The organism is Micromonospora sp. NBRC 110009 (assembly GCF_030518795.1).
GTDB lineage: Bacteria > Actinomycetota > Actinomycetes > Mycobacteriales > Micromonosporaceae > Micromonospora.
The window spans coordinates 1,020,827-1,131,386 of record NZ_CP130427.1; the positions used below are offsets into that span (position 1 = coordinate 1,020,827).

106 protein-coding genes, 4 pseudogenes and 1 riboswitch (2 of these 111 cut by a window edge) are annotated in these 110,560 nt (G+C 72.4%); of the genes and pseudogenes, 65 read left to right on the forward strand and 45 right to left on the reverse strand.

Going from position 1 to position 110,560, the window contains the following annotated elements; all coding sequences use genetic code 11:
• The 8 genes from Q2K19_RS04780 to Q2K19_RS04815 form a co-directional block, all read right to left on the reverse strand.
• A protein-coding gene (locus Q2K19_RS04780; protein ID WP_302767962.1) for a glycosyltransferase family 4 protein crosses the window boundary here: on the reverse strand, nt 1-112 show its 5' end (the start). Its footprint begins 1,031 nt before the window's first position; the window shows 112 of its 1,143 coding nt (coding positions 1-112); the start codon lies at nt 110-112; its stop codon lies off the left edge, out of view.
• Nucleotides 113-204: 92 nt separating this feature from the next.
• The gene (locus Q2K19_RS04785; RefSeq protein ID WP_302767963.1) at nt 205-951 is read right to left on the reverse strand and encodes an MBL fold metallo-hydrolase; all 747 of its coding nucleotides are present in this window, start codon (nt 949-951) and stop codon (nt 205-207) included.
• A gap of 226 nt (nt 952-1,177) precedes the next feature.
• The gene (locus Q2K19_RS04790; RefSeq protein WP_302767965.1) at nt 1,178-2,143 is read right to left on the reverse strand and encodes a PLP-dependent cysteine synthase family protein; all 966 of its coding nucleotides are present in this window, start codon (nt 2,141-2,143) and stop codon (nt 1,178-1,180) included.
• Between the two features lie 11 nt (nt 2,144-2,154).
• Nucleotides 2,155-2,517 carry a MoaD family protein gene (locus tag Q2K19_RS04795; protein WP_302767967.1) on the reverse strand — a complete coding sequence of 121 codons (363 nt, stop codon included), beginning with the start codon at nt 2,515-2,517 and terminating at the stop codon, nt 2,155-2,157.
• A 70-nt stretch (nt 2,518-2,587) separates the two neighbouring features.
• Complete coding sequence (locus Q2K19_RS04800; protein WP_302767969.1) at nt 2,588-3,076, reverse strand: M67 family metallopeptidase; 489 nt, start codon at nt 3,074-3,076, stop codon at nt 2,588-2,590.
• Between the two features lie 55 nt (nt 3,077-3,131).
• A complete protein-coding gene (locus Q2K19_RS04805; protein ID WP_302772280.1) occupies nt 3,132-3,629 on the reverse strand; it encodes a DUF2017 domain-containing protein in 498 nt (165 codons plus the stop codon).
• Nucleotides 3,630-3,631: 2 nt separating this feature from the next.
• The gene (clpS, locus tag Q2K19_RS04810) at nt 3,632-3,922 is read right to left on the reverse strand and encodes an ATP-dependent Clp protease adapter ClpS (protein WP_111242404.1); all 291 of its coding nucleotides are present in this window, start codon (nt 3,920-3,922) and stop codon (nt 3,632-3,634) included.
• Nucleotides 3,923-4,037: 115 nt separating this feature from the next.
• A complete protein-coding gene (locus Q2K19_RS04815; protein WP_302767972.1) occupies nt 4,038-5,612 on the reverse strand; it encodes a P-loop NTPase family protein in 1,575 nt (524 codons plus the stop codon).
• Between the two features lie 204 nt (nt 5,613-5,816).
• Here Q2K19_RS04815 and Q2K19_RS04820 point away from each other — a divergent pair, with 204 nt between their 5' ends.
• From Q2K19_RS04820 to Q2K19_RS04835, 4 genes are all read left to right on the forward strand, one after another.
• Nucleotides 5,817-8,495: a LuxR C-terminal-related transcriptional regulator gene (locus tag Q2K19_RS04820; protein WP_302767974.1), complete on the forward strand. Its 2,679-nt coding sequence runs from the start codon at nt 5,817-5,819 to the stop codon at nt 8,493-8,495.
• Nucleotides 8,496-8,511: 16 nt separating this feature from the next.
• Nucleotides 8,512-9,798 carry a nicotinate phosphoribosyltransferase gene (locus Q2K19_RS04825; protein ID WP_302767976.1) on the forward strand — a complete coding sequence of 429 codons (1,287 nt, stop codon included), beginning with the start codon at nt 8,512-8,514 and terminating at the stop codon, nt 9,796-9,798.
• Between the two features lie 14 nt (nt 9,799-9,812).
• Nucleotides 9,813-10,394 carry an isochorismatase family protein gene (locus tag Q2K19_RS04830; protein WP_302767978.1) on the forward strand — a complete coding sequence of 194 codons (582 nt, stop codon included), beginning with the start codon at nt 9,813-9,815 and terminating at the stop codon, nt 10,392-10,394.
• A 64-nt stretch (nt 10,395-10,458) separates the two neighbouring features.
• Nucleotides 10,459-11,673: an MFS transporter gene (locus Q2K19_RS04835; protein ID WP_302767980.1), complete on the forward strand. Its 1,215-nt coding sequence runs from the start codon at nt 10,459-10,461 to the stop codon at nt 11,671-11,673.
• A gap of 237 nt (nt 11,674-11,910) precedes the next feature.
• Here the strand turns inward: Q2K19_RS04835 and ctaD are convergent, their stop codons facing one another.
• The 3 genes from ctaD to Q2K19_RS04850 form a co-directional block, all read right to left on the reverse strand.
• Complete coding sequence (gene ctaD / locus Q2K19_RS04840; protein ID WP_302767981.1) at nt 11,911-13,668, reverse strand: aa3-type cytochrome oxidase subunit I; 1,758 nt, start codon at nt 13,666-13,668, stop codon at nt 11,911-11,913.
• A 140-nt stretch (nt 13,669-13,808) separates the two neighbouring features.
• Nucleotides 13,809-14,915 carry an FAD-dependent monooxygenase gene (locus Q2K19_RS04845; protein WP_302767983.1) on the reverse strand — a complete coding sequence of 369 codons (1,107 nt, stop codon included), beginning with the start codon at nt 14,913-14,915 and terminating at the stop codon, nt 13,809-13,811.
• A gap of 290 nt (nt 14,916-15,205) precedes the next feature.
• Entirely contained in the window at nt 15,206-15,988 is a 783-nt protein-coding gene (locus tag Q2K19_RS04850; protein ID WP_302767985.1) for an aldo/keto reductase, read from the reverse strand.
• A 117-nt stretch (nt 15,989-16,105) separates the two neighbouring features.
• On the opposite strand from Q2K19_RS04850, the gene Q2K19_RS04855 reads away from it, so the two are divergent.
• The 3 genes from Q2K19_RS04855 to Q2K19_RS04865 are packed head-to-tail and all read left to right on the forward strand — an operon-like array spanning nt 16,106 to nt 19,271.
• Nucleotides 16,106-17,140: a DNA polymerase ligase N-terminal domain-containing protein gene (locus Q2K19_RS04855; RefSeq protein ID WP_302767986.1), complete on the forward strand. Its 1,035-nt coding sequence runs from the start codon at nt 16,106-16,108 to the stop codon at nt 17,138-17,140.
• 8 nt (nt 17,141-17,148) lie between these two features.
• On the forward strand, nt 17,149-18,336 hold the full coding sequence (locus tag Q2K19_RS04860) for a threonine synthase (RefSeq protein WP_302767988.1): 1,188 nt from the start codon (nt 17,149-17,151) through the stop codon (nt 18,334-18,336).
• Nucleotides 18,333-19,271: an aminoglycoside phosphotransferase family protein gene (locus Q2K19_RS04865; protein WP_302767990.1), complete on the forward strand. Its 939-nt coding sequence runs from the start codon at nt 18,333-18,335 to the stop codon at nt 19,269-19,271. The genes Q2K19_RS04860 and Q2K19_RS04865 overlap by 4 nt, the downstream gene beginning before the upstream one ends.
• A 5-nt stretch (nt 19,272-19,276) precedes the next feature.
• Here the strand turns inward: Q2K19_RS04865 and Q2K19_RS04870 are convergent, their stop codons facing one another.
• Complete coding sequence (locus tag Q2K19_RS04870) at nt 19,277-19,669, reverse strand: cupin domain-containing protein (RefSeq protein WP_302767991.1); 393 nt, start codon at nt 19,667-19,669, stop codon at nt 19,277-19,279.
• A 271-nt stretch (nt 19,670-19,940) separates the two neighbouring features.
• Complete coding sequence (locus tag Q2K19_RS04875; protein ID WP_302767993.1) at nt 19,941-20,417, reverse strand: septum formation initiator; 477 nt, start codon at nt 20,415-20,417, stop codon at nt 19,941-19,943.
• 103 nt (nt 20,418-20,520) lie between these two features.
• Between Q2K19_RS04875 and Q2K19_RS04880 the strand changes: the two genes are divergently transcribed.
• The 3 genes from Q2K19_RS04880 (at nt 20,521) to Q2K19_RS04890 (ending at nt 23,099) form a co-directional block, all read left to right on the forward strand.
• Nucleotides 20,521-21,216 carry a response regulator transcription factor gene (locus Q2K19_RS04880; RefSeq protein WP_302767995.1) on the forward strand — a complete coding sequence of 232 codons (696 nt, stop codon included), beginning with the start codon at nt 20,521-20,523 and terminating at the stop codon, nt 21,214-21,216.
• Nucleotides 21,213-22,490, forward strand: coding sequence for a sensor histidine kinase (locus tag Q2K19_RS04885; RefSeq protein ID WP_302767996.1), 1,278 nt, complete (start codon nt 21,213-21,215; stop codon nt 22,488-22,490). The genes Q2K19_RS04880 and Q2K19_RS04885 overlap by 4 nt, the downstream gene beginning before the upstream one ends.
• Before the next feature lie 81 nt (nt 22,491-22,571).
• Nucleotides 22,572-23,099 carry a PepSY domain-containing protein gene (locus Q2K19_RS04890; RefSeq protein WP_302767997.1) on the forward strand — a complete coding sequence of 176 codons (528 nt, stop codon included), beginning with the start codon at nt 22,572-22,574 and terminating at the stop codon, nt 23,097-23,099.
• A 79-nt stretch (nt 23,100-23,178) separates the two neighbouring features.
• Here the strand turns inward: Q2K19_RS04890 and Q2K19_RS04895 are convergent, their stop codons facing one another.
• Nucleotides 23,179-23,757, reverse strand: a complete 579-nt coding sequence (locus Q2K19_RS04895; protein ID WP_302767998.1) for a YcxB family protein — start codon at nt 23,755-23,757, stop codon at nt 23,179-23,181.
• Nucleotides 23,758-23,844: 87 nt separating this feature from the next.
• Here Q2K19_RS04895 and Q2K19_RS04900 point away from each other — a divergent pair, with 87 nt between their 5' ends.
• Entirely contained in the window at nt 23,845-24,942 is a 1,098-nt protein-coding gene (locus Q2K19_RS04900) for a beta family protein (protein ID WP_302767999.1), read from the forward strand.
• Nucleotide 24,943: 1 nt separating this feature from the next.
• Here the strand turns inward: Q2K19_RS04900 and Q2K19_RS04905 are convergent, their stop codons facing one another.
• Entirely contained in the window at nt 24,944-25,225 is a 282-nt protein-coding gene (locus Q2K19_RS04905) for a HesB/IscA family protein (RefSeq protein WP_302768000.1), read from the reverse strand.
• A 313-nt stretch (nt 25,226-25,538) separates the two neighbouring features.
• Here Q2K19_RS04905 and dacB point away from each other — a divergent pair, with 313 nt between their 5' ends.
• Nucleotides 25,539-27,122 (forward strand): D-alanyl-D-alanine carboxypeptidase/D-alanyl-D-alanine endopeptidase, encoded by a 1,584-nt coding sequence (gene dacB, locus Q2K19_RS04910; RefSeq protein ID WP_302768001.1) that lies wholly within the window; start codon nt 25,539-25,541, stop codon nt 27,120-27,122.
• 54 nt (nt 27,123-27,176) lie between these two features.
• Here the strand turns inward: dacB and Q2K19_RS04915 are convergent, their stop codons facing one another.
• The 5 genes from Q2K19_RS04915 to Q2K19_RS04935 form a co-directional block, all read right to left on the reverse strand.
• Nucleotides 27,177-27,518 (reverse strand): DUF1330 domain-containing protein, encoded by a 342-nt coding sequence (locus tag Q2K19_RS04915; protein ID WP_302768003.1) that lies wholly within the window; start codon nt 27,516-27,518, stop codon nt 27,177-27,179.
• Nucleotides 27,519-27,657: 139 nt separating this feature from the next.
• Complete coding sequence (locus tag Q2K19_RS04920; RefSeq protein ID WP_302768005.1) at nt 27,658-28,545, reverse strand: hypothetical protein; 888 nt, start codon at nt 28,543-28,545, stop codon at nt 27,658-27,660.
• 138 nt (nt 28,546-28,683) lie between these two features.
• Nucleotides 28,684-29,904 carry a hypothetical protein gene (locus Q2K19_RS04925; RefSeq protein WP_302768007.1) on the reverse strand — a complete coding sequence of 407 codons (1,221 nt, stop codon included), beginning with the start codon at nt 29,902-29,904 and terminating at the stop codon, nt 28,684-28,686.
• A gap of 171 nt (nt 29,905-30,075) precedes the next feature.
• Nucleotides 30,076-30,477: a pyridoxamine 5'-phosphate oxidase family protein gene (locus Q2K19_RS04930; protein ID WP_302768008.1), complete on the reverse strand. Its 402-nt coding sequence runs from the start codon at nt 30,475-30,477 to the stop codon at nt 30,076-30,078.
• Between the two features lie 55 nt (nt 30,478-30,532).
• Nucleotides 30,533-31,126, reverse strand: coding sequence for a pentapeptide repeat-containing protein (locus Q2K19_RS04935; protein WP_302768010.1), 594 nt, complete (start codon nt 31,124-31,126; stop codon nt 30,533-30,535).
• 66 nt (nt 31,127-31,192) lie between these two features.
• On the opposite strand from Q2K19_RS04935, the gene Q2K19_RS04940 reads away from it, so the two are divergent.
• Entirely contained in the window at nt 31,193-32,425 is a 1,233-nt protein-coding gene (locus Q2K19_RS04940; RefSeq protein WP_302768011.1) for a serine hydrolase domain-containing protein, read from the forward strand.
• Between the two features lie 99 nt (nt 32,426-32,524).
• A complete protein-coding gene (locus Q2K19_RS04945) occupies nt 32,525-33,166 on the forward strand; it encodes an NAD(P)-dependent oxidoreductase (protein ID WP_302768013.1) in 642 nt (213 codons plus the stop codon).
• A 5-nt stretch (nt 33,167-33,171) separates the two neighbouring features.
• Here Q2K19_RS04945 and Q2K19_RS04950 read toward each other — a convergent pair whose 3' ends face one another.
• Nucleotides 33,172-33,636: a PPOX class F420-dependent oxidoreductase gene (locus tag Q2K19_RS04950; RefSeq protein ID WP_302768014.1), complete on the reverse strand. Its 465-nt coding sequence runs from the start codon at nt 33,634-33,636 to the stop codon at nt 33,172-33,174.
• 146 nt (nt 33,637-33,782) lie between these two features.
• Here Q2K19_RS04950 and Q2K19_RS04955 point away from each other — a divergent pair, with 146 nt between their 5' ends.
• Nucleotides 33,783-34,136, forward strand: coding sequence for a hypothetical protein (locus Q2K19_RS04955; protein ID WP_302768015.1), 354 nt, complete (start codon nt 33,783-33,785; stop codon nt 34,134-34,136).
• Nucleotides 34,137-34,150: 14 nt separating this feature from the next.
• Nucleotides 34,151-35,656, forward strand: a complete 1,506-nt coding sequence (locus Q2K19_RS04960) for a hypothetical protein (protein ID WP_302768017.1) — start codon at nt 34,151-34,153, stop codon at nt 35,654-35,656.
• A 1-nt stretch (nt 35,657) separates the two neighbouring features.
• On the opposite strand, the gene Q2K19_RS04965 is transcribed toward Q2K19_RS04960, so the two are convergent.
• Nucleotides 35,658-36,305, reverse strand: a complete 648-nt coding sequence (locus tag Q2K19_RS04965) for a DUF6642 family protein (RefSeq protein WP_302768019.1) — start codon at nt 36,303-36,305, stop codon at nt 35,658-35,660.
• 345 nt (nt 36,306-36,650) lie between these two features.
• Here Q2K19_RS04965 and Q2K19_RS04970 point away from each other — a divergent pair, with 345 nt between their 5' ends.
• Nucleotides 36,651-37,430 (forward strand): D-Ala-D-Ala carboxypeptidase family metallohydrolase, encoded by a 780-nt coding sequence (locus tag Q2K19_RS04970; RefSeq protein WP_302768020.1) that lies wholly within the window; start codon nt 36,651-36,653, stop codon nt 37,428-37,430.
• 70 nt (nt 37,431-37,500) lie between these two features.
• Here Q2K19_RS04970 and Q2K19_RS04975 read toward each other — a convergent pair whose 3' ends face one another.
• Nucleotides 37,501-37,950 carry a hypothetical protein gene (locus Q2K19_RS04975; RefSeq protein ID WP_302768022.1) on the reverse strand — a complete coding sequence of 150 codons (450 nt, stop codon included), beginning with the start codon at nt 37,948-37,950 and terminating at the stop codon, nt 37,501-37,503.
• A 267-nt stretch (nt 37,951-38,217) separates the two neighbouring features.
• Between Q2K19_RS04975 and Q2K19_RS04980 the strand changes: the two genes are divergently transcribed.
• Nucleotides 38,218-38,712, forward strand: a complete 495-nt coding sequence (locus Q2K19_RS04980; RefSeq protein ID WP_302768023.1) for a hypothetical protein — start codon at nt 38,218-38,220, stop codon at nt 38,710-38,712.
• A gap of 13 nt (nt 38,713-38,725) precedes the next feature.
• On the opposite strand, the gene Q2K19_RS04985 is transcribed toward Q2K19_RS04980, so the two are convergent.
• Together Q2K19_RS04985 and Q2K19_RS04990 are read right to left on the reverse strand one after the other, a co-directional pair.
• Nucleotides 38,726-39,739 carry a hypothetical protein gene (locus Q2K19_RS04985; RefSeq protein ID WP_302768024.1) on the reverse strand — a complete coding sequence of 338 codons (1,014 nt, stop codon included), beginning with the start codon at nt 39,737-39,739 and terminating at the stop codon, nt 38,726-38,728.
• Nucleotides 39,740-39,837: 98 nt separating this feature from the next.
• Nucleotides 39,838-41,958, reverse strand: coding sequence for a M6 family metallopeptidase (locus Q2K19_RS04990; protein ID WP_302772281.1), 2,121 nt, complete (start codon nt 41,956-41,958; stop codon nt 39,838-39,840).
• A 329-nt stretch (nt 41,959-42,287) separates the two neighbouring features.
• Between Q2K19_RS04990 and Q2K19_RS04995 the strand changes: the two genes are divergently transcribed.
• The 7 genes from Q2K19_RS04995 (at nt 42,288) to Q2K19_RS05025 (ending at nt 48,304) form a co-directional block, all read left to right on the forward strand.
• Nucleotides 42,288-42,884: a hypothetical protein gene (locus Q2K19_RS04995; protein WP_302768026.1), complete on the forward strand. Its 597-nt coding sequence runs from the start codon at nt 42,288-42,290 to the stop codon at nt 42,882-42,884.
• 66 nt (nt 42,885-42,950) lie between these two features.
• A complete protein-coding gene (locus Q2K19_RS05000) occupies nt 42,951-44,903 on the forward strand; it encodes a sensor histidine kinase (protein WP_302768027.1) in 1,953 nt (650 codons plus the stop codon).
• On the forward strand, nt 44,900-45,544 hold the full coding sequence (locus Q2K19_RS05005; RefSeq protein ID WP_302768028.1) for a response regulator transcription factor: 645 nt from the start codon (nt 44,900-44,902) through the stop codon (nt 45,542-45,544). Before Q2K19_RS05000 ends, Q2K19_RS05005 begins: the two co-directional genes overlap by 4 nt.
• Nucleotides 45,545-45,615: 71 nt before the next feature.
• Entirely contained in the window at nt 45,616-46,632 is a 1,017-nt protein-coding gene (locus Q2K19_RS05010) for a ParA family protein (protein WP_302768029.1), read from the forward strand.
• Nucleotides 46,629-47,117: a Rho termination factor N-terminal domain-containing protein gene (locus tag Q2K19_RS05015; RefSeq protein ID WP_302768030.1), complete on the forward strand. Its 489-nt coding sequence runs from the start codon at nt 46,629-46,631 to the stop codon at nt 47,115-47,117. Before Q2K19_RS05010 ends, Q2K19_RS05015 begins: the two co-directional genes overlap by 4 nt.
• Before the next feature lie 36 nt (nt 47,118-47,153).
• Nucleotides 47,154-47,753 (forward strand): hypothetical protein, encoded by a 600-nt coding sequence (locus Q2K19_RS05020; RefSeq protein WP_302768031.1) that lies wholly within the window; start codon nt 47,154-47,156, stop codon nt 47,751-47,753.
• An 11-nt stretch (nt 47,754-47,764) separates the two neighbouring features.
• Nucleotides 47,765-48,304, forward strand: coding sequence for a DUF1697 domain-containing protein (locus tag Q2K19_RS05025; protein ID WP_302768032.1), 540 nt, complete (start codon nt 47,765-47,767; stop codon nt 48,302-48,304).
• Nucleotides 48,305-48,339: 35 nt separating this feature from the next.
• Here Q2K19_RS05025 and Q2K19_RS05030 read toward each other — a convergent pair whose 3' ends face one another.
• Both Q2K19_RS05030 and Q2K19_RS05035 read right to left on the reverse strand, forming a co-directional pair.
• Nucleotides 48,340-49,332, reverse strand: coding sequence for an MBL fold metallo-hydrolase (locus Q2K19_RS05030; protein WP_302768034.1), 993 nt, complete (start codon nt 49,330-49,332; stop codon nt 48,340-48,342).
• Between the two features lie 154 nt (nt 49,333-49,486).
• Nucleotides 49,487-50,365 (reverse strand): serine hydrolase, encoded by an 879-nt coding sequence (locus Q2K19_RS05035; protein ID WP_302768036.1) that lies wholly within the window; start codon nt 50,363-50,365, stop codon nt 49,487-49,489.
• A gap of 39 nt (nt 50,366-50,404) precedes the next feature.
• Between Q2K19_RS05035 and Q2K19_RS05040 the strand changes: the two genes are divergently transcribed.
• From Q2K19_RS05040 to Q2K19_RS05050, 3 genes are all read left to right on the forward strand, one after another.
• Complete coding sequence (locus tag Q2K19_RS05040) at nt 50,405-51,400, forward strand: LysR family transcriptional regulator (RefSeq protein ID WP_302768038.1); 996 nt, start codon at nt 50,405-50,407, stop codon at nt 51,398-51,400.
• 74 nt (nt 51,401-51,474) lie between these two features.
• Nucleotides 51,475-52,329: an aldo/keto reductase gene (locus Q2K19_RS05045; RefSeq protein WP_302768039.1), complete on the forward strand. Its 855-nt coding sequence runs from the start codon at nt 51,475-51,477 to the stop codon at nt 52,327-52,329.
• Nucleotides 52,330-52,420: 91 nt separating this feature from the next.
• A complete protein-coding gene (locus Q2K19_RS05050) occupies nt 52,421-53,116 on the forward strand; it encodes a hypothetical protein (protein ID WP_302768040.1) in 696 nt (231 codons plus the stop codon).
• A gap of 12 nt (nt 53,117-53,128) precedes the next feature.
• Here the strand turns inward: Q2K19_RS05050 and Q2K19_RS05055 are convergent, their stop codons facing one another.
• Entirely contained in the window at nt 53,129-53,980 is an 852-nt protein-coding gene (locus Q2K19_RS05055) for a helix-turn-helix transcriptional regulator (protein ID WP_302768041.1), read from the reverse strand.
• 102 nt (nt 53,981-54,082) lie between these two features.
• On the opposite strand from Q2K19_RS05055, the gene Q2K19_RS05060 reads away from it, so the two are divergent.
• Nucleotides 54,083-54,832, forward strand: a complete 750-nt coding sequence (locus tag Q2K19_RS05060; protein WP_302768043.1) for an SDR family oxidoreductase — start codon at nt 54,083-54,085, stop codon at nt 54,830-54,832.
• Nucleotides 54,833-54,898: 66 nt separating this feature from the next.
• Entirely contained in the window at nt 54,899-55,882 is a 984-nt protein-coding gene (locus Q2K19_RS05065) for an aldo/keto reductase (RefSeq protein ID WP_302768044.1), read from the forward strand.
• Between the two features lie 10 nt (nt 55,883-55,892).
• Here Q2K19_RS05065 and Q2K19_RS05070 read toward each other — a convergent pair whose 3' ends face one another.
• A complete protein-coding gene (locus Q2K19_RS05070; protein WP_302768045.1) occupies nt 55,893-56,423 on the reverse strand; it encodes a GNAT family N-acetyltransferase in 531 nt (176 codons plus the stop codon).
• A gap of 128 nt (nt 56,424-56,551) precedes the next feature.
• Here Q2K19_RS05070 and Q2K19_RS05075 point away from each other — a divergent pair, with 128 nt between their 5' ends.
• The 4 genes from Q2K19_RS05075 to Q2K19_RS05090 all read left to right on the forward strand — a co-directional run bounded on the left by Q2K19_RS05075 (nt 56,552) and on the right by Q2K19_RS05090 (nt 59,434).
• Complete coding sequence (locus tag Q2K19_RS05075) at nt 56,552-57,106, forward strand: NADPH-dependent FMN reductase (protein ID WP_302768046.1); 555 nt, start codon at nt 56,552-56,554, stop codon at nt 57,104-57,106.
• 26 nt (nt 57,107-57,132) lie between these two features.
• The gene (locus tag Q2K19_RS05080; RefSeq protein WP_302768047.1) at nt 57,133-58,146 is read left to right on the forward strand and encodes an ATP-binding cassette domain-containing protein; all 1,014 of its coding nucleotides are present in this window, start codon (nt 57,133-57,135) and stop codon (nt 58,144-58,146) included.
• The gene (locus Q2K19_RS05085) at nt 58,143-58,997 is read left to right on the forward strand and encodes an ABC transporter permease (protein WP_302768048.1); all 855 of its coding nucleotides are present in this window, start codon (nt 58,143-58,145) and stop codon (nt 58,995-58,997) included. The genes Q2K19_RS05080 and Q2K19_RS05085 overlap by 4 nt, the downstream gene beginning before the upstream one ends.
• 74 nt (nt 58,998-59,071) lie before the next feature.
• The gene (locus tag Q2K19_RS05090; RefSeq protein ID WP_302768050.1) at nt 59,072-59,434 is read left to right on the forward strand and encodes a hypothetical protein; all 363 of its coding nucleotides are present in this window, start codon (nt 59,072-59,074) and stop codon (nt 59,432-59,434) included.
• A 1-nt stretch (nt 59,435) separates the two neighbouring features.
• Here Q2K19_RS05090 and Q2K19_RS05095 read toward each other — a convergent pair whose 3' ends face one another.
• Complete coding sequence (locus tag Q2K19_RS05095) at nt 59,436-62,663, reverse strand: ATP-binding protein (protein WP_302772283.1); 3,228 nt, start codon at nt 62,661-62,663, stop codon at nt 59,436-59,438.
• A 107-nt stretch (nt 62,664-62,770) separates the two neighbouring features.
• On the opposite strand from Q2K19_RS05095, the gene Q2K19_RS05100 reads away from it, so the two are divergent.
• The 3 genes from Q2K19_RS05100 to Q2K19_RS05110 are packed head-to-tail and all read left to right on the forward strand — an operon-like array spanning nt 62,771 to nt 64,136.
• Entirely contained in the window at nt 62,771-63,106 is a 336-nt protein-coding gene (locus Q2K19_RS05100; protein ID WP_302768051.1) for an ArsR/SmtB family transcription factor, read from the forward strand.
• Nucleotides 63,103-63,558, forward strand: a complete 456-nt coding sequence (locus tag Q2K19_RS05105) for an SRPBCC family protein (protein WP_302768052.1) — start codon at nt 63,103-63,105, stop codon at nt 63,556-63,558. The genes Q2K19_RS05100 and Q2K19_RS05105 overlap by 4 nt, the downstream gene beginning before the upstream one ends.
• Entirely contained in the window at nt 63,555-64,136 is a 582-nt protein-coding gene (locus Q2K19_RS05110; RefSeq protein ID WP_302768053.1) for a dihydrofolate reductase family protein, read from the forward strand. The genes Q2K19_RS05105 and Q2K19_RS05110 overlap by 4 nt, the downstream gene beginning before the upstream one ends.
• Nucleotide 64,137: 1 nt before the next feature.
• Here the strand turns inward: Q2K19_RS05110 and Q2K19_RS05115 are convergent, their stop codons facing one another.
• Nucleotides 64,138-64,332, reverse strand: a complete 195-nt coding sequence (locus Q2K19_RS05115; RefSeq protein ID WP_302768055.1) for a hypothetical protein — start codon at nt 64,330-64,332, stop codon at nt 64,138-64,140.
• A gap of 100 nt (nt 64,333-64,432) precedes the next feature.
• Here Q2K19_RS05115 and Q2K19_RS05120 point away from each other — a divergent pair, with 100 nt between their 5' ends.
• The 3 genes from Q2K19_RS05120 to Q2K19_RS05130 are packed head-to-tail and all read left to right on the forward strand — an operon-like array spanning nt 64,433 to nt 65,697.
• On the forward strand, nt 64,433-64,654 hold the full coding sequence (locus tag Q2K19_RS05120) for a hypothetical protein (protein ID WP_302768056.1): 222 nt from the start codon (nt 64,433-64,435) through the stop codon (nt 64,652-64,654).
• Nucleotide 64,655: 1 nt separating this feature from the next.
• Nucleotides 64,656-64,976, forward strand: a complete 321-nt coding sequence (locus tag Q2K19_RS05125) for a GYD domain-containing protein (RefSeq protein WP_302768057.1) — start codon at nt 64,656-64,658, stop codon at nt 64,974-64,976.
• Between the two features lie 40 nt (nt 64,977-65,016).
• A complete protein-coding gene (locus Q2K19_RS05130; protein WP_302768058.1) occupies nt 65,017-65,697 on the forward strand; it encodes a hypothetical protein in 681 nt (226 codons plus the stop codon).
• Between the two features lie 18 nt (nt 65,698-65,715).
• Here Q2K19_RS05130 and Q2K19_RS05135 read toward each other — a convergent pair whose 3' ends face one another.
• From Q2K19_RS05135 to Q2K19_RS05150, 4 genes are all read right to left on the reverse strand, one after another.
• Nucleotides 65,716-66,318, reverse strand: coding sequence for a dihydrofolate reductase family protein (locus Q2K19_RS05135; RefSeq protein WP_302768059.1), 603 nt, complete (start codon nt 66,316-66,318; stop codon nt 65,716-65,718).
• Nucleotides 66,319-66,523: 205 nt separating this feature from the next.
• Nucleotides 66,524-68,566, reverse strand: coding sequence for an MSCRAMM family protein (locus tag Q2K19_RS05140; RefSeq protein ID WP_302768060.1), 2,043 nt, complete (start codon nt 68,564-68,566; stop codon nt 66,524-66,526).
• Between the two features lie 101 nt (nt 68,567-68,667).
• The gene (locus tag Q2K19_RS05145) at nt 68,668-69,990 is read right to left on the reverse strand and encodes an AAA family ATPase (RefSeq protein ID WP_302768061.1); all 1,323 of its coding nucleotides are present in this window, start codon (nt 69,988-69,990) and stop codon (nt 68,668-68,670) included.
• A 100-nt stretch (nt 69,991-70,090) separates the two neighbouring features.
• Complete coding sequence (locus Q2K19_RS05150; protein WP_302768062.1) at nt 70,091-70,567, reverse strand: MarR family winged helix-turn-helix transcriptional regulator; 477 nt, start codon at nt 70,565-70,567, stop codon at nt 70,091-70,093.
• Between the two features lie 101 nt (nt 70,568-70,668).
• On the opposite strand from Q2K19_RS05150, the gene Q2K19_RS05155 reads away from it, so the two are divergent.
• A complete protein-coding gene (locus Q2K19_RS05155) occupies nt 70,669-71,229 on the forward strand; it encodes an NADPH-dependent FMN reductase (RefSeq protein WP_302768063.1) in 561 nt (186 codons plus the stop codon).
• Between the two features lie 239 nt (nt 71,230-71,468).
• Here Q2K19_RS05155 and Q2K19_RS05160 read toward each other — a convergent pair whose 3' ends face one another.
• Complete coding sequence (locus tag Q2K19_RS05160) at nt 71,469-72,323, reverse strand: helix-turn-helix transcriptional regulator (RefSeq protein WP_302768064.1); 855 nt, start codon at nt 72,321-72,323, stop codon at nt 71,469-71,471.
• A gap of 100 nt (nt 72,324-72,423) precedes the next feature.
• Here Q2K19_RS05160 and Q2K19_RS05165 point away from each other — a divergent pair, with 100 nt between their 5' ends.
• From Q2K19_RS05165 to Q2K19_RS05185, 5 genes are all read left to right on the forward strand, one after another.
• A complete protein-coding gene (locus Q2K19_RS05165; protein ID WP_302768066.1) occupies nt 72,424-73,188 on the forward strand; it encodes an SDR family oxidoreductase in 765 nt (254 codons plus the stop codon).
• Between the two features lie 123 nt (nt 73,189-73,311).
• On the forward strand, nt 73,312-73,821 hold the full coding sequence (locus Q2K19_RS05170) for a SigE family RNA polymerase sigma factor (protein ID WP_302768067.1): 510 nt from the start codon (nt 73,312-73,314) through the stop codon (nt 73,819-73,821).
• Entirely contained in the window at nt 73,818-74,669 is an 852-nt protein-coding gene (locus Q2K19_RS05175; RefSeq protein ID WP_302768069.1) for a hypothetical protein, read from the forward strand. The genes Q2K19_RS05170 and Q2K19_RS05175 overlap by 4 nt, the downstream gene beginning before the upstream one ends.
• 249 nt (nt 74,670-74,918) lie before the next feature.
• Nucleotides 74,919-75,788 (forward strand): endonuclease/exonuclease/phosphatase family protein, encoded by an 870-nt coding sequence (locus Q2K19_RS05180; protein WP_302768070.1) that lies wholly within the window; start codon nt 74,919-74,921, stop codon nt 75,786-75,788.
• Nucleotides 75,789-76,033: 245 nt separating this feature from the next.
• The gene (locus Q2K19_RS05185; protein ID WP_302768071.1) at nt 76,034-77,353 is read left to right on the forward strand and encodes a radical SAM protein; all 1,320 of its coding nucleotides are present in this window, start codon (nt 76,034-76,036) and stop codon (nt 77,351-77,353) included.
• Nucleotides 77,354-77,359: 6 nt separating this feature from the next.
• On the opposite strand, the gene Q2K19_RS05190 is transcribed toward Q2K19_RS05185, so the two are convergent.
• A complete protein-coding gene (locus tag Q2K19_RS05190; protein ID WP_302768072.1) occupies nt 77,360-77,947 on the reverse strand; it encodes a TetR/AcrR family transcriptional regulator in 588 nt (195 codons plus the stop codon).
• 48 nt (nt 77,948-77,995) lie between these two features.
• On the opposite strand from Q2K19_RS05190, the pseudogene Q2K19_RS05195 reads away from it, so the two are divergent.
• The 7 genes and pseudogenes from Q2K19_RS05195 to Q2K19_RS05225 form a co-directional block, all read left to right on the forward strand.
• Nucleotides 77,996-78,538, forward strand: a pseudogene (locus Q2K19_RS05195) (GNAT family N-acetyltransferase); the annotation flags it as partial.
• Nucleotides 78,539-79,144: 606 nt separating this feature from the next.
• Nucleotides 79,145-80,071 carry an NAD-dependent epimerase/dehydratase family protein gene (locus Q2K19_RS05200; protein WP_302768074.1) on the forward strand — a complete coding sequence of 309 codons (927 nt, stop codon included), beginning with the start codon at nt 79,145-79,147 and terminating at the stop codon, nt 80,069-80,071.
• 58 nt (nt 80,072-80,129) lie between these two features.
• Complete coding sequence (locus Q2K19_RS05205; protein ID WP_302768075.1) at nt 80,130-80,942, forward strand: maleylpyruvate isomerase family mycothiol-dependent enzyme; 813 nt, start codon at nt 80,130-80,132, stop codon at nt 80,940-80,942.
• Nucleotides 80,943-81,046: 104 nt separating this feature from the next.
• Nucleotides 81,047-81,649 (forward strand): PadR family transcriptional regulator, encoded by a 603-nt coding sequence (locus Q2K19_RS05210; RefSeq protein WP_302768076.1) that lies wholly within the window; start codon nt 81,047-81,049, stop codon nt 81,647-81,649.
• Entirely contained in the window at nt 81,646-82,371 is a 726-nt protein-coding gene (locus tag Q2K19_RS05215; protein WP_302768077.1) for an ABC transporter ATP-binding protein, read from the forward strand. Before Q2K19_RS05210 ends, Q2K19_RS05215 begins: the two co-directional genes overlap by 4 nt.
• On the forward strand, nt 82,368-84,824 hold the full coding sequence (locus tag Q2K19_RS05220; RefSeq protein ID WP_302768078.1) for an FtsX-like permease family protein: 2,457 nt from the start codon (nt 82,368-82,370) through the stop codon (nt 84,822-84,824). Before Q2K19_RS05215 ends, Q2K19_RS05220 begins: the two co-directional genes overlap by 4 nt.
• A 228-nt stretch (nt 84,825-85,052) precedes the next feature.
• A riboswitch (cyclic di-AMP (ydaO/yuaA leader) is annotated at nt 85,053-85,200 on the forward strand.
• Between the two features lie 164 nt (nt 85,201-85,364).
• Entirely contained in the window at nt 85,365-86,327 is a 963-nt protein-coding gene (locus Q2K19_RS05225; RefSeq protein WP_302768079.1) for a C40 family peptidase, read from the forward strand.
• A gap of 16 nt (nt 86,328-86,343) precedes the next feature.
• On the opposite strand, the gene Q2K19_RS05230 is transcribed toward Q2K19_RS05225, so the two are convergent.
• The gene (locus Q2K19_RS05230; RefSeq protein ID WP_302768080.1) at nt 86,344-87,207 is read right to left on the reverse strand and encodes an oxidoreductase; all 864 of its coding nucleotides are present in this window, start codon (nt 87,205-87,207) and stop codon (nt 86,344-86,346) included.
• Between the two features lie 444 nt (nt 87,208-87,651).
• Here Q2K19_RS05230 and Q2K19_RS05235 point away from each other — a divergent pair, with 444 nt between their 5' ends.
• Complete coding sequence (locus Q2K19_RS05235; protein ID WP_302768081.1) at nt 87,652-89,865, forward strand: choice-of-anchor J domain-containing protein; 2,214 nt, start codon at nt 87,652-87,654, stop codon at nt 89,863-89,865.
• 106 nt (nt 89,866-89,971) lie between these two features.
• Here Q2K19_RS05235 and Q2K19_RS05240 read toward each other — a convergent pair whose 3' ends face one another.
• The 4 genes and pseudogenes from Q2K19_RS05240 to Q2K19_RS33495 all read right to left on the reverse strand — a co-directional run.
• Nucleotides 89,972-90,520, reverse strand: coding sequence for a hypothetical protein (locus Q2K19_RS05240; protein ID WP_302768082.1), 549 nt, complete (start codon nt 90,518-90,520; stop codon nt 89,972-89,974).
• 98 nt (nt 90,521-90,618) lie between these two features.
• Nucleotides 90,619-91,434: a hypothetical protein gene (locus tag Q2K19_RS05245; RefSeq protein WP_302768084.1), complete on the reverse strand. Its 816-nt coding sequence runs from the start codon at nt 91,432-91,434 to the stop codon at nt 90,619-90,621.
• Nucleotides 91,431-92,786 carry a hypothetical protein gene (locus Q2K19_RS05250; protein ID WP_302768085.1) on the reverse strand — a complete coding sequence of 452 codons (1,356 nt, stop codon included), beginning with the start codon at nt 92,784-92,786 and terminating at the stop codon, nt 91,431-91,433. Before Q2K19_RS05250 ends, Q2K19_RS05245 begins: the two co-directional genes overlap by 4 nt.
• 759 nt (nt 92,787-93,545) lie before the next feature.
• Nucleotides 93,546-94,244, reverse strand: a pseudogene (locus Q2K19_RS33495) (MFS transporter); the annotation flags it as partial.
• A 100-nt stretch (nt 94,245-94,344) separates the two neighbouring features.
• On the opposite strand from Q2K19_RS33495, the gene Q2K19_RS05260 reads away from it, so the two are divergent.
• Nucleotides 94,345-95,403 (forward strand): DUF5937 family protein, encoded by a 1,059-nt coding sequence (locus Q2K19_RS05260; protein ID WP_302768087.1) that lies wholly within the window; start codon nt 94,345-94,347, stop codon nt 95,401-95,403.
• A 190-nt stretch (nt 95,404-95,593) separates the two neighbouring features.
• Here the strand turns inward: Q2K19_RS05260 and sigJ are convergent, their stop codons facing one another.
• Nucleotides 95,594-96,511, reverse strand: coding sequence for an RNA polymerase sigma factor SigJ (gene sigJ / locus Q2K19_RS05265; RefSeq protein ID WP_302768088.1), 918 nt, complete (start codon nt 96,509-96,511; stop codon nt 95,594-95,596).
• 101 nt (nt 96,512-96,612) lie between these two features.
• On the opposite strand from sigJ, the gene Q2K19_RS05270 reads away from it, so the two are divergent.
• The gene (locus tag Q2K19_RS05270; RefSeq protein WP_302768089.1) at nt 96,613-97,023 is read left to right on the forward strand and encodes a hypothetical protein; all 411 of its coding nucleotides are present in this window, start codon (nt 96,613-96,615) and stop codon (nt 97,021-97,023) included.
• 25 nt (nt 97,024-97,048) lie between these two features.
• Here Q2K19_RS05270 and Q2K19_RS05275 read toward each other — a convergent pair whose 3' ends face one another.
• A complete protein-coding gene (locus Q2K19_RS05275; protein ID WP_302768090.1) occupies nt 97,049-99,148 on the reverse strand; it encodes a prolyl oligopeptidase family serine peptidase in 2,100 nt (699 codons plus the stop codon).
• Between the two features lie 151 nt (nt 99,149-99,299).
• Here Q2K19_RS05275 and Q2K19_RS05280 point away from each other — a divergent pair, with 151 nt between their 5' ends.
• Together Q2K19_RS05280 and Q2K19_RS05285 are read left to right on the forward strand one after the other, a co-directional pair.
• Entirely contained in the window at nt 99,300-102,599 is a 3,300-nt protein-coding gene (locus Q2K19_RS05280; RefSeq protein WP_302768091.1) for an NACHT domain-containing protein, read from the forward strand.
• A gap of 133 nt (nt 102,600-102,732) precedes the next feature.
• Complete coding sequence (locus Q2K19_RS05285) at nt 102,733-103,191, forward strand: DUF5709 domain-containing protein (RefSeq protein ID WP_302768092.1); 459 nt, start codon at nt 102,733-102,735, stop codon at nt 103,189-103,191.
• A 64-nt stretch (nt 103,192-103,255) separates the two neighbouring features.
• Here Q2K19_RS05285 and Q2K19_RS05290 read toward each other — a convergent pair whose 3' ends face one another.
• Nucleotides 103,256-104,776: a hypothetical protein gene (locus Q2K19_RS05290; protein WP_302768093.1), complete on the reverse strand. Its 1,521-nt coding sequence runs from the start codon at nt 104,774-104,776 to the stop codon at nt 103,256-103,258.
• A gap of 53 nt (nt 104,777-104,829) precedes the next feature.
• Between Q2K19_RS05290 and Q2K19_RS05295 the strand changes: the two genes are divergently transcribed.
• The 7 genes and pseudogenes from Q2K19_RS05295 to Q2K19_RS05325 form a co-directional block, all read left to right on the forward strand.
• A complete protein-coding gene (locus Q2K19_RS05295; protein WP_302768094.1) occupies nt 104,830-105,108 on the forward strand; it encodes an STAS domain-containing protein in 279 nt (92 codons plus the stop codon).
• An 838-nt stretch (nt 105,109-105,946) separates the two neighbouring features.
• Nucleotides 105,947-106,723, forward strand: coding sequence for a DUF2637 domain-containing protein (locus Q2K19_RS05300; RefSeq protein WP_446839767.1), 777 nt, complete (start codon nt 105,947-105,949; stop codon nt 106,721-106,723).
• 453 nt (nt 106,724-107,176) lie between these two features.
• Nucleotides 107,177-107,554 (forward strand): annotated as a pseudogene (locus Q2K19_RS05305) (replication-relaxation family protein); the annotation flags it as partial.
• Between the two features lie 74 nt (nt 107,555-107,628).
• A protein-coding gene (locus tag Q2K19_RS05310; RefSeq protein WP_302764626.1) for an IS3 family transposase occupies nt 107,629-108,827 on the forward strand; the annotation gives its coding sequence in 2 pieces (ribosomal slippage) (nt 107,629-107,917 and nt 107,917-108,827; 1,200 coding nt in all).
• 4 nt (nt 108,828-108,831) lie between these two features.
• Nucleotides 108,832-109,422: pseudogene (locus Q2K19_RS05315) on the forward strand (replication-relaxation family protein); the annotation flags it as partial.
• Between the two features lie 248 nt (nt 109,423-109,670).
• Nucleotides 109,671-110,159: a nucleotidyl transferase AbiEii/AbiGii toxin family protein gene (locus Q2K19_RS05320; RefSeq protein ID WP_302768096.1), complete on the forward strand. Its 489-nt coding sequence runs from the start codon at nt 109,671-109,673 to the stop codon at nt 110,157-110,159.
• Between the two features lie 7 nt (nt 110,160-110,166).
• Nucleotides 110,167-110,560 carry the 5' portion of a nucleotidyl transferase AbiEii/AbiGii toxin family protein gene (locus Q2K19_RS05325; protein ID WP_302768097.1) on the forward strand. 83 nt of this gene lie beyond the right edge of the window, so 394 of the gene's 477 nt are visible here — the first part of the coding sequence; its start codon is at nt 110,167-110,169; the stop codon falls past the right edge of the window.

Here is a 110,560-nt window from a genome sequence, read left to right on the forward strand (position 1 = left end):
TGACCAGCGGCTCGTGGCCGCGGGCCAGCAGGTGTTCCGCGGTCCGGACCACGGAGTGCGCCACGCCGTTCACGTCCGGCGGGAACGACTCGGTCACGATGGCGATCCGCATGGCCCGAGGGTGCGGCCCGGACGGGTGCGCCAGGCGACCGGCCGCTGACCGGGCGGCGAACACTGCGGCAACGCGGTGCGCCGCCGTCGTGGTCAGACCTCGTAGCAGGCGCCGGGACGCACCACGTCGAGCGGCCCGGCGTACGCCCCGGCCGCCGCCTCCACGGTGTGTGACTCGCTGCCCCAGGCTGGCACCAGGTGGGTGAGCAGCAGTCGGCCCACGGCCGCCTTGGTGGCGTATTCGCCGGCCTCCCGGCCGGTGAGGTGCAGATCCGGCGGGTTCTCCACCCCGTCGAGGTAGCTGGCCTCGCAGAGGAAGAGGTCGGCACCCTGGGCCAGGCGCAGCAGCGCGTCGCTGGGTGCGGTGTCCGACGAGTAGCAGAGCACCTTGCCGCCGTGCTCCAGCCGCACGCCGTACGTCTCCACCGGGTGGTTCATCCGGTCGACCGTGACGCTGAACGGGCCGATCGGGAAGGTGCCCGGCTCGAGGGCGTAGAACTGGTAGACGTCCTCGACCGTGTTGTCGTCCGGCCCGTACGCGGCGGCGATCCGGTCGGGCGCGCCGGCTGGGGCGTACACCGGCAGAGGCGGGTAAGGGCCGTCCGGGGCGTACCGCCGCACCACCACGTAGGTGACCGCGTCGAGCATGTGGTCGCAGTGCAGGTGGGTGAGGAGGATGGCGTCGGGGGCGTGCAGCCCGACGTAGCGCTGGAGGGTGGACAGCGCCCCGGAGCCGAAGTCGATCAGCAGGCGGAACCCGTCCGCCTCCACCAGGTAGGCGGAGCAGGGGGACTCGGGGCCCGGGAAGCTGCCCGCGCAGCCGAGGACGGTCAGTCGCATCAGGTCGCCTCGATATCACGCTCGGTAGTCGACCCACCGGCAGTCGCTCCGCCGATGATCTCTACCGACGCGTACGTCACGCTGCGCAGCCTACGCGCCGGGCCGGTCGGGCAAGAATCGGCTAACGGAAGTTGTCATCAACGTGACACCCGTACGCGTCCCGGGTCGGACATGACGGATCGGGCCGGTCGACGGGTGCCGCCGACCGGCCCGATCCAGGGCTTCGTCAGGCCCAGAGCTGCCCCTCCAGGGCGTCCTCGGCGTCCGCGAGGGTGCCGCCGTACGCCCCGGTGGAGAGGTACTTCCAGCCGCCGTCGGCGACCACGAACGCGACATCGGCCCGGCGGCCGTCCCGGACCGCCTCGTGCGCCACCGCGAGGGCGGCGTGCAGGATCGCGCCGGTGGAGAAGCCGGCGAAAATCCCCTCCACCTCGACCAGCTGCCGGGTACGCAGCACCGCGTCCCGGGTGCCCACCGAGAAGCGTCGGGAGAGCACCGTGGCGTCGTAGAGCTCGGGGACGTACCCCTCGTCGATGTTGCGCAGGCCGTAGACCAGCTCGCCGTACCGCGGCTCGGCGGCGACGACCTGGATGTCCTCGACCTTCTCCCGCAGGTAGCGCCCCGTGCCCATCAGGGTGCCGGTGGTGCCCAGGCCCGCCACGAAGTGGGTGATCGTGGGCAGGTCGTGCAGCAGCTCCGGCCCGGTCGTCTCGTAGTGGGCCCGGGCGTTCGCCTCGTTGCCGTACTGGTAGAGCATCACCCAGTCGGGGTGCTCGGCGGCGATCTGCTTGGCGGTGGCGACAGCCTGGTTCGAGCCGCCGGCGGCCGGCGAGAAGATGATCTCCGCGCCGTACATCCGGAGCAGCTGGACCCGCTCGGTGGAGACGTTCTCCGGCATCACGCAGACCAGCCGGTAGCCGCGCAGCTTGGCCACCATGGCCAGCGAGATGCCGGTGTTGCCGCTGGTCGGCTCGAGGATCGTGTCACCCGGACGGAGCCGACCACCCTCCTCGGCCGCGCGGACCATGAACAGGGCGGCCCGGTCCTTGATGCTGCCGGTCGGGTTCCGGTCCTCCAGCTTCGCCCAGAGCCGCACGGGCGGCGCGCCGTCGGGCACCGTCGGGGAGAGCCGGGGCAGCCCCACCAGGGGCGTGCCGCCACAGGCGTCGAGCAGGCTGTCGTACCGCGCCATGGCGACCGCCCTCAGCGGCGCGCTACGCGCGCCGCACCGGCGACCGCCGCCGCGGCGGCACTGTGCCGCGCGATCGCCGCTGCCGCGGCGAAGCCGAAAGCACCGCCGGCCACGGCCGGCAGGATGGTGACGCTGTCGCCGTCGTTGAGCTTCGCGTCGAGCGCGCCGAGGAAGCGGACGTCCTCGTCGTTGACGTAGACGTTGACGAACCGGTGCAGGGCGCCGGCGTCGGTGACCAGCCGGGCCTTCAGACCGGCGTGCCGGGAGTCCAGGTCGGTGAGCAGGTCGCCCAGCGTGTCGCCGGTGCCCTCGACGACCTTCGCGCCGCCGGTGTAGCTGCGCAGGATGGTGGGGATGCGAACCTCGATGGCCATGATGTCTCGTGCTCCTTGTTCGGATCGTGCCAGGTGACGGGAGAAAGAAGGGTGTGCCGGCGCTGACGGGTCAGCGGCCGGAACACTCGTAGTCGACCGTCGCCGGGCTCTGCCCGAACATGTAGGACTGGACGGCGTGCGGGTCCACGGCGGCATCCACGATCCGGACCGGCTCCTCGGTCACCACGCCGTCCACGATGCGGAAGGAGCGGATCTCCTCCGTGTCGGGCTCACGGGTCGAGACGAGCAGGTAGTGCGCTCCCGGCTCACCGGCGAAGGAGATGTCCGTGCGCGACGGGTAGGCCTCGGTCGCGGTGTGCGAGTGGTAGATGACGACCGGCTCCTCGTCGCGGTCGTCCATCTCCCGCCACAGCTTCAGCTGCTCCATCGAGTCGAACTCGTAGAAGGTCATGGAGCGGGCGGCGTTCTCCATCGGGAGGTGCCGGGTCGGGGTGTCGCTGCCGGCGGGACCGGCGACCACGCCGCACGCCTCGTCCGGGTGGTCCCGACGCGCGTGGGCCACGATCGCGTCGATGATCGACCGGTCGATGCTCAGCACGCCGACCAGCCTAGCGCCTGGCCGTCCGGCCCGGCGAGGTGGCGACCGTCACCAGTCAGTCGATCAGGGCGTTGAGCAGGGATTCCTGGAGATAGCCGAGATACGCGTAGACCGATAGTTGGAACACCCGCGACGAGGTGGGGTCCTCGGCGACCGCGTCGTCGAGCTCCTCACCGAGGTCCGTGCCGTCCTTGATCTCCAGCCGGACGCCCATGGCCAGCCGCGCGTCGTTGAGCGCGCGCAGCCACGCCTCGGCCGCCTCCGCGTCCAGGCGCACCTCGCCGCCGGTCTCGCCGTCGGGCAGCGCGGCGAGGATCGCCCCGGCCTGGTCGATCTTGGCGGTCTTGAGGTCGCCCTCGGTGTAGCGGCGGAACTCGGCGGTGCTCGCCGCGTCCTCCGGGTAGACCTCGGGGAAGAGCCGGCCGACCACCGGGTCGCCGTGGTCGAAGCCGTCGGTGAGCAGGCCGACCACCTCGGAGGCGACCTTGCGCAGCACCCGGGCCTCGTCCACCGCGAAGGTGGCCACGTAGCGGTCGCCCTGGCGACGGAACATGCTCACGACCGGTCCACCGTCGCCCAGAGCCCGTACGCGTGCAGCTGCGACGCGTCGTGCTCCATCCGCTCCCGGGCCCCGCTGGAGACCACCGCCTTGCCCTTGTGGTGCACATCCAGCATGAGCTGCTCGGCCTTCTCCCGGCTGTACCCGAAGAGCTTCTGGAACACCCAGGTCACGTACGTCATGAGGTTCACCGGATCGTCCCAGACGATCGTCACCCAGGGCCGGTCGGACGCCGGCACCTCGTCGGTGTCCGGCGTCTCGACCGGTGCAACCTGTGGAGCCGCCATGCCCCCCATCGTGCCACCGGATCCGGGGAACCGATGAACCGGAACGCCGCCCCGGTCGGGATCACCCTCCCGGGCCGCGCCCGGCGACCCGGTCGACCGTGCGGCGGGGGCCATCTCAGGCGAGCAGGATGCCGTGGTCGACAGCATCGGTCAGCACCGCACCCAGCGAGAGACGGATCACCTCGAAGCGGCGGGACACCTCGCGGGACAGTTCGAGCTCGACCTCACGCAACGCCCGCTGCGCCCAGGAGCGCGCGCCGTTCGGATCGTCGTTGCCGGGGACCCGCCAGTGCTGCCAGCAGCCGCCGGAGAGCGCCACCCCGACCGGGGGCAGCACCTCGTCGCGCTCCGCCCCCGGGAAGCCGGAGAGCGCCTCGAACGCGCCGCCGCCGGTCAACCCGGCCACCCCGGCCGTGCTGGTGACCAGGAGCACCCTGTCCAGCTCCCGGCCGGCGGGGTGGTCGGCGAGACCCCACCGCACGGCGTGCGTGATCCGGCGGCGGACCCCCTCGGCCAGCGGCGCTCCGAAGGCCCGGGCCGCCGTCTCGTCGAGGATGGTCCGGGCGGCCTCGTCGCACTGGGCGGTGGCGAGCAGCGACAGCCCCTCCATCTCCCGGTCGAGCAGCTGCGGCAGGCCGGCGCAGCCGACCCCGAAGACGATCTCCTGCACCACCCGGAGGTGGATGTTGGCCAGTTCCAGGGCGAGGTGCTGCCGGATGCGCTGCGCGCAGGAGCGGGTCCGGCGGTCCAGCCGCTCGGCGAGTTCGCCGGCGTCGAGCCCGGGCACCACCGGCACCTTGCCGTGCGCGCCCGGCGGTTCCGGCGGCCGGACGCTGGCCCGGCGCAGCCCCTCGTCGGCCGCCCAGGCGACCAGCGTCCGGCGCAGAATCGAGTGGTCGGCCTGCCGGACCGCGTACCACCGGGCGGCGGCCAGCCGGGGCACCGCGGCCAGCAGGGCGGCGCGGTGCGCCGCGAGGGAGACCTCCGCCGGGTCGACCCGGCGCCCGGCCGGGCGCGGCGCGGGCGGTCCCGGACGACCGGACGACGGGACGGACGCCCCCGCGCCCTCCGTCGGCGTCGGGCCGTCCGCCGGGGTCGCCCAGCCGGCCGCTCCGGGGGTGACCGCGAAGAACACCTCGACCCGGGTGCGGGCGATCTCCGCCAGCAGGTGCAGCTCGGCGGCGGTGAACGCCTGGTCGGCGGAGATCACGAAGAGCAGCGCGCCGGCCCGGCCCACCACGTCCAGGAGCACCCGGCCGTCGGCGACGCCCAGCGAGCCGGTGTGCGGCGTGTCGAGCACCGAGAAGTGCCGCAGCAGTGGGTCCGGCAGGCTCAGCTCGACCCGGCGCGGGGGCCGGGCCAGGGCCGGACCCGCCGCCAGCGGGTCGGCGCCGTACGAGTGCGGCTGGCGGTAGCCCGGCACGTACGCGGCCCGGGTCGGCACCCGGGCGTGGTTGACCAGCAGGTAGCTGCCCGCCGGCACATCCAGCATCGCGGGCTCCATCCCGAGCAGGCCGGCCAGCAGCTCACGCCGCCCGGCGCCGGCCGGACCCGCCACGACGACGGCCAGCGGCTCGTCGGGGCGGGGCTCGGTGAGCCCGAGCCGGGTGGGCAGCGGCGCGCAGCGTGGCGACTCGGCCGGCCCGCCCGGATCGGGCACGTCGACCGAGGAAACAGGACCCGGCTTCATCAGGCGTGCCTCCCGGTCAGGCAACCGGGTCGCGGTCCGGTCGCATGGGGATGATCCGGTGGTGAGACCCCGGATGTCGGAAGAGTACGGCGGTCGGGAGTCCGACCCGGAACACTCGAGATACTCACCAGTAATCGCCAGATTACTCAACTTCGCTGCGTGACGGCACGCGCGCGGACGGATTACCGTCGATATGCTGCACCGATGAGTCGGTGGGACTTCGTCGGCCGAACGACCGAACTCAACCGTCTGGTGTCGGCGGTCGGCGGCCCGGAAGCGCGCGGACTGCTCTTCGGCGGCAGCGCCGGGGTCGGCAAGAGCCGGCTGCTGCGCGAGGGCGTGTCCAACCTCTCCACCGATCGGTACGCGGTCTGGTCGGTCGCGGCCAGCGCCACCACCGCCACGCTGCCCTTCGGCGGCCTCGTCCAGGTCCTGCCGGCCGAGCAGCCGCAGGGGCTCTCCCCCGCCGGCCTCCTGCGCTGGGCCGTGGACGTGCTCCAGGAGCAGGCCGCCGGCCGGCCGATCGTGCTCGCGATCGACGACGCGCACCTGCTCGACCCGCCCTCGGCGGCGCTGGTGCACCTCATCGCCCGGGCCGAGAACGCGACCGTGATCGGGACGCTGCGCAACGGCGAGCAGATCCCGCTGCCGATCCGCGCGCTCTGGACCGACGACCTGGTCGACATGGTCGAGCTGGACCCGCTCGGCCCGACCGACACCACCGGGCTGCTCGCCGCGATCCTCGGTGGGCCGGTCGACGCGGGCACCGCCGAGCGACTGTTCCGGCTCTCCGCCGGCAACCCGCTGCTCCTGCGCGAGCTGGTGCTGGCCGTCTCGGGCGGCGGCGAGCTGAGCCGGACGTACGGGATCTGGAAGTGGACCGGCCGGCTGGAGCTGGCGCCCAGCCTCACCGACCTGATCGACGCCCGGATCGGCCAGCTCACGCCCGGCGTACGGTCGGTGGTCGAGCTGGTCGCGTTCGGCGAACCGCTCGGTCTGCACCTGCTTCAGCAGGCGGTCGACCCGGCCGACGTGGAGACCGCCGAGGAGCGCGGCCTGATCAGCATGGTCCACGACGACCGGCGGCTGGACGTCCGGCTCGCCCACCCGCTCTACGGCGAGGTGATGCGCCGGCAGTGCCCGGTCAGCCGCACCCGCCGGCTCCAGGCGACCCTGGCCGAGCTGCTCGAACAGGTCGGCAAGCGCCGCCGGGACGATCTGCTCCGGGTCGCGGTGTGGCGGCTCGACTCGGGCACGGCGCAGAATCCGGCGCTGCTGCTCGACGCGGCCGCCCAGGCCTTTGGCCGGTACGACGTGCCGCTGGCCACCCGGCTGGCCCGGGCGGCGCTGGAGGCCGACGGCGGCTTCCACGCCGCCGAACTGCTCGCCACCATCCTCATGTTCGCCGACCGGCCGGACGAGGCGATCCAGGTGCTCGACTCGGTCGCCGGGGCGGTCCACGACGACCGGCGGCGCGGCCGCTGGCTGACGGTCCGGGGCATGGTCAGCTACTGGGGGCTCAGCCGCGAGTCCACCGTGGACGAGATCTCGGCGCGCGGCGCCGAGCTGACCGACCCGGCCGACCGGGCCCGGGTCCGCGCCTTCGAGGCGATCATGCGGCTGCACGGGCTGGACACCGGCGCCGCGCTGCGGCTCGCCCAGGCGGTGCTCGACCGGCCCGCCGCGCCGGTGGCCGCGCGGGAGCTGGCCCGGTGCACCATCGCCCACCTCCAGGCCGCCCAGGGGCAGTACCGGCGCAGCGCCACCGCCATCGCCCGGGTGCAGGCCGAGGCGGCCCGCTGGCGGGGTGACATGCCCTACCTCCAGCTCGCCATGGAACTGGCCCGGGGCACCCGGCTGGCGCTCTCCGGCGACCTGGCCGGCATCGACGCGATCGTGGCCGACGAGTTCGCCGACCTGGCCGGCGCGGGGGACTTCCGGCTCGGCACCGGCTACCTGGCCATCCTCCAGGCGTACGCGGCCCGGCTCCGGGGGCGCAGCGACGAGGCGCTCAAGACCAGCCTCGGCGCCTGCGCGGTGCTCGCCACCAGCCGGGTGTACGCCGGCCTGGCGCACGCCGAGCGGGCCCAGGCGGCCGCGCTGCGCGGCGACGCGGCGCACGCGGCGGAGGCGATGGCGGAGGCGGACCGCACCCACGCGCCGGGCATGGCCGTGCTCTACCCGTGGCTGGAGCAGGCGCGCGGCGCGGTGTACGCGGTGGCCGGCGACCTGCCCGCCGCCACCAAGCACCTCGGCGCGCTGGCCGACCGGCTCCGCGAGGACGCCCTCGCCGGCCACGAACTGCTGGTCCTGCTGGACCTGGTACGGCTGGGCCAGGGCACCGCGCCGGTCGGGCCGACCTGCACCGACGGCGGCCGGCGGACGGTGGCGCAGCGCCTAGCGGACCTCTCCGAGCGGATCGACGGGATGCTGCCGCCGCTGGTCGCCCGGTACGCCCGCGCCGTGGTCGAGGACTCCCCCACCGAGCTGCTCGCCGTCGCCGACGGCTTCGCCGAACGGGACCTGGTCGTGTACGCCGCCGAGGCCACCGCGATGGCCCTGGAAAGGGCGACGCGCGAGCGCGCCGCCGCGACCGGCCCGGCGCGGGACCGGCTCGCCGCTCTGCTCCGCCGCTGCGACGGGGTCTCCACGCCGGCGCTGCAGCAGCTGCGCCCGACGCTGAGCGAGCGCGAGTGGCAGGTCGCCCGGCTCGCCGCCGAGGGCGCCACCAGCCGAGCCATCGCCGAGCGGCTCTACCTGTCCAGCCGGACGGTGGAGAACCACCTCCAGCGGGTCTACAGCAAGCTCGGGGTGACCGGCCGCGCCGAGCTGCGGGCCGCCCTGCGGTCGATGCCGGGCCACGACGGCATGGAGGGACCGTGAACTCTAGGCTGAACCGGTGAGCACCCTTCGCCCCGCGCTGCTGACCGACCACTACGAGCTGACCATGGTCAGTGCCGCCCTGCGCGACGGCACCGCCGACCGCCGCTGCGTCTTCGAGGTGTTCACCCGCCGGCTGCCGGCCGGCCGCCGCTACGGGGTGGTCGCCGGGACCGGGCGGCTGATCGAGCTGATCCGGGAGTTCCGGTTCGACGCCGACGAGGTCGACTTCCTGCGGCGCACCGGGGTGGTGGACGACCGGGGCGCCGAGTGGCTGAGCAACTACCGCTTCACCGGTGACATCGACGGGTACGCCGAGGGTGAGCTCTTCTTCCCCGGCTCCCCGATCCTCACGGTCTCCGGCACCTTCGCCGAGTGCGTGGTGCTGGAGACGCTGGTGCTGTCGGTGCTCAACTACGACTGCGCGGTGGCCGCGGCGGCGGCCCGGATGGTCACCGCCGCCCGCGGCCGGACGCTGATCGAGATGGGCTCCCGCCGGGCGCACGAGGGGGCGGCGGTGGCCGCGGCCCGAGCGGCGTACCTGGCCGGGTTCCGGTTCACCTCCAACCTGGCCGCCGGCCAGCGCTACGGCATCCCCACCGCGGGCACCGCGGCGCACGCGTTCACCCTGCTGCACGACGACGAGCGGGCGGCGTTCGCCTCGCAGGTCGCCACCCTGGGCAAGAACACCACGCTGCTGGTCGACACGTACGACATCAGCCAGGGCATCCGGAACGCGATCGAGGTGGCCGGGCCGGAGCTGCGGGCGATCCGGATCGATTCGGGCGACCTCGCGGTGATCGCCCAGCAGTCCCGGGAGCTGCTCGACTCACTCGGCGCCACCGAGACGAAGATCATCGTCTCCGGCGACCTGGACGAGTACGCCATCGCCGCGCTCGCCGCCGAGCCGGTCGACATGTACGGCGCCGGCACCGCGGTGGTGACCGGCTCCGGCGCGCCCACCGCCGGCCTGGTCTACAAGCTGGTCGAGGTCGAGGGGCGGCCGGTGGTCAAGCGCTCGGAGCAGAAGGCGACCATCGGCGGCCGGAAGGTGGCGGTCCGCCGGCACAAGCCGACGGGCACCGCCACCGAGGAGGTCATCGTGCCGCAGGGCGTGCCGGACCGGCAGCCCAACGACCGGTTGCTCCAGCACTCCTTCGTCGTCGAGGGCGAGCCGGTGCCGCTGCCCACCCTGGACGAGTCGCGGGAGCACCTGCGGCAGTGCCTGATCTCGATCCCCTGGGAGGGCCTGAAGCTCTCCGGCGGCGACCCGGCCGTCCCGGTGACCGTCGTACCCGCAGCCTGAGGAGGGGCGCCAGCGTGAGCAACGCGTTGATCGTCGTGGACGTGCAGAACGACTTCTGCGAGGGCGGCTCCCTCGCGGTGACCGGCGGGGCCGGCGTGGCGGCCGGCATCTCCCGGCTGCTCGCCGCCGAGCCGGACCGGTGGGACCACGTGGTGGCGACGAAGGACTACCACATCGACCCGGGCGCGCACTTCGGCGATCCGCCGGACTACGTCGAATGCTGGCCACGGCACTGCGTGGTGGGCACCGCCGGGTCCGAGTTCCACCCCGACCTGGAAACCGGGCGGGTGGAGGCGATCTTCCACAAGGGCGAGTACGCGGCCGCGTACTCCGGTTTCGAGGGGCACGCGGACGACGGCGAGTGCCTGGCCGACTGGCTGCGCCGGCATGACGTCGACCGGGTCGACGTGGTCGGGATCGCCACCGACCACTGCGTCCGGGCCACCGCCCTGGACGCGGCCAAGGAGGGCTTCCGCACCACGGTGCTGCTCGACCACACCGCCGCCGTGGCGCCGGAGACGCTGGACGTGGCGCTGCGGGCGATGGACGGTGCCGGCGTCGCCATGGTGGGCGCGGCTGTGATCAGGACCGCTTGACCAGGTAATTGCTTGCGGCTGTCGTACCCCCGGTCAAGGATGTCCGCCGGAGGTACGGACCGTCGTGAACTTGAAGCCTTACCGGGAGGCGCTCGCCCTGCCCGGTCTCCGGTCGTTGCTGCTGGTGTCGGTGCTGGCCCGCATGCCGCTGACCGCGACCGGGGTGACGCTCACCTTCCACGTCGTGCTCGACCTCGGCCGTGGCTACGGCGCGGCCGGTCTGGTCGGGGCCGCCTCCACCGTCGGCGCCGCGCTCGGCTCCCCGCTGCTCGGGCGGCTGGTCGACCGGCGGGGGCTCCGCCCGGTGCTGCTGGTGACCACGGTCGCCGAGGGCGTCTTCTGGGCCAGCGCGCCGGCCCTGTCCTACCCGGTGCTGCTGCCGGCCGCGTTCCTGGCCGGGCTGCTCGCCCTGCCGGTCTTCTCGGTGGTCCGCCAGTCGGTCGCCGCGCTGGTGCCGGCCGAACGGCGCCGCCCGGCCTACGCGCTCGACTCGATGTCGGTGGAGCTGTCGTTCATGGTCGGCCCGGCGCTGGCCGTGGCCCTGTCCACCGCCATCAGCCCGCGGATCACCATGTGGGCGGTGGGCGCCGGCATCGTGGCCTCCGGGATCGGGTTCTGGTTGCTCGACCCGCCCACCCGCAGTGCCGACGAGCCGGTCGGCCCGCACCGCAAGGTGCCCCGCCGGGAGTGGCTCACGCCCCGGCTGCTCGCCGTACTGGCGGTCAGCCTGGCCGCCACCCTGGTGCTCGGCGGCACCGACGTCGCGGTGGTGGCCGTGCTGCGGGCCGGCGGCGAGGTCGGCTGGACCGGCGTCGTGCTGGCCGCGTGGGCGGTGGCGTCGCTGGTGGGTGGCTTCGCGTACGGGGCGGTGACCCGCTCCCTCTCCCCGCTTGCCCTGATGGCGGCGCTCAGCCTCACCACCATCCCGGTCGGGTTGGGCGGGGCGCACTGGTGGTTGCTCTGCCTGGCACTCGTGCCGACCGGCGCGCTCTGCGCGCCCACCATCGCCTCGACCGCGGACGCGGTGAGCCGGCTCGCCCCGGCCGGCGTACGCGGTGAGGCGATGGGCCTGCACGGCTCCGCCGTCACCGTCGGCATCGCTCTCGGCGCGCCGCTGGCCGGCGCGGTGATCGACGCCTCGGCCCCGCTCTGGGGCTTCGCGGTCACCGGCGCGATCGGTGTCCTGGTGGCCCTGGCGGTGCTCCCCGTCGAGCTCCGCCACCGCCGCCAGCCCGTCACCGCCACCCCGGAACCCGACCTGGCCCCCGCCACCCTCTGACCCGCACCCAGCCCTGCCCGCCTGCCGCTTCCCTTCGGACGGCAGGCGGGCGCCGGGCGGCGGGCTTCACGATGACAACCTGCGGCAGTCGGGCGGCCAGCCCGCTCGCCGGGATCTCCAGCTCCCCACCTCCCCGCCCGAGGGTGCGGAGGCGTTGAGGGGATCACCGGCGAGGAGGAATGGCGACGGGCGCCGCACCCGGGTGGGTGCGGCGCCCGTCGTCTGGTTCAGGCAGGGTCAGCGCTGGTCGAGGTTGCTGGCGGTGTCCTCCGTGTAGCTGGCGCCACCGTTGGCCTGGCTGGTGAGCGGCTTGGCGCCACCCTCCGGCGGGCCGGCCAGGGTCTGGCCGGCGGCCAGCTCCGGGAACTTGAGGTCGAACGCCGGCCGCTCGGAGCGGATCCGCGGCATCCGGTCGAAGTTCCGCAGCGGCGGCGGGCTGCTGGTGGCCCACTCGAGCGAGTTGCCGTGACCCCACGGGTCGTCGACCTCGACCACCGGACCGGCCTTGTACGACTTCCAGCAGTTCCAGATGAACGGCAGGGTCGAGATACCGGTGATGAACGCGCCGATCGTGGAGATCGTGTTCAGCGTGGTGAAGCCGTCGCCGGGCAGGTAGTCGGCGTACCGGCGGGGCATGCCCTCGGCGCCGAGCCAGTGCTGCACCAGGAAGGTGGTGTGGAAGCCGATCATGGTCAGCCAGAAGTGCACCTTGCCCAGCCGCTCGTCGAGCATCCGGCCGAACATCTTCGGGAACCAGAAGTAGATGCCCGCGAAGACGGCGAACACGATCGTGCCGAAGAGCACGTAGTGGAAGTGCGCCACCACGAAGTACGAGTCGGTGATGTGGAAGTCCAGCGGCGGGCTGGCCAGGATCACGCCGGTCAGACCACCGAAGAGGAAGGTCACCAGGAAGCCGATCGCCCAGAGCATCGGCGTCTCGAAGGTGATCTGGCCCCGCCACATGGTGCCGATCCAGTTGAAGAACTTCATGCCGGTCGGCACGGCGATCAGGTAGCTGAGGAAGCTGAAGAACGGCAGCAGCACCTGGCCGGTGGCGAACATGTGGTGCGCCCAGACGCTCATCGACAGGGCGGCGATCGAGATGGTGGCGGCGACCAGGCCCTTGTAGCCGAAGATCGGCTTCCGGGAGAAGACCGGGATGATCTCGCTGATGATGCCGAAGAACGGCAGCGCCACGATGTAGACCTCGGGGTGCCCGAAGAACCAGAACAGGTGCTGCCAGAGCATCGGCCCGCCGGTAGCCGGGTCGTACACGTGGGCACCGATCAGGCGGTCTGCGGCGAGCGCGAACAGCGCGGCGGCCAGCAGCGGGAAGACCAGGATCGCCAGCAGGCTGGTGACCAGCATGTTCCAGGTGAAGATCGGCATCCGGAACATGGTCATGCCGGGGGCGCGCAGGGTCAGGATCGTGGTGATCAGGTTGACCGCGCCGAGGATGGTGCCCAGACCGGAGATGGCCAGGCCGACGACCCACATGTTGGCGCCGACGCCCGGCGAGTGCTCGGCCGTGCTCAGCGGGGTGTACGCCGTCCAGCCGAAGTCGGCGGCGCCACCGGGGCTGATGAAGCCGGCCACGGCGATGGTGCCGCCGAAGAGGTACAGCCAGTAGGCGAAGGCGTTGAGCCGGGGGAACGACACGTCGGGCGCGCCGATCTGCAGCGGCACCACGTAGTTCGCGAAGGCGAACACGATCGGCGTCGCGAAGAACAGCAGCATGATCGTGCCGTGCATGGTGAAGAGCTGGTTGTACTGCTCGGGCGACAGGAACTGCAGGCCCGGCCGCGCCAGCTCGGCGCGCATGATCAGCGCCATCAGGCCGCCGATCATGAAGAACGCGAACGCGGTGACCATGTACATGATCCCGATCTGCTTCGCGTCCGTGGTGCGCAGCAGCCGCGCGATGGCCGACCCCTTGACCGGCTCGCGGACCGGCCAGGGCCGGGTCACGACCGGCTTGGGTGCGACGGTGGTCACGAGTGGCCTCCGGTTCTCGGTTGTGTCGCTCGGCACGCGCTGGTCATCTGCGCAGCCGTCATCCGCAAGGAGGATAGTCCCCGGTAGGTGGGGGCGCCGCGTGGGGTGGGCGGCTACGATCTTCCGCCTTGCCCCGCCGGTCAGAGCGGGCCGACCAGCAACCGGTAGTGCTCCTGGAAGATCCGTCCGCCCCGTCCGCGCAGCAGCGGGTCGCGCAGCGGCGGCGGCACGTCGCGGGTCCGGTTGCGGTCCCGGGTCCGGTCCCGCACCCATCGGGTACGCGGCCGCCGGCGGCTCTCGTACGCGATCAGCGCGGCGTCCACGCTGCTGGTGGCCGTGAGCGACTCGGCGAGCACCACGGCGTCCTCCAGCGCCATGGCGGCGCCCTGGGAGAGGGTCGGCGCGGTGGCGTGGGCCGCGTCACCGACGAGCAGAACGCGGCCGTGGAACCAGCGCCCCAGCTCCACCTCGTCGGTGACGCCCACGTGCACACTCTCGAGGCAGTCGAGGACGTCCGGCACCGGTCCGCCGTAGCCGCCGAAGAGGTCGCGCAGCCGGGCCAGCGGGTCGGCGGGCGGCGTGCCGCCGGTCTCATCGGCGTAGCAGTGCAGCCGGCCGGCCCCGATCGGCACGACCAGGAAGCCGGCCCGCTGCCCGAGCAGAGCCGTCCACTCGGTGACCGGCGGGCCGTGCCGGATCACGCTCCGGTAGACGACCTGGCCGGTGGGGCGGGGCGGGCCGCCGAGGGCGGCAAGGGTACGGATCGACGAGCGTGGGCCGTCCGCGCCGATCACGAGGTCGTACTCGGTGGTCGTGCCGTCGGCGAAGGTGACTCCCACAGCGCCCGGCAGTTGGTCGATGGTGCGTACCTCGGCGCCGTGCCGCACCGCCCCGCCGGCACCGGTGAGCAGTACCCGGTGCAGCTCGGCGCGAAGCAGCGCCCGGCACTCGCCGACGCCGCCCCAGAGCGCGTGGAGGTCGAGCTCGCAGAGCGTCGCCCCGGTGGCGTCGAGGAACCGCTGGCGGTGGATGACCTGGCCCAGGGGCCGGACCGGCCCGTCGAGATCCAGCCGGCGCAACGCCCGGGCGGCGTTGCCGGGCAGGTAGAGGCCCATGTCATGGAGCTCGCCCGCGGGCAGCTTCTCGGTCACGTCGGGACGGAACCCCGCCAGGCGCAGCGCCCGGGCCACGGCGAGACCGGCGATGCCCGCGCCGACGACGAGGATGCGCACGGGGGAGCCACCCATCGTGGTGTACGCCTCCGGAGGGGTTCGGAACGCGTTGGAGGCAAGACACTACTCGCCGCAATCGGTGCACGGTAGATCCCATCGGCCCTGGCGCGGCGGTCCGTCGGTGTGCCGGGCCGATCCCACAGGCGGGAGTCCCGCACCGGCCGGAGGACGCCGAACGGCGGGTCGGGCAGCGCCGACGCCCGGAACGGCTTCCGGAGCCGCGACCGGCGGACGACAGCACGGAGGGGCGAACTGCCCGGTCGAACTCGACCGGCACCGTTGCCCGCTCCCCTCCCCCGTCCCGGTCAGCCGCCGAGGGCGTCGATGTCGCGCATCTCCTCGGCGGTGAGCGAGAAGCGGAAGACGTCGGCGTTGGCCCGGATCCGGTCCGGGGTGACCGACTTGGGGATGACCACGATCTCGTGGTCGATGTGCCAGCGGAGCACCACCTGCGCCGGCGAGACGTCGTGCGCCTGCGCGATGCGGACCAGCACCGGATCCGACAGGTCGGTGGTCTTGAAGGGGCTGTAACCCTCCAGCACCACGCCCCGGTCCCGGTGCGCGGCGTGCACCTGGCGGTCGTACAGGGCGGGGCCCCAGCGGATCTGGTTGACCGCCGGGTTCTCCTCGGTGGCCTGAATCAGCTCGTCGAGCTGGGGGATCGAGTAGTTGCTCACCCCGACGGCCCGGGCCATGCCCTCGTCGCGGGCGGCGAGCAGTTCGCGCCAGGCCGGGATGCGGTCGGCCGGCGACGACGGCGGCCAGTGGATCAGCCAGAGGTCGACGTAGTCGGTCTCCAGGGCGGCCAGGCTCGCCTCGATGGTCTCCCGCTCCCGGCCCACCCGTTCGGGCGGCAGCTTCGTGGTGATGAAGACGTCCTCGCGGCGCAGGTCGCTCTCCTGTACCGCCCGGCCGACCTCCTTCTCGTTGCCGTACATGGTGGCGGTGTCGATGTGCCGGTAGCCGGCGTCCAGGGCGGCGAGCACGGCGTCGTACCCGGACGCGCCGGTGGCCTGCCAGGTGCCGAAGCCGAGCAGCGGCATCCGGACTTCGCCGGGAAGCAGGACGGTGGGCTGGTCGAGGTCCATACCCACGCTTCTACCCGTGATCGGCGTCCCCATGCCGGCGACCCGCCGGAGCGCAGCGAAACGGACAGAAGTGGCAGGAACCGGGCGATCGTCCGGGGCGTACCGCAGAATGCGGGGGTGGCTGACCGGCTGGAGGAGTACCGGCGGAAGCGGGACGCGGCGCGTACCCCCGAGCCGGTGCCGGAGCGGGCCCCGGAGCGGAAGCGGACCGCCCGGCGCAAGCCCCGCTTCGTCATCCAGCAGCACCACGCCCGCAGCCTGCACTGGGACCTGCGCCTGGAGCACGACGGCGTGCTGGCCTCCTGGGCGGTGCCCCGCGGGCTGCCCCGCGACCCCGGGCACAACCACCTCGCCGTGCACACCGAGGACCACCCGATGGAATACCTCACCTTCCACGGCGAGATCCCGGCCGGCGAGTACGGCGGCGGGAAGATGACCATCCACGACACCGGGACGTACCGCGCGGAGAAGTGGCGCGACGACGAGGTGATCGTGGTGCTCGACGGGAAGCGGACCACGGGCCGGTACGTGCTCTTCGCCACCGGCGGCCGGGGCCGGGACTGGATGGTCCGCCGCACCGACCCCGCCCCGGAGGGCTGGACGCCGATGCCGGAGCTGGTCCGCCCGATGCGGGCCACCCCGGCGAAGCGGCTGCCGGAGGACGAGCCCGACTGGGGGTACGAGCTGCGCTGGGCCGGGGTGCGGGCGACGGCGTACGTCTCGGGCGGCCGGCTGCGGCTGCTCGACGAGTCGGGCGAGGAGATCACCGGGGCGTACCCGTGGCTGCGCGCGATGGCCGAGGCGCTGGCCCCCACCGAGACGGTGCTGGACGGCGTGCTGGTCCGGATCGACCCGGGCGGGCGGGTCAAGGCGCCGACCAAGCGGGACGGGCAGTTCCTCGCCGTGGACCTGCTCTGGTTGGAGGGCGTGGCCAGCCTCGACCTGCCGTACGGGCAGCGCCGGGAGCTGCTCGACGGTCTGGCGCTGACCGGCCCGCACTGGCAGACTCCGCCCTGGTTCCCGGGCGTCGGCGCGGATGCCCTGCGGACCGCCCGTGAACAGGGGCTCCCGGGAGTGGTGGCGAAGCGCCTCGACTCCCCGTACGAGCCGGGTCGGCGCAGCCGGCACTGGCTGAGCATCGACACGAGCTGAGGATCACCGTGCACCTGACGCACCTGGAATGCCCGCGCTGCGGCCGGGAGCATCCGGCGGACAAGTTGCAGAATCTGTGCGAGTGCGGGTCGCCGCTGCTGGCCCGCTACGACCTGGCCGCGGTGGCCGCGTCGGTGAGCCCCGAGCAGTTCGGCCTCCGCCCGGCGGACCTGTGGCGCTATCGGGAGCTGCTGCCGGTGGCCGATCCCCGCTTCGTGACCACGCTGGGCGAGGGCTGGACGCCGCTGCTGCGCGCCCCCGCGTACGGACACGAGATCGGGATCCCGGACCTGATCGTGAAGGACGAGGGGCTGACCCCGACCGGGTCGTTCAAGGCCCGGGGCGCGGCGGTCGGGGTGAGCCGGGCCCGGGAGCTGGGCGTCGAGCGGATCGCCATGCCGACCAACGGCAACGCCGGGGCGGCCTGGGCGACGTACGCGGCCCGGGCCGGGATGGGCGCGACGATCGCCATGCCGCTCGACGCGCCGACCATCTGCCGGCGGGAGTGCGTGGCGGCCGGGGCCGACCTGCGGCTGGTGGACGGCCTGATCAGCGACGCCGGCCGCTGGGTGGCCCGGCTGGTCGCCGAGTCGGGCGGGCGGGTGTTCGACGCCGGCACGCTGCGCGAGCCGTACCGCCTGGAGGGCAAGAAGACCATGGGGTACGAGATCGTCGAGCAGCTCGGCTGGCAGGTGCCCGACGTGATCATCTATCCGACCGGCGGCGGGGTCGGGCTGATCGGCATCCACAAGGCCCTGCACGAGCTGCGCGAGCTGGGCTGGGTGGAGGACCGGCTGCCGAGGCTGGTGGCGGTGCAGTCCACCGGCTGCGCGCCGGTGGTGCGGGCGTTCGGGGCCGGGGAGTCGCGGGTGACCCCGTGGCCGGACGCGCACACGATCGCCTTCGGGATCACCGTGCCGGCTCCGCTCGGCGACGAGCTGATCCTGACCGCGCTGCGGGAGAGCGGCGGCACCGCGATCGCGGTCGACGACGCGGAGATCCTCGTCGACCTGCGGGACTTCGCCGCCCGGGAGGGGTTGCTGCTCTGCCCGGAGGGGGCGGCCTGCCTGACCGCCGCCCGGCACCTGCGCGCCGGCGGCTGGATCCGGGCCGGTGAACGGGTGGTGGTGCTGAACACCGGCGCCGGCCTCAAGTACCCGGAGACGGTGGACGTCTCCGGCGTGCCGATGGCATGACCGGCCCCCGCGCGCCCCGGGCGCTCGAGACGCCGATGCACGAGGGCCAGCTCACGGTCGCCGCCGAGACGGTGCGGGAGCTGGTGGACGCGCAGTTCCCCGAGTGGCGGGGCCTGCCGGTGCGGCGCCTCGCCGCGCAGGGAACGGTGAATGCCATCTTCCGTCTCGGGGACCGACTCACGGCGCGGTTCCCCCTTCAGCCTCGCGAGGTCGACGCGGCGCGGCGCTGGCTGGACAGCGAGGCGGAGGCGGCTCGGGAACTGCTGGGCAGAACCCGGTTTCCCACCCCGGAGCCGGTCGCCGTCGGTGCACCGGGCGCCGGCTACCCGCTGCCGTGGTCGGTGCAGACGTGGCTACCCGGGGTGGTCGCCACCGACCAGGACCCCGGTGACTCGTTCGCGTTCGCGTCCGACCTGGCGGAGTTCGTCGCCGACGTGCGGGCCATCGACCCACGGGGACGCACCTTCGAGGGCGGGGGTCGCGGGGGCGAACTCCACCCGCACGACGGGTGGCTGGAGACCTGCTTCCAGCGCAGCGAGGCGCTGCTGGACGTCCCGCTGCTCCGGCGCATGTGGGCGGTCATGAGGGAACTGCCCCGCGGTGGGTCCCCGGACCGGATGACCCACGGTGACCTCATCCCGGGAAACGTCCTCGTCGCCGAGGGACGGCTCGCCGGGGTGCTCGACGTGGGCGGGCTGCGGGCCGCCGATCCGGCCCTCGACCTCGTCGGTGCCTGGCACCTGCTGGAGAGCGGGCCGCGCCAGGCGCTTCGGCAGCAACTCGACTGCGACGATCTGGACTGGGAACGCGGCCGGGCGTGGGCCTTCGTGCAGGCGATGGGGGTGGTCTGGTACTACCACCGGACCAACCCGGCCATGAGCCGGATGGGCCGGGTCACGCTCGCCCGCATCGTTGCCGACCCACCGGCGGCCTGATCCGCTCAGGCGGTGGGCGGCTCGTCCTGGCCCGCCGCCTCCGCCGCGTCGGCCTCCTCCTTGGTGCGGTGCACCGCCTGGTCGGCATGCTCCGGTGGGCCGTAGACGGTGTAGAGCACCAGCGGGTTGGGGCCGGTGTTGACGAAGTTGTGCTTGGTGCCGGCCGGCACGACCACCAGGTCGCCGGAGACGACCTCCTTCTTCTCACCGGCCACCCGGGCCTCGCCCGTGCCGCTGACGAAGGTGAGGATCTGGTCGATGTCCTCGTGGACCTCCTCGCCGATCTCCCCGCCCGGCGGAATCGTCATGATCACCAACTGGGTGTGCTGCCCGGTCCAGAGCACCCGGCGGAAGTCCGGGCTCTTCTCGGCGACGGTCGCGATCGTGAAATGCTCCATGGCGCGCACATACCCGGTGAGCGCTTGGATCACGCCGGGACTCGCACATGGTGGAATTTGCCACCCGCGTCGGGTTTGGATCCCCTCTGGGCGGGCATCTGCTGCCCCAAGACCGGTGCAGGCCGGGCCGGTCGAGCCAAGTCCCCGCTGTCGTACCGCCACACGGCTGCGGTGGTGGGAGACGGCCGAGCGCGGCGACGTTACGACCCAGGTCGGGCGGCGCCGTGCGCTCGCCTGTGCGCCCCTGCCCAGCGGCACGCCGGGGCGGGCGTCAGTCGTGGGGAACCGCAACCGGTCGGCCGCCGACGCACCGCAGCCGCAGCTCGTGTTCCCCCTCGGGGCCGACGAAGCGGACCTCGACGTGGTCGTCGGGCCCGCGATCGGAATCCTTCACCTGATAGCCCGGGGCGGGTGACCAGGAGACCAGGCGGACGCCGACCGGCCCGCACTCCGCCACTGCCGTACCGCCCGAGGTGGTGAAAACCTGCCGGCCTCCGCCGCCGGGGTGGCCGGCGCTCGGCGTGGGGCTGGGCGCGGTGGCCGTCGGGGTCGCGCCCGGGGTGGCGGTCCGGGTCGACGGCGCCGGCGCGGCCAGCGCGCGTTCGACCTCCCGCTGGTCGCGTACGCCGCCGGGGGTGCCGGTGAGGATGCCCTCCCCGACCAGCCGGATCGCGCCCAGCCCGATGAGCGTGGCGGCGACGGTGGTGGCCAACCACCCGACGGCGGCGAGGATCGGACGACGGCCCATGCACCGAGTCTCCCCGACGAAGGGTTGAGCCGGGCACCGGGGAACGCTAAGGCACGGTTAACGAGGAGCGACCCGGGCGGCCGGAGGGGCTAGCCTGCCACCTGTGGCGCGGCTGCTGCTCATCGAGGACGACCTGACCATCCGTACCCCCTTGCTGCGGGCGCTGCGCGAGCGCGGCCATGCGGTGGCCGCGGCGTCGACCGCGATGAGCGGGCTGCGCGACGCGCTCGAGGACCGCCCCGACCTGGTCGTGCTCGATCTCGGGCTGCCCGATCTGGACGGTGCCGAGCTGCTGCGGATGCTGCGCGCGGTCAGTGCGGTGCCGGTCATCGTGGCCACCGCGCGGGACGACGAGACGGAGATCGTCCGGATGCTCGACGCCGGCGCCGACGACTACCTGGTGAAGCCGTTCACCGCCGCGCAGTTGGACGCCCGGGCCCGGGCGGTGCTGCGCCGGTCGGCCGGCGACGCGGGGGCGGCCGACCCGGCGCTCGTGGTCGGCGGGCTGCGCATCGACCCACGCTCCCGGCAGGTGAGTCTGGACGGCGTCCCGGTGGAGCTGACCCCCCGCGAGTTCGACCTGCTGCACCACCTGGCGGGCCGGCCGGGACAGGTGGTCAGCAAGCGGGAGCTGCTCACCGAGGTCTGGCGGATCCCGTACGGCGGCGCGGACAAGACCGTCGACGTGCACCTGTCCTGGCTGCGCCGCAAGCTGGGCGAGAGCGCCCAGGAACCGCGCTACCTGCACACCGTCCGGGGGGTCGGGGTGCGGCTGGAGGCCCCCGGGGCCGCCCGGTGAGGGCCCGGCTCGCGCTGCTCGTCGCCGCCGTCAGCGTGCTCGTCCTCACCGCCTTCCTGGTCCCGCTGGCCCTGCTGGTCCGCACGGTCGCCGCCGACCGGGCGACCGTGCGGGCCACCGCCGACGCGCAGAGCCTGGTCCCGGTGGTCGGCACGGCCGACCCGGACACCCTCCGGCTGACCGTCGAGCAGCTCGCCGCGGCGTCGCATCGCCAGGTCAGCGTCTACCTGCCCGACGGCACGGTGCTCGGCACGCCGGTGCCGCGTACGCCCGCGGTGGCCCTCGCCGCGCGGGGGCAGAGCCTGACCGCCGAGTCGGCCGGCGGACGGGAGGTGGTCATCGCGGTGCAGGGCCTGCCGGCCGGGACCGGGGTGATCCGCACGCTGGTCCCCCGGTCGGAGCTGACCGCCGGGGTGACCCGGGCCTGGCTGGTGCTTGCCCTACTCGGCGTGCTGCTGGTGCTGGTCGGGCTGGTCGTCGCCGACCGGCTGGCCCATACGCTGGTCCGGCCGATCGCCGCGCTCTCCACGGTCTCCCACCGGCTCGCCAACGCCGAACTCGACGCCCGGGTGGAGCCGGCCGGGCCGGCCGAGCTGCGCGAGGTGGCGGGGGCGCTGAACCACCTGGCCGGGCGGATCCAGGTGCTGCTGCGGGAGGAGCGGGAGCAGGTGGCCGACCTGTCCCACCGGCTGCGTACGCCGCTGACCGTGCTGCGGCTGGAGGCGGAGTCGCTGCGCGACCCGGACGACGCGGCCCGGCTGACCGCCGCGGTGGACGGCCTGGAGCGGGCGGTGACCGGGGTGATCCGGCAGGCCCGCTGGCGCAGCTCGGCGCCGGACGGCCGGGCGGGTTGTGACGCGGCGGCGGTGGTCGGCGAGCGGGTGGCCTTCTGGTCGGTGCTCGCCGAGGACACCGGCCGGACGGTCACCCTCGATCTCGCACCCGGCCCGCTGCCGGTCGGGGTGAGCGCCGACGAGCTGGCCGCTGCGGCGGACGCGCTGCTGGGGAACGTCTTCGCGCACACTCCGGACGGCACACCGTTCACGGTGCGGCTCGCCCCGGACCCGGCGGGGGTCGCGCTGACCATCGCCGACGCCGGGCCCGGGATGCCGGCCGGGGCGGTCCGTCGGGGCGCCAGCCGGGCCGGGTCGACCGGGCTCGGCCTGGACATCGCCGACCGGGCCGCCCGGGCCAGCGGCGGCCGGCTGGAGCTGCGGAGCGGGCCCGACGGCGGGGCGGTAGTGCTGCTCCGGCTCGGGGCGCCGCGGTCTTAACCCGGGCTTAGACCGGGGGTAGCGCACGGCTATCCGTCCCCGGCCGATCCTCGGCAGCACAACCGAGGAGAGGTGGAGACGATGCGACGAATGTCCCTGGTCCTGGCAGCGGCCGGCGGGGCTGCCGTGCTGGCGGTCAGCGGTGTGGCGCTGGGCGTGCAGACCGCCGACTGGCCGACTGCGGGCGGCGCCCGCGTGGCCGTGACGGCGGACGACAACCCCAAGCCGGACGACGACCCGACGTCCCGCACGGCCGCGCCGACCGGCACGGCCGGCACCCCCGCTGCCACGGTGAGCCGGGAGCGGGCCGGCGAGATCGCGCTCGCCCGGCTCGGCGGCGGCCGGATCGTGGAGATCGAGGCCGAACTGGAGCACGGCCGTCCGGTATGGAGCGTCAAGGTGGCCCGCGCCGGCACCACGTACGAGGTGAAGGTCGCCCGGAGCAACGGCGCCGTCGTCGAGGTCGAGCGGCGGCAGGCGGGCGACGACGGCCGGCGCACCGACGACCGGTACGACGACCACGGCGGCGACCGCGCCCGTACCGACGACCACGGCACCGACGACCGGTACGACGACCACGGCGGCGACCGCCGCGGCAGCGACGACTGAGTGAGGGGTCAACCTCCGGGGCCGGGGCGGACGATCGTCCGCCCCGCCCCGGCCCAGGCCGACTCACGGGGCGCCCTGGTCAGCCCAGCCGGCGGGTGTGCGCGGCGAGCAGCGCGCGCAGCCCCGCCACGTCGCTCTCCCCCATCGCCCGCTTGGGCAGCACCAGCGCGCTGGCCCCCATCCGGTCGGAGGCGAGCAGCACGAACGACTTCGGCGTCTCGCCGTGGAACGGGTACTGCGACCAGCGGACGGCGGACTCGGCCGCCGCCGAGGCGACCTGGATGCCGTCGTCGGTGACCGTCGCCGTCAGGGGCTGCGCCAGCATGGGATTGCCGCGGACGAGTTGTCGGGCCGACCACCGGTGGGTGAGCTTCGCCGGATTCATCAGCCGGAGCAGCAGGTGGGCCACGCCGAGGGCCACCACGAGGCCGACGACGAGGCCGACGAGCCGGGCCCAGGAGCCCCCGAACGAGGGTGGGTCGTCGGCGGACGCGAGCCCGACGCCGATGACGAGACCGAGCGCGTACAGGAAGGGGCGGCGCAGGTACCACGGGCGGCGGACCACCCGGTGCGCTTCGGTCAGCCCGTCGAGCAGGTCGTCGGCGGTGAGGGTGAAGGCGATCCGGACGGGCTGCGCGGTGGCGTCGGGAGCGGGCATGGTCGGCAAGCATAGGCAAGGGCCCCGCGTACGTGGTGCCCCGCCGCTGGACCTGTGCGGAACGTGAAGGGACGGCTACATTGAAGTATGGTGCCCGCCCACGGGGGTCGGGCGGCGGAGCCGGTCTACCGCCCTGTGCTGGTCGGCCGCCGGGGTGAGCTGGAGGCGCTGGCCCATCTCGACGCGGCCGCCGTTCCGCTGCTCGCTCCGGTCATCGACGTCCACACGGTCGACGCGTGCACAGTGGACCTGCTCGGCCGGCTGCCGGCCGGGTTGCTGCCCGCCGTCGACGTCTCGGCCCTGCCGGAGGCTCCGCAGGGCGAGCCGGTCCGCTGGGGCGTACCCCTGGTGCCGGTGATCGGGCTCGCGGAGAGCAGCCGGCGGCTGGTGACGCACGGCGCGGCGGCGCGGGCCTACGCCCAGCGGGCGGTGGTGCGGCTGCGGACCGGCCAGGACCGGGCCGGCCCGGACGCGACCGGCGCGGTGGAGCGGGTGTGGCGGCTCACCCGACTGGTGCCCGAGGAGTGTGACCTGCTCGTCGACGCGGGGGACGTGTGCTGCCCGGCCGACGTGCGGCTGGCCGAGCCGCGGGTCCGCCGGCTGCTCGAGTGGGCCCGGCGGCACGCCTGGCGGTCGGTCACCGTGGCGGCCGGCGGGATGCCGCCGACACTGGCGCGCCTGCCCACCGACGAGCCGGCCCGCCTCGACCGCTTCGACTGGCAGCTCTGGCGACGCCTGGCCGACCTGGACGTGGGCTACGGCGACTACGGCGTCGGCTGCGCCGCGCCGGGGGCGGACGGACCGGGCGACCGGCTGCCGACGCTGCGGTACACCACCGACGGGGCATGGTGGATCTACCGCTGGTCGCGCCGGGGTGGCCGGGGCGACGAGCGCTTCGCCGACATGTGCCGGACGCTGGTGTCGGCGCCCTGGTGGCCGGCGTCGGGTGCCAGTTTCTCCTGGGGTGACCACGAGATCCTGCGCCGGGCGCGACGCGGCGCGGGCGCCGGGTCACCGGCGAACTGGATCGCCTGGAGCACCTCGCACCACCTGGCGCACGTGCTGGCCGCGCTGCGTCAACCCGAGCGGGAGCAGCGCGGCGGGCCGTGGCGGGACGGTCAGGACGCGGCGGAGCGGCGCGCCGGCCGGTCGCAGCGCGGCGGGGAGTCCCGCCGCGCCGGCTGAGTCACTCCTTCTCGGTGAAGCCGAACTGGACGATTCCCTCGTCGTCCACGACCGCGTCGACGGAGGTGTCGTTCAGCAGCTGGGCGGCGTCGGCGTCGAGGAAGATCCGGGCGCCCTCGTTGTCGACCACCTGGTCGCCCTGGGCGGGCTGCGGAACCAGCTCGATGGAGAGCGAGCCGGCGTCGGTGTCGGCGGCGATGCGCAGCCCGCCTGCCTCGCCGACCTCCTGCTGGACGGCGAGATCGCGGATCACCAGGACGGCGTTGTCGGTCATGGTCAGCATGGCGGAACTCCTCGTGGCTGGTTCGGGATCGCGGGCGACGCGGCTCGCGCGACCGGGTCAGCACCCGGGACGGCGAATCGGTATTCGCCGGGCAAACCGGGGCAGCTCGACCGCCCCTCACGGCCTACGGTGCCCCTTGACCGGACATCCGTCAAATAGAGCCGGGTCAGTGGACACCGTGCCCGACGACTCCGATCACGAACAGGTGACCTGCGGTTTCCCGCGTCCGAGCCGGCTTAACCCCGCATCCTTCGGAAATATCTTTTCGCTGCGGAATCTTCTCCGGAAGAAAGCTGCATGGCAGCATCGACGCATGCATCGTCGTCTCTTTCCCCGGGCGCTCGCGGTGCTGGCGCTGGTCGCCGCCGCGGCCACCGCCGGCGCCCCCACCGCCACGGCCGAAGCGCCCACCCCCGCGCAGACCCGGCTGCACGCGACCATCGACGCGGTCCTCGCCGACTCCCGGCTGGCCGGGGCGCAGGCGGGCGTGGTGGTGGTGGACACCACCACCGGGCAGACCCTCTACGACCGCAACGGGGACCGGCGGCTCGTCCCCGCCTCGAACACCAAGCTGCTCACCTCGACCGCGGCGATGGAACTGCTCGGCCCGGGCCACCGGTTCACCACCGACGTCGCCAGCGACGGGACACGCCGGGCCGGGCTGCTCTCCGGGAACCTCTACCTGCGCGGCGGGGGCGACCCGACCATGCTGGCCGCGGACTACGACCGGCTGGCCGCCCAGGTCGCCGCCGAGGGCGTACGCGTGGTGGCGGGCAACCTGGTCGCCGACGACACCCGCTACGACCGGACGCGACTGGGCCCGGACTGGACCTGGGACGACGAGTCCTACTACTACGCGGCCCAGGTGTCCGCGCTGACCGTCGCCCCGGACACCGACTACGACGCCGGCACGGTGATCGTGCACGCCGCCCCGGCCGACCACGCCGGCGCCCGCCCGGCGGTCACCATGACCCCGGCCAACGGCTGGCTGCGGATCGACAACCGGGCCGAGACCGTCGCCACCGGCGAGACCACCATCTCCTTCGAGCGCGAGCACGGCGGCAACACCATCGTGGTGACCGGGCAGATCGCCGTCGGCCAGGCCCCGGAGAGCGACTGGATGACCGTCTGGGAGCCGACCGGCTACGCCGCCGACATCTTCCGCTCGGCGCTGCAACGGCAGGGCGTACGGGTCCTCGGGCGGACCGTGCTCGGCCAGGCCACCCCGGACCGGGCGAAGACCGTCGCCCGGCACGACTCGATGCCGCTGTCCGACCTGATGGTGCCGTTCCTCAAGCTCTCCAACAACGGCCACGCCGAGGTGCTCACCAAGGAGCTGGGCCGGGTGCTCTCCGGCTCCGGCACCTGGTCCGGCGGGCTGACCGCGATCAGCGAGTACGTCGGCGACTCCGGCATGGACACCGGCACCCTGCGCCAGCGCGACGGCTCCGGCCTGTCCCGGCGCAACATGATCCCACCGGCCCAGTTCGTGTCGCTGCTGTCGACCGTCCGCGCCGAACCCTGGTTCGACACCTGGTATGCGGCCCTGCCGGTGGCCGGCAACCCGGAACGCTTCGTCGGCGGGACCCTGCGCAGCCGGATGCAGGGCACCGCCGCCGCGGGCCACGTGCACGCCAAGACCGGCAGCCTGACCGGTGCGTCCAGCCTCTCCGGCTACGCCACCGACACCGACGGGCACCTGCTGGCGTTCTCCATCGTGCTGAACAACTACCTCACCTCGTCGGTGAAGGGGCTGGAGGACCAGATCGCCATCGCCCTGGCGTCGTACAGCGAGACGGGGACGGCCACCGCGCGGCTGGCGGTGCCGACGGCGCCGGAGTCGCCCCGGGTCCCCGACGGCCTGGAGTGCTCCTGGGTGAAGCCGATCCGCTGCTGAGCGCCGGGGCCCCGCCCTCGGGCTGGGCCCCGGCTCCCCGGGACGGGGACGGTCTCAGCCGGCGGCCTCGCGCAGCTTGGCGGCCGTGCGGCGCGGGTCGTAGTCCGGGCCGACGCCCTGGATGATGATCGCCGAGCCGGGCAGGTGCCGCAGGCGCAGCGGCAGGATCTCCTGGTACGCCGGGGAGGCGTACCAGTCCCGGGCGTGCTCCACGTCCGGGAACTCGATGATCACCACAGTGCCCGGCCACTCCCCCTCGATCACCTCGGGCGTGCCGCCGTGCACCCGGAACCGCCCCTGGTACGGGTCGAGGGTCGCCTGGATCTTGTCGATGTACTCGACGATGTCGTCGTTGTTCTTGCTGGTGTGCAGGTGCGCGAGCGCGAACGCCGGCATGGTCCCTCCCCGGTGACGTGCGCCGACCGAACGGCGCAGGGCATGGCACCGAGTCTGCGGGCCGTCCGCCCCCGAGTCGATTACCCGGGAGGTAAGGAAGAGCTGGAACCGATCCGACACCGCAGGCGGCGAAGGACGCTCAGCGCAGCGCCGCGGCCTGGAGGCTGACGTTGCCGCAGTCCCCCAGGGAGCTCTCCACCGTCCAGTTCACCAGCAGCTTCGCGCCCCGGGCCGCGCTGAACCGGATGGTGAACTCGGCGGTGCGCTCGGTGTGCGGATCCTCCAGCCGCACCGTCCTGCTCGGCCCGCCGCTGGAGAGCCGCAGGTCGAGGCGGGCCCGGGCCATCCACAGCCCGGCGTAGAGGCGGACCGTGCGCGGCTGGCCGTCGGCGGCCACGGAGAGCGTGAAGCCGCTGCCGGCGCCGCAGACATAGACGCCGGACATGGTGCCGCTGGCGGCGCCGACCGGGTCGCCGTCGTGCCAGGAGTACGCCTCGGGGTTGTTGCTGTAGCTGGTGCGTCGGCCTCGCCCGCCCTCGTCGCGGATCTCACCGGAGCCCTGTCGCTTGTGGACCGGCCGGCCCGCGCCGAGGAGCCCCCAGTGGGCCCAGTCGACTGGGCCGGCCGCGCTCAGGTCGACCCGCGCCGGCACGTCCGCCTGCCCGACGGTCAGGATCGGCGCGACGACCGGGGTGGACGGCGACGGGGTGGGTGACGGGGGGCGCTGCCGGGGCTGCAGCCCGGGGGTGACCGCCCCGCCGTCGGCGCCGGGAACGCCCGCGGACGGCACGGCGGGGCGGCCGGCGGGCGGGCCGGGCAGCACGCCGCTCTCCTCCTGGCGCGACGTCGCGTGCTGCTCGGTGCCCAGGTAACCGGCCACGGCGGCCAGGCAGGCGACCGCCGCCAGCGCCTCCAGCACCCAGCGGCGGCGTTGCCGGGCCCGTGCCATGCGGCGGAGCGCCGATCGCGTCTGCGCGTACGGGTACGACATCCGGCCGGCCACCGGACCGTCGCCTTCCTGCCCCACTCGACCTCCGCTCCCCGCCGTGCCCCGACCGCCGGGACGGCAGGGCGCGCGCCGCCTCAGGGTTCCCTGATGGGCGGCGATGCGCCAGATGTCGGCGGGGCAGGTCTCCCCATTGTGGTCAGAAGGTATCGGAGCGTCTCAGCTGACCGCCACCGCCTCCAGGGTCACGCCGTCGTTCTCGCCGCCGACGATGCTCAGCGACCGCCAGGTGACCAGCAACTGGGCGCCGTGCGGCGCGCGGAACTGGATGACGTACTCGAAGAACCGGTCGCCGGCGGCGAGGGGCACCTCGCGGACGGCCGGGTCGCCGCCGGCGGAGAGCCGGACGTCGAGCCGGGCGGCCGCCGAGAAGGCGCCGACGAAGAGCCGGACCGTCCGCAGGTCGCCGCTGCCGGCCACGGTCACCGAGAAGCTCTTCCCGGCACCGCGCTGGAAGACCCCGTACCGGATCCCGTCCTGGCGGGCCACCGGCGTGCCGTCGGTCCAGGCGAAGGCGGAGGCGCTGGCCCGGTGCTCCAGCCGCTCCCCGCCCGGGTCGTGGATCTCACCGGTGCTGGTCTGCTTGCGCTGGAGGCTGTCGCCGCCGCTGCCGCCCCAGTGGATCCAGTCCCGCACGCCGAGCGCGGTCAGGTCCACCAGCTTCGGGATCTGCTCCTGGTCGAGACTGAGCAGCGGCCCGCCGGGGAACGCCGGGTTCCCGGTGACCGGCACGACGGTGGGCGGCGCCGCCACCGGGGCCGGCGGGGAGACCGAGGTGGTGGGCGGCGCCCCGGGCGCCGCCCGGCCGCCGGCGTCAGGCGCCCGGCCCACGTACGCCAGCACCGGCACCACCGCCGACGCGGCCAGCGCGACCACGGCCAGCAGCACTCGGCGGCGACGGCGCCGGGCCCGGGCCGCGCCGACCCGGGTGGCTCGCCGGTCGGGGGTGACGCCGACGGCCACGCGTACCGTGGTCGCGGCCGGACCGACCAGCCCGGCGAGCCGCTCCGCGAGGCCCTCGCGGGAGGCGTGCCGGGCCGGCGCGGCGGCGGGCCCGGCGGGTGTCGGGCCGGCGTCCCGGGCCCGATCGGGCCGGGCGGACGGCGAGCGGTCCGGACCGGGGTCGCCGGCCGGCGGTGCCGGCAGCGAGTCCCCCGGATGGACGGGCGGGATGTGCGCCGGTGGTTCCGCGGTGCTCGCCGGGTCGACATGGTCGGCGAGCGGGGCGACGTCGGGTGGCGGGGTGGACGGGTCGTCCGGGTCGCTGGGCAGCCGGCGTGGCCCGCCCGGCGGCTGCCGATCCGGCGCCCGCTCGCCCGGTACGGCGGGCAGCCACCGCCCGACCCGGATACCGGTCTGCGTGAGTTCGTCCTCAGCCACCGACCCCTCCCTCGGCCACCGGCGCGGCGGTCACTCCCGGTGGACCGCCGCAGGGAGGATGACACAGCTCCCGACCTCCGAGAAGCTGCCGGACTCCGCCAATTTCCCGACAGTGGGCCCCTCAGCGCCGCTCACGCCGGCTCAGCCCCCGGTCGGGGTGCCAGCTCTCGATCAGCAGATGGTCCGGCGGATCGCCGACCCGGGTCGCACCACCTCGGTCAGCTCGATCCGGAACCGGTGCGAACCGTCCTCGCCCGGCGGCTCCTCATGCGCCCGGCCGGCGATCTTCGCGTCCCCGCCCCAGGGGACCGGATCGTCCTCCGGGGCGTCCTCGGTCGGGCAGTGCAGCGCCACTCGCGGGTCCCGGCGCAGGTCGAGCGCCTTGAGCGCGCCCGCCATGCTGCCCAGCCGGAGCTGCCCGTCGGCGGAGAAGTCGAACTCGGTGCCGCTGATCCGCGGCGAGCCGTCCCGCCGCAGGGTCGCCATCGTGCCGTGCTTGCGGACGGTGAAGCGGGCGCGGACGCGCGCCGCGAAGTCGGGTTCGGATGCCACCAGGTCGGACCACCATGTCATGACCGCCAGCCTGGCAGGGAAACCTGACAGCCTGCGGCGGCTTTTGCGGGCCGGGTCAGCGGATCTCGAAGCCCAGGGTCTGGGCCAGCACGATGGCCTGCTCGGCGTCGACGATCGCGCCGGCCCGCTCCACCGCCGTCGGGTCCAGCGCGGTCAGGTCGCTGCCGCGCAGGTCCGCCCGGACCAGCTTGGCGGCGTGCAGCTGGGCGCCGGAGAGGTCGACGCCGGTGACGCTCGCGCCGGTCAGGTCCGCGCCGGTCAGGTCGACCTCGCGCATGCGTGCGTCGGTGACCCGCACCCCGCGCAGGTCGGCGCCGGGCATGGCGACGAAGGACCAGTCGCCGCCGTCGATCCGCAGCGGGCGCAGGTCGCACTGGTCGAAGCTGCTCCCGACCAGCTTGCAGCCGAGGAACTCGGCCTCGAAGAGGTTGCACCGCTTGAAGGTGCAGCGGGTGAAGGCGGAGTCGGTGTGCCGGGAGGCGTTGAAGAGCACGTTGCCGAAGACGCACTCGGTGAAGACGGCCCCCTGGCTGACCGCCTCGGTGAGGTCCACGTGGAAGAACTCGCAGCGGACGAAGTGCCGGTCGACCAACTCCTCGGCATACCAGTCCTGGTGGCGGTAGGTGGCGTCTTCGACGGGCTCCGGCATGCGGCCGAGATTAGTGGGGACGGCCGACACTTCCCGGTCGGTCTACCGGGCGGTAGGTTCGGCGGCGTGAGCCTCGCAGTGAGCACCGACCCCGCCCGTATCGGCTTCGACCCCGCCCGGCTGGCCCGGATCGACGAGCATTTCCGCGGCTACGTCGACGACGGCCGGCTCGCCGGCTGGCAGATCGTCGTGACCCGCCGCGGCGAGGTCGCCCACTCCTCGACGTACGGGCTGCGGGACCGAGAGGCCGGCGCGCCCGTCGAGGCGGACACCCTCTGGCGCATCTACTCGATGACCAAGCCGATCACCTCGGTCGCCGCGATGATGCTCTGGGAGGAGGGGCGGTTCGAGCTGAACGACCCGATCAGCCGCTGGCTGCCGGAGTTCGCCGACGTGCGGGTCTACGACAAGGGCTCGGTGCTCAAGCCGTACACGGTGCCGGCGGTCGAGCCGATCCGGGTCTGGCACCTGCTCACCCACACCGCCGGCCTGACGTACGGCTTCGCGCAGAGCACGGTGGTCGACGGCCTGTACCGGAAGGCGGGCTTCGACCTGGGCGTGCCGCCCGGCGCGGACCTGGCCGCGGCCTCGGCGGGCCTGGCCGGGCTGCCGCTGCTCTTCCAGCCGGGCACGAGCTGGAACTACGGCGTCTCCACCGACGTGCTGGGCCGGCTGGTGGAGGTGATCTCCGGGCAGAGCCTGGACGCCTTCTTCACCGAGCGGATCCTGCGCCCGCTCGGCATGACCGACACCCGGTGGTGGGTCGACGAGCCGGACGCCAAGCGGCTGGCCGCCCTCTACACCCCGCACCCGGCGACCGGCCAGACCGTCCGCGCCGACGCCATCGGCCGGGCCGCGCTGGCCGAGCCGGGCTGGTTCTCCGGCGGCGGCGGGCTGGTCTCCACCGCCGCCGACTACCACCGGTTCACCCAGTTCCTGCTGCGCGGCGGTGAGCTGGACGGGGTCCGCCTGTTGGGGCCCCGGACGCTGCGCTTCATGACCCGCAACCACCTGCCGGGCAACCGCGACCTGGCCTCGTTCTCCCCGGAGGGCTTCGCCGAGACGATCCTCGACGGCATCGGCTTCGGCCTGGGCTTCGCCGTGGTGCTGGACCCGGTGCCGTCCCGGGTCCCCAGCAGCGTGGGCGAGTACTACTGGGGCGGCCTGGCCAGCACGGCGTTCTGGGTGGACCCGGTGGAGGAGGTCACCGCGCTGCTGTTCACTCAGCTGATGCCGTCGAGCACGTACCCGCTGCGCGCGCAGCTGCGCCAGCTGGTCTACTCCGCGCTGATCGACTGACCGGCCGCCGCCCGGGCCGGGATCGCCGTTACGGCACCGGCCGGCCAACCCGCTCCCTAGCCTGAGGGTCGAGGCACGTGGGGCGGGAGGTGGTCAGCCATGAGCAACATCGTCGTGTTCGGCGCCGGGGGCACTGCCGGGTCGCGGATCACCGCCGAGGCGGTCGACCGGGGGCATCGGGTCACCGCGGCGGTACGCCGCCCGGAGGCGACCAGCTACCTGCCGGCGGGCGTGCGCACGGTGACCGGCGACGTCACCTCCCCCCGCAGCGTCCGGGACCTGGCCGCAGACGCGGACGTGTTCGTGGTGGCCATCGGCGGCGGCGAGCGGGAGCTGTGGCGCGACGCCGCCCGGACGTTGGTCGACACGCTGCGGGAGGTGCCCGACCCGCCGCGGGTGATCCACGTCGGCGGCGGGGCGACGCTGCTGACGCCGAAGGGCACGCCGTACCTGGACGAGCCAGACTTCCCCGAGGAGTACCGGGACTCGGCCGAGGGCCAGGCCGAGGCGCTGGCCCTCTACCGCTCCTCGCCGGACGGGGTGACCTGGACGTACGTCTCGCCGCCGCCGCTGGAGTTCCATCCGGGCGAGCGCACCGGCCACTACCGCACCGGCACCGACCACCCGGTCACCGACGCGCAGGGCCGCTCGGTGCTCACCTACGAGGACCTGGCGGTGGCGATCGTCGACGAGATCGAGAACCCGCAGTTCCGCAACGCGCGCTTCACCGCGGCGTACTGAGCCGGTCAGTCGGCCAGCCGGGCGGGGAAGCCGCCGGTGGCGATCGGACCCCAGCTGTCGATGGTGACCCGGATCAGCGACTTGCCCTGCTGCACCATGGCCTCCCGGTACTCGTCCCAGTCCGGGTGCTCGCCGGAGATGCTGCGGAAGTACTCCACCAGCGGCTCGAGCGCCTCGGGCAGGTCGAGCACCTCGGCGGTGCCGTCCACCTGGACCCAGGGCCCGTTCCAGTCCTCGGAGAGCACGCAGGCGGAGACCCGGGGGTCGCGGCGGATGTTGGCGGCCTTGGCCCGCTCGGGGTAGGTGGAGATCACCAGCCGACCCTCGGCATCCACCCCGCAGGAGACCGGGGAGGACTGCGGGCGGCCGTCGGAACGGGTCGTCATCAGCACGACCTTGTGCCGGGGGCGGAGGAACTCGATCAGGGCGTCCCGGTCGACCCGGGTGTTGGTCGCGATGCTGCGTGCCATGCCCCGGTTCTACCAGGCGCTCCCCCCAGTAAGGAGGCACCTGTCAAGACGAACGGCGGTCACCTTCCGTCAAGATGACGTCACTTCATGTCTCCGAATTGCCTTATGTTCATTTGCCTGGGGCAACTTGCACGTCAGGAGGCATCGTGGAGGTCAAGGGGAGCCAGTTCGGCAATATCCAGAACGGGGACACGATCATCAACAACGGCAACATTGCGATGACGCTCACTGACGTCCGCCTGCGGGTCGTGCAGGAGTTGGGGGCATTGCAGGACCACCTCGCGGGAGCCTCAACCCGAGGCGTGGTCGAGCCGGATGCGGCCCAGGCGGCTAGCGTCGAACTCGCCACAGCCACGCGAGAGGTCGCCTCAGGTCACGGCACAATGGCCCTTCCAGCCTTGGAGCGAGCGCAGCACATCCTGAGCGCGGTGGCGGGAACCGCGCCAATGGTGGATGCGATCGTGAAGATCGTCGGACTTATAAACGGCAGCGGGAACTAGCCCGGCAGCGCATCGTGGGCAACTCAACCTTCTTTCAGAGCGGGAGCGTCCAGAACGCCGATAAGATCTACAACTTTGGTGACAACAGCGACCCCATGGCGGCCGGGCGGCGACTCCTTGACGAGCGGGCATACCGGCAGGCCGCACAGTGCTTTGAACGTTTTCTCGCACAGGGGGCCAGCCAGCAGTCCAGCAAGCGGGCCGAGGCCAACGTTCTGGTGGCGATTGCCATGCTCGCACGCCATCCCCCTTCCTATCGCACACCGGAGCAGGCCACCAAGATCGTCCACCACTTGATGGCGGCGGAAACCAGCCTCGCCGCCGTGGTCGCAGGCCTCGTCCGGGACGACTACTACCTGTCGGTGGGCATCAGCGATCCGTCAGACCTAGCCACGCTCGCGTCGACCGCTGAACCAGCCAACTTGACGCTCGACGAGCTAAATCTGATTGAGCGGCACCTCGCGGCAGTTCCGGGTCGGACTTGGGAACGTCTCCGGGCACACTGTCGCTCGCTCGGGATCCACCTCCCGGCAGCCGCCGCAGGGCCACCCAGTGCCATGACGACCACCGCACGACTCATCGGCGTTTCCAAATACTTCGTCACCCTGCCGCCGGCCCCACCACCAGACCGGGGAGGCCTTGCCGCAACCTTGGTCGGCCTCGGGCTGGGATTGGCACTGCTGCCGTGTGGCGGCCTCTATGTCGAGACGCGCTGGTACGTGGGTCTCGCCCTCTTGATCTTGCTGCCCGCGGTAGGGGTAGTAGTCGGCTTGGTCGGCATTGGGCTCTGGCGCGACAGCCAGCAGGACCGCAAGGCTCGGCAGCGCTACGAAGAGGCAAGGGCAGCCGCCGCGGGCGGCCCGTCCGATAAGCAGATGGACACCTGGCTCGAGCAGGACGTAATGGCCCGTGGTGCACGTCGATTGCGCCTCAATCCGGCGCTGGTAGCCGGTTCAGGCGACCTATTGGTGGAACCACAGGCAGCCGTCGGAGTGTCTCGACTGGAAAGTGACCAGACCGTAGAGCAGGTCGTCGCACAGGGGAACTCGACCCGGATCCGCGTGGTTAGGAAGCGGACGACCCTCGGCAAGACGCGCGTGGGTAAGGACGGCAAGTTGCGCTCAGATCATTACGAGGTGCTCGTGCTGTACCTCTCCGCCCACCGCGCTTCAGTGTTCAAGTGCGACCTCGACCTCGCCACCCGGCAACTACTGACCGAGGAGACCGTCACCTTCCACTACCGCGACGTCGTAAGCATCTCGAGCCGAACGATCGTTCTGCCGAAGAGCGCCGAGGGCGCGATTCCCATCTTGGACGCCGTGTCCGGACGCAACATGCGCCACTTCGCCGACTCCCGTTTCACTCTCTCGCTCGTCAATGGCCAGCACCTGGAGGTGAGCGTGGCCCTGAACACCGACAACCGGGAACTGGAAGTAGCTTGGGCGAATAGCGACGTCCACCAGGTCGTCGAGCGGATGGTGTGGTCCCGCAAGGAACAGGAGGAAGGATCCTCTTCCTGACTTAACTTTCACTGTGACGGCTGGCGACGCGACGGGGGGCGGCCTGGGCCGGCACCCGGGGCCGGGCCGTCGGCCGCCAGGCCCGGCCGTTGGCGTAGATCACCCGGAAGCCGAGGTAGGAGGCGAGGGGCGCCCAGTGCGCCGAGCCCATCCGGAGTTCGGCGGCGTTGTGCCGCTGGCCGTTGGCCAGCACGTCGAGCAGCACGGTCTCGAAGGCGGCCGATTCCACCCAGTCCACGTCCCGGGTGAAACCGCAGATCAGCGCCGCCCCGGTGATGTCGAGGAAGTCGCGGAGCGTGGCATCGGAGGCGCGCAGCACGGAACAGCTGCCGAAGTAGAGGCGGCGCCCCTCGCAGCGGCCGGCCATCCGTTCGGCGACGTCGGCCAGCTCGACGGAATCCCAGTCGGTGAGGCAGAGCCGGCTGGGCTCGCCGTGCATGGCGAAGAAACCCACCCGGTAGTCGGCGTACTGCTTGAGCAGCCAGCGGTCGAGGAAGTAGAAGAGCTCGTCGCGGGTGGCGGCGTCCTTGTGGATGAAGCGGATCCGGCCCAGCCGTTCGAGCAGTTCAAGGGTGGGCAGGACGGATCCGCGCTCGTTGAGGTCGCGGTGCCACTGCCCCTCGACGCAGAAGATGCCGCCCCGCGCCAACGCCTACCTCCCCCGCCTGCGAAGGCCGCCCGGCACGTCGTCCCGCCGGGCCGCAGCGCAGACGTTACCGGCTGCGGGCCACCTGGCAACCTCACCATCGGTGCCGTCGGGACGCCATTTCCGTCACGTTTGGGCCAACGCGGGCGCCGGAGGCCGGTCTCGGCCGGGATGGGCGATTCCCGTATTCGGTGCAATTTGCAGCAACCCCCACCGAACTGCGGTTATGAGAGTAATTCGGGTAAACAGCCGCCGGCAGGTTGAGACGGTGTCAGGGTGGATGGGACGGGACATCCCGGGCGATGTCCGTGTCACCTTCCCAATCCCACTCCTACCAGGAGGAATCCTGTGCGCGTCAACATGCTGAAGCGGGTGGCCGTCGCGTTCGCGCTCGCCCTGCCCGGGGCCGCGATCGCCACGGTGGTTGCTGCGCCGGCGGCCCATGCCGACGGTTGCTACACGTGGAACCGCAACCTTTCCCAGGGCACCTCCGGGGAGGATGTCCGCCAGTTGCAGATCCGGGTGGCCGGCTGGGCCGCCTACCGGAGCATCGTCCGGGTCGACGGCAAGTACGGTCCCGAGACCGCCGCCGCGGTCAAGCGCTTCCAGTCCGCTTACGGGCTGCGCGTCGACGGCATCGCCGGCCCGCAGACCTTCGGCAAGATCTACGAGCTGCAGGACGACGACTGCACCCCGAAGCACTTCAGCTACGCCGAACTGGACAACGGCTGCGGCGGTAGCGGCTTCAGCGGCGGCCCGCTCTCGGCGAGCGCGACCCGGGAGAAGGCCCTGCGCGAGATGTGGAAGCTGGAGGCGCTGCGGCGCGGCCTCGGCGACAAGCCACTCCCGGTGTCCAGCGGGTTCCGCAGCACCGCCTGCAACCGCCAGGTCGGCGGCGCGTCAGACAGCCAGCACCTCTACGGCGACGCGGCCGACCTCACCCCGCGTACCGTGTCGCTGTGCCAGGTGGCCCGGGAGGCCCGCTACCACGGCTTCAGCGGGATCTTCGGCCCCGGCTATCCGGACCACAGCAACCAGGTCCACGTGGACTCACGGCGCGAGAACAACAGCGACAAGAGTGCGAACTCGACCTTCTGGTCCGCCCCGAACTGCGGGGTCGGCAACTGAGTCGACGGCCGGCGGCCCGACGCAGGGTGGGGGTACCCGCGTCGGGCCGCCGTCCCGTCGCCCCGGGTCGTCAGCTGGCCCGGGGCCAGCGCGGCCGAGGGGCGGGGGGCACCGCCGGCCGGCCGGTACCGCCGGGCCGGATCGCGGGCCGCACCCCAGGTGCGGCGACCCGGCCGGCCTGGCCGCGCGGGGACTGGGCTGCCGGGACCGCCGGCCGCGGCCCGGTCAGCACGAACGGGAAGGGCACGTGCACGAACGGGTTGCCGTGCCGCACCAGCGCGTCGATCTGACGCTCGTTGAGGCCGTGGGCCTCCAGCACGCGCCGTCCCCACCGGTGCAGCCGGCACGGGTACGCGGCGCCGTCGTTGCGGCACTTGGGTCCGGCGGGCCACTCCTCGGCGGCGTGCACCACCACCGCCCGGACCGCGAGCCGGACATCCTCCGGGGTCAGCTGCGCCGGTACCGGCACCTCACCCAGGATCTGATCGATGGGATCCGTCGACTGCTCACCAACTCGCACGGCAGGCCTCCCGCAGCTCGGCAGCGGTGCGGCTGACCCGCCGCACCACATCCTCGGCCACTGGTACGGCCGGCGGGCGGCAGGAGTTCAATCCCGCCCGGCGGCCAGCGGGTCCTCCCGGGGTGAGCACCACGACGCCACCGTCGCCCTGGTTCCGGCGCCGTAACGAGGTCGTGCCGCTGGTCGCCGAACAGGTGGCGGCCGGTGTGGCCGCCGGGTCGCCCCTACACTCGGGTGACCCTGCCCCCGGATCCGATGGGAAGTCCCGTGCGTCGCTGGCCCGCCGCCCTGGCCCTGGTCCTGCTGCTCGCCGGCTGCGGCGGGGGCGCCCAGTCGACCCAGTTCCCGACCTGGCAGACCCCCTCGCCGACCGCTTCGGCCCCCCTGACGATGAAGGAGGCGAAGGGCCGGTACCTGTCGATCGTGGCGCCGTACAACACGGCGCTGGACGAGCTGGAGGCGGCACTGAAGGCCGGCAAGCCGTGGCGGACGGTGCGTGGCCTGGCCCGCACGGTCGCCACCACCAACGCCGCCCACGCCGAGCAGCTCCGGACCACCGCCTGGCCGGCGCCGGCGCGGGCGCCGATCGCCGCGCTGCTCAAGGAGAACGACGTGGCGCTGCGGCACTGGCAGCTGGCCGCCGAGGCGAACAGCGCCACGGCGCTGATGCGGGAGATCCGCGCCGCCGCCGCGCACGACGGCGGCACCCAGGCCAACCGGGTCCGCACCACGCTCGGCCTGCCCGTCTACAAGAAGAGCTGACCTCGGGGTACGGCTACCGACGCTCGACCGACTCCGCCGCCGCCCGGGTCCGGCCGGCGGCCAGGGCCAGCAGCAGGCCGCCGGCGAGCCCGGCGGCCAGCCCGGCGAGGGTGACCGGCGCGTCGGTGTCCGCGTCGCCGATCGCGATGTTGCCGCTCAGCCGGGTGAGCACCGGACCGATCGGCAGCCAGGCCAGGACCAGCGTGGCGGCGACCAGGAGCATCGGCAGACCGACGGCGGTCACCCCGGCCACCCCGGCGTACCAGGCCGGCTCGGAACGGCCCGGCGGCCGGGCCCGGGCGAGCGCGGCCACCCCCGTCACCAGCAGCACGCCACCGGCCCAGAGGGTGAGCGGGGCGGCGTCGGGCGGGGTCAGCCGGATGCCGATCACTGTGGCCGCGCCGAGCACCGCCAGGCCCGCGGCCGGCCGGGCGCGGGAGCGGGCCGACGCCGGTACGGCCGCCAGCGCGGCGCCGATCGCCAACGCGAGCATGAGCAGGCCGGTGCCGAGGCCGGCCCAGACCAGCTGCGGCTCCCGGTCGGTGGGCGACGTCACCGCCGCGCCGAGGACCGCCAGCACCGCCGCGACGACGGCGGCGACCAGCAGCGTGCGGCGGGTTGCCGCCCGGTCCGGCGCGGCGGCTCCGGCCCGGCGCCGCAGCAGCAGCACCACCGTGCCGCCGAGCACCAGGAACCCGGCGGCGGCGAGCGGTGCCACGTACCGCCAGCCCGCCAGGTCGGCCCGGTCGACGGCCAGGTCGGCGAGGAGCCCGCCGCCACCCAGCGCCCCGGCTGCGAGGGTCGCCGTTCGGCCGCCGGCGAAGGCGAGCAGCAGGCCCAGCCCGACGCCGACCAGCGCGGTGAGGCGCACCTCCCGCGCCCAGTAGGTGTTGTTGTCGGGCAGCACCTCGGACCACGGGCCGGCCGGCTCGGTCAGCGGTTGCAGCACCGCCATGCCGACCGCCCACCAGAGCGTCGAGGCGGCGGCGAGGAGCAAGCCGGTCGTGTGCCACGGGTTCCCACGCATGGGCAGGAACGGTACCGGCTGGCCGCGGGCCCGGCGATCCCGCCGGGGCGGCGACGGGCCCGCGCCGACGTGCGGCGCGGGCCCGAAGGGGTACCGGATTACTTGTTGCCGGTGTTGGTCACCCGGAACGTGTAGTCCGCGTCCAGGTAGGTGAGGTCACCGGTGGGCAGGTTGGAGATCAGGACGGCGAAGTCGTCCTGGTTGCCGTTGGCGCACTTGGTCTGCAGGCCGCTGGCGGTGAACTGGTCGCCGGTGGACCGGTAGACCCAGTTGCCCGCGCCGTCGGTGGTCTCACCCGGCGAGGTGACGCCCGGCGTGAGGTCGCAGTGGCTGACCACCTGGACCGTCCAGTTGTTGTCCTGCACGCCGCTAGTGAGGAACCAGTTGCCCGCCGCCGAGCTGAGGTTCGCCGCGGCGCCGTTGACCCGGACGTCGTCGACGAACCAGCCGGTGTCCATGTACGCGGCGTCCGTGGAGTACCGGAACCGCACGTCCGTCGCGCCGGCCGGCAGGTCGGCGGTGAGGTGGAGGTAGGCCGGGTCGTCCACGAAGTACCGCCCGCCGGAGGTGCCGGTCAGGCCGTTGCCCTCCTCGTTGTTGCCGTGCGGGTCGTCGTTGGTGGTGACGACCTGACCGGCGTCGTTGCGCACCGGCACCGTCACCCAGTTGCCGTTGACCAGGGCCTCGACGAAGCCGTAGTCCCAGCCCTCCTCGATGAAGTACCAGCCCCAGAAGTCGAGCGAGGTGACCGCGCCGGAGGTGTCGACGTCGAGGACGTTGTCGTCCTGGCTCTCGTACCCGGCGTACCAGTGGGTGGTGCCGGTGTGCGGCGCGATCACCGTCTCGTCGTCGCCGTCAAAGGCCAGCGCGACGGTCGGGCCGGGGTTGCGGAACCGCTCGACCGACATGCCGAACGGCACGGCGGTGGTGTCCTGGCGGTTCTTCAGCCGCGCCCACTTGGCCTCCGGGGTGGCGCCCTGGTAGCTGCCCCGGCCGCCCCAGAAGACGTCGTCGGCGATGTCGATGGTCCAGGACGTGTCCGCCGGGTCGCCGAAGTTGAACGCCTTGATGTCGTAGATCGGCGAGTCCTCGTCGTCCAGGTAGACCGCCACCGACCAGTCCCGGAACAGGTCGGCCGCGCTGCGCAGGTGTGCGCCGGTCGCCGCGTTGAAGTCGTCGATGGCGTTCTGCACGCCGGCCATGCCGTCCGCCTGCTCCTCGAAGATCTTCTTGATGAGCAGGTCACCGGCCTTGCCGTCGTACTGCTTGTCGGGGGTGTAGGTGCCGTCGCCGTTGCCGCCGGCCTGCTCCCACAGGTACTGGAAGTAGGTGAACGAGGCACCGTAGTTGGCCAGGGTGCTGCCCCATCGGGTCAGCGAGGTCTCCTCGTAGAAGACCTGCTCGTTGCTCAGGTGCGAGCCGCCGGCGTCCAGCCCGTTGAGGAAGATGGCGAAGTCCGCCAGGCCCTCGTCCACCCAGGACAGCTCGCCCGGGTCGCTGTAGTTGTGCAGCAGGTGCTGCAGCTCGTGGGCGACGGTGCCCTCGTACAGCTCGGGGCGGTCGTTGGCCGGGTTGGCGTCGCGCCACGGCGAGTCGTTCGGCCCGACCCGGTTGGCCCAGTCCAAGGCGTCGACCACGATGACGTTCATGCCGTTGCTGTCGATGAAGTCCGGCGCGAAGTACCCGGCCGTGTACGACGTCTGCGCGCAGTCGTAGTAGGCGTCGTCCTGGATGTTGTAGAGGAGCATGACCAGCGAGTCGCTGGCCGGCTCGTCCGGGTCGGCCGCGTCCATCGGGCCGAAGTGCTCCTCGTCCACGGCGACGATCTGGTTGGCGAGCTTGTTGCCGACGTAGTTGATTTCCGCCTGGGTGAGGGTGAACTGCGCCGCCGTGGCGGTGGCGCAGGGCTTGAACCCGTCGCCCGGGTTGTGGTCGAACTGCGGGTCGAGGCTGGCCACGCCGGCTGGCGCGGTGCCGTCGAGCGGGGTGCCCTTCGGGACGTAGATGTAGACCGGGGTGCCGTCCGGGGTGGTGTTGGCGTAGACCCGGGTGAAGTCCTGGTTGTAGGTGCCGCCCGCCGCGCTGTCGTTGATCGGCAGCGTGATGGTCGGCTCGCCGGGAAGGTTCTCGTGATCATTGGCCTGGGCCGGGGCCGAGACCGTGAAGGCGAGCGCCGTCACGCCCGCCACCGCGGCCGCGATCCGGCTCGGTCGTCTCATTCGCACGCGGATGCCTCCTGCCGATGAGGCGGTGATCAGCTCCGGCCACCGCCGTCGGGTTGCCCGTCTGTCCCCTCAGGATGCTCGCGAAGGCAGCATCTGACCAGGGGATTGTTGTCTTCAGGCAACCACTTGCGACGTTCGTTGCGAAGCGGCTACAGGCCATATGTGCGGCACGAACGGTCGTCACGTACCGCCGTACGGACGACTACCGCGCACCGTCCGGCGGGCCAGGGGAGATTCCCGGACCGGCCGGGAGGACGCTCCCCTGCCACCCGGGAAACCGGTGCCGCACTCTTCCGAGCACGACACCTCGGAAGGAGAACGCGATGCGTACGTTGATCGAGAGGCTGGCCCGGGTCCCGCTGGGCGCGGTCGGGCTCGCCATCGCCCTCTGCTCGGCCATGGCGGCCGGACACGTGCTGCTGGTACGGCACGTCCACGACACGGGCGGCCAGGAGTGGCCGCAGTGGGTGGCCCGGTTGACCATCGAGTCGTACTGGGGGCTACTGCCGCTGGCGTTCGTGGCGCTGTGGGCACGGCGGCGGCAGCGCACCGGCCGGCTGGGCCGAATCGGGGCTGCACTGCTGGCCGCCGGGCCGGTCGCCGCGCTGCTCATCGCCGTCGCCGCCGTGGCCTGGGGCGGCATCCTCCGCCGCGGCGACCTGCCCGCCTCGGTGATGTCGCTCGAACTGCTCTTCTACGTCATGATGCTCGGCGTGCTGGTCACCGGAATCGCCTTCCTGCTGGACGCGGGGGTCCGCTGGTGGGGTGCGGTCCTGATCGTCGGCCTGCTGGCGGACTTCGTCATGCCGCTGGCCCTGTCCGCCGTCTACGCCGTGTTCGGGATCCTGCTGATGGTCGCGGCGCTGCGCTCGGGCGGCGAGGCCGTCTCCGTCGAGCCCGCCGTCGAACCGGCTCACTGAGGGGGTAGGGGGATGAGGGGAGCCGCGGTGACGGCGGGGGTGGGCGGCGTGCGGCGAGGAACGCGCGTGGCCGCCGGCACCGCGGTCCCCTCCGCCGTGGCCGCCATCGCCGGTGGCGCCCTGGTCGTCGTCGCCGGGCCGGGCGCCAACTGGACCCTGGCCAGCAACGTCACCCACAGCGTCCTACTCCTGGCGGCCGGCTGGTGGCTGCTGCGCAGCCGCGACGGCAGGCGGGTGGGCGGACTCCTCGTCGGTACCGGTGCCGCCGGGGCGGCCACCCTGCTCGCCGCCGGCTGGACCGCGCTCGGCTGGCCGGGATGGCAGGTGGCCGCGTGGCTGCAACTGTGGCTCTGGGCGCTGTTCGTCGTGCCACTGTTCACGGTGCTGCCGGCCATCTTCCCGGACGGTCGGCCACCGGCGCGGGCATGGCGCTGGGTGCCGTGGCTGGGCGCGGCCGCCACCGCGGTGACCCTCCTCGACGGCGCGCTCGGGCCCGGTCCGCTGCCGACCGGCGAGGCCGCGGCACCGGCCAACCCGATCGCGGTCAGCTTCTCCCCCGCGCTGGGCCTCGCCTCCGGCGGGGCCGTCGTCGTCGCCGTGCTGGCGGCGCTCGCCAGCCTCGCCGTGCGCTGGCGACACGGGAACCGGACGCAACGCCAGCAGCTCAAATTCGTCTGGTACGCGCTCGGGGTGGCCATCACCATCGAACTGGTGGGCGGGCTGATGCCGCGCCCGCTGGCCCAGGTCGGCTACTTCCTCATCCCGGTGCTGCTGGTCGGCGCGATCGCGCTGTCGGTCCGCCGCTACCGGCTCTACGACATCGACCCGTTCATCCGCCGCACGGTCGTCCTCGCGGTGCTCACCGCGCTGATCTTCGCCGTCTACCTGGCCGTCGTCTCGGCGCTCGGCACCGCCGTCGGTCCCGCGCCCGGGCTCGCGCTGATCGCGTCGGCGGTGGTGGCGGCGACGGCCGACCCGGTGCGCCGGCGGGTGCAGCGGGAGGCCACCCGCTGGCTGTTCGGGCAACGCGAGGAACCGCTGGAGGCGCTGGCGGCCCTGCGGGAACAGTTGCGCGCCGTCGCCGATCCCTCGGAGCTGCCGGCGACCACCGCCACCGTGGTGGCCCGTGCGCTGCGGGCCCCGTACGTGTCGGTCCGGCTGCTCACCGAGGGCGTGCACGAGGAGGTGGCCCGGGTCGGCGGGCCGGCCGGCGAGCCGTCGGTGGAGGTACCGCTGGAGTGGCGCGGCGAGCTGGTCGGCACGCTGACCGTGGGGCCCCGGGTGCCGGGTGAGGCGTACTCCCGGGCTGACCTGGCATTGCTGGCCGAGCTGGCGCACGGGATCGGGTCGGCGCTGCACGCCGTCCGCCTCGCGACCGAGCTGCGGGTGGCTCAGGAGCGGGCGGTGCACGCGCGGGCGGACGAGCGGCGCCGGCTGCGGCACGACCTGCACGACGGCCTGGGACCGCTGCTCTCCGGCATCGGGCTCGCGCTCGACGGGGTACGCCGGACCACCGCGATGGACGATCAGCTCGCCGGCGAGCTGCGACTCATCTCCGGGCAGGTTCGTTCCGCGGCCACCGCGGTCCGCCGCATCATCGACGCCATGCAACCGGCGGCCGTGGCCGACCTCGGGCTGGTCCAGGCGGTCGCCGAGCATCTCGACCGCTGCGCGCCCCTGCCCGGGGCACCCTCCTTCCGGTACGTCCACCGGGGTGTGCCGGATGCCGACGTGCCCGCCGTCTCGGAGGCGGCGTACCTGGTGGTGCTGGAGGCGGTGGCGAACGTACTGCGGCACGCGGAGGCGGCCGCCTGTACGGTCACCCTCACTGGCGGAGCGCGACTGACCGTGCAGGTCGACGACGACGGCCGGGGCATCGGCGACCGGTACATCGCCGGGGTCGGTACCGGATCGATGCGGCGGCGGGTACGGGAGTTGGGCGGCCAGTTCGAGCTGGGTCCCCGCCCGGGTGGCGGTACCCGGGTGCGGGCGGTGCTGCCGGTTGGGGGAAACCGATGAGTTCCCTGCGAGTGGTGATCGCCGACGACCATCATGTGTTCCGGATGGGACTGCACCGGCTGCTCGACAGCGTGCCGGGGATCATCGTGGTGGCGGAGGCGGCGGACACCGCCGGGGCGGTCGCGGCCGTGCGGGAGCATGACCCGGACGTGGCGATCATCGACCTGCACATGCCCGGCGGGGGCGGTGTCGACGCCACGGAGGAGATCCGCGGGCAGGGCCTGCGGACCCGGGTGCTGGTCCTCACCATGCACTCCGACCATGCCATGGTGCGTCAGGCGATCCGGGCCGGCGCGCGGGGCTATCTGTTGAAGGACGCCGAGCCGGACGAGATCATCGGCGCGGTCCGGGCCGTGCACGCGGACCAGGCGATCTTCGACGCCGGGGTGGCGGACGGGATGCTCGTGGCGCTCGGCGAAGCCGGCCCCACCAGCCCGTTTCCGCAGCTCACCGAGCGGGAGCTCGACATCCTGGCGCGGATGTCCGCGGGTCAGTCCAACCAGGCCATCGCGGCCCGGATCGGGATCAGCCTGAAGACGGTGCAGAACCACGTCTCGAACGTCCTGCTCAAGCTCGGCGTGGCCGACCGGGCGCAGGCGGTGGCGAAGGCACGGGACGCGGGCGTGCATCGTCGGGGTTGACCACCCCGACGCCGGTCCCGGGCGGCCCACCCGTCCGGGTTACCGCTACCGTTCCCGGTCGGGGAGGTGCCGTGTACGTCGTATCGGTGATCAACTACAAGGGCGGGGTGGGCAAGACCACCATGACCGCCAACCTCGGGGCCGAGCTGGCCAACCGGGGGATGAAGGTGCTGCTGATCGACCTCGATCCGCAGGCCAGCCTGACGTTCAGCTTCTACGAGCCGGACGACTGGCGGGACCGGCTGCGCGACGAGCGCACGGTCAAGCGCTGGTACGACGGCCTGCGCGGGGACACCGAGAAGACCACCCTCGGCGAGCTGGTGGTCTCCCCCGGCCCGGCGAACGCGCAGCTCAAGGGGGCGGGCCGGCTCGACCTGATCGCGTCGCACCTCCAGCTCGTCGACATCGACCTGGCGCTGGCCCGGGGCGTGGCCGACGGCGACGAGTACGACGCCGAACTCTTCCGGGTGCGCGGCTCGCTCGACCAGGGGCTGCACGACCCGGCGCTGGACCCGTACGACCTGGTGCTCATCGACTGCCCGCCGAACTTCAACGTGGTCACCCAGTCGGCGATCATCGCGAGCGATCACCTGCTCATCCCGGCGAAGGCCGACTACCTGTCCACCCTCGGCATCGACTACCTGCACGCCAACGTGCGGGAGCTGGTCGACCGGTACAACGCCGACTCGCGCCGGTTCGCGAAGATCCGCCGCCACCACAAGGTGGCCCCGGGCATCGCCGGCGTGGTGTTCACCATGGTGCAGGTGATGGCGCAGCGGCCGGTCGCCGCCCATCAGGGCTACCTGGATCAGGTGCGGGCGCTCGGCGTGCCGGTCTTCCCGACCGTGCTGCGGGAGAACGTGACCCTGTTCGCCACGAACACTCCCCGCGGGGTGCCGGTGGTGCTGCGGGACCGGGTGACCGCGCCGGCGGTCCGCGAAGAGCTGCGCCAGATCACCACCGACTTCCTGGCCGCCCTCCAGCCGGATTCGACGCCGAAGTCCCCCGCCCCCGTCACCCCGCCCGGGGCCGGAGCCGGATCCGAGGCCGAGGCAACGGCAACGGCCACCGCCGGGGTTGACGCATGACCGAACCGACGCGGGCGGTGCTGGCCAGGGTGGCCGAGTTCCTGGCCGGCCTCTCCGCCGCCGAGGTGGCCGCCCTGGCCGAGGGACGCGCCCGGCTGGCCGTGCTGCCCGCCGCCGACGCTCCGGCACCGGCCGTCGCCGGGGACGGCGGCGCCCCGCCCGGCCGGGCCGCCGCCCCGCACGGTGACGTCATGTCGGGACCGGGCACCGCCGGGCCCGGTTCGACCGGTGGCGTCCGGCCCGTCGCCAGGTCATCACCGTCCGGAGTGGATGTCGGGCGGGCGCACGCCGCACTGGCCGCCATGTCGCGGCGCGACGACGGTACGGCGTACCTGTCGTCGTGGACGGCGCGGGACTTGCGGGCCCTCGCCGCCCGGGCGGGGCTGCGCGGAGTGGCCGGGCTGCGGAAGATGGAGTTGGTCGAACGGATCGTCGACCGCACCATCGGCTTCCGGCTCGACTCCACCGCCATCCGCCGACGCTGAGGCGCGACGCTTCGGCGCAGCGACCCGGGAGATCCCATGCCGCCGTCCCGTCTCGCGGTACGCGTCGTCGCCCCGGCCCTGGCCGGCGCGCTGCTGGTGGGCGCCGCGTCCGGATGCGGTGTCACCAGCGACCGGGTCGAGGCGCGGCTGCTCGACGGGCAGCTCAGCCTCCGCTTCGAACGGACCTGCCCGGTGGGCATGCTGACACTGATCGACCCGGCGCGCCGACCGGCGGCAGCGACGGGCGCGCCGTCGGTGGCGTCGACGGGGACGGCCAGCGTCGAACCCAGCGTGTCCCCAGGCTGGGAGGCGGAACCGGAGGTCTGGTGGCAGATCCGGACCCCCAACGTCAATGACGACGTCGACCTCAGGTCGGTCGTCGTCGGCGAACCGGCCGACGGCTTCGAGGAAGTGGTGGACCGGACCGAGGGCGAACTCCCGCAACGCCTGAACCTCCGGCTGAACAATGCCTACCTGTTCGACGCCGACATCGACGTCACCGAGGTTGCCGACGGCCAGCCGCACCACCTATCGGCTCCACCAGGTCTGGGCGGAACTCTGGCCCGCGGACCGCTGCTGACCCAGCCGGACGCCGTCGAGGGCTCTAGGCTGGGTGGTCGAGGGACGTCGAGGTGAGGAGGCCCGAGATGGCCCGCTACGCCGCCCTGCTGCGAGGCGTCAACGTCGGCACCACCCGGCTGGCGATGACCGACCTGCGCCGCCTCGTCGAGGACCTCGGCCACGAGAACGTGAAGACGTACCTGCAGAGCGGCAACGTGGTCTTCACCAGCCCGCCGACGAAGGACGAGATCCTGGCCGAGGGCATTGCGCGGAAGCTCACCGACGAGCTGGGCCTGCGCGTGCCGGTGCTGGTCCGCGGCGGCGGTGAGCTGGCGGCGATCGCCGACGCCAGCCCGTACGCCGGGAAGCAGGACGACCAGACCCGCGTGCTGGTGGCCTTCCTGTCGGCCAAGCCCACCGCCGCCCGGGTCAAGGACCTGGCCGTGCCGCCCGGCGAGAACATCGAGTACGAGGTGATCGGCCGGGAGATCCACCTGCATTTCCCGGACGGCGGGTACGGGCGGACCAAGTTCACCAACGCGTACCTGGAGAAGAAGCTGGGCGTGGTGGCCACGACCCGCAACTGGAAGTCCGTGCTGGCGCTGCGCGACCTGACCGCCGCCTGAGCGGAGGGGCTGGCCGGCCCCTCCGCTCAGGCGCGTCAGAAGCGGTACGCGGTGTGGTACTCGGGCACCAGCACCCGGCTGCGCGGCGACACCCGGCGCACCTCGGCGATCAGGGCGTCGAGGCGCTTGCGGTCGCTCTCCGCCACGGTCGGCGGGTTGGTCAGCGGGGTCTCGAAGTTGTCCCAGTGCACCGGCACCACGACCTTCGGAAAGTCCAGCGCGGCCATCAGCCGGGGCACGTAGTCGGCGGTGGCGGTGGTGGCGGCGGAGGCCACCATCGCCACGTCGGGGGCCAGCCCGGCCAGGTTGCGCTCGTTCAGGTCGCTCGCCCCCATGAAGAACACCGACGGCCCGCCGGCCACCCGGATCTGGTACGCCAGGGTGTCCCCCTCGGGCAGGTCGGAGATCTTCTCCGGCTTCGGCGGCGGGCTGACCCGTACGCCGGGGAAGGCCATCGACCAGGCGGCGTTGCGGCTGTGCAGGGAGCTGACCACTTCGACGGTGTAGTCGCCGAAGTCGAGCACCTCGCCGCCCTTGACCGGGGCGAGCCGGCCGGCCGGCAGCCCGTACGCCAGCCCCAGGTGGTAGGCGGTCAGCGTGCCGATCACGCGGGCGCCGGTCCGGCCGGCGAGGTACGGCACGTCGTTGAAGTGGTCCCAGTGGGTGTGCGTGACCAGGATGGTCTCCGCCCGGTCGACCAGCGGGTCGATGACGTCGGTGTGCACCGTCAGCGGGGTGTCGGCGTTGAACGCGCCACGGAACAGGCCGGTGTCGTAGCGGCTCAGGTACGGGTCGACCAGCACGCTCCGGTCGCCGAGGTCGATGCGCCAGCCGGACGTACCCCACCAGCGGAAGCTGACCGCGCCGGAGCGGCGGGTCCCGGCGGCGGCGACCGGCGCGGTGGCCGCCGCCGGGGCGGCCTGGGCGGGTGCGGCCGGCGCGCCGGCGCCGAGGCCGGCGGCCGCGGCGGTGCCGACGGCGGCGTCGCGCAGGAAGCGGCGGCGGCCGTACGGGTGGTTGTCGAGCATGGTGGGTCCTCCCCGTGAGGCTGGGCGTTTGGTGCGCCCACCCCACCACCGGGCGGCCGGCCCTGTCCAAGATCGACCGCCGGCATGCTCGATATGCGACGGGATATCGCCGCAGGTCAGCGGGGTTGCCTCCGGCGACCGGCGGGGTCGAATTTCAGCGCAGCGACTCGACCGCGGTCCGGGCTGCCTCGCCCAACGCCAGGTCGACGTCGATCCGCCGGACGCTGAGCCGCTCGGTGCGGCCGTAGACCAGGATCGCGAACCGGCCGCCGTCGGGGTACTCGGCCACCCCGGCCTCCAGGTGCAGGCCGGGCAGGTTGCCGGTCTTCCCGGCGACCCGGACGCCGGGCGGGAAGCCGGCGGCGAGCCGGGTCCAGAAGAGCTGCCGGCCCATCAGCTCACGCACCATCGCGCAGGCGGCCGGCGGCCCGGCCTCGTCCCGCCAGATCAGCTCGAGCAGCCGGGTGATCTCCCGGGGGGTGCTCGACGTGGTGTGCTCCGGGTCGAAGACCCGCATCGCCCGGATCCGCTGGGCCTCCAGGGTGGGGAAGATCCGGGCGAAGTCGCCCTCGGTGCGGGCACCGACGTCGGCGAGCATCATCTCGACCAGGTGCCGGGGGCCGCCGATGATCCGGGTCCGCGGCAGGTCCAGCTCGGCGGCGAGCATCGGCGGCACGTCCGGGCCGATTCGGCGCAGCAGCAGGTCGGCGGCGGTGTTGTCGCTGACCGACATGGTGAAGTACGCGAGGTCGCGCAGGGACACCTCGACGTCGTCGGCGCAGCCGGCCACGCCCCAGCCGCCGAGCCGGTCCGCCGCCCGCACCAGCACCCGCTCGGCCGGGTCGAGCTGCCCGGCGACGACCTGCCGGGCGAACTCCAGCACCAACAGGATCTTGAAGACGGAGGCGATGACGATCTGCTCGTCGGCCCGGACGGCCACCTCCCGCCCCGGGTCGTCCACGTCGACCACGTGCAGGCACCCGCTGATCCCGACCCGACCGAAGATCTCCCCGATCCGCTCCGCCACATCCACCCCGACACGCTAACCAGGAGCGGGCGTTAGGGTGCCGGGGTGGATCTGCTGCGGCACCTGGGGCACTTCGTGGTGGTCGCCCGGGAGCTGCACTTCGGGCGGGCGGCCGAGGTGCTGGGGATGGCGCAGCCGCCGCTGAGCCAGTCGATCCAGCGCCTGGAACGGGAGCTCGGCGCGGTCCTGTTCGACCGGTCGCAGCGCCAGGTCCGGCTCACCACCGCCGGTCAGCTCCTGCTCGGCGAGGCCGACGAGCTGCTCGCCGGGGAGCGCCGGCTGCGCAACCTGATCGACCAGGTACGCCGGGGCGAACTCGGCGTGCTGCGGGCCGGCGTGCCCCCGGAGACCCCGGCGGTGACCCTGCGCGCGCTGCTCGACGCGCTCGCCGCCCGCGCCCCCGGGCTCGACGTCGACCTGCACGAGCTGACCACCGCCGAGCAGCTACGGATGCTCACCGAGGGGCAACTCGACGTCGGCCTGCTGCACCAGCCGGTGGACCGGTCCGGGCTGCGCTTCGGCCCGGCCGTGGCCGTACCGGTGGGGGTGCTGTTGCCCCGGGCGGCGCCGCTGGCCCGGGCCCGCCACGTCGAGCTGGCCGACCTGGCCGGGCTGGACCTGATCACCGCACCGCCGGCCACCGCGCCCGGCTGGCACGACCACCTGCTGGCCGTCTGCCGGGAGCACGGCTTCGCCCCGCCCCGGGTCCGGCACGCCCGCAACCCGGAGTTCCTGTTCGGGCTGGTCCTCGCCGGCGGGGCGGTGGCCGTCGAACCGGAGGCGACGGCGCGCCGGGAGCCCCGGATCGCCTGGCGGCCGATCGCCGGCACACCGCTGGTACGCCGCACCTCGGCGGCCTGGCCGAGCCGGGCCGCACACCCGGCCGCGCCGATGTTCGGGCAGCTCGCGGCGGAGGTGCTGGGCCGCGACGAGCCGCCGCCCGGGCCGGCCACGATCGCGCCCGCCGCCCGCCCCTGGCCGGTGCTGTTCGAGGCGGGTGAGGTTGTCCCAGATCACCCGTCCGGCGTCGTGCAGAGTTGAGCCGATCGGGTACGCCAATGGGATGCATGTCCGGAACGCTTCCGGGCACCCCGATGATGGGAGATGACACTTCGATGGCCGCGAACACCGTTCCCGACATCCCGCTCAACGACGGCAACACCATCCCGCAGCTCGGCTTCGGGGTCTTCCAGATCGACCCGAAGGACACCGCCCGGGCCGTCGGCAACGCCCTCGAGGTCGGCTACCGGCACATCGACACCGCCGAGATGTACGGCAACGAGGCCGAGGTCGGCCAGGCGATCCGCACCTCCGGGCTGGACCGCCGGGAGGTCTTCGTCACCAGCAAGCTCAACAACGGCTTCCACCGCCCCGACGACGCCCGCAAGGCGTTCGAGCAGACGTTGCAGGCGTTGAAGTTCGACTACCTCGACCTGTTCCTGATCCACTGGCCGCTGCCGACCCTGTACGACGGCGACTACGTCTCCACCTGGAAGGTGCTGGAGGAGTTGCAGCGCGACGGCCGGGTGAAGTCGATCGGCGTGTCGAACTTCCAGGTGCCGCACCTGGAGCGGCTGGCCGCCGAGACGGACGTAGTCCCGGCGGTGAACCAGATCGAGGCGCACCCCTACTTCGGCAACGAGGAGGTGCGCGCGTACGACAAGGCGCACAACATCCTCACCGAGGCGTGGTCCCCGATCGCCCAGGGCAAGGTGCTGGACGACCCGACGATCGTCGACATCGCCGAGGAGGTCGGCCGCACCCCGGCCCAGGTGGTGCTGCGCTGGCACGTGCAGCGCGGCGACATCGTGTTCCCGAAGTCGACCACCCCGGAGCGGATCGAGGAGAACTTCCACATCTTCGACTTCACCCTGGACGACGCCGCGATGGACCGGATCAGCAGCCTGGACCGGGGCGAGGCCGGCCGGCAGGGCCCCAACCCGGACACCTTCGACTACGTACCGAGCTGAGATCCTCGCTGTAACGAGCACCGACCGTACGACGCCTGCAAGAGGGGGCCCGGTGGGCCCCTCTTCGCGTACGGAAGGACCGTCTCGCCGGATGATGCGCCGCCGCCTCTTGGCCCTGCTGTCGTTGCTGATCATCACCACCGTCGCCGCCTGCGGCACCGGCACCGCTCCACAGGCCAGCCGGTGGAACGTGCCGCCGGCACCCACGGTGACGCCGCCGCCCCCGCTGAAGCCCGCGCCGACCACGGCCGCCCAGGTACGCAGCCGGGTGAACACCGCGATGCTCGACCTGGACGCCGAGTTCCACCCGGAGACGGCCCAGTACACCGAGGAGAACACCGAGGCCTGGAAGTTGATCTCGCTGTGCCGGGACGCCCTCCCCTCGGACCGTCGGCGCACCGCCTATCGGGAACGGGTCTGGGACGGCGAGACGATCTGGATCCGGCAGTACGTGGTCGGCTATCTCAAGGTGCCGGGCCGCAAGCTCGCCGACGAGCTGCGGGGTGTCCTGAAGACCTGCAGGAAGTACACGGTGCCGGGCGACGGCCGCACCTCGGTGATCGTGCGGCCCTCGCCGCCGCCGGTAGCCAACGGACCGGACACGATCACCTTCTGTGAGAAGCTGATCGGGCAGAGCACCCGCCACCAGTGCACACTGCTGCTGGCCCGGGGAAACTTCGTGCTCCAGGTGGACGTGGCGGGCAAGGACGGCGCACTGACCGCCGCCACCGAACTGCTGGCCAGGATCGCGCCGCTCGCCACCACCGCCCTCGGGCAGGCCACCTGACGGTGGCTCCGGTCAGGAACCGGACGGTGTCGCCGCGGCCCGCTCGGCGACCCGGCGGAACGCGGCCTGGGTCGGTGAGCCCGGCTCGGGGACGTAGACGATCAGCCGCTGGTCGGTCTCCGGCACCTGCAGCACCCGGCACTCGAACTCCAGCGGCCCCAGCTCCGGGTGCGCCACCCGCTTGACCGTGGGGCGGCGCTCCCCCACCTCGTGCTCGGCCCACAGCTCGGCGAACCGGGGCGACACCCCGAGCAGCTCGGTGACCAGGGCGGCGATCGCCGGGTCGGCCGGGTAGCGGCCGTACGCGGCGCGCAGGTCGGCCACCGAGGTACGGGCGAAGCGGACCACCTCCGGGTCGCCCCAGTACGACTCCGGCACCTCCCGCCGGAACATCCAGCGGACCATGTTCCGCTCGTCGGCCGGCATCGCCGACAGGTCCCCGACGAACCAGGTGGCCAGCCGGTTCCAGGCCAGCACCTCGTAGGCGGCGTCGACCAGGAACGCCGGCGTCTCGGCCATCGCGTCCAGCAAGTGCCGCAGCCCCGGCGGCACCGCCCGGGCCGGCCCGGTCGCCTCCGGCGGGTTCTCCCCCGCGATCCGGAACAGGTACGCCCGCTCGTCCCGGCCCAGCAGCAGCGCCCGGGCCAGGGCGGCGAGCACCTGCCGGGACGGGTGCGGGCCCCGGCCCTGCTCGATGCGGATGTAGTAGTCGACGGAGATGCCGGCGAGCTGGGCGACCTCCTGGCGGCGCAGGCCCGGCGTGCGGCGGCGTACCCCCTCGGGGAGGCCGACCTCGGCGGGGCGCAACCGCCCGCGGCGGGCGCGCAGGAAGCCGGCCAGCTCGGCCCGGCGCAGCGTGGTCATGCCTCCAGCCTGCCGCAAGCCCGGCCACCGAGGGTGGTACCGCCGGTACCAGCCTCGACGGGTCTCTCCCGCACCGCCCGGCCCGGCGGCAGCCTCGATGGCATGACGACGACGATCGCCCTGATCACCGGGGCCAACAAGGGAATCGGCCTGGCCACCGCCCGGCAGCTCGGCGCGCGCGGGATGACCGTGCTGCTCGGCGCGCGGGACGCCGGGCGGGGCCGGGAGGCGGAGCGGGCGCTGCGGGCCGAGGAGATCGACGCCCGGTTCATGCCGCTGGACGTCACCGACGAGGCGTCGGCCGCCGCCGTGGCCGAACTGGTCGAGCGGGAGTACGGCCAGCTGGACGTGCTGGTCAACAACGCCGGCATCGTCCGGGCCGACGGGTCGGCGCTGCCCAGCGAGACCACCCTCGGCACGCTGCGCGAGGTGTACGAGACGAACGTGTTCGGGGTGGTGGCGGTGACCAACGCGCTGCTGCCGCTGCTGCGCAAGGCGCCCGCCGCGCGGATCGTGAACGTCTCCAGCGAGGTCGGCTCGATCGCGGTGATGACCGACCCGCAGGGCGCCCTGTTCGCGCTGACCTCGGTGCCCTACCCGTCCTCGAAGGCGGCGCTGAACATGGTCACCGCCATGTACGCCAAGGAGCTGCGGGACACCCCGGTCAAGGTGAACGCGGCCAACCCCGGCTACTGCGCCACCGACCTCAACGGACACTCCGGCTTCCGGACCGCGGAGGCGGGCGCCGAGGTCAGCGTGCATCTGGCGACGCTGCCGGAGGATGGGCCGAGCGGCCTGCTCTGGGGTTTCCAGATGGACGCCGGCGGCGGATACGGCGTACTGCCCTGGTGAGAGCTTGACTTCGCGTGCACTGGAAGGTCGAGGGTGGTCGGTGACCCAGCAGGGGAGGGAGAACCTGTGAAGTACCGCACCATCGGCACCGACCCGGCCACCCGACGCGAGGTCAGCGTGCTCAGCCTCGGCGCGATGCTCTTCGGCACCGCCACCGACGAGGCCACCGCGTACGCCATCCTCGACCGGTACGTGGCGGCCGGCGGCACGTTCATCGACACGTCGGACAACTACGCGTTCTGGCAGAACGGGGGCCAGGGCGGGGAGAGCGAGGAGTTGCTCGGCCGCTGGCGGCGCAGCCGCGGCGTCGGCGGCGAGGTGGTGATCGCCACCAAGCTGGGCGCCCGCCCCCTCGCTCCGGGGACCAGCTACGTGGACAACCCGGAGGGCCTGTCGGCCAAGGTGATCCGCGAGTCGGCCGAGCGCAGCCGGGAGCGCCTCGGCGTGGACAAGCTGGACCTGCTCTACGCGCACATCGAGGACCGGACCGTGCCGCTGCGGGAGACCGTGGAGGGCTTCGCGGAGCTGGTCGCCGAGGGCACCGTCGGGCTGCTGGGGGCCAGCAATCACCGCGCCTGGCGGGTGGATCGGGCCCGGGCGATCGCCGCCGACGCCGGGCTGCCCGGCTACGAGGTGCTGCAGTACCACCGCAGCTACCTGCCCCGCCGGCTCGACCTGCCGGGCGAGCTGGACCCGGACGGGGACCTCGGCTGGGTCGGGCCGGACCTGGCCAGTTACCTGCGAGCCGAGCCGCAGCTCACCCTGGTCGCCTACTCGCCGCTGCTGAAGGGCGCGTACGTCCGGCCCGACCGGCTGGGCGCCGAGTACGACCTGCCGAGCACGCCGGCCCGGCTGGCGGCGCTGCACGCGGTGGCGGCGGAGACCGGGGCGACGGTGAACCAGGTGGTGCTGGCCTGGCTGCTGGGCGGGGACGTGCCGTCCATCCCGCTGGTCGGCTTCTCCTCGGTGGCGCAGCTCGACGAGAGCCTCGCCGCGGTGGACCTGGAGCTGACCGAGGAGCAGCGGGCCCGGCTCGACGCGGCGCGCTGAGCCCCACCGGTCACGGCGTGGCGGCCGTCCCGTCGCGCCGTGACCCGGTCAGCTCGATGCGCCAGTCGTTGGAGCGCATCAGGTGCCCCGGCGGGTACTCGAACTCGGTCTCGCCGAGCAGGGTGAAGCCGGCCTTGCGGCAGACCGCGTTCGACGGCGGGTTGTCCACCGACGGGTAGGCGTGCGCGAAGCGCCGGTCGCCGCGCGCGGCGGCCTCCGCGGTCACCGCGCGCACCGCGGCGGTCGCCAGCCCCCGTCCCTGGTACGCGGGCAGGATCGCCCAGCCCATCTCGTAGACCGGCTCGCCGCGCCAGTCGCGTTCCCAGAAGCCGACGCTGCCGACCTTCGTCCCGTCGGGCAGCCGCACGGTGAACATGGTCCCGCTGCGCGGGCCCGCGCCGCGCACGTATCGCTCGTGCCGGGCGAGCACCTGCTCGTCGGTCTCCGGGCCGCCGGTGTGCGCGCGCACCTCGGGCGAGTTGAGCTGCTGCAACAGCGCCAGGTCAGCGGTGCTCCAGCGGACCATCCGCACCTCGGTCATGTCGTCCCCCTCTTCCGGCGCTGCATTGAAGCAGGCGCCACCGACAGCCAGGCGATCCCCCGCCAGATCGCATCTAGCGGACTGTCTCGCGCCTGACGGGTGAGGGCCGACGCAGGCGGGGAGGGAGCATGGCACCGCTACAGCTGGCTGTGATCATCGGCAGCACCCGGGCGGGGCGGACGGGCGACCGGATCGGTCGCTGGTTCGTCGAGCAGGCGCGGCTGCGCGACGACCTGGCGGTGACCGCTGTCGACCTCGCCGGGTACGACTTCCCGGCGAGCTATCCCGCCGAGCCCACCGCGGCCATGCGGTCGTTCGTGCAGCAGGTGCGCCTGGCGGAGGCGTTCGTCGTGGTCACCCCGGAGTACAACCACAGCTTCCCGGCCTCGTTGAAACAGGCGATCGACTACGCGTACGACGAGTGGCACGCCAAACCGGTCGGCTTCGTGTCGTACGGCTGCCGTTCGATCGGGATGCACGCCGTCGACCAGCTCCGGACCGTCTTCACCGCGCTGCACGCGGTGACGGTGCGCGACGTCGTCGGCGTGGACCTGCTCGCCGGTGAGCTGACCGGGCCGGTCGCGGAGCAGCTCCGGCAGGACGCCCGGGTGCTCCTCGACGAACTCCGCTGGTGGGGTCTGGCGCTGCGCGAGGGCCGCGCCGCCCGCCCGTACGTCTCCTGACAATGCCGACCAGAGAGGTAGTGATCATGGGTAACCGGAACACCGGCCTGGCCGTCGAAGCCGACGGTCTGGTCCGGTCGTTCGGCGCGACCCGCGCGCTCGACGGCTTGGACCTGCAGGTCCCCGCCGGCACCGTCTACGGGCTGCTCGGGCCGAACGGGGCCGGTAAGACCACCGCGGTCCGGGTGCTGGCCACGCTGCTGCGCCCCGACGGTGGCCGGGGGCTGGTCTTCGGCCACGACGTGGTGACCGAGGCCGACGCGGTGCGCGCCCGGGTCAGCCTGACCGGGCAGTACGCCTCGCTCGACGAGGACCTGACCGGGATGGAGAACCTGGTCCTGCTGGGCCGCCTGCTGGGCCTGCGCAAGCCGGCGGCCCGGGCGAGGGCCGAGAGCCTGCTCGCCGCGTTCGGCCTGACCGACGCGGCGGGCCGGCAGGTGAAGAAGTACTCGGGCGGGATGCGGCGCCGGATCGACATCGCCGCGAGCATCCTCAACACGCCGGACCTGCTCTTCCTGGACGAGCCGACGACCGGGCTGGACCCGCGCAGCCGCAACCAGGTGTGGGAGATCATCCGGGCGGTGGTGGCCCACGGCACGACCGTCCTGCTCACGACGCAGTACCTGGACGAGGCCGATCAGCTGGCCGGCCGCATCGCGGTGGTCGACCACGGCCGGGTGATCGCGGAGGGCACCCCGGGCGAGCTGAAGTCGTCGGTCGGCTCCGGCACGATCCACGTGCGACTGCGGGACGCGGGCCAGCGCTCGGCGGCCGAGCAGGTGCTGCGGACGGCCCTGGGCGTGCCGGTGCAGCTCGAGCCGGACCCGGTGGCGATGACGGCCCGGGTCGGCGAGGACGGCACCGACCTGGAGGCCGGCGAGCAGGCGGCGCGGGCGCTCGGGGAACTGGCCCGCGCCGGCATCGTCGTGGACGACTTCTCCCTCGGCCAGCCGAGCCTGGACGAGGTGTTCCTGGCCCTGACCGACCATCCCGCCGGCACTGCCGACGAGCGGGACGACGAGCTGGAGGCGGCCCGATGAGCGACACCGCGACCACGACCGGGCGGGCACCGTCGGTCTACGTGCCGTCCACCGAGGCGTTGGCGACGGTCCTCGCGCCGGGTGCGCGGCCGCCGCGACCGGGTGCCCTGTCGGCGTCGCTCACCTTCGGCTGGCGGGCGATGTTGAAGATCAAGCACGTGCCGGAGCAGCTCTTCGACGTGACCGCCTTCCCGATCATGATGGTGCTGATGTTCACGTACCTGTTCGGCGGCGCGCTCGCCGGCAGCCCGCGCGACTACCTGCAGTTCTTCCTGCCCGGCATCATGGTGACCAGCGTCGTGATGATCACGATGTACACCGGCGTCGGCCTGAACACCGACATCGAGAAGGGTGTCTTCGACCGGATCCGGACCCTGCCGGTCTGGCGGCCGGCCGCGCTGGTCGGGATGATCTTCGGGGACGTGCTGCGCTACGTCCTCGCCGCCCTGGTCATCCTCGGTGTCGGGCTGGTGCTCGGCTTCCGGCCCGGCGGCGGGCTGGTCGGCGTGCTGGCGGGCATCGGCCTGCTGGTGGTCTTCTCGTTCGCGTTCTCCTGGGTCTGGACGTTCTTCGGCCTGGTCCTGCGCAGCGAGAAGTCGGTGATGGGGGTCAGCATGATGGTGCTGTTCCCGCTGACCTTCCTGAGCAACGTGTTCGTCGACCCGGGCACCATGCCGGGTTGGTTGCAGGCGTTCGTCAAGGCCAATCCGATCACCCACCTGGTGGCGGCGGTCCGCGCCGTGATGTCCGGCTCGTTCGACGCGACGAACACCATGTGGCTGCTGCTGTGGAGCGCCGGTTTCCTGGTGGCCTTCGGCACCCTGACCATGTACCGCTACAACCGCCGCTGACCTCAGGCGGGGGTGCCGTCCCGGGACGCGGCGGTACCCCCGTTGCGGCGATCAGCGGCTGTCAGACTGGGCGCATGTCGGTCGCCAGCAAGCTTCAGATCAAGCCGGGGCAGCACATCGTGGTGCTGCGGAAGCCGGACGAGGTGGAGATCGAGGGTACGTCGAGCGCGGCGGTCGCAGAGGTGGCCGCCGCGGACGGGGCCGTGGTCTTCGTGACCGCCGCGGCGGATCTCGCCACCTCGGAGGTGGAAGCCGTCCTGGACCTGGCACGGCGGGACGCGCTGGCGTGGGTGGCCTACCCGAAGGGGGGCCAACTCGGCACCGACCTCAACCGGGACAGGCTCGCGGCCGCCCTCAGCCAGCGGGGGGTCCAGCCGGTGCGGCAGATCTCCGTTGACGCCACCTGGTCCGCGCTGAGGTTCCGCCCCGCCGGCTGAGCTAGAGGCGCCAGGGCACGGGCTCGGGTGGGAGGTAGCGGCAGGTGCTCCCGGTGGAGACGGCGTCGCGCAGGTGGGCGGCGAGCGTGGGATGGCGCTCGCCGATCCGGCGCAGCGTGTCCCGGATCCGGGCGGTCACCGCCTTGCGGGCCCGCTCGGCCTCGTCGCCGAGTCGGCGGCTGCGGCCGGCCAGCCCGGCGGCGGCGCGCAGTTCGGCCAGCAGCGCCGTGCGTTCGACGTCCAGTGCGGTCGCCTTCGCCTCGTCGCCGCGTACGGTGGCCCGGTCGATCTCGTCGTCCAGCCGTTGCAGGTGGCGCCGGTAGCGGGTCTTCGCCTCGTCGTCGAGCACCGGGTCGCCGCCGAACCGGCGGGCGGCGGCGAGTTCCGGGCCGGCAGCGGGGTCGAGCAACTCGACCACGGGCACGTCGACGCCGGGCCGGCCGAGCAGCAGGCGCAGGTCGTGCAGGCCCTTGGCATCGGGCAGGTGCACCACGGTGCCGGCGTACGCGAGTCGCCAGACGGCGCCGTCCGGGCGGAACTCGTGGTCGACGGCCGGCCCGGGTCGGGCCGACGCCGGACCGCCGGCGGGATGCGCGCCGGCGGACACCGGGACGCCGGTTTCCGGCGCCTCGGCGCCGAGTCGGTGCAGCACCTGCGCCATGCCGAGCACTCGCGCCTCGTCCGCCGCGTCGGCGCGCAACCGCGCCGCCGCGCCCGCGTCGCCCGCCCGGCCGCGCGCGGTCAGGGCGTCGACCAGCGCGGCCCGGCTGATCAGCGACCAAGGGCGGGAGCCCATCCGGTCGGCGGCATCGCGGGCCGCCTCGAACCCGGCGACGGCGTCGTCCCAACGCTCCAGCGCGGCGTCGACGCCGGCCAGCCAGTGGTCGACCGGGCCGCTGATGTCGCACCCGAACAGCGCGGCCATCCACCCGCCGCGGTGCGGCACCAGCGCCGCACGCACCTCGGCGCAGCGACGCCGGTCGCGGCTCGCGGCGGCGGCCTGCGCGCGCAGGCGCAGCCACAGCGGTGACACCGGACGGGGATACGTCGTGCCGGCGGCGTCGATGCCGGCGGTCAGCCGTACGGCCGTCTCGGTGTCGCCGCGTTCGGCGGCGGTGATCGCCCGGAGCAGCTCCGGATGCGGGTGCCCGGCCGCGTCGAGCCCGTCGAGGAGGGGGTCGAGCTCGGCGAACCGGCCCTGCAGCAGCAGCCGCGCCCAGCGCAGGTGATGCCCCATGAACGCGTGGTCGGAGTGCTCCCACTCGCCGTAGCCGTCCATCTCGGCCAGGTGTTCGTCGGCCTCGACGAAGTCGCCCCGGAACCCGGCGATGATGCCGGCGTCGATGGCGGCGGCCATCCGGTGGCGGGCCACGTCGCCCGCCCGGCAGCCGCTGACGAAGGCGGTGAACTCCCGGTGGTAGCCCGGGTCGCCGAGTTCCAGCAGGGCGACCCAGCGCAGCGACGTGGCCCACAGCTCGGTCTCCCGGTCGCCGGTCCGGCGGCCCACGTCGCGGATCTCGGCGGTGACGGCGGCCCGGTCGGCGGCGGTGCCGAGCCCCCAGGTCGTGTCGTGGCGGGCCCACAGGCTGAAGGTGAGCGCCTCGTCGTCGCGGCCGTGGCGGGCGAGTGTCTCGGTGGCGGTGATGAGGTCGGCGGCCAGGGTGCTCGCCGGCAGCTTGCCGTCGGGCTCGCCGATGAGCCGCCGGTACGCCTCGCGCACCAGGTCGTCGGGGTCGAGCCGGCGGCGGGCGGTGGCCGACTGCCGGTGGACGGTGAGCGCGACGCGGGCCAGCACGGCCGGCTCGTCGACCGTGCGGGCGAGCGCCGCGGCGTCGGTGAGCAGCCGCTCGGCCTCGTCGCGACCGCCGACGTGGTGCAGCAGTTGGGCGAGCTCCACCATGATCTTGACGCGCCGGGTGGGCTCGGCGGCGACTTCCAGGGCGCGGCGGAAGTGCAGGGCCGACTCCTCCACGGCCAGCCGGCCGCCGGCGTCCCGGGCGGCGGCGACCAGCAGGTCGGCGGCTCGGGACGGGTCGAGGTCGGTGCCGGCGAGCCAGGCGTGGCGCGCCAGGTCGGCCGGGATCAGCTGGTCGGCGAGGGCCGCCGACCGGTCGACGGCGCGGACGACGGCGGCGTGGCGGGCCCGCCGGTCGGCGTCGGGCAGCCCGTCGTAGAGGGTCTCCCGGACCAGGTCGTGGGCGAAGGCGAACCGGCCGCCGCCGCGGGCCACCACCAGCCGGGCGGACACCGCGTGGTCGAGGAGCCGGTCGACCTGCGCGGCCGGGCTGGGCACGCAGGCGGCGAGGAGTCGGCGGTGGAAGACGCGGCCGAGCACCGCGGCCACGGTGAGCGCCTCGACCACCGGGGCGGGCACCTGGTCCAGGCGGCGGCGGACGGCCTCCCGCACGCCGGGCGCGATGGCCGTGACGAGTCCGTCGGCGTTCCACAGCCGAGCGGTCTGTTCCACGAAGAACGGGTTGCCGCCGGTGAGCCGGTGCACCTGCTCGACGAGGGCGGCGTCGGGCTGCCGGTCGGCCGTGCGGGCCATCAGGGTGGCCACTTCCTCGCGGGACAGGCCGGTGAGGGTGATGGTGGTGGCCTTCGCGGTCAGCGGCAGCAGCAGCGGGCGGAGCGGGTGGTCGCCGGACTCCACCTCGGCGTCGCGGTAGGTGCCGATCAGCAGCAGCCGTTCGAACCAGGTGTGCTGGGTGGCGAACAGCAGCAGCCGCATCGAGGCGGGGTCGGCCCAGTGCAGGTCGTCGAGGATCACTACGACCGGCCGGCGCTGGGCGACCGCGACCAGGGCGGTGGTCACGGCGTCGTGGAGCGCGAACTCCTCCTGGCCGCCGTCTTCGCCGCCACCGTCGCCGGGTAGGCCGGCGGCTCGGGTGCCGCTGGTTTCGCCGAGCAGCGCCGCAAGGCCGGGCTCGGCCGCCTGGCCGGCCAGGGCCCAGTCGTCGGCGGAGCGGCGCAGCCGGCGCAGCACCTGCACCCACGGCCAGTAGCCGGGTGCGCTGTCGGAATCCCAGCAGGCCGCGCCGAGGACGAGCGCACCGCGTCGCCGCGCCTCCTCGGCCGCGGCGGTGACCAGCGTGGTCTTGCCGATGCCGGGCTCGCCGGTCACCAGGAGGAGCCCGCCGTGACTGGCGATCACCCGGTCCAGTTCGGCGCGCAGCAGGCCCGCGGGGTGCTCCCGCCCGATGAGCGCCTCGCCGATCCGCGGCTCCATGACGTCCCGACCGTAGCCGACCGGTCCGACAAGGCCGAGCACGAACGCACCTCGAAATCTCAACCAAAAGGTTGAAGGTTGGCCAAGGGGCAACTAGTGTCAACCACATGGTTGAGGATCCGTTGAGGATGGACGCGGTGTTCCACGCGCTCGCGCACGAGGCGCGCCGCACCATGCTGCGCCGGCTCGCCGAACGGGAGCTGACCGTCGGCGAGCTGGCCGAACCCCTGGCGATGTCCCTGGCGGCCGCGTCCAAGCACGTGCAGGTGCTGGAACGCGCCGGCCTGGTCACGCGTACGGTCACCGGCCGGCGGCACGTCTGCCGACTGGAGGCCGCCCCGCTCGCCACCGCCTCCGCCTGGCTGAACTTCTACCAGCGCCACTGGGCCGACCGGCTCGACGCCCTCGAGGCGCTGTTCACCGAGGAAGGGACTGAGCAGTGAGCACCGCCGTACGGCTGCACCGCGACATCCCCGCCCCACCCGACAAGGTCTACCGGGCCTGGCTCGACCCGGACCTGCTGCGCCGCTGGATGGCCCCCGGCGGGCTGGAGGTGACCCGCGCCGAGGTCGAGCCGAGGGTCGGCGGCCGGTACCGGATCTGGCACACCGATGCCGGCACCGACGTCGGCGGGTTCGACTGCGAGCTGGTCGAGCTGGAGCAGGACCGGCGCATCGTCTGGCGCTGGGGCTTCGTCGGCCCGCAGCGCACCGGCGGCCCGGCGTACGACTCGCTGTTGACCGTCACCCTCGACGGGAAGCCGGACGGCGGGACGGGGCTCACCCTCGTACACGAAAGGCTCGAAGCGCTGGCGGCGGCGCTGCCGCAGGTCGCCGACGGGGTCCGGCCCGGTTGGGAGTCGGCGCTGGACAAGCTCGCGGAGGTGGCGGCATGAAGGTCGTGGTGGTCGAGTGGATGAGCCTGGACGGCGTGGTGCAGGCGCCCGGCGCGCCCGACGAGGACCCCAGCGGCGACTTCGCGCACGGCGGCTGGCACCTGCGCTGGTTCGACGACACCTCCCGACAGTGGGTGGTCGACAACCTGAACGCCGCCGGCGGGTTCCTCTTCGGACGGAAGACCTACGAGCGGTTCGCCGCGCACTGGCCGCACGTCACCGGCCCCGAGCGGGTGGTGGCGGAGCCGTTGAACAGCAAGCCGAAGTACGTCGTCTCGTCGACCCTCTCCGCCCCCGCGTGGTCGGGTTCGTCGGTCCTGCCGGACCTGCCGGCGGTGGCCGCGCTGACCAAGTCCGACGAGGGTGAGCTGCACGTGATCGGCAGCGCGCAGCTCGCCACCGCCCTGCTCGCCGAGGATCTGGTGGACGAGCTGCGGCTGATGGTCGACCCGGTACGCCTCGGCGGCGGCAAGCGGATCTGGCCGGCCGACGGCGGGTTGCAGTCGTTCGCGCTGACCCGCTGCACGCCGACCAGCACGGGTGCACTGCTGCTGCACTACGCCCGCGCGCAGGGTTAGGTCACAAGCTCCAGCCGCCCACGCCGCCCCGGTCTTCCCGGCCCCGCTGGTCGCCGAGGCGCCGGCGGGCCTCGCCGGACGCGCGCAGGTCCCGCACCTGGCGCTCGCCATCGATCGGGGCGCGTCGGGTGCGGGCCCAGCGGCGGGCGGCGAGCACGGCGAGCACGATGATGACCAGGACGACGAGCCAGCGCATGTGGGCTCCCTCCGGATGAACTGCCTGCGTCCAGTATGTGCCGGCCAGGTCAAGGCGCCGGGCCAGGACTAGCCGGGGACGCACCGGGTAACCGCGGCCCATGGGTAGCCACAAGCAGAACAAGCACGATCCGGGCGGCGAGTCGGCACGCGCGGGACGGCACTCGGGCAGCGGCGCCCGGGGGCGGCAGGGCTCCGAGGTCGAGCACTCGCCGGAGCGCCGACACCTGCGCGCGGCGACCGGGACGTCAGGCAGCGAACGCGACCATGGCCGGGCCAAGGTCGAGGGCTCGCAGCGGGTCCAACGGCAGGGGACGCGGTGACGTGCCCACGTTCCTGCTGAAGTCGACATACACCGCCGAAGGGTTCGCCGGGCTGATTCGGGACGGCGGCACCAAACGCGCCGAGGTCGTACGGGCCCTGGTGGAGAACGGCGGCGGAGAGATGACCTCGATCCACTTCGCCTTCGGCGCCGAGGACACCTACGTGCTGTGCGACCTGCCCGACCACCAGGCCGCCGCCGCGCTGGCCGTTGCGGTCGGCGCGGCGGGCGGCCTGCGGGTGCAGGTCGTCCCGCTGCTCAGCCCGGACGAGGTCGACGAGGCCGTCAAGATGGCACCCGGCTACGCCCCACCGGGCCGCTGACCATTCCCTCGTCGGTGTCGGCCACCGCTACCCTGGCGCGGTGGCTCGCCCGAAGCGCAACAGACCCGCGAACAGCCGCAAGCCGGCCGGCCGGGCCACCCGCAATGAGCGGCAGGCAGCCACCCCGCCGCCGGACCGGGCGATCCGCTTCGCGTCGAATCCGGGCGCACTGGTCATGGTCGTCCTCATGGGACTCGTCGTGCTCGGCGGGCACCTCGCCGCCCGGTACATCGACGACCCGGCGCTGATCCCGGGACCGTGGCGCATCGTGGTCGCGGTGGCCGCTGCCGTCGTGGTGTTCCTGGCGGTCTCGACGCTGACCCAGCTGACCACGGTGCTCATGCTGCCGGTGACCCCGCCGTCGACCAGAAGCTTCCTCGTGCACATCGGTGAGTTCTCCGCCGTGGGGGCGATCCTCGGGACGGCACTCGGGTTCCGGATGGGCGAGCACCTGTTCGTCGATGCCGGCCGGGATCCGGCGCGCTACGGATTCCCCGACCTGCTCGGCACCATCAGCGACGGCATCACGGTGCTGACGCTGGTCACGGTGGCCCTGTGCTGGCGCCGCTCCGCCGTCCTGGCCTTCGAGCTGGTGCAGGCGATGCGCCAGTCGGGACGGCTACCCGGCCTGGCCTCGTACACGCCGCTGCTGCTGCTCGTCGTGGGCAACTACATCGGCGTGCAGGCCGCGGCCTTCGCGTACCAGCTGCTGGTTCGCTAGGCCGACGGCCGGCAGGGGTCAGCCCGCCTTGCGCACCCGGTAGGCCAGGTGGGTGACGCCGCTGCCCTCGACCACCCGCGTCGGCCCGGCCAGCTGCACGGGGGCGATCTTCAGGCCGGCGAAGAAGGGGATGCCGTCGCCGAGCAGCACCGGGACGAGGTCGACGTGAACCTCGTCGAGCAGGCCGGCCTCGAGGACCTGCGCCGCGATCGTGCCGCCGTTGACGCCGACCTGCTTGTCGCCGGCGATGGCCCTCGCCCGGTCGATCGCGCTGACGATGCCGTCGGTGACGAACACGAACGAGTCGCTCTCGCGCTCCCATCCCTCGGGTACGGAGTGCGTGACGACGACCACCGGCACGTCCATCGGGTGCCGGCCGCCCCAGCCGCGGGTCATGTCGAACAGCCGCCGGCCGACCACCAGGGCGCCAGTCCGCTCGGTCAGGTCGCGCAGGTGTTCCGCGCTCGCCGTCGAGGTGCGGAACGTCATGCCGGGGGTGGCCGTCGGCGTCTCGACGTCCCCGTTCTCGTACCACTGGAAGAGGTACTCGAAGCCACCGTGCGAGGCGTCGGCGATGTAGCCGTCCAGCGACATGGTCGCCCCGGTCGTAACCTTCGTCATCGATCCACTCCTTGGTCCTCGTCGGCCCGCCGGTAACCGGGCCCGCTGCTCTCTGACCAGGGGTAGATCCTGGCGACGCCAGTTTCGACATCGATCCCAGGATTTTTTCGACAGACTTTTGCGGAGGGCTATTCCGGAACGGCGTCCGTGCTGGTGACACACGAAGGCCGGGCACGGCGAGCGTGCCCGGCCTTCGTCGACGTGCTCAGCCGAGCGTGAGCTCGAACGCCGCGTCCTTGTGCTTATGGATCTTGTAGGTGGCCGCCGAGGCGAAGTCCTCGCCGCCGACGAACTTGCGGCCGCCCTCGGCCGGGTAGTACTCGAACCGGATGCGCTGCTCGCCCATGAGCTGCCGGACGACGCCGACGTTCGGTTCGGAGATCCACCACAGCCCGACGAGGTCACCGGTGTCGGCGTTGCGGGCAGCCACGTACCCGCTGAACGGCGTGGTACTCGCCACCGTCAGCGGGACCCCGGCCTCGAGCCGGTAGTCGTAGGTGGTGGTGCCGCCCGCGACGACCGTGATCCGGTCGGCCCGGTCGCGGTTGCCCTCGCCACCGCTCCACTGCGTGGCCTGCCCGGGCACGTCGAAGAGGAGCGGCCACTCGTACGGGCCGAGCTTGTCGATCCGGTAGTGGCCCTCGTCGCCGATGGCGAAGACACCGAAGTTGCTGCCCAGGCCGACCGGCTCGCCGGCGATCCGGACGGCTCCGTGGGACAGCGCGGCGCCGTCCGGCCCGAAGACCTGACCGGCGATGACACCCGCGCGATCCATCTGGATGACCGGCGGCGTGACGGTCTCGCCGGACTCCACGGTGAACTGCGTGGCCCGCCGCGGGTCGCCGGTGCCGCCGCGCGGACCGAGCCACTGGGCGCCGTAGCCCTGGGCCTGGTCCGGCCACGCCAGCAGCTGGTAGGTGCCCGCACCCCGCTGGATGAACTGGGTTACCTTGCCGTTCGCGTCGGTGACCTCGCCACAGCCGTCCGGCATCCGGACCTCCTCGACGCGCACCGGGACGATGCAAACGCCGGCCAGCGGCGTGCCGGTCTTGGCGTCCACCACGGTGGCGGTGATGCGCGCCATTGGCTCCATGACCAGCTTGACGTCGGCCTGCTCGCCGGCAAGGACCGTCACCGTGGTGCCGTCAAACGAGTAGCCCGGGGCGCTGGCCCAGATCTCGTGGGTGCCGACGGGGACGTCCGGGTAGATGACCTCGCCGTTGTTGGTGTCCCGCGAGTCGAGGCCGATACCGGAGGTGAAGTTCAGGATCGGCTGGCCCGTACGCGAGTCCACGGCGGTGAGGCGGACGCTGCCCGTCGGCAGCTTCTGGTCGTCGACCGCGGTGGTCTGCCCCTCGGTGACGGCGAACCGGGCCGCCGCCGACGAGTCCACCGTGCCGTAGGCGTACTGCTGCACGGACAGCGCCGCGCTGGAGAACTGGACGGTGTAGTCCGTGCCGACCGGGACCTGGTCGAGCCGGTAGCGGCCGTCCTCGTCGGTCTGGGCGCTGCCGAAAAACTGGCCGTTGTTGACGTAGACGTCCACGCCGGACAGCGGCGCGCCGGAGGTGTCGGTGAAGCGGCCCGCCACGATGCCGGTGGGCACCAGGGTGTCGTTGACCGTCACCGTGCTGCCCGCGGTGACCGCGAAGACCGTCGCGGCGCCGGGGTCCAGCGTGCCGTAGGCGAACTGGCTGAACGCGCCCAGGTCGAACCGGACGCGGTAGCTGCCCGGCACGACCTGGATGGCGAAATTGCCGTCCGGGTCCGTGCTGCCGTAGCCGAAGCTGCTGTAGTCGACGGCTTCGGCGCCGACGGACGCGAACTGCACCGGGGCGCCGGTCCGGTCGACGAGCCGCCCGGTGAGGGTGCCGACCGGCAGCAGCTCGTCATCGACCACCGTCGTGCCGCCGGCCGTCACGGTGATGAGATTCGCCGACGACCAGTCGGTCTTGCCATAGGCGTACTGCGTCGGGTGGCCCCACGCCTCGAAGTTCACCCGGTACCGGCCCGGAGGGACCGCGTCGAACGCGTAATGACCCTGGTCGTCGAGCCACGCGTAGTCCGTGTGGTCGACGTCGTCGCCGTAGAGGTAGACGGAGCCGCCGGTGACCGCGGCTCCGCCGTCGGTCAGCTGGCCCGTGATGGAGCCCGTGTCTGCTGCCTGGGCCGGTGTGGCCAGCCCGGTCAGGGCCAGGGTGGCACCCAGCAGCAGTGCGCCGAACCGGCGCAGCATCGATCTGCTCATGATTCCTCGGGGGTAAGAGGAGTGAGGATGTGCGGGGACGTGCCCCGCGTCGGCCGTCAGCCTAGCGATGGGCGGTCACACCCGCTGTCCCCTTGCCGTCATCAGGAGAAACGGTGCCGGGCGAGGTGGGCGAGCATCGTCTGGTTCGCTTCCCAACCGTCCGGGAACTTGACCGGCACGTCGAGGTGCACCCGCTCGGTCGACGGGTGCGCGTCGAGCAGCTCGGGGATCCCCGCCCGCGCCACCACGACGCAGGCGTGGCGGTGCCGGGAGGTGAGCACGCAGAGCCGCCCTGTCTCCAGGTGGAACGCGGTCGCGTCGCGCCGCCCGGAGAGCGGGTGCAGCACGATCGTCACGTCGTACTCGCGACCCTGGAGGCGGTTGGCGGTGTCGACGGTGATGCCCGCGCCGGCCTCGCCGAGCCGCGCGCGGATGGCCGCCGCCTGGTCCCGGTGGGCGGCCCCGATGGCGATCCGGTCGGCCGTCACGGGCGTACCCCCGGGGGCCTGTTCGGAGACGGCGACCGCGCCGCGCCGCAGCACCCGCAGCGCGAGGTCCGCGCAGGCCGCGGCGGCCTCGGCATCGGTACGCAGGGTGTGGCGGGCGGGCAGCTCGTACAGCGCCCAGCCCGCGGCGGCCGCCAGCTCGACGGTGGCGTCCAGCTCGTCGCCGGGGCCGGGCTCGGTGAAGGTCAGCGCCCGGTCGGCCAGCCCGGTGCCGGCGCGGAACCCGGTGAACGGGTAGAAGGCCGCCGCGACCACCGGCGCGGCGGTGGCGGGCAGCCGCCAGGACACCGGCAGCCGGTGTACCGGCAGGTCCGGGTTGTGCCGCAGCAGGGTGGCCACCGCCGACTGCATCGGATCCCAGGTCAGGCCGGTCCAGCGGGCGGTCTCGACGGTGGAGAACGGGTCGAGCTGGCCCGGATCCCCCACGAACAGCGCCCGCGCGAACCGTCCGGCCACGCGCAGCAGGGCGTCCGAGCGCATCTGGTACGCCTCGTCGACGATCGCCCACGGCCAGGTGCCCTCGGCGACGGTGGCCCACTTGGCGGCCGTACCGATGGTGACGGCCGGCCCGCCGAGGTCGGCGACCTTGGCCGCGACCCGGACGGTGTCGTGGTCCTTGACCCGGTCGGACGGCCGGTAGTCGGCGGCGGAGAGCCGGCCGATGCGCAGCTTCGGGGCCTTGCGGGCCAGGCGGTCGATGAGGTCGTCGACCTGCTCATTGGTCTGCGCAATGATGATCAGCGGTTCGCCGGTGGCGGCCAGTTCGGCGGCGGCGCGGACCACGAGGGTGGACTTGCCGGCGCCCGGCGGCGAGTCGACGACCACGCCCCGGTGGTCGCCGGAGCGCAGGTCGGCGAGGACGGCGGTGATGACCCGTTCCGCCTCGACCGCGGGCGGGACCGCCAACCCGGCGAGCATTGACCACCTCCGACCCGGCCGCCGCCCGAGGGGTGGGCGGCGGTCCCGTCACCATACGAGGAGGGTGCGGTGCACCGCCGCCTCGGGCTGACGAACCCGCTCAGGTGGCGACGTTCTCCAGGGCGGCGGCGACCTTCTTCAGGTCCAGGCCCGCAAGGTGGTCGAGGAAGTGCCGGCGCACGGCGGCGAGGTGGCTGGGCCAGGCGTCGCTCAGGCGAGCGAAGCCGGCGTCGGTGAGGACGGCGTTCCAGCCGCGGGCGTCGTCTGCACACCTGGCCCGCTCGACGTACCCCTGGCCTTCCAGCTTCTGCACGGCGCGGCTCATGCCACTGAGCGACATCTCGCAGGCGGTGGCGAGTTCGCTCATGCGCAGTTGCCGGTCGGGGGCCTCGGAGAGGTGCATCAGGACCAGGTACTCGATCAGGGGGAGCCGCTGCTCGCGGACCATCTCGGCGTCGATGGCGCGGGGCAGCGCGTAGATGACGCGGGTGAGGGACCGGACGACGGCCTCCTCGTCCGGGTTGAGAGGTTTCGGCCCTTCCGGGGTCGGCGCCGGCGGCGGTGTGACGGTGGACATGACCCCACTCTACTTGCTTGACGAAGGAACTGCTCGCCATATAGTTGCTGCGCGAAGCAAGGCCCCCGCTCGGGTGGTCTGCCACCAGGGAGGTACCGCAGATGGCCAGGATCGGAATCATCATCGGCAGCACCCGGCCGGGGCGGAACGGAGCCGCCGTAGGCCAGTGGGTGTACGAGGTCGCGAAGCAGCGCAGCGACGCCGAATTCGAGCTCGTCGACCTGCTCGACTACAAGCTGCCGCACCTGGACGAGGTGTATCCGCCGTCGATGGGGCAGTACCAGCAGCCGCACGCGCTGGAGTGGGCCAACAAGATCGCGTCGTTCGACGGGTTCGTGATGGTGACGCCGGAGTACAACCACTCGACGTCCGGCGCCCTGAAGAACGCCATCGACTTCCTCTACGGCGAGTGGAACAACAAGGCCGTCGGCTTCGTCAGCTACGGCTCGGTGGGCGGCGCCCGCGCGGTCGAGCACCTGCGGCTGATCGCCGGCGAGCTGCAGATGGCCGACGTGCGGTCGCAGGTGGCCCTCTCGCTCTTCACCGACTTCGAGAACTTCAGCGTCTTCAAGCCCAACCAGTTCCAGCAGGACGCGCTCAACACGACCCTCGACCAGATCGTGGCCTGGAGCCGGGCCCTCGCGCCGCTGCGCGGCAAGTGACCACGCTGCCGTTCGGCGCGACGCGAGTGAGTGAGTGAAGGGAACGGACAATGCGCGGGCTCAACCCTCCAGGTGGTCGACGTGACGCCGCAGACGCTGGAGGTGCAGGTGCGCGTGTCGGCCGGCGACGGGCCGAGCTCCTGGGACCTGCGCTGCGACTGCGCGAGGGCCTGGTCAAGTACGTCCGCGACCAGCACCCGCAGTGGCTGCCCCGCACGCGCGGCGAGTACCAACCCTGACTAGGCGGACGCCGTGTCGGCGGGGAAGCGCTCGTGCCCCAGCACGGCGAGCAGTTGCAGCTTCTCGTAGCCCTCGCTGCGCGGCGGCGCGGTCAGCACGAGCAGGGCCTGGGACTGGTCCTCGGTGAACAGCGCCTGGCAGTCGAGCTCGATCGCACCGAGCTGCGGATGGACGAGGGTCTTGTGGTCCGCGAACCGCTGCGCGACCTCGTGCCGGTCCCACAGCTCGGCGAACTCCGGGCTCGCCTTCTGCAGGGCCCGCACGATCTCGCCGGCCCGCGACTGCGGGCCCATCGACCCGTACGCGGCGCGCAGGTTGGCGACCTGGGCCCGGCTCTGCCGGTCGCGGTCCTCCTCCGGGTAGCGCAGCCGCTCCGCCGGATCGGTGAACCACCGGTAGATCTCGCTGCGGGCGAGGCCCGTGTAGCCCGACCGGTCGCCGAACAGGGCGTCGGCCAGCCGGTTCTGCACGAGCACCTCGCCGAGGTTGGACAGGATCAGCGCCGGGGTGTCGTCGAGGCGGTCCAGCACGCGCAGCAGCGCCGGGGCCACGTGCGTCGCCACCGACACCGACGCCGGCGGGTTCTGCCCCGCCACCTGGAACAGGTAGTCGCGTTCCTGGCCGGTCAGCCGCAGCGCCCGGGCGAGCGAGGCGAGCATCTGCCCGCTCGGCTGCGGGCCGCGCTGCTGTTCCAGCCGGGTGTAGTAGTCGGTCGACATCGCCGCGAGCGAGGCGACCTCCTCGCGCCGCAGCCCCGGCGCGCGCCGACGGGCGCCGGTGGCCAGCCCGACGTCCCCGGGCTGCAGCGCCTCGCGGCGGCGGCGCAGGAAATCGGCCAGGGCTGCACGGTCCATGATCCCAGTATCCGCCCGCGGCGCGGGCCAACCAGGGATTGCCGATCCCCCGATAACCGGTCTCTGCCCCCGGCCCGGGACGAGCGGCGAAGCTCGGAGCATGAACATCTCCGGAAACACCATCTTCATCCCCGGCTCGACGAGCGGGATCGGCCTCGCGCTCGCCCTCGAGCTGCGGGCCAAGGGCAACACCGTGATCATCGGCGGCCGGCGCACCGACCTGCTCGACCTCATCGCCGCGGACTACCCCGGCATCGACACCGTCGCGATCGACACGGCGGACCCCGCGAGCATCGCCTCGGCCGCGAAGCAGGTGCTGGCGAAGCACCCGGACCTCAACGTCCTCGTCACGATGGCCGGCATCATGCGCGTCGAGGACTGGCACCAGCCCGAGACGTTCCTCGACTCGGCCGAGTCGATCATCACGACCAACGTGCTCGGCCCGATCCGCCTGATCGCCGCGTTCGTCGAGCACCTGCGGGCGCAGCCGGACGCCACGATCATGACCGTCTCCTCGGGTCTCGCGTTCGCGCCGCTCAAGGTCACCCCGAGCTACAACGCGTCGAAGGCCGCGATCCACCTGCTCAGCGAGTCGATCCGGCTGCAGCTCGCCGACACGACCGTGCAGGTCGTGGAGCTGGAACCGCCGGCGGTCCGTACGGCGCTGCTGCCCGGGCAGGAGAGCAGCGAGTTCGCGATGCCGCTCGACGAGTTCGTGGCGGAGGTCGTGGCGCTGATCGAGGCGCAGCCGGAGGCCAAGGAGATCCAGGTCGAGCGGGTGAAGTTCCTCCGGTACGGCGAGGCGCGCGGCGACTACGACCAGGTCGTGGCGACGCTCAACGCGGCCGACCCGCATGGCAAGTAGCCTCTGACGCCCGATCCGTCCCCCGAGCCCACCGGCGTCTGTTTCCACCGAGATTCGTCTGGACGAGCAACCCTGGCGGCCGGACCCCGCGTGACTATCTCGAATAGGGGACAGGAGGCCTGAATGGGCGATCGCGACGTGGCGTTCGCGGACTACTTCGCGGCGAGGTCGGACGCGATGCGCGGCACCGCGTACCTGCTCTGCGGCGACTGGCATCGGGCGGAGGACCTGGTCCAGACCGCGTTCACGAAGCTCTACCTGGTCTGGAACCGGGTCTCCCGGCACGAGGTGCTCGACGCCTACGTGCGCCAGATCCTGATCCGGACGTTCCTCGACGAGCGGCGCCGCGGCTGGTGGCGGCGCGAGCGGGTGGGCGGGGAGAACGCCGAGCGGCCGGCACCGCCCGACTCGCCGGAGAACCGGTTGGTGATGCTCCAGGCGCTGGCCGCCGTGCCGCCGCGCCAGCGGGCCGTCCTGGTGCTCCGCTACTGGGAGGACCTTTCGGTTGAGGAAGTCGCGGCGCTGCTGGGCTGCACACCCGGGACGGTGAAGAGCCAGGCGGCCCGCGGCCTGGATACGCTGCGCGGCCTCCTATCGCCCGCGCATGTCGGGATCGAAGAGGGGGAACGATGAACGGAAAGCAGTTGCGCGAGGCGCTGCGCAGCGAGATGGCACTGACCACCCCGCCGCCGCCGTTGAGTACGACCGCCACACTCGCCGCCGCTCGGCGGGCCCGGGTGCGCCGTACCATTTGGGCCTGTGCCGGGTCCGCGGCCGTGGTTCTGGCGGTCACCGGCCTCGGGGCCATCGGCATCCCGGGCCTCGGCAGCTCCGGCGGCTTGCGCCCGGCGGGGCCTGGGCCGCAGGCCATCCCCCAGCCGACGGCCAAAGACACCGCGAGGCCGTGGCCAACCGGACCGGACGGCCGCCCGCAGGAGGACCGGACCGCGCGGGCGGGTTCCCGGTACGACCAGGGGCTCCGGCTGCTCGACGAGATCGTCTCCGTCGTGCCGGCCGGCTACACCGCGCCGGAGAACCCGGCGATTCAGCCCGCTGACCAGATGCCACTGCGGGCCCACCAGGCGCAATTCGAGGACACCGTGAACGGCGTCGACGTGTGGAGTTACCTGTCCTCGGCCGCCCTGGCCAAAGGCGAACGGATGGGGCGCCTGCTCGTCGAGGTGCACACCGCGGGCAGTCAATTGCCGGCCGAACCGTGCGCGCTGGCCCGGCAGTTCTGGGGCATGCAGGGCGAGTGCCAGGTAGTGGCCGTCGGTGCGGCACGGGTCGGCGTGGTGGTCCGACCGGCCGGCGACGACCGGTTGGACCAGTGGGCGGCGTACCGGCACCCGGACGGCGTGGTCACCTTCGTCGCGCAGGGCGCCAAACTCGACGACGACCGGCCGAGGCTGACGGCGCTGCCGTTCTCCGTCCCGCAGCTGGCGGCCCTCGCCGTCGACGAGCGGTTCCATCTGCAGTGACACGCATCGCCCGGGCCACTGGCGCGCCCGGACGACCGTGGCCATCGACGCGCCATCGGCCGGCCATGCCGGCTTCGGCAAGAGATCATCGACAGCCTCACGGGCGGCGTTTAGCGTGTATTGCGCCTTCTACCGGGCAACCAGGCGCCGTTCTCGTACCGGAGGAAACGCTCATGTCGAAACGTGCTCTTCCCGACGTGCCCACCTATCGCGGCGCTGGCCTGTCCGCCATCTGATCCGGAGGACCCCTTGAGACTGACCGTTCACCGCCGCGTCCTGCTCGGCGTCGCGCTCGCCGCTGCGCTGGCGCCACTGCCGCTGGCCGGGCCAGCGGGCGCGTCCGGGCCTGCGGGATCGGCCGCGCCGCCCGTGGCGCTGCGCGTGGCCACCTACAACATCCACGCGGGGGCCGGCGAGGACAACGTCTTCGACCTGGCCCGGACCGCCGAGGCGATCCGGGCGCTGAACGCCGACGTGGTCGGCCTGCAGGAGGTCGACGTCCACTGGGGAGCACGCAGCAACTTCGTGGACGAGGCCCAGGAGCTGTCCGGGCGACTAGGCATGCGGGCCTTCTTCGCGCCGATCTACGACATGGATCCGCCGACCGCCGATGCGCCCCGCCAGCAGTACGGGGTCGCGGTCCTCAGCCGTTATCCGATCCTCGAGGCCGAGAACCACGAGATCACCCGGCTCTCGACCCAGGTGCCCAACCCGGTACCCGCCCCGGCACCGGGCTTCGCCGAGGTGACGATCAACGTACGAGGCGCGCACGTGCACGTGTACTCCACACACCTCGACTACCGGGCGGACCCGACTGTGCGGCGCATGCAGGTCGCGGACACGCTGGACATCCTGGCCGCCGACTCCGGACCGAAGGTGCTGGTCGGTGACCTCAACGCGGAGCCGGGGGCACCCGAGCTGGCCGCCCTGTGGCAGGACCTGCGTGACGCCGCCCCGACCGGCGGCAAGACGTACCCGGCGATCAATCCGGTGAAGCGGATCGACGTCATCAGCGTCTCGCCGGACATCACCGTGCTGGGCACGGAGACCGCGGCGACCGCGGCGTCGGACCACCGGCCGGTGGTCACCGACCTCCTGCTGCACCAACGCGGCAACTGATCCTGGGCCGCCCGAGCGGCAGCCGACCCGCCAAGGGGGTGCTCCGATCGTGGGACGGGAGCACCCCCCGAGCCTGGATCCCCGCGGGCGCCGCAGGTGGACGTGACGTAGCGAACAACCTTCGGCCGGCCGATCCTGCCGGCCCACGGCGGCTGACTAGCGTGGAGGCAGCAGGGAGCCGCCGATCCACCTCAGGCCTCGCGGACCGCCTCGGGGCCTTCGTGCACAACCGCCAGGGAGGGCGCATGCAGTCGCGCACCGATCTCATCGAGGACCTGATGGGGCGCTTCCCCCACGTGCCGAAAGAGGCGGTCATCAAGGAGGACCTGCTGCGGGGCGGCCTGGCCTTCGACGACTCGGCGTTGACCGACAACGAGAGCGGGGCCGTCAAGCCCAAGTCGTACTTCATCTTCTCCTTCGACCACCGGACCTTGCCGGACCTGGGCACCGCCGCGCTGCGCAGGCCACCGGAGGAGATCGTGCTCACCGGCGGCCCGTACGGGCTGCGCCGTACGGTCGTCTCGGTCCGTACCAACCCCGACTCGCCGTACCGGGTCAAGGACGACGGCGACGGCCGCCTGCGGTTGTTCCTGGACGGCCGGCCGATCGCCGACGTCGGGCTGCCCCCGATGCCGGACTACTACCGGCACACGCTGGCCAACGGAAAGTCGGTGATGGAGGTCGCCCCAACGATCCAGTGGGGCTACCTCATCTACCTGACCGTGTTCCGGGTCTGCCAGTACTTCGGGGCCAAGGAGGAATGCCAGTACTGCGACATCAACCACAACTGGCGTCAGCACAAGCAGGCCGGTCGCCCGTACACCGGGGTCAAGCCCGTCGACGAGGTGCTGGAGGCGCTGGAGATCATCGACCGGCACGACACCACCGGCGCGTCGCAGGCGTACACCCTGACCGGCGGCAGCATCACGTCCAAGGTCGACGGGCTGGCCGAGGCCGACTTCTACGGCCGGTACGCCCAGGCGATCGAGGAGCGGTTCCCGGGCCGGTGGATCGGCAAGGTGGTCGCCCAGGCGTTGCCCCGGGCCGACGTGCAGCGGTTCCACGACTACGGCATCCGGATCTACCACCCCAACTACGAGGTGTGGGACAAGCGGCTGTTCGAGCTCTACTGCCCCGGCAAGGAGCGATATGTAGGTCGGGAGGAGTGGCACCGACGGATCCTCGACTCCGCCGAGATCTTCGGGCCGCGTAACGTCATCCCGAACTTCGTCGCGGGCGTCGAGATGGCCGCCCCGTACGGCTTCACCAGCGTGGACGAGGCGATCGACTCCACCACCGAGGGCCTGCAGTACTTCATGTCCCGGGGCATCACCCCGCGGTTCACCACCTGGTGCCCCGAGCCGACCACCCCGCTCGGCAGGACCAACCCACAGGGTGCGCCGCTCGAATACCACATCCGGCTGCTGGAGGCCTACGCCGCGACCATGAAGGCCAACGGCCTGTCCAGCCCGCCCGGGTACGGCCCGGCCGGCGCCGGCCGAGCGGTCTTCTCGGTCAGCTCCTTCATGGACAGTCTGCCCGCCGATCCGGAGCCGGAGTCGTAACGCGGTTCAGCCGGTGAGCGTCGCGAGGAAGTCGTCGACGAGTCGGGTCTGCGTCGCGGCCGGCAGCCGCTCGGGGTCGAACAGCGCCTGGACCACCAGGCCGTGGGTGAACGCCAGTGCCGTCGTGGCGAGCCGGCCCGGGTCGCCGTCGGGCAGCTCGCCCAGCCGTTGGGCGTCCTCGATGCAGGCGCGCAGGCCTGCCCGGATGCGCTCGTAGCGGAGGGTCTGGGCGGCGAACAGGTCGGGGTCGGAGAGGGCGACATCCCAGGAGCCGACCCAGATCCGGTTCATCGCCGCCGCATCTGGGGTCAGCGGGAGGATGTTGAGGATCTGCGTGCGCAGTGCCGCCAGTCCGGGCGCGGGGGCGGCCTGCCGGGGTCGCTGCGCGGTGCGCACCTCGAGGATGTCCAGGGCGTGGGCGATCAGTTCCCGCTTGCCCGCGAAGTAGTGGGTGACGAGCCCGGTCGAGGAGCCGAGGGCCGCGGCGACGGCGCGCATGGTGAGGCCGCCGAAGCCGTGCTCGGCCAGGACCTGCCACACCGCCTCCGAGACGTCCTGGCGGCGGGAGTCGTGGTCGGTCCGTGCGGGGGTCATGGTCTGTTAGCGTACATGCCAAACGTTTGTTATGTGCGGAGGTCTGTGATGATCGCGCTGCCCCTCGCTCCCTCGGCCATGCTGCGCCCGCTCGAGCCGTGGCACGCCGAGGAGTTCCTCGCCCACCTGGACCGGGCGCGCGAGCACATCGCGCCGTGGGTCTCCCCCGCGTTCGTCGCCCGCGACGTCGGCGAGGCTCGCGCGGTTCTGGCGCGGTACGCGGACAAGCGGGCTCAGGACAGCGGCGGTATCTGGGGCATCTGGTGGGACGACCGGCTGGTCGGCGGCGTCATGTTCGTTTCCTTCGACACCGCGCTGGGCGTCTGTGAGGCGGGCTGCTGGCTGGAGCCCGGCGCGCAGGGCCAGGGCCTGATCACCCGCGCCGCGGAACAGATCATCGGCTGGGCGGTCGAGGAACGCGGCATCGCTCGCGTCGAGTGGCGCACCAAGTCGCGCAACACGCGCAGCATCGCGGTGGCGCAGCGGCTGGGCATGAGCCGCGACGGGACGTTGCGTCAGGTCTACCCGGACGGCGCGGGCGGACGGACCGATCTGGAGATCTGGTCCGTGCTGGCCGACGAGTGGCGGGCCGGCTGCGCCGGCCGGCCGGGCCCGGCCAGCACCACGGACGTCATGTCCGCCGAGGTGAAGGCCGAACTCGACGGCCTGATGGCCACCTTCCTGGGCGCCTTCGCCAACCCGGGCGGCGCCCGGCCGAACGTGGCAGCGATCGAAGAGGTGTTCATCCCCGAAGGGATGATCATCAGCAACGCCGGCACCACCCCGGTGATCTACGACCTGCGCAGGTTCGTCGAACCTCGCGAGAAGATCCTCACCGACGGGACGCTGACCGAGTTCCAGGAATGGGAGACCTCGGAGACCACCGAGATCTTCGGCTCGATCGCCCACCGGTTCAGCGAGTACCGGAAGTCGGGCTACCTCAACGGCGAGTGGTTCGAGGGCCGGGGCATGAAGACGACCCAGTTCGTCAAGACCCCGTCGGGCTGGAAGATGAGCTCGCTGGCCTGGGACGACGAGCCCGCCACGACAGGTGCTTGAGGACCCAGCCTCCGCCTGAGTCGCGGCCAGCCGGCACGAACCCGTTTCGGCTGTGCGAGACGACACACCGGCAGGTCATCACAGACCCGACCGGTACCTCGTCTACCGGGGTGAGACCTGCTGAAAGGAACCGCAGCCATGAGAGTTCTGCTCGCGGGCGCCTCGGGCGCCGTCGGTACGCCCCTCACCCGCCAACTCATCGCCGCCGGCCACGAGGTGGTCGGCATCAGCCGCAGCCAGACCAACGCCGAGCGGCTGCGCACCGCCGGCGCCGAGGCCGTGGTGGCCGACGTGCTGGACCGCGAGCAGCTGCTCGCCGCCGTACGGGGCGTGCGGGCCGACACGGTCGTGCACGAGTTGACCGCGCTGGGCACCACGAAGATGCGGGAGGCGCTGCAGGGCACGAACAGCCTGCGTACCACCGGAACCGCCAACCTTCTCGCGGCGGCCCGGGCGGTCGGCGCCCACCGTTTCGTCACCCAGTCGATCGTGCTCGGGTACGGCTACCGCGACCACGGCCCGCACGTGATCAGCGAGGACGACCCGTTCGCCGAGCCCGTGAGCGGCACGCTCGGTGACGCCGTCGCGGCCATCCGCTCCACAGAGGAGCAGGTGTTCGCGGCCGACGAGATGGAGGGCATCGCGCTGCGCTACGGATTCTTCTACGGCCAGGACAGCATGACCCGCATGCTCGTCAACCTGGTGCGCAAGCGCCGGTTGCCGGTGCCCTCGTCCGGCGGTTTCGCCAATTTCATCTACCTCGAGGACGCCGCCGCTGCCACCATGGCCGCCATGGAGAAGGGGCGCGCCGGACAGGCGTACAACATTGTCGACGACGAGCCGGTGCGCTGGGGGGACTACCTGGACACGCTCGCGGCCGAGTTCGGGGCGCGCCGGCCGTGGCGGGTCCCGAGCTGGATGCTGCGGCCCATCCCGTACGCCCACGCGATGATGACCACCTCGATGCGGGTCTCCAACGCCAAGGCCAAGCGCGAGCTGGGCTGGGCGCCGGCGGTGCCGACCTACCGCGAGGGCATCCCGCTGGTCGCGAGAGCGAGCCGCTGAGCGTCCGCCGATCATCACCCCTGGACAGAAGGTCCGGGATCGGTGAGGATCGGCCGTCATGGCCCCCACGACGGCTGACTCCACCGAGCGCGGCGAACTGCCCGGCGAAATCCTTGCCGTGGCGGGGCGGCTGGCCGACCTGATCGGCGGGCTGCCCCGCGCCGACGTCCCCATCCCCGGTGCGGACTGGACCGTCGCCGAAGCGGCGGCCCACCTGGCGATGGCCAACGAGCTCATGGCGACGATCGCCGCCGGCCGACCGGCGACGCACGGCGACGGGACGAAGGCCGGGCTGGCCGCCGCGAACGCCCAGGCGCTGAGCGAGGACGCCGAGCGCGAACCGGCCGTACTCGCGCAGCGGATCGCCGGACAGGCCGCCGCGTTCCTCGAGGCGGCCCGGGTCCGGCCCGCCGCCGAGATCGTCGACACGCCCATGGGCCCGATGCCGCTGGGCGTGTTCGGCTGCTACCTGCTGGCGCACATGTTGAGCCACGGCACCGCGATCGCCGCCGCCCTCCGGCAACCGCCGATCGTGCGGCCGCGGCACGTCGAGTTGATCCTCCCGTTCATCCACGCCACGATGCCCCGCCTCGTCGACCAGGCCGCCGTGCGCGGCCTGAGCGCGTGCTACGAGCTGCGGCTGCGCGGCGTCTCCCGGTTCTGGGTGCGGTTCACCGACGGGGCCGCCGCGGTCAGCGACACCGCGCCGGGACGGGTGGACTGCACCATCTCGGTCGACCCGGTGTCGTTCTTCCTGCTCAGCGCCGGCCTGAGCGGCCAGTGGCCGTTGATCGCGCGCGGAAAGCTGCGGGCGTGGGGCCGCAGGCCGTGGCTGGCCTTCCGATTCCTGAACTTCTTCGCCATCCCCTGACGGCCCGACCCTCGTCGGTGGGCTGAGAACTCATGTCCGAAGTGGCTGGACACCATGATAATACTCAGTATTATACCCGGTATAACTACGCGGGGTGGTGGACCATGAGCATTCGACATGCGTTGCTGGCACTGCTGACCGAGGGATCGAAGTACGGCCTGCAACTGCGGCAGGAGTTCGAGGCCCGCACGGGCGAGGTCTGGCCGCTCAACGTCGGCCAGGTCTACACGACGCTGCAGCGCCTCGAACGCGAAGAGCTCGTCGAGTCGGACGAGGCCGGCCGCGACGGCGCGCAGCGCCGGTTCCGGATCACGACCGGCGGCGAGCGGGAACTGGACCGGTGGTTGCGGACGCCGCCCGACGTCACGCATCCACCGCGCGACGAACTCGTCATCAAAGTGCAGGTGGCGGTGCGGATGCCGGGTATCGACGTACGGGAGATCCTCCAGGTCCACCGCCGGCGTCTGGTCGAGGAGATGCAGCGCTACACCCACCTCAAGGCCGACGCGGACCCCGACGACATCGCCCTCGGCCTGGTCGTCGACGCGGAGCTGTTCCGGCTCGAGTCGGTGGTGCGCTGGCTCGACGCGGCCGACGCCCGGCTGCGCCGCCTACCGGCCACTCCCCCGGCCGCCGAGGCCGACGCCGCACCGGACGACCTGGCCGGCACCGATGCCGCGCCGGCCCGCGAGGGGGCCCGCCGATGAGCGCCGTGCTGAGCATGCGCCAGGTGTCCAAGGTGTACGGCACCGGCAACGCCGCCGTGCACGCGCTGCGGCAGGTCGACCTCACCGTGGACCCGGGCGAGTTGGTGGCCATCATGGGCCCGAGCGGCTCCGGCAAGAGCACCCTGCTGACGATCGCCGGCAGCCTTGAGGAGCCCACCGACGGCGAGGTGCTGGTCTGCGGCAGCGACGTGTCGGCCATGTCCGCCGACGCGCGGGCCCGGATGCGGCGCCGCTCCATCGGCTTCGTGTTCCAGGACCTGAACCTGCTGGCCGGGCTGTCGGCCGTCGAGAATGTGGCGCTGCCGCTAGAACTCGACGGCGTCGGCGCGCGGGCCGCCCGCGCGGAGGGCCTGCGCGTACTGGAGGAGTTGGGGCTGGCCGAGCGGGCCGCCCACTTCCCCGACGACCTGTCCGGCGGCGAACGCCAGCGGGTCGCGATCGCCCGGGCGGTGGTCGGCGAGCGGCGGCTGCTGCTCGCCGACGAGCCCACCGGCGCGCTGGACTCGGTCAACGGCGAGGCGGTCATGCGGATGCTGCGCGCGGCCTGCAAGCGCGGGATCGCCGGGGTCATGGTGACCCACGACGCGCAGCTCGCCTCCTGGGCCGACCGGGTGGTGTTCCTCCGGGACGGCCGGGTCGTCGACCAGACCGCGCCATCGATCGGCCCGGACACCCTGCTGGCCGGGGATGTGACGTCGTGACGTCGACGATGGTCCGGCCGGCGCCGCACCGCGCCCCGGGTGGCGGCCTGCCGGCCCGTCGGGCCGTGATCCGGTGGGCGGTACGGCTGTTCCGCCGCGAGTGGCGCCAGCAGGTGCTGACCCTCGCGCTGCTCACGGTCGCCGTCATCGGGGCCACCTTCGCAGTCTCGGCGACCTACAACATGGCGTCGTCCAGCGACGCGACGTTCGGGCGCGCCGACCACCTCCTGCGGCTCGACGCCGCCGACCCGGCCGTGCTCGACTCCCGGCTCGCCGCCGCCCGAAGCTGGTTCGGCACGATCGACGCGATCGGTCACCGCTACGTGGAGGTGCCCGGCCTGTTCGACCCGGTCGACGTTCGGGCGCAGCATCCCGACGGCGGGTACGGCGCACCGATGCTGGCGGTGCGGCAGGGGCGGTACCCGGCCGGGGCCGGCGAGGTGGCGGTCACCGACGCGGTGGCGCGCACGTTGCGGACCGGGCTCGGCCGGCGGGTCAGCCTCGACGGGCACGACCGGCTGGTCGTCGGGGTGGTGGAGAACCCCAAGGACCTGACCGATGAGTTCGCCCTCGTGGACCCGGCGCACGCCGACCCGCCGCAGACCGTCACCGTCCTTGTCGCCGGGGACCGGGACTCCCTGGAGAGGTTCCGCGCGACGATCGACGGTCCTCTCGTGCGCGAGTCGCGGCCCGGCACGACCCGTACGATGATCGCCGCCGTCACCCTGGCGCTGGCCACCGTCGGTCTGCTGCTGGTGTCGCTGGTCGCCGCGGCCGGGTTCATCGTGGTGGCGCAACGCCGGCTGCGCCAACTCGGCATGCTCGCCGCGATGGGCGCCACCCGACGGCACCTGCGGCTGGTGATGCTGGCCAACGGCACCGTCGTCGGCGCGATCGCGGCGGTGCTCGGCACGGCCGTCGGCGTCGCCGCCTGGCTGCTCGTCGCCGGGCGGGTGGAGACGGCCGCCGGGCACCGCATCGACCGGTTCGACCTGCCCTGGCTGACGCTCGGCGCGGGAATGGTGCTGGCCGTGGCGACCGCCACCGCCGCCGCGTGGTGGCCGGCGCGGGCCATCACGCGTACCCCGATCATGAGCGCGCTGTCGGCGCGGCCGCCGCGGCCCCGGCCGGCCCGGCGCACCGCGGTGGCCGCCGTGGTCCTGCTCGCCGCCGGCGTCACCTGCCTCGTCCTGTCCGGCGGGAAGAACCCGGTGCTGATCTCCACGGGCACCGTCGCCACGGCCGTCGGGGTGCTCTTCGTCGGACCGACGGCGATCCGGTTGCTGGCCGCGGCGCGCGGCGGGATGCCGGTGGCCGTCCGGCTGGCGTTGACCGACCTGGTCCGCTATCAGGCCCGGGCCGGCGCGGCGCTCGCCGCGATCAGTCTGGCCCTGGGGATCTCGGTGGCGGTCGTCGCCGGTTCCGCCGCCGCCGATTACCAGGCCAAGCGCTCGGCCGGGCTAGGCAATCTGGCCGAGGGCCAGCTCCTGGTCCGCATCGGCCGACCCAGCCCGGTGATCCCGGTACGGACCCCGGAGCAGCTGGCCAGCCTGCAGGCCCAGACCGACGCGATCGCCCGCAGCCTCGGCACGTTGACCGTGACCCCGCTCGACCGGGCGGTGGTCGCGGCGGATACCGAGCCGGGCCAGCCCGGAGGCCAGCCCGGCCATCCGGCCGTCGAGATCGGCACGCCGGTTGCCGACGGCCAGCAGATGTCGTCGTACCCCCTCTACGTGGCCACTCCGGAGCTGCTGCGGCGCTACCGGCTCGACGCCGCCGCGATCGCGGCCGACACCGAGGTGCTCACTGTCCGCACCGGTGCGCTCGAACTGGTGAACATCCCCGAACGCCGCGTCTACCCGAAGACCCAGGCCCTCCCGGACACCGGGCACTCCTCGATGCCGAATTCGCTGGTCACCGCGAGCATGATGGCCCACCACGGCTGGGAGCCCGCGCGGGTCGGCTGGCTCGTCGAGGCGGATCACCCGCTCACCCAGCGGGAGCTGACCGCCGTACAGAACCTCGCGGCGAGCGCCGGCCTGACCGTCGAGTCCCGCCACGAGCGGGCCTCGCTCACATCGCTGCGGACCGGGGCCGTCGCCGCCGGCGCGCTGCTCGCCCTCGGCATCCTGGCCATGACCGTCGGCCTCATCCGCGGCGAGGCGGCCGGCGACCTGCGCACGCTGACCGCGACGGGCGCCCCCAGGCGGGTACGGCGCACGCTCACCGCCACGACCGCCGGAGCGCTCGCGCTGCTCGGCGCCATCCTCGGCGTCGTTGGCGCGTACCTCGGGTTGGTCAGCGTCCTGCACCGCGACCTCGACGCGCTCACCGACCTACCGGTCGCGCACCTGGCCGCGACGACTGTCGGGCTACCGGTGCTCGCCGCAGCCGCCGGTTGGCTGCTCGCCGGGCGGGAACCGCAGTCGTTGGGCCGCCGTCGGCTGGACTAGTCGCCCGGATTCACATGCCGCTGATTTCTGAAAGACAACGCGGTCGATATTAGGAAGGGTTAAGAATTCGATTAGCGGAGTCTTAGGTGAACAGCATTTCCGGCACCCATTGTGCCCGCATGACCGCGCAGGGAATTGACATCAACGGCTCGTTGATTTCCTCGGGCCGTCCTCACTAATGTTGGTCAGCGTCCGTTCCGGATGTCGGTCTCCACCTGGAGTGCCCCGGGACGGCCACCGCCGAATCACCCGACGTCACCGGCGTCGCGGCGAGCCGGGGAACCACCGCAGTTTCGGGGTGAATCCGCATCCGCGGTAGGGCGCCTTCCACGCCCGAACCCGTCAGCTAACCCGGTAGGCGGTCGAGGCGGGCGCGCAGTGCTCGCCAGCCTCGAGTGGAAGGAGCCGCACCCGTTGCCACCCGTGCGCACCCGGCCCGCCGGACCGCGTCTGTTCACCCGAATCCTCGCCGTCGCGGCGGCCGCCATGGTGGCCGTCGGGCCGGCCGCGCCCGCCCACGCCGCCCCGTCGGCCGCGGACGTGCAGCAGCAGATCGAAACGGCGTTCGAAAAGCTCGAACCGGTCATCGAGCAGTACAACAAGGTCCGGACGGAACTGACCGCGAACGAGCGGAGATCGGCCGAACTCAGCCGACAGATCGAGCCACTGGGCAAGTCGGTGGAGACCAGCCGGACCCGGGTCCAGGAGATTGTGTCGGGGTACTACAAGCAGGCGCGGTCACTTTCCACAATGAACGCCCTGCTGTCTCGCAGTTCGCCGCCGACCGCGTTGGGAGATCAGCTCGCGCTCGTGAATCAGGTGGCAGATTCGGAGCAACGACAGATCACCCAGTTGTCCACCCAGCAGGCGGGCTACGACGCCGACAAGGAGAAGGTCGACGCGCTGATCGCGATCCAGCAGCGCCAGCAGGCCCAACTGGCGGCCCGCAAGAAGACCATCGACGCCGAGATCAAGCGGCTGGACGCGCTCCGCAAGCAGATCGCCGCAGCGGACGCGGCCAAGGCGGCCGCGGAGGCCGCGGCGGCCAGAGCCGCAGCCGCCGCGCAGTCGGCCGCCACGTCGAGCAGCACCTCCCCCATAACGGGGACCAGTCCGCTGTTCATCGGCGGGAAGTGTCCCGCCGTCCCCATCACCGGCAGCGGCGGCGTCGCGGCGAAGACGGCGTGCAAGCAGATCGGCAAACCGTACGTGTGGGCGGCCAACGGCCCGGACTCGTTCGACTGCTCCGGCCTGACCCAGTACGCGTGGGCCGCCGCCGGGGTGCAGCTGGCGCATTACACCGGTGACCAGTGGACCTCGGGCGTGGCGGTGAGCAAAGCCAACCTTCGTACGGGTGACCTCGTCTTCTTCTACTCCGACCACCATCACATGGGCATCTACGTCGGCAGCGGCCTGATCGTCCACGCCCCGCACACCGGCGACGTGGTCCGCATGGCCCAGCTGGCCAACATGCCGTACAGCGGTGCTCGCCGCCCCGGCTGACCGGGGGTGGTGGCTCTCAGTCGATGTTGTTCAGTTCGGTCAGCGCGTCGTCGGGAAGGGCCAGCGCGGCGGCGGCGACGTTCTCGCGCAGGTGCGCGACGGACGAGGTGCCGGGGATGAGCAGGATGTTCGGGGAGCGATGCAGCAGCCACGCCAGCGCGACCGCCAGCGGGGTGGCGGCGAAGCGGGCGGCGACCGCGTTCAGCTCCTCGGACTGCAGCGGGGAGAAGCCGCCGAGCGGGAAGTAGGGCACGTAGGCGATGCCCAGGGTGGCGAGGGAGTCGATGAGGTCGTCGTCGTCCCGGTTGGCGATGTTGTAGAAGTTCTGCACGCACACGACCGGCGCGATCGACTGCGCCTCGGCAACCTGCTCGGCGTTGACGGTGCTGAGCCCGAGATGCTTGATCAGCCCCTGCTGCTGCAGCTCCGCGAGGACCGTGAACGGCTCGGCGATGGAGCCGGGGGTGGGGCGGTCGAACCCGCCGACGCGCAGGTTGACCACGTCGAGCACGTCGAGTCCGAGCCGATTCAGGTTGTCGTGCACGGCCTGGCGTAGCTGCTCCGGAGCGAGGGCCTGCGGCCAGTTGCCCTCGGCGTCCCGCAGCGCCCCGACCTTGGTCACGATGTGAAGATCGTCGGGATAGGGGTGCAGCGCCTCCTTGATGATCTCGTTGGTGACGTACGGGCCGTAGAAGTCGGCCGTGTCGATGTGGTTGATCCCCAGGTCGACGGCCTCGCGCAGCACGGCGACGGCAGCGGGGCGGTCGGCCGGTGGACCGAAGACGTGCGGGCCGGCCAGCTGCATCGCGCCGTAGCCCATCCGGGCGACCGGGAAATCCCCCAGGCTGAAAGTTCCGCCGAGACGTGGGGTCGAAGTCATGGGAATTCCTCTCCTCGTATCGCAAATCCGCGAGCTTCCCGCCGACGCGGCCACCAAACCCTGGCCGCATCGGCCGCTGATGACCTCACCAGCATCTCCCCCGGCCGCGGCCAGCGGTCGTCGAACACCACCAACTCCACCTCGTCCGGCTCGATTTCCCGGTGGTACGCCTGCGGACCGGATGACCGGAAGCTATCGACGGAGCCCGGCCGCGCGGTGCCCCGAAACCGCATCTGGCGGTATCGGCTCACCGGACGGGTGACGCCGGAACTAACCTCTTTGTGGACCGTGGCCTGAGGAATCCGGTCGCCGCGATGGTCGGCCGGAAAGCATGCGGTAGGCCCATTGCCAAAGGCAACCATTGCCGATACGAACGTAAATGTCGTGCCGGTGAATGGCGGCCCAGACCCCGTCAACCGGCTTCACCACACCCGAGGGGGGCTAATGGCACGCAGCCGCATCGCCGCAGCAGCAGCCATCGCACTCGTCCTACCGTTCCTGGGCGTCCTACCCGCGTCAGCCGCGGCGGCCGCCCCCACCCAGCCGGCCGCGAACAAGGATCGGCCCAGCGACGTCCGCGAGCTCACGCGCAAGGACTTCACGCTGGACGGCAAGCAGGTCAAGACGCCGGCCCGATACCAGCCGCGCGCGCAGGCGCGGGCGAGGGCCGCGGCGGCGGCGACTCCGCCGGTCGGCACCGTCCGGCAGTGGCTCGGGCTGGACGACTTCCAGGGCCGGTACTACCGCAAGAACTACACGCTTCGGGCCGTCGGCAACAACATCGAGGTGTGGGTCGCCAACGACATCGCCTTCCCGGCCGGTGACTGCCGCACCCAGATCCCCTCCACGACCCAGGTGACCGACGCGCAGGTGGCGGACCTCGTCCACGAGTTCGACACCAACATGTACCCGAAGGAGACGGCGGCGTTCAGCCGGCCGCCGGACCGCGACGGCAGCAACGCCCTGCTCGGGCCGGACGCCAGCGGCAACGGCGGCGTCTACACCGGCGGCGGCAACAAGACCGTCACGCTGGTCGACAACGTCCGGGACGACAACTTCTACCAGTTCCCGGCCGCGCCGACCTACATTGCGGGCTTCTTCTCGGCCCAGCTCAACGAGCTGTTCGACCGCAACGTGATGACCATCGACGCGTTCGACTGGCTGCACCGCACTGGGGCCAACCCGCCGAACGACCCGACCACCGACCTGTGCACCAGCCGCCCGGGCCGCCCACACCTGTACGAGGGGACCTTCGCGCACGAGTGGCAGCACCTGGCGCACTACTACACCGACCCGTTCGAGACGAGCTGGGTCAACGAGGGCCTGTCCGACTTCGCGCAGACGCTGGTCGGCTACGTCGACCCCAGGTTGACGGTCTTCGACCGGGGCGGCGACAGCCACCTCTACTGCTACCAGGGCTTCGGCACGGTCCAGACGCCGTTCAACACCAACCCGCGGGACTGCGGCGGCCCGGAAAACTCCCTGACGCTGTGGGGCGAGAGCCCCAACCCGAACGCGGTGCTCGCCGACTACGGCAACGCGTACTCGTTCATGCAGTTCATCTACGACCGGTACGGGCAGGACATCATCTCCCGCCTGCACAACGACGGTGAGCGGCAGGGCCTGGCCAGCCTGGAGGCGGCGCTGAAGGCCGAGGGCGCCAGGAACATGTACCAGGTCATCCACGACTACCAGACGATGACGCTGGTCGACAAGATCGTCGGGGACTCCCGCCACGGCATCATGCTCGGCGTACCGAAGAGCCGGGTGACCACGCCCAGCCTGCGCTCCACGGTCAACCTGGCCAACCCGGCCGCCAACGCCACCCCGGGCGCGGCGCCGAACGGGGCCGACTACGTGCCGCTGCAGAAGGCCAACGGGCAGCTCCTGCGCGGCCGTGACCTGCGGTCGCTGTCGTTCCAGGGCGCCAAGACCCTGCCGCCGCTGCCGCTGGCGTGGACCGTCGTGTCCAACGACCCGGACCGCGCCGGCAACCCGGTGCTGTGGTCCGGCAACGCCAGCAACACCGACGCGGCGGCCGTCACCTCGGTCACCGTGCCGGCGGCCAACCCGACGCTGCGCTTCCTCGCCAAGTACGGCGCGGAGCAGGGCTTCGACTACGGCTACGTCACCGTCTCCACCGACGGCGGCGCGACCTACACGGCCATCCCGGGTGACAAGACCGTCGATGGGCCGCTCGGCCCGGCGGTCAACGGGACGACCAACGGGTTCGAGGCGCACTCGTACGACCTGTCCGCGTACGCCGGCAAGACCATCCTGCTCGGCTTCCGCTACGTCAGCGACGGCGGCGTCAACGAGGGCGGCTGGCTGATCGACGACATCACCGTGGGCGGCACGACGGTCAGCGACGGCAGCAGCCTCGCCCCGTTCGACTCGCCCACCGAGATCAAGCCGACCGCCGTGCACAACTGGAACGTGCGGCTGATCGGCATCGACGAGCGGCACAAGATGGCGCTGCAGGTCCAGTTCGACGGCAAGTCGAGCCTGTCGCTCAGCCGCGGGCAGCTGGCCCTGCTCAGCCCGTTCGAGAAGGTGGTCGCGGTGGTCGCGTACGACGAGCCGACCGAGCAGGTCAACCAGTACGCGCCGTACACCTTGAAGGTCAACGGAGCCCTCCAGCCGGGCGGGGCCTCCTGACCTGAATCCGGCGAGATTGCCAGGGCACCTGTCACCGCCAGTGGTGGCAGGTGCCCTGGTCTGCTCCCGTGCGTGGCGGCATGGGTGCGCCTGCCTTGTGTGGCGATCAGCGCGCTTCGTGCGCGGTCGACGGCTGGGCCGTCAGCCGAGGTTCCACGTCCTCCGGCAGCTCGGCGCCACAGAGCGCGCAGATGTAGTCGTCGTCGCGGACGAGGTTGCGCTCGCCGCAGTCGAGGCAGCGCCGGAAGACGACGGCCACGGTGAAGCCTTCCGGCCGGCCGATGCCCGCCCGGTCGAGGGCGCCCGCCACCGCCACCCAGGTGGTGGGGTCGGGGCAGTAGCCGGTGGACAGATTGCTCACCTCGGTCACGACCCAGCCGTCCCGCTCGCCGTCGAAGGCGATCTCCCCCGCGCCGAGGACCTCCCCACCGCCGGCGCAGGCGACGTGCTCGCTGCGTCTCGGCGCGAGCCGCAACGTACCGGCGGTGTCGATGACGTACGTGAACGGCTCGTCACGGTCGCGCGGATCCGCCGCCGCCAGGCAGGTGTCGAGATCGGCCGGTGATCGGACGGGCCAGCCCTCGGGAGCGTCGGCGACCGACGCCCGCACGTCAGCCGGGCCGACGTACCGGTATCGACGCCCCGCGCCTTCCACGGCACCGACCCTACGCCCGTGCGGTCGTCACCGGAGCACCTTCTGCCTCTCGCGGCACGGCGAGCCCGCTCGCCGGTCGCGGTGGTACTGCTGCCGGATCAGCGGGGTACGGTCACCTGCTGCTCCGGCGTCGGCTTGCCGGCGCCCGGGAAGTGCACCTCGGTGTCGAAGGCGAGCACCCCGTAGTGTCCGCCCGAGGTGTATCCGCTGAACCGGATCGTGTAGGCGTCGCCGCCCGTCGTCGGGGTGACCGCGTGCGGCACCTGCCGGCCGCAGGACGCGGTGTGGCCGGGCCCGTTTCCGCTGGGTGAGGTGGCGGTGAGGGAGTAGTCCTGTTGGCCGGTGTGGCTGACCCGGCAGGTGATGGTCAGGCCCAGCGGCTCGCGCGAGTCCGGGAACCATTGGCCGCCGTCGAGGAAGAAGGGCTCGACGAAGACGTACGGGTTGAGGTAGTAGCCGCCCGTGTCGTTCTTGCGCAGCCGTTGGGTGCAGAAGCGGAATTTTCCCTTCGTCTTGCCGCTGCGCGAGACGTACACCTGCTGGCCGACCTGGAGGGCGCAGGTCTGCGACTGCAGGGTGTAGCCGCGGGGGAATTCCGGGGCCGGGGTGGCCCGGGCGGCCGGGGCCGGCGGCGGGGCGGCGGCCGTGCCGGCCCGCGCTGTCGCCGGCGGGCGCGGTTTGGACGTCGGGGAGGCGCTCGCGGGCAGGTTGCTCGGGGTGGGTGTCACCGCCGCCGCAGCACTCGCCGTCGTCCCAAGAGTGGGCGGCGTCGCGGCGACGGTGGGTGCCGGGACGGCCCAGACGGCGGCGGGTGCATCGGATCGGGCGCAGCTGGCAACACCGGTGGCGGTCAGCAGCAGCGCCAGTACGCCGCAGCGGACGAGCGGACGGCGCCGCCGGGCCGGTGCGTTCATCGCTGCAGCGTCGCGGTCGCGTAGCCGTCCGGGTAGAACTGGTAGTAGTCGTGGTACCGGACCGTGAAGGTGGTGGTGCCACGTGGCAACGAGTAGGTGAGGGTGTACCGGCCGCTGGCGTCCAGCTTGCCGCGCCAGAACTCCCGCTCGGCCCCGCCGTTGGTCGACGCGGTGACCCACCAGTAGTTGTCGTCGCCGATCGGCGAGCTCCAGGTCACGGTGAGCTGCGCGACGCTCTTCTCCTTGCCGGTCCCGACCTGGGCGGTGACGGCCAGGTCGGTGACCGGCGGCGTCGGCGGATGCGCCGGCCCGAAGGAGTGCAGCAGCTGCGTCTCCTGGTAGGGGTCGGTCGAGCTGACCGCCCAGGCCCGGGTGCCGGCCTGGTTGACCAGCAGCGTGCCCTCCCAGAGGCTGTCGCCGCTGCGGAAGTCGACCGCGTACGTCGGGACCGTGCTGCCGTTGCCGTAGAGGTAGACATCGGGGTCACCGGTCGCGGTCGAGGCGCGGCCGATGGCGACGGTGGAGCCGTCCCCGGACCAGGCGGCGTCCTGCGGATAGACGCCGCTCGGATAGACGGTGGCGTCGGTGAGATCCGGCAGCCGGTACGAGTGGTGCTCGTACGGGTGGCCGACCGTCTCCACCACCTCGGTGCCGTCCGGACTCACCGCGTAGTCGATCAGGTTGCTGCCGGTGTTGTCCCGCCGGGCGACGATCGTCGGGCTGTCACCGGAGACGTCGATGACGTACGTGGTGACCGGCGAATACCCGGTGTCGCCGGCGACGAGGAGGCCGGGCGCCCCGGGGCTGGCGTCGATGATCGGGTGGTAGTTGGGGCCCCCGGTGTAGACCACCGGCGGGATCCCGGGCGCGGACCAGATCAGCAGACCGCCGGAGCCGATGCCGGCGTCGATGAACCCGCCGACGACTTTCTCGCCGGTCGGTTCGACGGTGTACAGCCAGGCGCCGGGGGGTGCGGGGTAGCTGGCGACCATGGTGAGCGCGTCGGCGTCCAGCGCGACGATCCGGTTGAAGCCCTGGGCCGCGTACAGGATGCGCCCGTCGTCGCTGAGGACGAGGTCGGAAATGTCGGCGACGGCGGTGACCCGGTTCAGCAGCCGGCCGTCGAGGTCGGTCACCACCAGCGGCAGCCCGCCACCGACCCCCTGGGCGATGTAGAGGCGGCCGCGCGCCTCGTCGAGCTCGATCGCCCGCAGGTCGTCCACCGGCAGCTGGGTGCCGACGCTTTTCAGTGGGGCCGTCTCGGCGGCGGCCGGCGCTGCTGTCAGTAGCTCTCCGGCGCTGAGCCCGATCGCCGCGAACATCCCGGACGCCAGCAGTTGACGACGTCGCATGGCACCTCCCCGTGTCGGCCAGCAAGAGATCCTAGTACCGGGCTTGCTGCTGGCGCTGCACCTCACCGCCGGCTCGCTCCGGGATTGCCCGCCGAGGGCCAGGTGCGGGACGGTGACCCGCACCCGGCCCGCGGGTCAGCGGCGGCGCTCCCCCACCTGGTACGTGACCAGGTTTGGGTCGGCCTTGAGCTGCTTCTCGGTGTACTTGATGGTGTCCCAGCCCTTGCCGGAGTAGAGCCGGGTCTGGTCATGGCTCAGTTCCGCAGCTCGACGCTGGTCGATCAGCTTGGGACGGCTGGGCCTCCCGCTCACATGCTTGTCGCACCTATCTCGGCACGGTCGAACGACGGGCCTCCAGCTAACGACAAGAGCCGCCGCAAGAGTTGCTGCTGCGAGGCATCCCCACAGCACGGCCGGGTCAGCCTCGAGCAGCCCCATGAGCGCGGCCGGGGCGCAGGCCATACCAAGTCCGGTGGAAAGCTGGAAGCGCACCAGAGCGCGGCCTAGTTGCGCCGGTGGCGTGGCCGCGATCACGAGGGCGGTTCCGCTTCCGGTGTAAAGGATTTCGCCCAGCGTGTAGACGACGCCGACCACGGCGATGGCCACCGCCCCCATCGCTTCGCCCACCCAGAAGCCCAGATAGGACAGGCCAAGCACGACCCCTGAAGCGGCGAAGACCGTGCCGCGGGCCCATTTTGACGACCATTTGACGACGGGTACCTGGAACAAGATCACTAGCACCGTGTTGGCCACGAACAGAGCCGCCGACCAGACGGCGCTTGCTTGCATCCGGGTCACGAGCAACGCCGGCAGCACCACCTCGAGCACGCTGAAGCACATGGCGAAGGGAAGGTTGGCCACGAGCAGTACGGCCATGCTGGGCGGCGTGCCGAGGCCATGGTCGCGCTCTGGCTCCACGGCGGTCACTCTTGTCGATAGCGCGAGCCCGCCCGCGACAAGGAATGCCAGGGCGGTGATGGCCAGGAGGCCGTTCAGGACGTTCCCACCGCCGGCCACGGCGATCATCGCAAGCAGCGCGCCCGCGCCGAGCCCGGCGTTGCGCACCGATCGCGTCATCGCGAGCGCGGCATCGCGTTCGCGTCCCTGTCTGAGCGCTGCCACCACCGCCGCGTGCGCTGCGGGGAAGGACTGACCGCCGACCCCCAATAAGACCGACGCCGTAGCGAAGGCGACCAATCCATGGCCTGCAAGCAGTACAGCTACCCCGGCGACGCGGACGAACAGCGTCGTCGCGACCGCTGCCGACCGCGCCCCGCGGTCGATCCACCGTCCCACGAGTGGGAGCAGGGCAAGTCCTATCAGCAAGCCGGCCGACAGCGCGACGCCCGCCTCGCCCACCCCCAACCCGAGAACGGTCACGGCATAGAGCACCAGGAACGGCCGCAGCATCCCGCCGCCCACCGAATCGACCACCAGGGCCGCCACGTATCTGCGCACGCCGTCGAATCTCCCCGCGCATAGGCTGGGACGCTCGCGGGTTGACGGGGATCGTCAACCCGCGGGCGGTCGGGCCGGGGTGGCGGGCACTATTGCGAGCGTGGCCATCTCGATCGACATCACCAGCGTGGCGCAGGAGCGGTTCCTGTTCGCGCCCTCGCCGCTGGCCGAGCTGACCTCGATGCTGCATGCGCTGTCCGAGCCTGGCCATCACCCGGCATTGCACGGCTGGATCGCGGCCACCTCCGTTTCACTCAAACCGGAACTCAGTGAGCGCATGATCGAGGCCGACTTCCTCTGGCGGTCCTCACGTGCCGACTTCTTCGTGCCCAGTCGGCCGCAGGCCACGCTGGCGGAGGAGTTGGACGAGGTCGATCGGCTCGACGACGAGACGTACGTGTTCGCAGCGTTGATAACCACCAGTTGCGGCTCGACGCCGCTGTACCGCCGCTTCTCGCGCGAGAAGGCGCTCGAGCTGGCGTTGGCCCGCGGCCCTCGGCAGGCCGAGTTCGCCGAGCGGCTGCTGGCCGACCCACCACGTGTGCGGACCTGGGTACGGCGCCTGCTCGAAGACTGCGAACAGGCGTTCTTCGCCGAATCATGGGCACGAGTGCAGAACCAGCTCGTCGCGGACTCCCGGCGGAAAGCGGATCTACTGGCGCAGCACGGTCTGTCGGCCATGCTCACCGCCGTGTCACCGTCGGTCTCGCTGCAGAACAACCGGATCGTGGTCGACAAACTGCAGGACAACGCGACCACCGCGCACGGCAGCGGGGTCACCTTCATTCCCACTGCCTTCGGACACCCCCACCTGCTGGTGGTGCACGCCCCGGGCTGGCGGCCCGTGATTCAATACCCGGTCGCCGAACCCGGCCTGCCACGCCCGATCTCGCTGCACGTCGTGCAGCGGCGCATCGACGCCCTCGCGCACCCAGTGCGGCGCAGGCTCGCCCGCACCATCGCCCGCGGACCGCACACCACCGGCGAGCTCGCCGACGCATGGCAGCTGACCGCGCCCGAGGTCTCCCGGCACCTGGCGGTGCTCAAACAGGCCGGTCTGGTGACAGTCAGCCGACGCGGGCGATATGTCCTCTACCAACTTGACCTCATGGTCTGCGCCCGTCTCGGCGCAGACTTCGTCGAGGCGATCCTGCGTTAACCCCTCGGTTCGAGAGCCACCACGGCCAGGGCGCTGCCGCGATCGTTCCGGCCCGTCGGAAGCGGGACAGGTCAGGAGTGGAAACAGTCATGCCTGTGACCCTGTCGGCGGCACGGAACGACGTATCCGACTCCACGTAACACTTCGGCGAATTGTGCCGTAAGGGCGACCGGAATCCTGGGCAGTACAGCTAGCCCTCCCGCGCCCACGGCCGCAGCTTCTCCGGGTTGCGGACCGCCCAGATCCGGGTGACGCGCCCGTCGGAGACGTCGAAGGAGGCTACGGTCATGACGACGCCGGCACGCTGGGCCACCAGGCCCGGCACACCGTTGACCGACCGCTCCAGGAGTTCGAGCCCCGGAGCCTTATCGGCAATGGCGACCAGGTACTGGGCGATGCGTGCGCCGCCCTCGACCGGGCGCAGGACGGTGCCGACCAGGCCGCCGCCGTCGGCGGTCATCACGGCGGCCGGGTTGAGGAGACCGACGAGGGCTGCGATGTCCTTGGTCTCCCACGCCTTTTTGACGTGCCTCACCACGTCGGCCTGGCCGGTCGCCGTCACCGGAGCGCGCGCGACGCTCACCCGCCGCCGGGCGGAGGCGGCCAGCTGCTTGCAGGCCGCAGGGGTCCGGCCGAGAACGTCGGCGATCTCGGCGAACGGGTACCGGAAGACGTCGTGCAGGACGAACGCCACCCGCTCGGCGGGCGTCATCGACTCCAGGACGACGAGGAAGGCCATGTCCACCGACTCGTCCAGGACGATCTGGTCGGCGGGGTCGGCAGGACCGGTGGGGTCGGTGCCGCCCGCGTGGTCCCACTCGGTGCGGTCGGGCAGCGGCTCTGGCAGCCACGCGCCGACATAGCGTTCACGGCGGGCCCGCGCCGAGCCGAGCAGGTCCAGGCAGATGCGGCTGGTCACCGTCGTGAGCCAGGCGCCGGGGGACAGGATTTCCTCCTGCCGGCTTCGTGGCAGTCCGTACCAGCGTGCGTAGGCATCCTGTACGGCGTCCTCGGCCTCGGTCACCGAACCGAGCAACCGGTAAGCGACATTGATCAGTTGGCGTCGCTCGCCGGCAACCTCATCTTGGCTGGTCCCGACAGTCCCCATGCGTCCGGCCGCCCCCTCGCCTTACCTTTCGCAAGCCCACGTCGTCGGGCTGGTGAGACCTTAACGATCTACTGCCCGAGGGCGGAAAAGGGGACTGTGACATGGCCGCTCAGGCGACGGCGACGGCGACGGCGACGGGGACGGGGACGGGGACGGGGACGGCGAACGCACAGCGCAGCTTCTCGTTCCTGCAGATCGCGATCGCCCTGCAGACCCTGACCATCTTCCTTCAGGCGGTCTCCGCCGGACTGCTGCTGACCTCGTCCTACGGAGAGACGCTGCACAGTGTCGGAGCACGGGTGATGTACGGGGCGTCGATGCTGTACGTGCTCGCGGCGGTGCTGGCGTGGAAGCCGGGCGGCGGCTCCCTCCGGCCTGTCTGGCACGCGTCAGGTTTCCTCGTACTCGCCTCGGTCCAGGTCGTGCTCGGCATCGCGCACGTCCCGTCGGTCCATCTCCCCCTGGGGGTCTTGATGTTCGGCCTGAGTGTGCTGGCGCTGGCCCGGCGCTAAGGTCCGATACGGGGCCCGAGATCAACTAGTCCGCTTGAGCCCGCTCCCCCGCGTCGACGACTGAAGCCTGGCGCGGTAGGGCAGAGCTCACCGGCTCGGTCAACGTCCGCCAGAGGAACTCCAGCGTCAGCGCCGAGATGAACGCACGCTGCTCGTTGTTCGCGGCGGCACCGTGCCCGCCTTCGACGTTCTCGTAGTAGGACACGTCGTGGCCGTGTTCGCGCAGCCGGGCTGCCATCTTGCGGGCGTGCCCCGGATGCACCCGGTCGTCGCGGGTCGAGGTGATGAGCAGGACCGGCGGATACCGCGTCCCACTGCGGATGTTGTGGTACGGCGAATACTCCCGCAGGTAGGCCCAGTCGTCCTCCCGGTCCGGGTCGCCGTACTCAGCCATCCACGAGGCACCGGCCAGCAGCCGGTGGTACCGCCGCATGTCCAGCACCGGCACGTGCGCGACGACGGCGCCGAAGAGCGACGGGTAGCGGGTCAGCATCACGCCCATCAGCAGCCCGCCGTTGCTGCCACCCTCGATGCCGAGCTGGGCCGGCGTGGTGATCCCCCGGGCAACCAGGTCGGCCGCCACCGCGGCGAAGTCCTCGTACGCCCGCGGCCGGTTCTCCCGCAGCGCCGCGCGGTGCCATTCCGGGCCGTACTCCCCACCGCCCCGGATGTTCGCCACGACGTACGTACCGCCGCGGGCCAGCCAGCCCCGGCCGGTGACGCCGCTGTAGTAGGGGGTCTGGGAGATCTCGTACCCGCCGTACCCGGTGAGCAGCGTCGGCCGGCTGGGCGCGTCCGCCTCCCCCACCACGAAGTACGGCACCCGCGTACCGTCGGCCGAGGTGGCGAAGAACTGGCGTACCGCCAAGCCCTTGCCGTCGAAGAACGCCGGCTCCCGCTTGAGGATCTCGACCGAGCCGCCGACCTGTCCGAGCCGCAGCGTCGCCGGTTGGAGGAACCCTTCCGAGGCGAGCAGATAGTCATCGCCGAGGTCCGGGTCCGTTTCCACGATCGAGCTGTGATCGTCCGCCGGCACCCCGGCGAGCGGCTCCCGCCGCCAGCCCGTCTCGCCCGGCGTCAGCACCTCCAACCGGCTCCGCACATCGGCGAGGGTGGCCAGGATCAGATGGTTCCGGGTCCATGCGTAACCGTCGAGCGCCGTGCGGGCGTCGGGCTGGAAGAGCACCGCCATCTCCCGCGCACCGGCGAGGAACGCGTCGAAGCGGGTCGCCAGCAGGGCACCGGCCGGATAGGTCGCTTCACCCAGCGCCCATGGCGAGCGCAGCCGGATCACCAGCCACTCCCGGTGTACGTCCCACTGGGCGTCCTCCGGCACGGCGATCCGGATCCGCTCGCCCGCCTCCGTCAGCAGGAAGTGCTCGCTGCGGTAGAAGTCCAGGATCCGGCCCACGAAGTCGCGCTCGAACCCGGGCGTTCGGTCGTGCGAGGCGTACACGACCAGGTCGTCCACGCGGCCCTCGCACACGATCTCGGCCTCGGACAGTGGCGTGCCTCGCCGCCATCGCTTGGCGATGCGCGCATACCCTGACGTGGTCAGCGAACCGGGCCCGAAGTCGGTGGCCACGTAGATGTGGTCGGCGTCGATCCAGCAGACGCCGCTCTTGGCCTCGGGAAGCGTGAAGCCGTCCTTGACGAAGGTCCGGCGGACGAGGTCGAACTCGCGGACGACCACCGCATCCGCGCCGCCTCGGGACAGGCTGATCAGGCAGCGTTGATAATCGGGTCGCAGCACCGTCACGTCGCTCCAGACCCAGTTCTCACCCTCTTCGGCGGCCAGCGCATCGACGTCGAGCAGCACGTCCCACTCGGGCTCCGGCCGGCGGTACTGGTCGAGGGTGGTTCGGCGCCAGAGTCCGCGGGGATGCGCGGCGTCCTGCCAGAAGTTGTAGTAGTGGCGATCCCCGCGCCATCCCGGGTAGGGAATGCGGTCGTCGGCGTCGAGCACCTGCCGGATCTCGGTCCGCAGGGCGGCGAACCGCTCGCCCTCGGTCAGCGCGGCCACGGTTTCCGCGTTGCGGTCCCGCACCCACCTGTCCGCGTCCGCACCATCAAGATCTTCCAGCTCGAGGTACGGGTCCTCGCCCTCATCGCTCAAGGTCGCCATCTTCGCAACTATCCCCGACGAGTGCCCCGCATCGATGTCGGCATGGCGACTCAGCCTGCCCAACTCCCCGAACCGCGCCCTGACCTGCGGGAACCGGCACTAGCCTGGGTTGAGCGAGGAGGCACGGCGCGCTTCCCTCCGCTAGCCGGCCATGTCGATCATGGGGGTGGCCATGCGCGGGCCGAGACGTGGCCGGGTCTGGGCGGCCGGGCTGTGGCTACGCCAGCGGCGGCGCAGGTGGCGCACCCGACGGGAACGCCGGACCGAGCGGAGCCTCCGCCGGCGGACGGACCACCGGACCGATCACCGGATGACCTGGCGGCACCACCACGGGCTGCGCTGGGCGATCATCGCCACCGCCACGATCCTCGTGGCGTGGACCATCTACTCGCTGGTGCTGACGGTCCTCGACACCGAGCCCGGTTTCCTGCCGATGTCGCGGTGGTGCGCGGGACAGCCGCCGAGGTCGTACTACTGCGGGCAGGTGGAGGGCTTCGTCAAGGGCCCGCTGATCGTGGGGCTCGGCCTCGCGGTGTTCATCTTCTGGCGGTATCTGCGGGTCCGCCGCTGGTACGACCGCAACGCCCTGCGCAACCGCCAGATGGTGATCGCCACCGCCGAACGCGACATCAGCGGCGTCCACGTGGTCGGCCGTGACGAGCTGTGCGAACTGATGATCCAACGGCTGCGCGACGAGCACCACCGCCGGCCGCTGGTGCTGGTGGGCGACATCGGCACCGGCAAGACGGCGACGCTGGTCCGCCTCGCGGAGCTGCTGATGGCCACCGACGTCGTACCGATCGGGATCGACCTGCGCACCGTCACCACTCCGGAGCAGCTGAACTTCCACCAGCTCGCCCAGGCGCAGTTCGAGCGCACCATCGACACCCAACTGCATGCCACCGGCGAGGCGGACAAGGTGTGGCGGCGGCTCTGGCTGGAGAACCGCATCGTCGTGCTCGCCGACGGCCTGGAGGAGGCCCTCGCCGACACCGCCCAGCCCGCCGACCGGGACAGCCTGCTGCGCGAGGCCATCCGGGGCGCGGTCCGGGAGCGGCTCCCCCTGGTGGTCGCGTCGCGCCCCGCCGATCCGCTGCGCGGGCTGGACGCGCTGCTGCTGCAGCTGGAGCCGCTCGCCCAGGGCCCCGCCCTGGAGTACGTGCAGAGCCGCAGCCGCCGCTCGGACGCCGGGCAGCGGTCGGATCGGATCACCGGGCTGGTCAAGGCCGCCGACGTCGCCGAGTCACCGTTCTTCCTGCGGGTCATCGGCCAGCTCTACGAAATCGACCGCCTCGACCGGGTCGAGCCGGCGGGTCGGGGCAGATCCGCGCTGCGCTGGAGTCTGCTGGAGGAGTGGTACGAAGCCACCCTCGCCGGGGACCTCTACGAGGACTACGGCATGCCGCCGACCGAACGGTCCGACGCCATCGAGGTGCTCTCCGCGCTCGCCTGCCTCGGGCTGCGCGACAACCAGCAGTCGGTGCGCACCACCGCACTCAGCGGCGCCGACGGCACGCCGGACGCCGGCCGGCAGTGGATCCTCGCCGAACTCCGATCCCGGCTGCACAAGCTCAGCGCCGACAACCCGCAGGACATCGGGCTCGCCGAGACCACCGGGGACGCGCTCAACATCGTGGTGAAACGGCAGGACGGGGTGCGCTTCCAGCACGGGGTGATCCAGGCGTACCTCGGCTCTCGCTTCCTCGCCGCCGCCCTGCGCGACGACGCCTTCCTCGATCGGGCCCTCACCCGCAACCACGGCCCCGGACGGGAACTGCTCGCGGCCCTCACCCTCTATTGCCGCAGCGGCGGGGTGTTCGAACGGCTGGACGGACGGCGGATGCCGCCGTCCGCACCCGGAAGGCTGCACCGCCTCGGTGACGCCGTCCGGCAGACCGTACGCATCCGCCCGAGCGCCGCGGACGCGACGGTCACCCGGAACCGGTCGATCAGCCTCGTCCAGCGGCTCTGCGCCGAGGCGACCGGGACGCGGAACCGCACCCGGGCCCTGGAGATGTTCGCGACCGCGCTGGAGATGGACGCCGCCAGCGGGCACCCGCTCCACCGGAAACTCGCCGACGCGATCCGCGTCGCCTGGCCCACCTACCAGGGAGACGGCTCGGTCACCGACCGCCCCCTCGAAGACGCCAAGATCGCTCTCGTGCACCGGTACGGCGACGCCGCCCGGCAGCTCGGAAACCGGCCTCCGGAAGGCGGGCCCCGGGGCCAGCAGCCCGAGCCGCAGTACCGGCAGCTGTTCCAGATGATGGCCGAGGAGACCTCCTACCTGCCCCGCCTGGCCGCCGCCCGGGAGATCGCCAGCGGCGGCGACGCAGCCGTCCGCGCGCTGCACGACCTGCTCGACGAGCCGCCGGAGACGGCCGACACCCTGGGCCGGGAACGCCTGGAGGAGCTGCGGACCTGGATCGCGCCGTCGCTGTTCCTCTTCGCCGAGGGTGCGTACGCCCCCGGCGAACCGGACTGGCGGGGCGTGGCCCGGGAGACCCTGCGACGCTGGGTGCACCGCCTGGCCACCGACGCGTCGGACGGGGCCCGCGTCTACGAGCTCACGCTCGCGCAGGGCTTCCGGCTGGCGGCCAACTGCCGCACGTACCCGGCGCACCGCAGCATCCTGATCGAGGAAGCCGAGAAGGCGCTGCGCTACTCCCGGTTCTGGTACTCGCACCTGGTGCTCCTGCAAGCGCTCACCCTGCTGGCCCTGCCCCGCGATCCCAGCGAGACGCTGCGCGAGCGGGGTCACGGTTCGGACCCACGCGGCCTGGTCACCTTCTGGACCTCGATCGCCGGCGGCGGGCACCGTGCCCCGCAGCCCGGCAGCGGTACGGCACACCCGCTCGTCCTCGAGGTCGCCGATCTGTGCGTCGAGGCGCTCACCGACCGCCATCCGGAACGGCGCTGCTGGGTTGACGAGCGGGAGATCGTCGGACGGGTGGGAGCGGCCAGCTCCCAACCCGGCGTCCGCCGGATGCAGGACTCCTGGCTGCCGCCGTCGCACGGCTGGGCCGTCCTGGAACCGCGGGCCCAACGGTTGCTGGCCGACGTGATGCTGCTGCTCAACCTCGCCGACCGGGGACAGGACAACTCCGAGCGGGCCCGCCGGCTCAGCCGAGCCAGCCGGGCCGAGCTGCCCCCGTGCCTCACCATCGACCGCAGCGCCATGCGGGTCACCCTGAGCCGGCGCCAGGCCCACGACGTCCAACCCGGCTCCACCTGCATCGACGACTGCCCGTTCCGGCTGTGCCCGCTGCCGCCGAAGGGAGACGAGCTGCCGTACCAGATGGACGAGGCGTTCTGCGCCCACCAGATCGATCTCGTCGGGCACTGGTTCCGGGCTCCGGGGCGGGCGGACTGGCAGGCGGTGAACCGGGAGGATTTGCGGACTTTCTGGCGAGAGATGTCCGAGCGAATGGCCCCCGCCTGGCGGAAGTGACGATCAGCCGGCTCGGTCGTCAGCGCAAACGCTGGTCGGTCGACGGCTGGTGGCTGTGGGGCCGACCGCAGCGAGATCGTGGGACGGATTCTAGGCTGGGTCCGAGCGTTGGAATGATAGGAGGGAGGCCGCCGTGAGCCAGACCGAGAGAACCGACACCTTCGAGGAGTGGAACGTGGTCGAGGACGACGGTGTCCTGGACGCCTCGGACACCCTGGACGACCGGGTCGGCGATCCCCTCGACACCGGAATCGCCGCCGGAGACCGCTGGACGGGTGCGAACCGGTTCGGCACGACACCCGCAGAGGAGCGGGCGGGCGAGCCCCTGGAGCAGCTGTTGGCCCAGGAGGAGCCGGACATCGACCCGTACGCCGAGGCCGCCGACGACGAGGACGAGCTGACCCGGCGTGGGTACGAGCGCGAGAGGCGCGCGGGACGCCTGGTCGCCTACGACGAGGGCCTCGGCGAGGACGAGGAAGCCGACTCCTTGGCGTGGGATGTCGGGATCGACGGGGGTGCGGCGAGCGCGGAGGAGGCCGCGGTGCACCTGGTCGACGACCCCAACGGCCCGGGCGAGGGCCCGTTGCGGTGAGGCGGACCAGCTCAGCGCTGCCCGGCGCGCAGTAGCAGCCGGGGCGAACCCCGCCCTGGCCGGTTCAGGCGTACGCCAGGGCAACCCTGCGATGTTCGGGGTCGTCGGTGCGCTCGGCCAGTGCCCGTAACTCGGACGATGCGGTGGCGGGGTTGCGGGCGCGCCAGGCGTGCATGAGGGCGGCGGCGGTTTCCGCCGGACTGCCGGTGGCGGTGGCGACCACCACCTCCGCGGTCTCATCCGTCAGCTGGTCGATGGTCGGCACGGCGACGCCCTGCTCACGTAGGTGCCCGGCGAGCAGGCCGACACCCAAGGGGGTCAGGGCGACAACGGCTTCGCCCTTCTCGATCGCGCCGAGCCTGGACAACTGGTCGAGCAGGCGGTCGGTGTCGTTGTCGGCGAGCTGGCGCCAGCCCCGCTCCTGCTCTTCGCTACCCGGGTCGAGCCCCAGTCCGTCGCACGCGGCCTGGTAGGCGAGCCGCCTCAGCTCGTCAATCTCGAGGGGTTCCGGCGCGAGGAACAGGGCCATGGCCACGGCGAACACCGCGTCGTCGAACCGCCACCGCAGCACCGACTCGGCCCACCCTGCGCCGCAGACCGCCTCGCCGAGCTCGAACAGTGCGGTGAACGCCCGCCCGGCCAGCGCGAGCTGGTCCGCCAGCACCTTCGCCGCGCTCTTGACCGGCACGAGCCGCCCCTTGACCACCCGTATGACGCGGGCAGCCCGGGCCCAGGCGACCAGCACGGTGAGCCCATGCAGCTCCTCGCTGCTGCGCGTGGCGAAGACCCGGTCGCCGATCTTGGGGTCGATGACGTCGCCGGTCTCGAGCAGCGCGACGAGTTCCCGCGCGTCGGCCAGCCGCAGCCGGCCGGTGGCGGTGAGGGCTCGCCCGCCACCGAGCCACCGCACCAGCTCCCGCAGCCGGCGTACGACAGCGGACTCGGCGGCCAGCCCGCGGAGTGTGTCGTCCTCGGGCGCGGCCACCAGCGGCAGCGGCGGATGATGGTCGGGATCTTCGCCGAGCAAGTGGTTGGCCATCACCTGGTTCAGCAGGTTCTTGTCGACGGCGACGCGGCCGGCGTGCAGGTCGGCGATGAACCGCTCGGCGGCCACCTGATCGGCGGGGTCGATGCCCTCGTGGAGCATCCGGGTGGCCCAGAACTTCGCGAGCCCGTACCGGCTCTGGTCCGCCATCGCGTCGGCGAACGGCGCGGCGAGCTTGTCCAGGGCGGCGTGCAGCAGGTGCCGGTCGGCGCAGCGCCGGTCGGCGAGGTCCTGGTCGAAGAGGAAGTCGACGAACGCGCCCACGGTCGGCGTGACGGCTGGCCACTGCTCCGGCCGCATCGTCACCTGGCGGGGGAACCAGTCGAGCAGCGCCTCTTCGAGGTCCTCGGGCTGCCATCGTCCGAGAAGGCCGTCACCGTCGGCCCAGCGGTGGTCGAGCAGCGCCTCGACGACGAACAGGTCGACCTGCCGGGGGTGCCGCCGGGCCCAGCCGCCGAACCGCCACTTCAGCCGGTCCCGGGCGGGGATGAAAATCGGGTCCGGCGCTGAGGTGTAGACCATCCGCATGACGGCCGACACTACCGGGACCCTAGGGTGCGGTGAGTTTGCCGGCGCCCGATGGTCCTACCCGGGTGACGACCTCCGCGATCTCCTTCGCTGTCGGCGCGACTCTGACCCGCGCGGACATCCCCGCCCTCTGCGCTGACCTGGCCGAGGTGCTGCGTGGCCGGGACCGTGGCGTGGTGGTCTGCGACGTGACCGGGGTGCGCCCCGACGTGGTCGCGATCGAGGCGCTGGCCCGGCTGGGCCTGACCGCGCGGCGGCACGGCTGGCGGCTGGTGGTGAGCGGCGGCAGTGCCACTGCTGGAGCTTGCCGACCTTCGGCATCTGCCGGCTCAACCGAGCCTTGAGGGCCAGGACCAGGGCACCTGTCGCCGGTCTGGCGGCACGTGGCCTGGCGGATTGCACTGCACTGGACTGGCGTCATGGTTCGGCGATTGAGCCGCACGGAAATCGGGGTTGACTCGGTGGGTGTTCCCGGGGCGTACTCGATATACGTTCCCGCACCGCGGCTGGCGCGTCCGGCCAGGAAGACGAGCGCGGGCGCTCTCAGCACCGGGTGCCTGCTGTTGTTCGCGCTGGTGTTGCGGGGGACATGGAGAGATGGGAGGTCCCGCATGAAGGATCACTCGTCGGCGAGTTGAGCCACACCACTGTGGCGCTCGCCGAGCGCTGCCGGTAACGAGAGTCGTGACCCGTGTGGCGCGCCCTGGCCGTCTGCCCTCCTGCCCTGCCCGTTGACCTTGGCCTGCGGTACGGGTTGTAGCGGCACCCGCCGACCGGGTGCCTGCCCCCGGGATTGTTTTGCCGGCTCGATCACAGAGAAGTATTGGCGACTTCCGCACGAACAAAGGGTTCCGCCTTGCCGGGCATTCCCCGGCAAGCGTCGCGCCCGCGCGAGAACCGACCCGGTTCGCGTAGGCGCAACCGACGGCGCTGCCTCATCGCTGGTGAATCCCTACAAATGAAGCTGGAGCACGAACATGATCTCGACCTTCGTCAATCCGAAAAGGCTGGCAGTTGCCTTACCGGTCCACCGGACCAGGGTGACGCCATTCGAGGCTCTACACGGACGACGTGTCGACAGGTGGTGGGCCGTTGGCACCACGTGAGCAGCAGACGCCGGACCTGCCCAAGGAGGTGCGGTCGGGGCGGGAGCGGCTGGAGAACCGGATCCAGGTGCTGATCATGTTGTTGATCGGTGGCGCGGCCGGCGCAGCCTCGTTCCGTCACGTCCATGACGTCGCGGCGGCGCACGGCCAGCCGGGATGGCTCGCCTGGGCCGACGCTGTCGTCCTGGAACTGGCCTCCATCGCCGCCGGCCTCGAACTGCGCCGCAACCGGCGCCTGGACAAGAGCGTTGCCTTCCCGGCGACCGTGCTGACCGTGGCGGTGTTCCTGTCCCTCGCAGCCCAGGTCGTGGAGGCCGAAGCGTCAGTGATCGGCTGGGTCGCCGCCGCGCTGCCGGCGCTCGGCTTCCTGACCATGGTGAAGATCGCCCTCGGCCGCGCCGACCCCGCCCCACCCGACCACACCGCCCAACCCGCACCGGGCGAGCCAGGACCACCGCGGATCGTGGACGCCGCGGTCCCGGACACCCGCGAACCGGTCCCTGGACCGCCGCTGCCGGTCCCCACGAGCACTGCCACGGTCCGGGACCGCACCGCCACGGTCCCGGCTAGAGCGGACCAGGACCCAGCGGTCCCGGACCGCCGCCGCGGCGGCCCGCCGGTCGGGGACCGGGGCCTGGAGATCCCCGCGCTGGTCCCGGCCGCCCGGACCGCCGCCCACACGCTCGCCATCCACGGGACACCGCTGTCCCGCAAGGAACTCGCCCGGCAACTACGCGCGGACGGGCACCACCTGTCCAACGCCACCGCTTCAGCACTCGTGCGCGTCCTCCGCGCCGAGGCCACCCCACCGGCCCCGGCCTCGCCGAACCTGTCACACCCGGAGGCCGCCTGACAGACCGAAAACCGGTGACTCCTGTCAGACCACGCTGCCTCGGTCAGACCAGCGCCTGTCAGGAAGCCGGCCGCCGGACAGAACCTGACCGGGCCTGTCAGAGCGAACAACCGTCCCGCCCGCAGCGGCGCGGCAGCCAGTGCACCTGCTGCCCCTTCAGCTGAATCCCGATCCTCAAAGGAGCAATGAGCATGCTGATCCAGGTCAACGACCCCCACCCGCGCCACCAGCGCTGCCTCCGATCCGCGTCACCCGCCCTCTCACACCTGGATCCAAGCGGTCTGACCGGTCATGCCGGTGTCGGTGTCGATCTCCGTCTGACCGTCTGCCTTGATACTGACCCCCAAGCCGACCCCGCTTTCTCGCTGACAGCCCAGGTCAGGGCCGCTGTCAGCGGCGCCGATCGGTTCCAGACACACCCTCATGTGTGGGGTGTCCCCCCAGGGGCCGCCCATGCGTAAACCGCTACCGGCACCAGATCCGCTGCTGCGCCTGCAGGCCAGCATCACCGCCCGCGACGACCGCCTCCTCGCCTGGCTCTACGACCACGGACTGCTGACCACCGACCAGATCGCCGCCGCCCTGTTCCCGTCCCTGGATTTCGCTCAACGCCGGCTGCGCCGCCTCACCATGCTTCGCGCGGTGGACCGGTTCCGACCCAACAAACCCGACGGTGGCTCCTACCCGTACCACTACGTTCTGGACCAGCTCGGCTACAGCCACGTCCGCGCCCAACGCGGCCTCGGGCCACCACGCCGGGACCAGGCCCGCCGCCGCAAGCAATCCCTCACGTCACGCCCGGACCTGCCCCATCTGCTCGGCGGCAACCAGGGGAGTTGCCCCCTGGTCCTGGACACTTGAGCCTTGGATCGTGATGGTCCGGGGAGATCAGGAGTCCCTGACAGATGGTGAACAAGCACTACCCCGCCGAGTTCAAGGCCGACGCGGTCGCGTTGTACCGGTCTCGGCCGGGGGCGACGATCGCGCAGATCGCTGACGATCTGGGCGTCAATCGGGAGACGTTGCGCAGTTGGGTCCGCGCTGATGATCAGCGTCGGGGCGCAGCGGCCGGGCCGGCGGCGCCGCCGGCGTCCGGGTCGGTGGAGGATGAGAACGCGGCGTTGCGGCGGCGGGTGCGGGAGTTGGAGGAGGAACGGGACATTCTGCGGAAGGCGGCCCGGTATTTCGCCGGGGAGACGCGCTGGTGAACCGCTTCCAGTTCGTCGCCGACCATCAGCAGCGCTATGGCGTGAAGCGGTTGTGTCAGATCCTCGGGGTGTCCCGCTCGAGCTTCTACTACTGGCGATCGGCCGCCGAAGCGCGGGCCGCCCGGCAGGCCGCGGACGTCGCGCTGGCCAGCCGGATCCGGGCGGTGCACGCCGAGCACGACGGCACGTACGGAGCACCACGGATCACCGCCGAGCTGCGCGATGCCGGGCAGTTGGTCAACCGTAAGCGGGTCGCGCGGGTGATGCGCCGCTTCGGCGTGCAGGGTCTGCGGTTGCGCAGGCGAACTCGTACGACGGTGCCGGACCCGGCCGCGGCGAAGGCCCCGGATCTGATCGGCCGGCACTTCACCGCCCCCGCGCCGAACCAACGCTACGTCGGCGACATCACCTACCTGCCGGTCGGTGACCGCGGATTCCTCTACCTGGCCACCGTCCTCGACCTGCACTCCCGGCGCCTCGCGGGCTGGGCGATCGCCGACCACATGCGCACCGACCTGGTCATCGACGCCCTCCACGCGGCGCAGCGCACCCGGGGCAGCCTCGACGGGGCGATCATGCACACCGACCACGGAGCTCAATACACCTCCCGGGCCTTCGCCGCCGCCTGCACCACGGCAGGGGTCCGGCAGTCAATGAGCGCGGTCGGTAGCTCCGCCGACAACGCGGCCGCGGAGTCGTTCAACGCCACCTTCAAACGCGAGACCCTCCAGGGCCGCCGCGCCTTCACCGACAAACGCGAAGCCCGACTCGCCGCATTCCGCTGGCTGCACCGCTACAACACCATTCGACGCCACTCCCGGCTCGGACAGCAATCACCGATCACCTACGAGAAGAACACCCGCCCAGCGCCAGCTACGCTGGCCCCGGCCGCATAACCCCCGTGTCCAGGATCAGGGGTCAAGCCCCCAGGTCTTCATCGACCTCGCCTGCCACGCCCGCACCCACCCCAACAGCCGCCTGGACCGCTGGCAGCCCGCGTCCGCCTTCCACGACCCCGGCGGGTTGTACCGCGAAGGCGGGGACCCGCAGATCATGGTCCACGGACCGAGCGGCTTCCCCCGCCCGGACGGCGCCGGCGTGTGGACCGAGCAGGACCGCTCGGTGCCGTTCTTCCTCGAATACGACACCGGCCGGGAACGCCTCGACATCCTCACCGAGAAGATCGCCAAGTACGAACGCTTGTACGCGATGAGCACCTGGGCATGGCCGGTCCTGTTCCACCTACGGTCGGCGCGACGGGAGGCAAACCTGCACCACCGCCTCACCGGCACCACGCCACGAGCGGTCATCGCCACCACCACCGCCGACCTACGCTCCGCCACCGGCGCGAGCCCCGCCGAGCAGGTGTGGCACCCGATCGGTCTCGGCGCCGGCCGTCGCCGCCTCATCGACCTGCCCTACATCGACACCGACCACGACGCCGAGTTCCCCACCCGCACCTCGGCCGGCCCGCACGGGCGCGCATTCTGATTGCCTTGACGGTGTGAGCAGCCCCGTTGACCGGGCTGCTCACACCGTCAATCCCGTCCCGGCGGGTGCGGTGGGACCGGAAGAGGGCTGGCACCTGCGTCCGAGCGGTGAGCCAGCCGCGAGGTCACTGCCCCGCAGATACTGACCCAAGCGATCACCACTGCTCGCCGGGAAGCGCTGCTCACTCCCGCTCAGACGGCACATCTTCGACGTCAGCTGAACAAGAAGCTGCACCGCGGGGACCGTCGGTGACGGATCAGCCTCCTGTCAACCGCCCGGTTCCCGCGGCCCGCAGTGCCACGTCACCGCCGAGCAACCTGCGCTCACTGCAAGACCGTCTACGCAATGCCGCCAGGAACCAGGGAGCGCTGTTCGGGCGGCTGCAGCGCCAGCTCAGCGCACTGGTTGTCACCGAGATGCTTACCCGGGTCAAGCAGCCCATCAGTGGCCCACCGCTGCTGGTCAAAGGTGGAACCGCGCTCGAGTTCCGACTCGGGCTATCAGCATCACGCACCTCCAAGGATCTTGATGCTGTCGTGCGTGGCGACCTCGCTGACTTCGTGTCCCGCGCGGCCGAGGCAGTCAAGATCCCCTGGGCCGGCTTCAGCGGTCGCGTCACCCGCCAAGCCGAGGCGGATATCCCCGGCCTGGCAGTCAAGCCTCGCCGTTTTGAGGTGAAGCTCAGCTACCACAACAAGCCGTTTGCCACAGTCCCCCGTAGAGATCAGTGCCGCTGAGCCAGGCGTGGCCGCCGAGTACGACGAGGTCAGCGCGCCCGCGCTTGACGGTCTCGGGTTCGAGCCCGCCGCACCCGTTCCCTGTCTGTCGATCCGCTTTCAGATCGCTCAAAAGATCCACGCCTGTACCGATCCGCTAACCCCGGGCTTGGTGAACACGCGTGCCCGCGACCTCGTGGACCTACTGCTGCTAGAACCACTCGTCGGTGATGACCAACTCCCTGAAGTACGGGAAGCCTGCGAGCAGGTCTTCGCCGCACGTGCGCGTCATTCGTGGCCCCCGGTGCTGCAGGTGCCTGCCATCTGGGCCGACCTATATCCCTCGGCAGCCGAAGGCCTCGAAGACTACGTACCGGCTGATGTGCAGCAGGCTGCTGAAGCGGTCCAACTGTTCATCAACC

What these genes read in the sequence shown, in the direction of transcription:
- Q2K19_RS04915 (WP_302768003.1), bottom strand. Translation starts at nt 27,518, where the DNA reads ATGCCGGCGTTCGCGCTCGCGCACCTGCACACCAGCAAGAACAACGAC.
- Q2K19_RS05205 (WP_302768075.1), top strand. Translation starts at nt 80,130, where the DNA reads ATGGCCCCCACGACGGCTGACTCCACCGAGCGCGGCGAACTGCCCGGC.
- Q2K19_RS05145 (WP_302768061.1), bottom strand. Translation starts at nt 69,990, where the DNA reads ATGCTCGCCGGGTTGGCGGTCCCGCCCGCGGTCGAGGCGGAACGGGTC.
- Q2K19_RS04850 (WP_302767985.1), bottom strand. Translation starts at nt 15,988, where the DNA reads ATGGACCTCGACCAGCCCACCGTCCTGCTTCCCGGCGAAGTCCGGATG.
- Q2K19_RS04990 (WP_302772281.1), bottom strand. Translation starts at nt 41,958, where the DNA reads ATGAGACGACCGAGCCGGATCGCGGCCGCGGTGGCGGGCGTGACGGCG.
- Q2K19_RS04900 (WP_302767999.1), top strand. Translation starts at nt 23,845, where the DNA reads ATGGTGCCCGCCCACGGGGGTCGGGCGGCGGAGCCGGTCTACCGCCCT.
- Q2K19_RS05055 (WP_302768041.1), bottom strand. Translation starts at nt 53,980, where the DNA reads ATGACCACGCTGCGCCGGGCCGAGCTGGCCGGCTTCCTGCGCGCCCGC.
- Q2K19_RS05235 (WP_302768081.1), top strand. Translation starts at nt 87,652, where the DNA reads ATGGCACGCAGCCGCATCGCCGCAGCAGCAGCCATCGCACTCGTCCTA.
- Q2K19_RS04950 (WP_302768014.1), bottom strand. Translation starts at nt 33,636, where the DNA reads ATGGCACGCAGCATCGCGACCAACACCCGGGTCGACCGGGACGCCCTG.
- clpS (WP_111242404.1), bottom strand. Translation starts at nt 3,922, where the DNA reads ATGGCGGCTCCACAGGTTGCACCGGTCGAGACGCCGGACACCGACGAG.
- Q2K19_RS05095 (WP_302772283.1), bottom strand. Translation starts at nt 62,663, where the DNA reads ATGGAGCCGCGGATCGGCGAGGCGCTCATCGGGCGGGAGCACCCCGCG.
- Q2K19_RS05215 (WP_302768077.1), top strand. Translation starts at nt 81,646, where the DNA reads ATGAGCGCCGTGCTGAGCATGCGCCAGGTGTCCAAGGTGTACGGCACC.
- Q2K19_RS05015 (WP_302768030.1), top strand. Translation starts at nt 46,629, where the DNA reads ATGACCGAACCGACGCGGGCGGTGCTGGCCAGGGTGGCCGAGTTCCTG.
- Q2K19_RS05150 (WP_302768062.1), bottom strand. Translation starts at nt 70,567, where the DNA reads ATGTCCACCGTCACACCGCCGCCGGCGCCGACCCCGGAAGGGCCGAAA.
- Q2K19_RS05210 (WP_302768076.1), top strand. Translation starts at nt 81,047, where the DNA reads ATGAGCATTCGACATGCGTTGCTGGCACTGCTGACCGAGGGATCGAAG.
- Q2K19_RS04890 (WP_302767997.1), top strand. Translation starts at nt 22,572, where the DNA reads ATGCGACGAATGTCCCTGGTCCTGGCAGCGGCCGGCGGGGCTGCCGTG.
- Q2K19_RS04815 (WP_302767972.1), bottom strand. Translation starts at nt 5,612, where the DNA reads ATGAAGCCGGGTCCTGTTTCCTCGGTCGACGTGCCCGATCCGGGCGGG.
- Q2K19_RS05135 (WP_302768059.1), bottom strand. Translation starts at nt 66,318, where the DNA reads ATGACGAAGGTTACGACCGGGGCGACCATGTCGCTGGACGGCTACATC.
- Q2K19_RS04985 (WP_302768024.1), bottom strand. Translation starts at nt 39,739, where the DNA reads ATGCGTGGGAACCCGTGGCACACGACCGGCTTGCTCCTCGCCGCCGCC.
- Q2K19_RS05115 (WP_302768055.1), bottom strand. Translation starts at nt 64,332, where the DNA reads ATGCGCTGGCTCGTCGTCCTGGTCATCATCGTGCTCGCCGTGCTCGCC.
- Q2K19_RS05275 (WP_302768090.1), bottom strand. Translation starts at nt 99,148, where the DNA reads ATGGCGACCTTGAGCGATGAGGGCGAGGACCCGTACCTCGAGCTGGAA.
- Q2K19_RS04945 (WP_302768013.1), top strand. Translation starts at nt 32,525, where the DNA reads ATGAGCAACATCGTCGTGTTCGGCGCCGGGGGCACTGCCGGGTCGCGG.
- Q2K19_RS05270 (WP_302768089.1), top strand. Translation starts at nt 96,613, where the DNA reads ATGGCCGCTCAGGCGACGGCGACGGCGACGGCGACGGGGACGGGGACG.
- Q2K19_RS04865 (WP_302767990.1), top strand. Translation starts at nt 18,333, where the DNA reads ATGACCGGCCCCCGCGCGCCCCGGGCGCTCGAGACGCCGATGCACGAG.
- Q2K19_RS05160 (WP_302768064.1), bottom strand. Translation starts at nt 72,323, where the DNA reads ATGGACCGTGCAGCCCTGGCCGATTTCCTGCGCCGCCGCCGCGAGGCG.
- Q2K19_RS05245 (WP_302768084.1), bottom strand. Translation starts at nt 91,434, where the DNA reads ATGAACGCACCGGCCCGGCGGCGCCGTCCGCTCGTCCGCTGCGGCGTA.
- Q2K19_RS05170 (WP_302768067.1), top strand. Translation starts at nt 73,312, where the DNA reads ATGGGCGATCGCGACGTGGCGTTCGCGGACTACTTCGCGGCGAGGTCG.
- Q2K19_RS05085 (WP_302768048.1), top strand. Translation starts at nt 58,143, where the DNA reads ATGAGCGACACCGCGACCACGACCGGGCGGGCACCGTCGGTCTACGTG.
- Q2K19_RS04785 (WP_302767963.1), bottom strand. Translation starts at nt 951, where the DNA reads ATGCGACTGACCGTCCTCGGCTGCGCGGGCAGCTTCCCGGGCCCCGAG.
- Q2K19_RS04905 (WP_302768000.1), bottom strand. Translation starts at nt 25,225, where the DNA reads ATGCTGACCATGACCGACAACGCCGTCCTGGTGATCCGCGATCTCGCC.
- Q2K19_RS05185 (WP_302768071.1), top strand. Translation starts at nt 76,034, where the DNA reads ATGCAGTCGCGCACCGATCTCATCGAGGACCTGATGGGGCGCTTCCCC.
- Q2K19_RS04805 (WP_302772280.1), bottom strand. Translation starts at nt 3,629, where the DNA reads ATGTTCCGTCGCCAGGGCGACCGCTACGTGGCCACCTTCGCGGTGGAC.
- sigJ (WP_302768088.1), bottom strand. Translation starts at nt 96,511, where the DNA reads ATGGGGACTGTCGGGACCAGCCAAGATGAGGTTGCCGGCGAGCGACGC.
- Q2K19_RS05005 (WP_302768028.1), top strand. Translation starts at nt 44,900, where the DNA reads ATGAGTTCCCTGCGAGTGGTGATCGCCGACGACCATCATGTGTTCCGG.
- Q2K19_RS05175 (WP_302768069.1), top strand. Translation starts at nt 73,818, where the DNA reads ATGAACGGAAAGCAGTTGCGCGAGGCGCTGCGCAGCGAGATGGCACTG.
- Q2K19_RS05300 (WP_446839767.1), top strand. Translation starts at nt 105,947, where the DNA reads ATGTTGTTGATCGGTGGCGCGGCCGGCGCAGCCTCGTTCCGTCACGTC.
- Q2K19_RS04870 (WP_302767991.1), bottom strand. Translation starts at nt 19,669, where the DNA reads ATGGAGCATTTCACGATCGCGACCGTCGCCGAGAAGAGCCCGGACTTC.
- Q2K19_RS05060 (WP_302768043.1), top strand. Translation starts at nt 54,083, where the DNA reads ATGACGACGACGATCGCCCTGATCACCGGGGCCAACAAGGGAATCGGC.
- Q2K19_RS05020 (WP_302768031.1), top strand. Translation starts at nt 47,154, where the DNA reads ATGCCGCCGTCCCGTCTCGCGGTACGCGTCGTCGCCCCGGCCCTGGCC.
- Q2K19_RS05230 (WP_302768080.1), bottom strand. Translation starts at nt 87,207, where the DNA reads ATGACTTCGACCCCACGTCTCGGCGGAACTTTCAGCCTGGGGGATTTC.
- Q2K19_RS04790 (WP_302767965.1), bottom strand. Translation starts at nt 2,143, where the DNA reads ATGGCGCGGTACGACAGCCTGCTCGACGCCTGTGGCGGCACGCCCCTG.
- Q2K19_RS05100 (WP_302768051.1), top strand. Translation starts at nt 62,771, where the DNA reads ATGGTTGAGGATCCGTTGAGGATGGACGCGGTGTTCCACGCGCTCGCG.
- Q2K19_RS05045 (WP_302768039.1), top strand. Translation starts at nt 51,475, where the DNA reads ATGGCCGCGAACACCGTTCCCGACATCCCGCTCAACGACGGCAACACC.
- Q2K19_RS05250 (WP_302768085.1), bottom strand. Translation starts at nt 92,786, where the DNA reads ATGCGACGTCGTCAACTGCTGGCGTCCGGGATGTTCGCGGCGATCGGG.
- Q2K19_RS04895 (WP_302767998.1), bottom strand. Translation starts at nt 23,757, where the DNA reads ATGCCCGCTCCCGACGCCACCGCGCAGCCCGTCCGGATCGCCTTCACC.
- Q2K19_RS05155 (WP_302768063.1), top strand. Translation starts at nt 70,669, where the DNA reads ATGGCCAGGATCGGAATCATCATCGGCAGCACCCGGCCGGGGCGGAAC.
- Q2K19_RS05050 (WP_302768040.1), top strand. Translation starts at nt 52,421, where the DNA reads ATGATGCGCCGCCGCCTCTTGGCCCTGCTGTCGTTGCTGATCATCACC.
- Q2K19_RS05090 (WP_302768050.1), top strand. Translation starts at nt 59,072, where the DNA reads ATGTCGGTCGCCAGCAAGCTTCAGATCAAGCCGGGGCAGCACATCGTG.
- Q2K19_RS04820 (WP_302767974.1), top strand. Translation starts at nt 5,817, where the DNA reads ATGAGTCGGTGGGACTTCGTCGGCCGAACGACCGAACTCAACCGTCTG.
- Q2K19_RS05075 (WP_302768046.1), top strand. Translation starts at nt 56,552, where the DNA reads ATGGCACCGCTACAGCTGGCTGTGATCATCGGCAGCACCCGGGCGGGG.
- Q2K19_RS05200 (WP_302768074.1), top strand. Translation starts at nt 79,145, where the DNA reads ATGAGAGTTCTGCTCGCGGGCGCCTCGGGCGCCGTCGGTACGCCCCTC.
- dacB (WP_302768001.1), top strand. Translation starts at nt 25,539, where the DNA reads ATGCATCGTCGTCTCTTTCCCCGGGCGCTCGCGGTGCTGGCGCTGGTC.
- Q2K19_RS05080 (WP_302768047.1), top strand. Translation starts at nt 57,133, where the DNA reads ATGGGTAACCGGAACACCGGCCTGGCCGTCGAAGCCGACGGTCTGGTC.
- Q2K19_RS05140 (WP_302768060.1), bottom strand. Translation starts at nt 68,566, where the DNA reads ATGAGCAGATCGATGCTGCGCCGGTTCGGCGCACTGCTGCTGGGTGCC.
- Q2K19_RS05190 (WP_302768072.1), bottom strand. Translation starts at nt 77,947, where the DNA reads ATGACCCCCGCACGGACCGACCACGACTCCCGCCGCCAGGACGTCTCG.
- Q2K19_RS04935 (WP_302768010.1), bottom strand. Translation starts at nt 31,126, where the DNA reads ATGCCGGAGCCCGTCGAAGACGCCACCTACCGCCACCAGGACTGGTAT.
- Q2K19_RS04795 (WP_302767967.1), bottom strand. Translation starts at nt 2,517, where the DNA reads ATGGCCATCGAGGTTCGCATCCCCACCATCCTGCGCAGCTACACCGGC.
- Q2K19_RS05280 (WP_302768091.1), top strand. Translation starts at nt 99,300, where the DNA reads ATGTCGATCATGGGGGTGGCCATGCGCGGGCCGAGACGTGGCCGGGTC.
- Q2K19_RS05110 (WP_302768053.1), top strand. Translation starts at nt 63,555, where the DNA reads ATGAAGGTCGTGGTGGTCGAGTGGATGAGCCTGGACGGCGTGGTGCAG.
- Q2K19_RS04845 (WP_302767983.1), bottom strand. Translation starts at nt 14,915, where the DNA reads ATGGGTGGCTCCCCCGTGCGCATCCTCGTCGTCGGCGCGGGCATCGCC.
- Q2K19_RS05025 (WP_302768032.1), top strand. Translation starts at nt 47,765, where the DNA reads ATGGCCCGCTACGCCGCCCTGCTGCGAGGCGTCAACGTCGGCACCACC.
- Q2K19_RS04930 (WP_302768008.1), bottom strand. Translation starts at nt 30,477, where the DNA reads ATGACATGGTGGTCCGACCTGGTGGCATCCGAACCCGACTTCGCGGCG.
- Q2K19_RS04995 (WP_302768026.1), top strand. Translation starts at nt 42,288, where the DNA reads ATGCGTACGTTGATCGAGAGGCTGGCCCGGGTCCCGCTGGGCGCGGTC.
- Q2K19_RS05165 (WP_302768066.1), top strand. Translation starts at nt 72,424, where the DNA reads ATGAACATCTCCGGAAACACCATCTTCATCCCCGGCTCGACGAGCGGG.
- Q2K19_RS04875 (WP_302767993.1), bottom strand. Translation starts at nt 20,417, where the DNA reads ATGGGCCGTCGTCCGATCCTCGCCGCCGTCGGGTGGTTGGCCACCACC.
- Q2K19_RS05030 (WP_302768034.1), bottom strand. Translation starts at nt 49,332, where the DNA reads ATGCTCGACAACCACCCGTACGGCCGCCGCCGCTTCCTGCGCGACGCC.
- Q2K19_RS05070 (WP_302768045.1), bottom strand. Translation starts at nt 56,423, where the DNA reads ATGACCGAGGTGCGGATGGTCCGCTGGAGCACCGCTGACCTGGCGCTG.
- Q2K19_RS05120 (WP_302768056.1), top strand. Translation starts at nt 64,433, where the DNA reads ATGGGTAGCCACAAGCAGAACAAGCACGATCCGGGCGGCGAGTCGGCA.